The sequence below is a fragment of the Bradyrhizobium sp. CER78 genome (assembly GCF_029846235.1).
In the GTDB taxonomy this organism is placed as follows: domain Bacteria; phylum Pseudomonadota; class Alphaproteobacteria; order Rhizobiales; family Xanthobacteraceae; genus Bradyrhizobium.
The window spans coordinates 45,001-160,343 of the sequence record NZ_JARVWP010000014.1; the positions used below are offsets into that span (position 1 = coordinate 45,001).

87 protein-coding genes, 1 tRNA gene and 1 pseudogene (1 of these 89 running past the window's edge) are annotated in these 115,343 nt (G+C 64.3%); 50 read left to right on the top strand and 39 right to left on the bottom strand.

The annotated features are described in order from the left end of the window. Positions 1–345: 345 nt before the first annotated feature. A complete protein-coding gene (locus QDT69_RS26545; RefSeq protein WP_279709439.1) occupies positions 346–1,431 on the top strand; it encodes an NAD-dependent epimerase/dehydratase family protein in 1,086 nt (361 codons plus the stop codon). Between the two features lie 237 nt (positions 1,432–1,668). On the opposite strand, the gene QDT69_RS26550 is transcribed toward QDT69_RS26545, so the two are convergent. From QDT69_RS26550 to QDT69_RS26570, 5 genes are all read right to left on the bottom strand, one after another. Continuing rightward, a complete protein-coding gene (locus QDT69_RS26550; RefSeq protein WP_279709441.1) occupies positions 1,669–2,976 on the bottom strand; it encodes a Gfo/Idh/MocA family oxidoreductase in 1,308 nt (435 codons plus the stop codon). Between the two features lie 110 nt (positions 2,977–3,086). Next, complete coding sequence (locus QDT69_RS26555) at positions 3,087–3,887, bottom strand: phytanoyl-CoA dioxygenase family protein (RefSeq protein ID WP_074128172.1); 801 nt, start codon at positions 3,885–3,887, stop codon at positions 3,087–3,089. A gap of 134 nt (positions 3,888–4,021) precedes the next feature. Beyond that, on the bottom strand, positions 4,022–4,696 hold the full coding sequence (locus tag QDT69_RS26560) for a GntR family transcriptional regulator (protein ID WP_279709443.1): 675 nt from the start codon (positions 4,694–4,696) through the stop codon (positions 4,022–4,024). A 359-nt stretch (positions 4,697–5,055) separates the two neighbouring features. Continuing rightward, positions 5,056–6,306 (bottom strand): M20/M25/M40 family metallo-hydrolase, encoded by a 1,251-nt coding sequence (locus QDT69_RS26565; RefSeq protein ID WP_279709444.1) that lies wholly within the window; start codon positions 6,304–6,306, stop codon positions 5,056–5,058. A 64-nt stretch (positions 6,307–6,370) separates the two neighbouring features. Next, positions 6,371–7,237 carry a sigma-70 family RNA polymerase sigma factor gene (locus tag QDT69_RS26570; RefSeq protein WP_279709445.1) on the bottom strand — a complete coding sequence of 289 codons (867 nt, stop codon included), beginning with the start codon at positions 7,235–7,237 and terminating at the stop codon, positions 6,371–6,373. Between the two features lie 110 nt (positions 7,238–7,347). Here QDT69_RS26570 and QDT69_RS26575 point away from each other — a divergent pair, with 110 nt between their 5' ends. After that, positions 7,348–7,803, top strand: coding sequence for a carboxymuconolactone decarboxylase family protein (locus QDT69_RS26575; RefSeq protein WP_279709534.1), 456 nt, complete (start codon positions 7,348–7,350; stop codon positions 7,801–7,803). A 62-nt stretch (positions 7,804–7,865) separates the two neighbouring features. Here the strand turns inward: QDT69_RS26575 and QDT69_RS26580 are convergent, their stop codons facing one another. After that, a complete protein-coding gene (locus tag QDT69_RS26580; RefSeq protein WP_279709446.1) occupies positions 7,866–8,675 on the bottom strand; it encodes an alpha/beta hydrolase in 810 nt (269 codons plus the stop codon). Between the two features lie 158 nt (positions 8,676–8,833). On the opposite strand from QDT69_RS26580, the gene QDT69_RS26585 reads away from it, so the two are divergent. Continuing rightward, the gene (locus tag QDT69_RS26585; protein WP_279709447.1) at positions 8,834–9,376 is read left to right on the top strand and encodes a methylated-DNA--[protein]-cysteine S-methyltransferase; all 543 of its coding nucleotides are present in this window, start codon (positions 8,834–8,836) and stop codon (positions 9,374–9,376) included. A 224-nt stretch (positions 9,377–9,600) separates the two neighbouring features. Here QDT69_RS26585 and QDT69_RS26590 read toward each other — a convergent pair whose 3' ends face one another. From QDT69_RS26590 to QDT69_RS26610, 5 genes are all read right to left on the bottom strand, one after another. Next, positions 9,601–10,470: an MBL fold metallo-hydrolase gene (locus QDT69_RS26590; protein ID WP_279709448.1), complete on the bottom strand. Its 870-nt coding sequence runs from the start codon at positions 10,468–10,470 to the stop codon at positions 9,601–9,603. 20 nt (positions 10,471–10,490) lie between these two features. After that, positions 10,491–11,684, bottom strand: a complete 1,194-nt coding sequence (locus tag QDT69_RS26595) for a serine hydrolase (protein WP_279709449.1) — start codon at positions 11,682–11,684, stop codon at positions 10,491–10,493. Positions 11,685–11,709: 25 nt separating this feature from the next. Further along, positions 11,710–12,324: a glutathione S-transferase family protein gene (locus QDT69_RS26600; RefSeq protein WP_279709450.1), complete on the bottom strand. Its 615-nt coding sequence runs from the start codon at positions 12,322–12,324 to the stop codon at positions 11,710–11,712. A gap of 147 nt (positions 12,325–12,471) precedes the next feature. Next, entirely contained in the window at positions 12,472–13,314 is an 843-nt protein-coding gene (locus QDT69_RS26605; RefSeq protein ID WP_279709451.1) for a fumarylacetoacetate hydrolase family protein, read from the bottom strand. Positions 13,315–13,469: 155 nt separating this feature from the next. After that, the gene (locus tag QDT69_RS26610; RefSeq protein ID WP_279709452.1) at positions 13,470–14,105 is read right to left on the bottom strand and encodes a TetR/AcrR family transcriptional regulator; all 636 of its coding nucleotides are present in this window, start codon (positions 14,103–14,105) and stop codon (positions 13,470–13,472) included. Between the two features lie 172 nt (positions 14,106–14,277). Between QDT69_RS26610 and QDT69_RS26615 the strand changes: the two genes are divergently transcribed. Further along, positions 14,278–14,649 (top strand): hypothetical protein, encoded by a 372-nt coding sequence (locus QDT69_RS26615; RefSeq protein WP_279709453.1) that lies wholly within the window; start codon positions 14,278–14,280, stop codon positions 14,647–14,649. Position 14,650: 1 nt separating this feature from the next. Here QDT69_RS26615 and QDT69_RS26620 read toward each other — a convergent pair whose 3' ends face one another. After that, the gene (locus tag QDT69_RS26620) at positions 14,651–15,499 is read right to left on the bottom strand and encodes an MBL fold metallo-hydrolase (protein WP_279709454.1); all 849 of its coding nucleotides are present in this window, start codon (positions 15,497–15,499) and stop codon (positions 14,651–14,653) included. Between the two features lie 121 nt (positions 15,500–15,620). Between QDT69_RS26620 and QDT69_RS26625 the strand changes: the two genes are divergently transcribed. Beyond that, the gene (locus QDT69_RS26625) at positions 15,621–16,034 is read left to right on the top strand and encodes a DUF3775 domain-containing protein (protein WP_279709455.1); all 414 of its coding nucleotides are present in this window, start codon (positions 15,621–15,623) and stop codon (positions 16,032–16,034) included. A gap of 188 nt (positions 16,035–16,222) precedes the next feature. On the opposite strand, the gene QDT69_RS26630 is transcribed toward QDT69_RS26625, so the two are convergent. The 5 genes from QDT69_RS26630 to QDT69_RS26650 all read right to left on the bottom strand — a co-directional run bounded on the left by QDT69_RS26630 (position 16,223) and on the right by QDT69_RS26650 (position 22,121). After that, positions 16,223–17,212, bottom strand: a complete 990-nt coding sequence (locus QDT69_RS26630) for an NADPH:quinone reductase (RefSeq protein ID WP_279709456.1) — start codon at positions 17,210–17,212, stop codon at positions 16,223–16,225. Next, a complete protein-coding gene (locus QDT69_RS26635; protein WP_050422723.1) occupies positions 17,209–17,991 on the bottom strand; it encodes an SDR family oxidoreductase in 783 nt (260 codons plus the stop codon). The genes QDT69_RS26630 and QDT69_RS26635 overlap by 4 nt, the downstream gene beginning before the upstream one ends. A 151-nt stretch (positions 17,992–18,142) precedes the next feature. Beyond that, positions 18,143–18,658, bottom strand: a complete 516-nt coding sequence (locus tag QDT69_RS26640; RefSeq protein ID WP_279709457.1) for a CvpA family protein — start codon at positions 18,656–18,658, stop codon at positions 18,143–18,145. Positions 18,659–18,956: 298 nt separating this feature from the next. After that, entirely contained in the window at positions 18,957–20,564 is a 1,608-nt protein-coding gene (locus tag QDT69_RS26645; protein WP_279709458.1) for a choline dehydrogenase, read from the bottom strand. Between the two features lie 123 nt (positions 20,565–20,687). Next, the gene (locus tag QDT69_RS26650; RefSeq protein WP_279709459.1) at positions 20,688–22,121 is read right to left on the bottom strand and encodes an aldehyde dehydrogenase family protein; all 1,434 of its coding nucleotides are present in this window, start codon (positions 22,119–22,121) and stop codon (positions 20,688–20,690) included. Positions 22,122–22,437: 316 nt separating this feature from the next. Between QDT69_RS26650 and QDT69_RS26655 the strand changes: the two genes are divergently transcribed. Continuing rightward, positions 22,438–22,514: transfer RNA gene (locus QDT69_RS26655), tRNA-Met, on the top strand. A 70-nt stretch (positions 22,515–22,584) separates the two neighbouring features. On the opposite strand, the gene QDT69_RS26660 is transcribed toward QDT69_RS26655, so the two are convergent. After that, positions 22,585–23,478 (bottom strand): complex I NDUFA9 subunit family protein, encoded by an 894-nt coding sequence (locus tag QDT69_RS26660; protein WP_279709460.1) that lies wholly within the window; start codon positions 23,476–23,478, stop codon positions 22,585–22,587. Positions 23,479–23,635: 157 nt separating this feature from the next. Next, the gene (locus QDT69_RS26665) at positions 23,636–24,532 is read right to left on the bottom strand and encodes a DUF2189 domain-containing protein (protein ID WP_279709461.1); all 897 of its coding nucleotides are present in this window, start codon (positions 24,530–24,532) and stop codon (positions 23,636–23,638) included. A gap of 535 nt (positions 24,533–25,067) precedes the next feature. On the opposite strand from QDT69_RS26665, the gene QDT69_RS26670 reads away from it, so the two are divergent. The 6 genes from QDT69_RS26670 (at position 25,068) to QDT69_RS26695 (ending at position 29,825) form a co-directional block, all read left to right on the top strand. Continuing rightward, the gene (locus QDT69_RS26670; RefSeq protein ID WP_279709462.1) at positions 25,068–25,901 is read left to right on the top strand and encodes a cytochrome c oxidase subunit II; all 834 of its coding nucleotides are present in this window, start codon (positions 25,068–25,070) and stop codon (positions 25,899–25,901) included. A 74-nt stretch (positions 25,902–25,975) separates the two neighbouring features. Next, on the top strand, positions 25,976–27,751 hold the full coding sequence (gene ctaD / locus QDT69_RS26675) for a cytochrome c oxidase subunit I (protein ID WP_279709463.1): 1,776 nt from the start codon (positions 25,976–25,978) through the stop codon (positions 27,749–27,751). Further along, the gene (locus tag QDT69_RS26680; protein WP_279709464.1) at positions 27,748–28,452 is read left to right on the top strand and encodes a cytochrome c oxidase subunit 3; all 705 of its coding nucleotides are present in this window, start codon (positions 27,748–27,750) and stop codon (positions 28,450–28,452) included. Before ctaD ends, QDT69_RS26680 begins: the two co-directional genes overlap by 4 nt. 16 nt (positions 28,453–28,468) lie before the next feature. Next, positions 28,469–29,191, top strand: a complete 723-nt coding sequence (locus QDT69_RS26685) for a heme-copper oxidase subunit III family protein (protein WP_279709465.1) — start codon at positions 28,469–28,471, stop codon at positions 29,189–29,191. Between the two features lie 8 nt (positions 29,192–29,199). Next, a complete protein-coding gene (locus QDT69_RS26690; protein ID WP_279709466.1) occupies positions 29,200–29,607 on the top strand; it encodes a cytochrome C oxidase subunit IV family protein in 408 nt (135 codons plus the stop codon). A gap of 23 nt (positions 29,608–29,630) precedes the next feature. Beyond that, complete coding sequence (locus QDT69_RS26695) at positions 29,631–29,825, top strand: hypothetical protein (protein WP_279709467.1); 195 nt, start codon at positions 29,631–29,633, stop codon at positions 29,823–29,825. 407 nt (positions 29,826–30,232) lie between these two features. On the opposite strand, the gene QDT69_RS26700 is transcribed toward QDT69_RS26695, so the two are convergent. After that, a complete protein-coding gene (locus QDT69_RS26700; protein ID WP_279709468.1) occupies positions 30,233–33,502 on the bottom strand; it encodes an autotransporter outer membrane beta-barrel domain-containing protein in 3,270 nt (1,089 codons plus the stop codon). A 275-nt stretch (positions 33,503–33,777) separates the two neighbouring features. On the opposite strand from QDT69_RS26700, the gene QDT69_RS26705 reads away from it, so the two are divergent. After that, entirely contained in the window at positions 33,778–34,608 is an 831-nt protein-coding gene (locus QDT69_RS26705) for a sulfotransferase (protein WP_279709469.1), read from the top strand. 551 nt (positions 34,609–35,159) lie between these two features. Here QDT69_RS26705 and QDT69_RS26710 read toward each other — a convergent pair. Beyond that, entirely contained in the window at positions 35,160–38,156 is a 2,997-nt protein-coding gene (locus tag QDT69_RS26710) for a hypothetical protein (protein ID WP_279709470.1), read from the bottom strand. Between the two features lie 585 nt (positions 38,157–38,741). Here QDT69_RS26710 and QDT69_RS26715 point away from each other — a divergent pair. Together QDT69_RS26715 and QDT69_RS26720 are read left to right on the top strand one after the other, a co-directional pair. Further along, entirely contained in the window at positions 38,742–40,883 is a 2,142-nt protein-coding gene (locus QDT69_RS26715; protein WP_279709471.1) for a type I secretion system permease/ATPase, read from the top strand. Next, positions 40,867–42,279: an HlyD family type I secretion periplasmic adaptor subunit gene (locus tag QDT69_RS26720; RefSeq protein ID WP_279709472.1), complete on the top strand. Its 1,413-nt coding sequence runs from the start codon at positions 40,867–40,869 to the stop codon at positions 42,277–42,279. The genes QDT69_RS26715 and QDT69_RS26720 overlap by 17 nt, the downstream gene beginning before the upstream one ends. A 22-nt stretch (positions 42,280–42,301) precedes the next feature. Here QDT69_RS26720 and QDT69_RS26725 read toward each other — a convergent pair whose 3' ends face one another. Next, on the bottom strand, positions 42,302–43,105 hold the full coding sequence (locus tag QDT69_RS26725; RefSeq protein WP_279709473.1) for an FkbM family methyltransferase: 804 nt from the start codon (positions 43,103–43,105) through the stop codon (positions 42,302–42,304). 69 nt (positions 43,106–43,174) lie between these two features. On the opposite strand from QDT69_RS26725, the gene QDT69_RS26730 reads away from it, so the two are divergent. After that, complete coding sequence (locus QDT69_RS26730; RefSeq protein ID WP_279709474.1) at positions 43,175–44,581, top strand: autotransporter strand-loop-strand O-heptosyltransferase; 1,407 nt, start codon at positions 43,175–43,177, stop codon at positions 44,579–44,581. An 85-nt stretch (positions 44,582–44,666) separates the two neighbouring features. After that, positions 44,667–58,076: a hypothetical protein gene (locus QDT69_RS26735; RefSeq protein WP_279709475.1), complete on the top strand. Its 13,410-nt coding sequence runs from the start codon at positions 44,667–44,669 to the stop codon at positions 58,074–58,076. A 142-nt stretch (positions 58,077–58,218) separates the two neighbouring features. Here the strand turns inward: QDT69_RS26735 and QDT69_RS26740 are convergent, their stop codons facing one another. From QDT69_RS26740 to QDT69_RS26765, 6 genes are all read right to left on the bottom strand, one after another. Continuing rightward, a complete protein-coding gene (locus QDT69_RS26740) occupies positions 58,219–59,730 on the bottom strand; it encodes an ATP-binding protein (protein WP_279709476.1) in 1,512 nt (503 codons plus the stop codon). 165 nt (positions 59,731–59,895) lie between these two features. Further along, the gene (locus QDT69_RS26745; protein ID WP_279709477.1) at positions 59,896–60,606 is read right to left on the bottom strand and encodes an alanyl-tRNA editing protein; all 711 of its coding nucleotides are present in this window, start codon (positions 60,604–60,606) and stop codon (positions 59,896–59,898) included. Positions 60,607–60,772: 166 nt separating this feature from the next. Further along, complete coding sequence (locus QDT69_RS26750) at positions 60,773–61,942, bottom strand: OpgC domain-containing protein (protein WP_279709478.1); 1,170 nt, start codon at positions 61,940–61,942, stop codon at positions 60,773–60,775. A gap of 223 nt (positions 61,943–62,165) precedes the next feature. Continuing rightward, complete coding sequence (locus tag QDT69_RS26755; RefSeq protein ID WP_279709479.1) at positions 62,166–62,780, bottom strand: TetR/AcrR family transcriptional regulator; 615 nt, start codon at positions 62,778–62,780, stop codon at positions 62,166–62,168. 89 nt (positions 62,781–62,869) lie between these two features. Further along, positions 62,870–63,181, bottom strand: a complete 312-nt coding sequence (locus QDT69_RS26760) for an acyl-CoA dehydrogenase family protein (RefSeq protein ID WP_279709480.1) — start codon at positions 63,179–63,181, stop codon at positions 62,870–62,872. Then, complete coding sequence (locus tag QDT69_RS26765; RefSeq protein WP_279709535.1) at positions 63,141–63,329, bottom strand: hypothetical protein; 189 nt, start codon at positions 63,327–63,329, stop codon at positions 63,141–63,143. Before QDT69_RS26765 ends, QDT69_RS26760 begins: the two co-directional genes overlap by 41 nt. A 319-nt stretch (positions 63,330–63,648) precedes the next feature. Here QDT69_RS26765 and QDT69_RS26770 point away from each other — a divergent pair, with 319 nt between their 5' ends. From QDT69_RS26770 to htpG, 6 genes and pseudogenes are all read left to right on the top strand, one after another. Further along, positions 63,649–64,710, top strand: a complete 1,062-nt coding sequence (locus tag QDT69_RS26770) for an asparaginase (RefSeq protein ID WP_279709481.1) — start codon at positions 63,649–63,651, stop codon at positions 64,708–64,710. Positions 64,711–64,919: 209 nt separating this feature from the next. After that, entirely contained in the window at positions 64,920–66,365 is a 1,446-nt protein-coding gene (gene xylB, locus QDT69_RS26775; RefSeq protein ID WP_279709482.1) for a xylulokinase, read from the top strand. A 184-nt stretch (positions 66,366–66,549) separates the two neighbouring features. Then, positions 66,550–66,684, top strand: a pseudogene (locus QDT69_RS26780) (ATP-binding cassette domain-containing protein); the annotation flags it as partial. 58 nt (positions 66,685–66,742) lie between these two features. Continuing rightward, the gene (locus QDT69_RS26785) at positions 66,743–66,859 is read left to right on the top strand and encodes an AraC family transcriptional regulator (protein ID WP_279709536.1); all 117 of its coding nucleotides are present in this window, start codon (positions 66,743–66,745) and stop codon (positions 66,857–66,859) included. A 60-nt stretch (positions 66,860–66,919) separates the two neighbouring features. After that, on the top strand, positions 66,920–67,726 hold the full coding sequence (locus QDT69_RS26790; protein ID WP_279709483.1) for an MBL fold metallo-hydrolase: 807 nt from the start codon (positions 66,920–66,922) through the stop codon (positions 67,724–67,726). 86 nt (positions 67,727–67,812) lie between these two features. After that, positions 67,813–69,675 (top strand): molecular chaperone HtpG, encoded by a 1,863-nt coding sequence (gene htpG, locus QDT69_RS26795; RefSeq protein ID WP_279709484.1) that lies wholly within the window; start codon positions 67,813–67,815, stop codon positions 69,673–69,675. A gap of 224 nt (positions 69,676–69,899) precedes the next feature. Here the strand turns inward: htpG and QDT69_RS26800 are convergent, their stop codons facing one another. After that, a complete protein-coding gene (locus tag QDT69_RS26800; RefSeq protein WP_279709485.1) occupies positions 69,900–70,565 on the bottom strand; it encodes a DUF2278 family protein in 666 nt (221 codons plus the stop codon). Positions 70,566–70,821: 256 nt separating this feature from the next. Between QDT69_RS26800 and zigA the strand changes: the two genes are divergently transcribed. The 3 genes from zigA to QDT69_RS26815 all read left to right on the top strand — a co-directional run bounded on the left by zigA (position 70,822) and on the right by QDT69_RS26815 (position 73,905). Further along, the gene (gene zigA, locus QDT69_RS26805; protein ID WP_279709486.1) at positions 70,822–72,027 is read left to right on the top strand and encodes a zinc metallochaperone GTPase ZigA; all 1,206 of its coding nucleotides are present in this window, start codon (positions 70,822–70,824) and stop codon (positions 72,025–72,027) included. Between the two features lie 294 nt (positions 72,028–72,321). Beyond that, entirely contained in the window at positions 72,322–73,470 is a 1,149-nt protein-coding gene (locus tag QDT69_RS26810; RefSeq protein ID WP_279709487.1) for a DUF3095 domain-containing protein, read from the top strand. Positions 73,471–73,560: 90 nt separating this feature from the next. Further along, positions 73,561–73,905, top strand: coding sequence for an endonuclease domain-containing protein (locus tag QDT69_RS26815; protein WP_279709537.1), 345 nt, complete (start codon positions 73,561–73,563; stop codon positions 73,903–73,905). 79 nt (positions 73,906–73,984) lie between these two features. Here QDT69_RS26815 and QDT69_RS26820 read toward each other — a convergent pair whose 3' ends face one another. The 3 genes from QDT69_RS26820 to QDT69_RS26830 form a co-directional block, all read right to left on the bottom strand. Next, positions 73,985–74,428, bottom strand: coding sequence for a DUF2147 domain-containing protein (locus tag QDT69_RS26820; protein ID WP_279709488.1), 444 nt, complete (start codon positions 74,426–74,428; stop codon positions 73,985–73,987). A 151-nt stretch (positions 74,429–74,579) separates the two neighbouring features. Continuing rightward, positions 74,580–75,965: an MATE family efflux transporter gene (locus QDT69_RS26825; RefSeq protein WP_279709489.1), complete on the bottom strand. Its 1,386-nt coding sequence runs from the start codon at positions 75,963–75,965 to the stop codon at positions 74,580–74,582. Between the two features lie 135 nt (positions 75,966–76,100). Then, the gene (locus QDT69_RS26830) at positions 76,101–76,631 is read right to left on the bottom strand and encodes a GNAT family N-acetyltransferase (protein WP_279709490.1); all 531 of its coding nucleotides are present in this window, start codon (positions 76,629–76,631) and stop codon (positions 76,101–76,103) included. A 163-nt stretch (positions 76,632–76,794) separates the two neighbouring features. On the opposite strand from QDT69_RS26830, the gene QDT69_RS26835 reads away from it, so the two are divergent. From QDT69_RS26835 to QDT69_RS26900, 14 genes are all read left to right on the top strand, one after another. Beyond that, positions 76,795–77,394 (top strand): superoxide dismutase, encoded by a 600-nt coding sequence (locus QDT69_RS26835; protein ID WP_074128460.1) that lies wholly within the window; start codon positions 76,795–76,797, stop codon positions 77,392–77,394. 223 nt (positions 77,395–77,617) lie between these two features. Next, complete coding sequence (gene crcB, locus QDT69_RS26840; RefSeq protein ID WP_279709491.1) at positions 77,618–78,004, top strand: fluoride efflux transporter CrcB; 387 nt, start codon at positions 77,618–77,620, stop codon at positions 78,002–78,004. A gap of 688 nt (positions 78,005–78,692) precedes the next feature. Next, positions 78,693–79,406: a protein TolQ gene (gene tolQ, locus QDT69_RS26845; RefSeq protein ID WP_016846954.1), complete on the top strand. Its 714-nt coding sequence runs from the start codon at positions 78,693–78,695 to the stop codon at positions 79,404–79,406. Positions 79,407–79,449: 43 nt separating this feature from the next. Next, a complete protein-coding gene (locus QDT69_RS26850; protein ID WP_279709492.1) occupies positions 79,450–79,917 on the top strand; it encodes a biopolymer transporter ExbD in 468 nt (155 codons plus the stop codon). 30 nt (positions 79,918–79,947) lie between these two features. Beyond that, the gene (locus tag QDT69_RS26855; RefSeq protein ID WP_279709493.1) at positions 79,948–80,880 is read left to right on the top strand and encodes a protein TolA; all 933 of its coding nucleotides are present in this window, start codon (positions 79,948–79,950) and stop codon (positions 80,878–80,880) included. Positions 80,881–80,951: 71 nt separating this feature from the next. Next, the gene (tolB, locus tag QDT69_RS26860) at positions 80,952–82,286 is read left to right on the top strand and encodes a Tol-Pal system beta propeller repeat protein TolB (protein ID WP_050422731.1); all 1,335 of its coding nucleotides are present in this window, start codon (positions 80,952–80,954) and stop codon (positions 82,284–82,286) included. 184 nt (positions 82,287–82,470) lie between these two features. Then, positions 82,471–84,795: an EAL domain-containing protein gene (locus QDT69_RS26865; protein WP_279709494.1), complete on the top strand. Its 2,325-nt coding sequence runs from the start codon at positions 82,471–82,473 to the stop codon at positions 84,793–84,795. A 172-nt stretch (positions 84,796–84,967) separates the two neighbouring features. Then, the gene (locus QDT69_RS26870; protein ID WP_279709495.1) at positions 84,968–85,702 is read left to right on the top strand and encodes a hypothetical protein; all 735 of its coding nucleotides are present in this window, start codon (positions 84,968–84,970) and stop codon (positions 85,700–85,702) included. 271 nt (positions 85,703–85,973) lie between these two features. Beyond that, complete coding sequence (gene pal, locus QDT69_RS26875; protein ID WP_021078622.1) at positions 85,974–86,456, top strand: peptidoglycan-associated lipoprotein Pal; 483 nt, start codon at positions 85,974–85,976, stop codon at positions 86,454–86,456. A gap of 246 nt (positions 86,457–86,702) precedes the next feature. Further along, positions 86,703–87,749, top strand: a complete 1,047-nt coding sequence (ybgF, locus tag QDT69_RS26880) for a tol-pal system protein YbgF (protein ID WP_279709496.1) — start codon at positions 86,703–86,705, stop codon at positions 87,747–87,749. Positions 87,750–87,800: 51 nt separating this feature from the next. After that, positions 87,801–88,835 (top strand): tRNA lysidine(34) synthetase TilS, encoded by a 1,035-nt coding sequence (gene tilS, locus QDT69_RS26885; RefSeq protein WP_279709497.1) that lies wholly within the window; start codon positions 87,801–87,803, stop codon positions 88,833–88,835. Between the two features lie 259 nt (positions 88,836–89,094). Continuing rightward, the gene (gene ftsH / locus QDT69_RS26890) at positions 89,095–91,017 is read left to right on the top strand and encodes an ATP-dependent zinc metalloprotease FtsH (RefSeq protein ID WP_074128467.1); all 1,923 of its coding nucleotides are present in this window, start codon (positions 89,095–89,097) and stop codon (positions 91,015–91,017) included. Between the two features lie 12 nt (positions 91,018–91,029). Then, positions 91,030–91,443: a DUF3052 domain-containing protein gene (locus QDT69_RS26895; RefSeq protein ID WP_279709498.1), complete on the top strand. Its 414-nt coding sequence runs from the start codon at positions 91,030–91,032 to the stop codon at positions 91,441–91,443. Between the two features lie 116 nt (positions 91,444–91,559). Next, positions 91,560–92,759 carry an ABC transporter substrate-binding protein gene (locus QDT69_RS26900; RefSeq protein ID WP_279709499.1) on the top strand — a complete coding sequence of 400 codons (1,200 nt, stop codon included), beginning with the start codon at positions 91,560–91,562 and terminating at the stop codon, positions 92,757–92,759. A gap of 185 nt (positions 92,760–92,944) precedes the next feature. Here QDT69_RS26900 and QDT69_RS26905 read toward each other — a convergent pair whose 3' ends face one another. Next, on the bottom strand, positions 92,945–94,444 hold the full coding sequence (locus tag QDT69_RS26905) for a hypothetical protein (protein WP_279709500.1): 1,500 nt from the start codon (positions 94,442–94,444) through the stop codon (positions 92,945–92,947). A gap of 441 nt (positions 94,445–94,885) precedes the next feature. Between QDT69_RS26905 and QDT69_RS26910 the strand changes: the two genes are divergently transcribed. Both QDT69_RS26910 and QDT69_RS26915 read left to right on the top strand, forming a co-directional pair. Further along, entirely contained in the window at positions 94,886–95,560 is a 675-nt protein-coding gene (locus QDT69_RS26910; protein ID WP_021078615.1) for a TetR/AcrR family transcriptional regulator, read from the top strand. Positions 95,561–95,735: 175 nt separating this feature from the next. Then, a complete protein-coding gene (locus QDT69_RS26915; protein WP_279709501.1) occupies positions 95,736–96,164 on the top strand; it encodes an OsmC family protein in 429 nt (142 codons plus the stop codon). Between the two features lie 34 nt (positions 96,165–96,198). Here QDT69_RS26915 and pyk read toward each other — a convergent pair whose 3' ends face one another. Both pyk and QDT69_RS26925 read right to left on the bottom strand, forming a co-directional pair. Beyond that, entirely contained in the window at positions 96,199–97,635 is a 1,437-nt protein-coding gene (gene pyk / locus QDT69_RS26920) for a pyruvate kinase (RefSeq protein WP_279709502.1), read from the bottom strand. Then, complete coding sequence (locus QDT69_RS26925) at positions 97,632–98,243, bottom strand: DUF1036 domain-containing protein (RefSeq protein ID WP_279709503.1); 612 nt, start codon at positions 98,241–98,243, stop codon at positions 97,632–97,634. Before QDT69_RS26925 ends, pyk begins: the two co-directional genes overlap by 4 nt. 198 nt (positions 98,244–98,441) lie before the next feature. Between QDT69_RS26925 and QDT69_RS26930 the strand changes: the two genes are divergently transcribed. The 5 genes from QDT69_RS26930 (at position 98,442) to QDT69_RS26950 (ending at position 105,152) form a co-directional block, all read left to right on the top strand. Next, entirely contained in the window at positions 98,442–98,744 is a 303-nt protein-coding gene (locus QDT69_RS26930; RefSeq protein ID WP_279709504.1) for a DUF1244 domain-containing protein, read from the top strand. A gap of 249 nt (positions 98,745–98,993) precedes the next feature. Further along, positions 98,994–99,266, top strand: a complete 273-nt coding sequence (locus QDT69_RS26935) for a DUF2312 domain-containing protein (RefSeq protein WP_050422683.1) — start codon at positions 98,994–98,996, stop codon at positions 99,264–99,266. A gap of 142 nt (positions 99,267–99,408) precedes the next feature. Continuing rightward, complete coding sequence (locus QDT69_RS26940; protein ID WP_279709505.1) at positions 99,409–101,172, top strand: adenylate/guanylate cyclase domain-containing protein; 1,764 nt, start codon at positions 99,409–99,411, stop codon at positions 101,170–101,172. 646 nt (positions 101,173–101,818) lie between these two features. Beyond that, the gene (locus QDT69_RS26945; RefSeq protein WP_279709506.1) at positions 101,819–104,581 is read left to right on the top strand and encodes an autotransporter domain-containing protein; all 2,763 of its coding nucleotides are present in this window, start codon (positions 101,819–101,821) and stop codon (positions 104,579–104,581) included. A 109-nt stretch (positions 104,582–104,690) separates the two neighbouring features. Further along, entirely contained in the window at positions 104,691–105,152 is a 462-nt protein-coding gene (locus tag QDT69_RS26950; protein ID WP_279709507.1) for an SgcJ/EcaC family oxidoreductase, read from the top strand. Positions 105,153–105,268: 116 nt separating this feature from the next. On the opposite strand, the gene QDT69_RS26955 is transcribed toward QDT69_RS26950, so the two are convergent. The 4 genes from QDT69_RS26955 to QDT69_RS26970 all read right to left on the bottom strand — a co-directional run bounded on the left by QDT69_RS26955 (position 105,269) and on the right by QDT69_RS26970 (position 112,454). Beyond that, on the bottom strand, positions 105,269–106,222 hold the full coding sequence (locus QDT69_RS26955; protein ID WP_279709508.1) for a LysR substrate-binding domain-containing protein: 954 nt from the start codon (positions 106,220–106,222) through the stop codon (positions 105,269–105,271). 261 nt (positions 106,223–106,483) lie between these two features. Then, on the bottom strand, positions 106,484–108,079 hold the full coding sequence (locus tag QDT69_RS26960) for a DUF882 domain-containing protein (protein ID WP_279709509.1): 1,596 nt from the start codon (positions 108,077–108,079) through the stop codon (positions 106,484–106,486). A gap of 265 nt (positions 108,080–108,344) precedes the next feature. After that, positions 108,345–110,654 (bottom strand): L,D-transpeptidase family protein, encoded by a 2,310-nt coding sequence (locus tag QDT69_RS26965; protein WP_279709510.1) that lies wholly within the window; start codon positions 110,652–110,654, stop codon positions 108,345–108,347. A gap of 309 nt (positions 110,655–110,963) precedes the next feature. Then, on the bottom strand, positions 110,964–112,454 hold the full coding sequence (locus QDT69_RS26970; RefSeq protein ID WP_279709511.1) for a sigma-54 dependent transcriptional regulator: 1,491 nt from the start codon (positions 112,452–112,454) through the stop codon (positions 110,964–110,966). A 142-nt stretch (positions 112,455–112,596) separates the two neighbouring features. Between QDT69_RS26970 and QDT69_RS26975 the strand changes: the two genes are divergently transcribed. The 3 genes from QDT69_RS26975 to QDT69_RS26985 form a co-directional block, all read left to right on the top strand. Further along, positions 112,597–114,531, top strand: a complete 1,935-nt coding sequence (locus QDT69_RS26975; RefSeq protein WP_279709512.1) for a M3 family oligoendopeptidase — start codon at positions 112,597–112,599, stop codon at positions 114,529–114,531. Between the two features lie 252 nt (positions 114,532–114,783). After that, positions 114,784–114,936, top strand: coding sequence for an aa3-type cytochrome c oxidase subunit IV (locus tag QDT69_RS26980; protein WP_021078552.1), 153 nt, complete (start codon positions 114,784–114,786; stop codon positions 114,934–114,936). Positions 114,937–115,079: 143 nt separating this feature from the next. After that, positions 115,080–115,343, top strand: partial view of a Re/Si-specific NAD(P)(+) transhydrogenase subunit alpha gene (locus QDT69_RS26985; RefSeq protein WP_279709513.1) — the 5' portion only. It continues 861 nt past the right edge of the window; only the first 264 of its 1,125 coding nucleotides appear in the window; its start codon is at positions 115,080–115,082; the stop codon falls past the right edge of the window.

Consider the following 115,343-nt stretch of genomic DNA (forward strand, 5'->3'; position numbering starts at 1 on the left):
CGAATCGAACCCGAATCAAAATGAGCCCCGGAGATATTCTCCGGGGTTTTTTATTTTCTCACAGAGCGCCCGGCATCAGGATGACCGAAATAGCGCGCACTGCTCTATCCCCGTCATTGCGAGCGAAGCGAAGCAATCCATCCCGGCCTCAAGCGGAGAAATGGATTGCTTCGTCGCTGCCGCTCCTCGCAATGACGGCGGTGCAAACCGGCGGAAATCAGACGCCTGGCTTCGTTGCAGTTGGGAAGGAAGATCTGCCGTTGGTCTCATCTGATACCCGCGCGATAGGCTGCGGGCGGCGCCGCGATCTGCTACGCAAGCAGCGAGTGACGGGAGTTCAAGGACATGGCCAACAAGAAAGTCGTGGTCGCCGGCGCGACCGGCCTCGTCGGCAACGCCGCCTTGCGACACTTCGGCGCATCCGATGATTGCGAGCGCATCGCGCTGTCGCGCCGCAAGCCGCGCGATCTCTACGGCGCGCAGCATGTGCGAATCGACCTGACCAATGCCGAGGATTGCCGTCGCGCCGCGGCCGAACTCGGCGGCGCAACCCATCTGATCTATGCCGCGCTCTATGAGGCGCCGAACCTGGTCGATGGCTGGCGCGATGTCGGGCAGATCGAAACCAACGACCGGATGCTGCGCAATTTGATGGGCGTGCTCGAACCGGTCGCGCCTGGCCTCAAGCATGTCGCGCTGCTGCAGGGCACCAAGGCCTATGGCGTGCATGTCCGGCCGCTCACCGTGCCAGCGCGCGAGGGCCGCTCGGAAATGTACGAGCAGCCGAACTTCTATTGGGCGCAGGAGAATTTCCTGCGTGAATTGCAGCGCGGCAAAAGCTGGCACTGGAGCATCCTGCGTCCGGTGCTGATCATCGGCGAAGCCATGGGCGGGGCAATGGATTTGATCCCGCCGCTCGGCGTCTATGCGGCAATGTTGCGCGAGCAGGGCAAGCCGCTCGATTATCCCGGCGGCGCGCCCCGCGTCGCGCAGGCCGTCGACGTCGATCTGCTGGCCCGCGCGATCGCCTGGTCCGGTGAGGCCGAGAGCGCGCGCAATGAAGCCTTCAACGTCACCAATGGCGACGTCTTCACCTGGGAGAATATCTGGCCGGCGGTCGCTGATGCGCTCGAGATGACGCCGGGCAAGCACGTGCCGTTGTCGCTGGCGCAGACCTGGCCGCAATGGAATGCGGCCTGGGACGAGCTGCGCAGGAAGCACGATCTGATCGCGCCGGGTCTGGAAGAGTTCGTCGGCCTGTCGTTCCAGTATGCCGATTACAGCATGCGCTATGGCCAGGCCGAGCCCGGTCCGCCCTCGATCGTGTCGACGGTGAAGATCAACCAGGCCGGCTTCACCGAGATGATGGATACGGAAGTGATGTTCCGGAAGTGGTTCAGGCTGGCGAAAGCGAGCCGGCTATTGCCGTGAGCCGATCGGGCGGGCTCTCGCAACTCTCTCGCCCCGCGCTTGCGGGGAGAGGGTTGGGGTGAGGGGCTTCCATCCGGCGAGCACTTCGCTGCTTGTTGAGCCGCGTGCCTTGCCCCTCACCCGGATCGCATCTGCGATGCGACATAGCCGAAGCTCAGCTTCGGCGTTCTTGAGAACGGCCGCCAAAGGCGGCCTTCGCCTCTCCCCGTCAAGAACGGGGAGAGGTGAAAGCCAGCGCTACCGCGAAAACGCCTGCTCCATCGCCTTGCGCGTCTTGATCGTGTCGTTCGCCTCATCGACCTCGACGTCGCTCCAGCGCACCGCGGCGCCATGGGCGACGCCGTTCTTCAGCTTGACCCGATGCGCGAGCCCGATCGGCAGTGCGCCGGCGGCGAGGCTGGCGGAGGCGGGCATCAGTTTGCCCCACACCGTGTAGCCGCCTTCGCCGTCGAGCATCTCGCCGGCGCGCAGATTGCGCTTCGCCACTGCCGCGACGTCGCCGCGGAAGCCGCGCGGCTGCCCGGTCGGCTCGTTGCGCAGCGCCGCCGACAGCACCGAAATATTCAGCTCGAGCCCGATCAGATGATAGGGCTTGTACATCGCCGCATAGCGCCCGGACGCATCGGTCTTGAGGCCGTACTGCCTGAAGCAATCGGCGGCGTAGTCGTTCGGCGCCTCCAGCACCACATAGACGCCCCAGCGCAGATCGCGAAACACCGGACGGCCGTCGCGCTCCAGCGACGACACCACTTCGACGATGCCGGATTTCTCCAGCACGCCGCCCGCCTCACGCGGTCGCATCACATGCGGCAAATCGTCGACGCCGCAGGGCGGAAACAGCAATCCCTCGGACGGCACGTCGAGCGTGCAGGCGTTGGCGATCGCGGCCATCTCGATCGCGGATTTGGTGCCGTCGAGGAAGGAGTTGAACATCTGCGGGTTCATGCCGGCGGATTGCGCCTCGCCCGCGGTGAGCCCGTAATGCTGCCACACGCCTTCCGGCGTCACGTCGTGATAGGCCGGCAGGTATTTCGTGCCCTTGCCGGCGGCGATGACGCGAAAGCCCGTGGCGCGCGCCCAATCGACCATTTCAGCTGTCAGCGCCGGCTGGTCGCCATAGGCGAGCGAATAGACTACGCCGGCCTTGCGCGCCTCTTCGGCGAGCAGCGGGCCGGCCAGCACGTCGGCCTCGACATTGACCATCACGACATGCTTGCCGGCGGCGATTGCCGCGCGGGCGTGGCGGATGCCGACCGCCGGATTGCCGGTCGCTTCCACCACGACATCGAACGCGCCGCCGGCGATCGCGCGCGCGCCGTCGTCGGTGAAGGTGGTCGCGCTGATCCGCGCGTCGTCCCACCCGACCGTGCGGCACGCCTCGCGGGCGCGATCGCGGTCGAGATCGACGATCACGGGCACCTCGAGCCCCGGCGTGTGCGGCACCTGCGACAGGAACATCGAGCCGAATTTTCCGGCGCCGATCAGCACGACGCGCACCGGCTTGCCGGCGGCGGTGCGGGTTTTGAGGAGGTGATGCAGGTTCATGATGCTTTCCAATGCAAAGAGTCATTCCGGGGCGACGCGTTAGCGTCGAACCCGGAATCTCGAGATTCCGGGTTCTCGCTTCGCGAGCCCCGGAATGACTGACTATGACTCTACTCCGCCGCTTGCCGCGGCGCACGGGCGAGGCGCAGCAGCGCGTCGTCGGCCACGGTCTGGATCGGCGTGAAGTCGCGGTGCGCGATGTAGTCGGGCCGCGTCGGGGTGCGGATGTAGTTCGAGACCGCATTCAGCGTCAAATAGACGATCTTGCGCGGGTAGGGCGTGATGTTGCCGCTCGATCCGTGCACCAGATTGCCGTGGAACATCAGCATGCCGCCGGGTTTGCCGGTCGGGGCGACGATGCCGCCCTGTTTCACCAGACGCGTCACCGTCTCCTCGTCCAGCGTCCACAGCGGGTAAGACGTGGTTTCGAGGTCGTGCGACGCCTTCAGGTCCCCCGCGGTCTGGCTCTGCGGCACCAGCATCAACGGGCCGTTGATCGGCATCACCTCGTCGAGGAAGATCGCGATGTTCATCGCGCGCGGCTCCGGCATGCCGTCGTCGCGCTTCCAGGTGCCGTAATCCTGGTGCCACTGCCAGACGTCGCCAGTGAAGGCCGCTTTCGCGTTGATCTTGAACTGGTGCATGTAGACCTTCTCGCCGAACAGCTGCTCGATGGGGTCGATCATGCGCGGATGCGCGCCGAGGATACCGAACGCCTCGTTGTAGAGATGCGCGGCGAATGCGGTGCGCGGCGCGCCGCTCTTCTCACGCCACACCTCGGGGCGGTTGGCGTCATAGATCGAGACGGCCTCACGTGCGAGGAAATCGACCTCTTCCTGGCTGAACAGCTCGGGCAGGAACAGCCAGCCTTCGCGATGGAAAAATTCGACCTGCTCTTGGGTCAGTTTCATGGTGCTTTCCTCCTGTTGTTTTTCATTGTCATTCCGGGACAAGCGAAGCGTGGATCCGGAATCTCGAGGTTCCCCGATGCGCAATTGCGCATCTGTGGTTCGCTGCTTCGCACCGCCCCGGAACGACGGCCTAACTACGCCGCCACGTCGATTGCCCTCAGCTTCTCTTCCGTCATCCGCCCCGCCGTCTGCGCATGCGCCAGCGCGGCAGCTTCGGCAGCATCCGCATTGCCGGAGAAAATATGCGCACCGATGGTCTCGTGTTCGATCCAGGCGCTGTCGCGGTAATCGAGTTCGGCGAGCACGGTCGCCATCGAGCGGCGCATATGCGGCCATTGCGGCGCGATCATTTCCTCGATCGCGGAATTGCCGGCGAGCCGGTAGATCGCGCTGTGGAAGTCGACGTCGAGCGCGATCAAGCGCGCCAGCGGTGCGTTGTCGTCGATCGCGCGTCCGGCTTCGAGCGCGCTTTCGAGCTGTGCGCGTGCCGCGGCATCCGCTTTCACGCGCGTCGCGGCAAGCCGCGCCGCCAGCGCGTCGATGGCGCCGCGCACTTCATAGAGCTCGCGGATGCGCTGCGGATCGAGCTGCGTCACCTCGAAGCCGCGCTTGCCGCTTTCCGCGACCAGGCCCTGGCGATGCAACAGATGCAGCGCGTGCGAGATCGGCTGGCGCGAGACGCCGAGCTTTTCCGCAAGTTCGTTCTGGGTGATGCGCTGGCCGGGCAGCAACGTGCGGTCGATGATCGCCTCGAGCAGCCGCCCGTAGACCTGGTCGATGAGGTTCGGAAGCGGATCCAACGGGATCATGCAGCCTGTCCAATTTGGAATACGGAATTCCGTGTTCGAAACAGGCTACTGCCGGTTGTGCGAGCGGTCAAGACTCCAATTCGCGGTGGAGCTAAGCAATTGATCGGTCGTCATTTTTCTGCGAGTTGAAGATGTCCGGCGTTCGCATCGGTTCCGGTGATCAGCCAGCATCAGTCGCTCGGCGAAGCATCAAGTAGCCGGTCGAGCGCCGGCCACCGGCTCCTTTGCATGGGGTTGTTTTCGATATTTTGGCAACGGGCCTCCCCGCAAGTGAAAGTGGGCGGAGAGGGGCCCCGGGTGCCGGCGCGAACGACTGGCGCTGCTGTGTCAACGCGATGCCGTTGTGCGCCTTCGCCCCGCTACTTCGCCTCGCCCAGCTCCATCAACATCCGCGTCATCAGATAGAGCCGCGGCACGATCGAGTTGGTGTCGATATATTCGTCGCGGGCGTGATAGCCCCAACCGGCGAGGCCGAAGCTTTCGACCACGGTCGCCTTGCCGCTGCGCGCGGCGTAGCCGGCGTCGGTGGCGCCGCCGGTCATTTCCGCGATATCCAGCGTGCGTCCGAGCTCGGCATAGATCGCCTGGCCCTGCTTGGCGAGCGCGCGGCCACGATCATTCGCGACGAAGGGTGGGCGGCCTGCGACGACCTTCACGCTCACTTCGGTGTCCGGGATCAGCCTGTCCTTCACCTTCTCGTCAAGCGCGGCCTGCAGCTTCTGCACGCCGTCTGGAATGGTGAGTCGGATGTCGGCGCCGGCAGAGGCATGATCGGGGATCTGGTTGCGCACGGTGCCGGCCTTCGCGGTGGTCCAGTTCAGCTGCGTGCCCGGAATCGATTTGGCGACGTCCTGGGTCTGCAGCAATTGATGCGCGAGCTCGATCAGCGCGTTGCGGCCGAGCTGCGGCGCGGCGCCGGCATGCGAGGCCTTGCCCTTCACGTCCAGCGTGCCGGTCGCGGTGCCGCTGGCGCCGAGCAGCAGGCTTTCATTCCTGGCGACCGGCGGCGCCGCGGTCGGCTCGCAGGACAGCACCACGTCGTGCTGGTCGGCGAGCTCGGCGATGATCTCGCCGGAGCCGATCGAGCCGACCTCTTCATCCGGATTGAACGACACGGTGAGCTTGGCGTAGTCGCGCCAGCCCGCATCGTTCAGGATCTTCAGGGAATGCAGGATGACGGCGATGCCGCCCTTGTCGTCGGCAATACCGGGTCCATAGATCCTGTTGCCGTCGACCTTGTAGGGCTGGCTGTCGAGGATGCCGTGCTCGTAGACCGTATCCATGTGCGCGATCAGCATCAGCTTCTTGCTGCCGGTGCCTTCGAAGGTGCCGATCACCATGTCGGCGCCGGCGCCCTTCGTGGTCTTGCGCCGCTCGGTCTTGGCGCCGAGCACCTTCAGCCGCGCTTCGGTGTAGTCGGCCATCTTCTTCAGGCCTTCGACATCGCTCGAGCCCGACTCGATCAGCACCATATCGTGCAGGCTCTCGATCACGGCAGGCTGGGCTTGCTCGGCCGCCGCACGCAGCTTTTCATCCGCGGCAGCAAAGGCGGGGGATGAGGCGAGCGCGAGCAAGCCGGCCGACGCGAGCAATTTGATCGATAATTTCATGATTGTCCTCCCCGCATAATTGCAGGGAGACACTAGCATCGCGACTTGATGGTCTCCAGCCGCGTCAATTGCGATCGAGCACCTCGACATCGAGTGCTTCGATCGCGGCCGGCTCGGCGGTCGCATCGATCGCCGCGATCCGCTCGCCTGAAATCGTGACCCGCAGCACGATCCGCAGCGCGCCGCCGAAGATGACGGCGACGCCGATCTCGCCATCGACCAGCGCCGGCCTCGCCGCCTGCGCGCGTCCCTTGAAGCTCTGCGCCACAGCCGTTGCGCCGCGGATGACCGGCAGCGAGCCGAGCCGCTGCGTCGCCTGATCGGCGCGCACCACGACGTCGGGCGCGAGCACTGCGAGCAGCCCTTCGAAATCGCCGTTGCGGGATGCGGCCAGAAAGGCCTCGACGATGCCGCGCTGCCGGCCGAGATCGGCATCCGGCGCGGGCGGCGCGCCCTGTACGCGGCGCCGCGCACGGCTGGCGAGCTGCCGTGCTGCGGCCGGCGTGCGTCCGACGATCGGCGCGATCTCCTCGAACGGCACCGCGAACATGTCGTGCAATACAAACGCCAACCGCTCGGCCGGCGCCAGCGTTTCCAGCACCACGAGCAGCGCCGCGCCGACGGAGTCAGCCATCTCGGTCTCGCGCTCCGACGGATTGTCAGCGATCGGCTCCGGCACGTGCGGACCGATCGGCTCCTCGCGGCGCGATTTGCGTGAGCGGAGCATGTCGAGGCAGATCCGCGCGATCACCGTGGTTAGCCATCCCCCGAGATTGTCGACCGCAGCGGCATCGGTGCGGCCGAGCCGCAGCCAGGCTTCCTGCACGGCATCGTCGACCTCGGCGGTCGAGCCCAGCATGCGGTAGGCCACCGCCCGCAAGCGCGGCCGGTTGGCCTCGAACTGTTCGGCCAGAAATTTTTTCTCGTCCATTGGTCACATTCCCTTGGTCCGCTCCGTCATGGCCATGACGAACGAAACCCGGACGATGTGACAGCAGATCGGCACGGCGGCGTCAAAAGGCAAATCAGGAGAGTGACATGATGAAAGCCCGCATGAACCACCCGGTGATGGTTGTTCCCGAGGCCATGAAGGCGCTGCAGGCGCTCAGCGAGAGCACCAAGCCGGCGCTGCCGGAAAAGCTGCTCGAACTGGTGCATCTGCGCGCCAGCCAGATCAACGGCTGCAGCGTCTGCGTCGACATGCACCCGAAGCTCGCCCGGCGCGCCGGCGAGACCGATGAGCGGCTGTTCGCGGTCGGTGCCTGGCGCGACACGCCGTATTTCACCGACGCCGAGCGCGCCGCGCTGGCGCTGACGGAAGCGGTGACCCGGCTCAGCGACCGCGAGGACCCGGTGACGGACGCGGTGTGGGACGAGGCTGCCAAGCATTTCGACGAGCAGCAGCTGGCGTCCCTGGTGCTCGGCATCGCGGCGATCAATGTCTGGAATCGGCTGAAGGTCGCCGTGCGGCAGCCGGTTGGTGCGTGGAAGGTGTGAGAGTATCTGTCGCCGAGCAGATGATGGTGCCCCCTCTCCCACAAGGGGAGAGGGTGCTCTGCCTATGCGGCAAGAAACTCCAGCACGATCTCGCTATAGCGCTGCGGAGCCTGCTCGAACATCGGATGCGTGGTGCCGGGGATCATCTCGGTGCGCGAACCCTTTACATTGGCGGCAAGGGCGTGCAGCACCTTCGGCAGCACGCCCTTGGTGTTGGCGCCGCCGATGAACAGCGTCGGCGTCTTGATCGCCTCGGCGTCCGCCTTCGAGAACGGCGGCCGCTGGTCGCGGGTCTGGCCGATCAGCGTAGTCGCATTGTCGCGGAGCAGCTGCTTGGAGGTCGCTGGAATCCGCTTCCAGGCGCCGGGGCCCTCGAGCGCGTCCATGAATATCTGCAGACCGCCGTCGATATCGCCCTTGGCGATTTCCGCGGCACATGCCGCGAAACGTGCTGCCAGCGGTGAGGGGCCGGGCTTGAAATCCGGATCAAGGCTTTCGTCGAGCTCACCGCCGGGCTCGGCCAGGATCAGCCTGCGCAGCAGGTCCGGCCGCCGCTGCGCGGCTCGGAAGCAGATGTGGCCGCCGCGGGAATGTCCCATCAGGTCGACCGGTTTGGTATCGAACGCCTCGATGAAGGCGATGACATCGTCGACATGCTGCGCGATCGAATAGGTGTCGCCAACGCCGTCCCAATGTGCCGGGAAGAAATGCCGCAGGCTGACCGCGATCACGCGATGGTGGCGCGTCAGCGGGCCGAGCACCGCCGACCAGATCCGGAAATCGCACAGCGAGCCATGCACGCAGACCAGCGGCGGGCCCTCTCCGATATCGAGATAGGGCATGTCGAAACCGTTGACGTGGAGGCTGTGCATTTTTGAGGGCTCGCGGAGGGCAGGGATGTTGTTGATTTAGCCGAAGTTCCCACGGAATTCGGGTGGATAGCAACATTCTCCAAGCCTAGATTTCAGATCAACAGCAGGCTCAAAGATATGAGCCGAATGAATATATGAAGGAACATCTGGAGCGAGCCATGACCGGCCAGCATTTTGCAATCTTCGAGACCATGATCGGCGCCTGCGGCGTCGTCTGGGGCGAGCACGGCGTCACCGGCGTGCAGCTGCCGATGGGCAATGAAGAGAAGACCCGCAAGCGGATTGCTCAGCGCAACGGCGACGTCACCGAGGCGGCTCCGCCGGCGGAGGTGCAGCACGCAATCGACGGCATGATCGAGCTGCTCGCCGGCAAGCCGAACGACCTCGCCGACATCGTGCTCGATCTCGACGGCGTGCCGGAGTTCAACCGCAGCGTCTACGACATCGCGCGCAAGATTCCGCCGGGCAAGACCATGACCTATGGCGACATCGCCAAGCAGCTCGGCGGCGTCGAACTGTCGCGCGACGTCGGCCAGGCCCTGGGCCGCAACCCGTGCCCGATCGTGGTGCCGTGCCACCGGGTGCTTGCGGCCGGCAACAAGCCGGGCGGCTTCTCGGCCAATGGCGGCGTCGTGACCAAGCTGAAGATGCTGCAGATCGAAGGCGCGGCGGTGAACCATACGCCGAGTTTATTCGATTGAGCGAGCCTGTTCGATTGAGAAGGTGCGCTCTTCATCCTCCCCTGGAGGGGGAGGATCGGTTCGCATGAAGTGCGAACCGAGGTGGGGTGAAGGTCTGTCGTATCGGGCAGTGCCCGAGTGGAGAGATCACCCCACCCCGCCTCACATCTCACTTCGTTCGCTGTGAGCCGACCCTCCCCCTCCAGGGGAGGGTGGCAGCGAGCTCGCCGCGAATTCAGCTCACCTCACGCCGTCTCGCACACAAACCCGTTCCCCTTCCGCCTGATCTTCCCCACCGACGGCGAAGGGAAGTGCGCGGGGCAGCACAGCGTCTCGGTGTCGCAATAGCGCTCGAGGAAGCCGCGCCGTGTCTTTGCGGCCTGCGCCGGGTCGACGTCGAACTTCGGCGACAGCTCCGGATAAAGCGTCTGGATCGGCGAGTGCATCAAATCGCCGGCGAACACCGCGTCGTCCTTGCCGCGGCCGAAGGTGAAGGCGACATGACCCGGGGTATGGCCGGGAGTCGGCAGGATGCGCATGTGATCGCCGATCGCAAAATCATTGCCGACGAGTTCGGCCCGCTTGGCTTCGACCACCGGCAGCACGCTGTCGACGAATGGCGGCACCTCCGCCTTCGCATTGGTCTCGGTCCAGTAGTCGAACTCGCTCTTGTCGAGCACGTAGCGCGCGTTCGGGAAGGTCGGCACCCAGCGCCCATTCTCCAGCCGCGTATTCCAGCCGACATGATCGACATGCAGATGCGTGCACATCACGTAGTCGATGTCGCCGACCGAAAAGCCGGCCGACGCAAGACCGCGCAGATAGCTGTCGTCGGTCTTCATGTTCCAGCTCGGCCGCCCCGGCCGCGGCTTGTGGTTGCCGATGCAGCTGTCGATCAGGATGGTGTGGTGCGGCGTCTTCACGATGTAGGACTGGAACGCCAGGATCAGCGTGTCGCTGTCGTCGAGCGCCCCGGCCGCTTTCATCCAGGCGCGGTTCTCCGCAAGCAGCTCCGGTGTCAGCCCGGGCAGCATGTCCTGCGCGGGCAGGAACTTGCCTTCCTCCTCCACGATACGATGAATGGTGAGATCGCCGGCGGCAAATTTCAGGCTCATGGGTGATTCCTTGGATAGGATCAGTGCGCGTCGCGCACGGCGGGAATGATGATGTTGGCGAGGATATCCATCGCCGCAAGGCCTTCCTTTGGTTGGCCGTACTGGGCTGCCGTCGTCATCATCACAAGATCGAGATCAGGGACAATGATGATGCGCTGTCCGCCCCAGCCGAAGGCGCCGACCCATCTCACTTCCTTGCCCTCGGACAGCGATCGGCCGACCCACCATTGATAGCCGTAGAACAACGTGCCGCCGAAATAGCCGACGGCCTGGAAGCGCGGTGCGATCGATTGCGCGATCCAGTCCGCCGAGACGATCTGCTGTCCGTTCCATTTCCCGCCATTGAGCAAGAGCTGGCCGATCTTCGCTGCATCGCGCGGACGAAGCCGGAGGCCGGCAGCGGCAGCGACCTTGCCGTTCTTCGGATAGGCCTTCCACTCGAGATCGGTGATGCCGAGCGGCTGGAACAGCGTTTCGCGCGCAAAGGCTTCAAGCGGTTTGCCGGAGACCTGCTCGATGACGTTACCGAGCAGGTCCGTGCCGCCGCCATTGTAATTCCATAACGTGTCGGGCGGCGCAGCGATCGGCTTGCCGAGGACGTAGCCGATCGGATCGGCATCGAAGGCCAGGTGCGGCTCGTCATTGTCGGGATGGGTCCAGGGTAGCGTCTCGTCCCATTTGATGCCTGACGACATCGTCAAGAGATGGCGCAGCTTGATCGCGTCCCATCCGGCCGACTTTACCGACCGGTGCTCGGGGAAGAATTTCACGACGGGCTCGTCGGCGCTCGCGATCAGCTTGCGGTCGATGGCGATGCCGACCAGCAGCGACGTGACGCTCTTCGATGCTGAGCGCATGTCGTGCCTGGTCGTCGCCGTGAATTCGATGCGGCCCTCCGGATAGCCCCACGGCTGGTCGATGCCGGAAAAATACTGTTCGAACACCAGTCTGCCGTGACGCGCAACGACGACAGAATGGATCTCGCTGCTGCGCAAGCCGAGCCGCGCGGCGATGCCGCAGAGCCTTGCGCCATCCATGCCGACGCTCTCAGGCGCGGCGGTCGTCCAGCCGTCGTCGAGCGCGGCAGGCGATCCGCAAGGATGATCCTGTTGTCCGGGTGTCATATCGTCGGCCCTCAGATTGGTGAATGAGGCCGTCAACGCGAGCGCGAGGCTCGCGCCGAGAATGAGCAAGCGGGGGAAGCGACGGCGCATCGTCATTTCCTCCCGCCTTGCCCTGCTACGCCGCTGGCGGCGCCGAGATCTTCACCGACGGCCGCTCCTGCATTCGCTGGTAGAAGGCGTCGAGTTTTGGATAGGCTTTGCGCCAGCCGCAATCGGCGAAGCGGAAGTCGGCATAGCCGAGCACACAGACGAGGCCGATCTGCGCGATGTCGAACGACGAGCCGTCCAGCACGTCGGGCCGGTTCTCGAACCGCGCCATGCCGGCCCAGGCCCTGTTCCAGTGATCGTCGTACCAGGCCTGCCACAGCGAGCCTTGCGGCCGCACCATATTCTCGTAGCGGCACAGCAGCATGGAATCGAGCATGCCGTTGAGCAGCGAGTGATCGGTCTTCAGCTTCCAGCGCCGCGGGCCGTAGCCCGGGATCAGCCGGCCGCCGCCGATCTCGTTGAGATATTCGACGATGACATAGGAATCCAGGATCACGTCGCCATGGTCGAGGATCAGCACCGGCAGCTTCTTCAGCGGCGTGATCTTGGAATATTCGTCGTTGGCCGTGCCCGGCGCGACGGTGGCCGGCACGAATTCGATCTTGTCGATCAGGCCGAGCTCGATCGCCGCGATGCGCACCTTGCGGGCGAATGGAGAGGCGGGAGAGAAGGTGAGTTTCATTGGAGGCTCCTCGGTAGAGCTATCGCATTGGAGCGTCATTGCGAGGAGCGAAGCGACGAAGCAATCCATTCATCCGCTTGGTTGGATAGATGGATTGCTTCGCTTCGCTCGCAATGACGTGGTCGCACCGGTGTTCGGCGCCGAACCTCAAGCCGCGACGATTTCCTGGCGCTGCTCGCCGAGGCCCTCGATGCCGAGCGTCACGACGTCGCCGACATTGAGGAAGGTCGGCGGCTTCATGCCAAGGCCGACGCCGGGCGGGGTGCCTGTGGTGATGATGTCGCCGGGCAGCAGCGTCATGAACTGCGAGACGTAGGAGATGCACTTCGCCATCGTGAAGATCATGGTCTTGGTCGAGCCGGTCTGGCGGCGCTGGCCGTTGACGTCGAGCCACATCGACAGGTTCTGCACGTCGGCGATTTCGTCCTTGGTGGCGAGCCACGGGCCGACCGGACCGAACGTGTCGTGCGACTTGCCCTTGGTCCACTGCCCGAGGCGCTCGGTCTGGAAGTTGCGCTCGGAGACGTCGTTGCAGACGCAATAGCCGGCGACGTAGTTGAGCGCGTCGGCTTCCGAGACGTACTTGGCGCGGGTGCCGATGATCGCGGCGATCTCGACTTCCCAGTCCAGCTTGGTCGAGCCGCGCGGCTTCTCGACCGCATCGTTCGGGCCGGACAGCGAGGTGTTCGCCTTCATGAAGATGATCGGTTCGGTCGGGATCGCCGCGCCGGTTTCCTTGGCGTGGTCGGAATAGTTCAGGCCGATCGCGACGAACTTCGAGATGCCGGTCACGGGCGCGCCGAAGCGCGGCTTGCCGGAGACGGCGGGCAGGGAGGCCGGATCGAGGGCAGAAAGCTTCTTCAGGGATTCCGGCGCGTAGGCGTCGCCGGTCAGGTCCTTCAGATGGGCCGAGAGGTCGCGGAGCTGGCCGGATTTATCGATCAGACCGGGCTTTTCCGCACCCTTTTCGCCATAACGAACAAGCTTCATTTGATCACTCCCTACGATGTCCTGAGGATTGTTACTGGTATACCTCGACACGCTTCATGGAACAGCGCGGGCGGAAATTCAACCGCTTCGCGGTCACGGCATTGCAGCCATCACCTACCGGCGTGGCCGTTTCGAGCTGTTCTTTCAAATAGCGGTCATGATCGCGGGCGCGGCACGGCCAGCATCCGCGTGAACATCTCTTCCAGCAGCCGGCACGGCGGCTCGGGATCCCGCGTGCCCGCGATGATGGCATCGTCGGCCACGGCATGCATTCCGTCGAACACGATCAGCGCCGCGCTGCGGGCGTCCGGGAACGTCCATACGCCGGCCTTCCGGCCATCCTCCAGCACGGCGACGATCTGGGCGATCACGTCGTCCTTTTCCTGCGATTGGCGCTGATGATGCGGGAAGTCGTGAAACACGACGTCATGCAGTTCGACATTGGCAAGATAGGTTCCAACGGCGCCGCGCAGCCAGGCCGACAGCCGTCCGGCGTGATCGTCCGCAGCGCGCTCATTGATCGCGGCCGCTACGCGGGACAGGAAGTCCTGCGTGAAGCACGCGCGCAGCGCGATTATCACGTCCACCTTGGTCGAAAAGTAATGGTAGAAGGTGCCCTTCGCGACGCCGGCGCGGGCGACGATCTCGTCGATCGTGGTGGTCTCGATGCCCTTTGCGACGAACAGGGCGGCAGCCGCCGACATCAGGTCGTCCACCCTGACCTCTGCGGGTTGAGTCCGCCGCCAGTGCCGCGATGTGTCGCGCTTGGCCGCCTGCCGCTTTCCGATCATGCCGTTAGCATCCATCCGTGGCTGATATCCGATTCTGAGATCGCATATTTAGAATGGCTTTGAAATGGCTTAGTTTTATTGACCGACCGTCGGTCGATACGTATCTGTGACCCTGCCGCCGCACCTGCCCGATGAGCGTGGCGAGGCGCCGTCCGTATCACGAGGAGTCTCCATGAAATTCTTTCGCGAGGCCGAGCCAGGCATCTTCATCGCCACCGGCCGCCTGCAGACCGAGCAGGACGGTTGCGATTGGACCGCGGAATACTCCGAACTGCTTGCCGCGGATCGTCCGTTCGCCGTGATCGTCAACGTCAACGATCAGCCGGAGGTCGCCGCCGGAAAGCCGATGGTGCTGTGGATGAAGGCGCGCAAGGCCGAGCTCGGCCGGCTGATCCGGGTCACCGTCTATATCGCCGATGACGACGCGGAGCGCGCCGAGCTCGAGCGCAGCCTTCCCGGACGGGCCAAGGCGTTGCCCTATCCGGCCGCGATCGCCGCCAGCGAGGCGGACGCGCTCTTTCTCGCGCGCGCCAGCTTGGTGTAGCTCAGTCCAGCGCGATGAACCTGAACGCGTCGCCGTCGCGCTTGATGTGCCCGGCATTGAAATGGCCGCCGATCACCAGCGTCGGTGTATCGGCAAAGCGCGAGAACAACTCGCGCCGCGTCACAGCCGATTGCTTCTGGTCGGAATCCGCGGTCGACGACCAGTCGAGGTGATACATCTGGCAGGGATGGTGCGCGACGTCGCCGGTCAGCAGCCCTTCCTCGCCGCCGGACTTGATGTGGATGCTCATATGGCCGGGGCTGTGTCCCGGCGTCGGGATCAGCGTGATCTCTTCGCTCAACCGGTGATCGCTCGGCACCAGCTCGGCCTTGCCGGCATCCGCGATCGGCTTCACGGAATCGGCGAATACGGCGGCGTGCGCTCCATCGTCGCTGTGGTCGCGCCAGTGCTCGTATTCGGTCCTGCCGAACACGTAACGCGCATTGGCGAAGGTCGGCACCCATTTGCCGCCGACGAGTTTCGTGTTCCAGCCGACATGGTCGACATGCAAATGCGTGCACAGCACGGTGTCGATGCTGTCAGGGGCAAATCCGGCCGCAGTCAGCTTCTCCAGGAACGGATCGCTGCGGTTGTTCCAGGTCGGCACGTTGCGGCCTTGCTTGTCGTTGCCGAGCCCGGTGTCGACAATGATGCGATGCTCCGGCGTCTCCACCAGCAGCGAATGGATCGACATTTTGAGCCGGCCGTCCTCATTGGCGAAATGCGGGATCAGCCACGGCAGGCTCAGGATCTCTTCCCGGCCGGCGAGCGGCAGGATGAAGCGCGTGCTGCCGACGGTCTCGAGTTCGACGACTTTTGTGATCCTGACCTTGCCTACGGTCCAATGCATGCGGCGTGCCCTCTGTTTTCTTGTTTCTCTCACCGGACCATGCGGGTTTCCGCGGGGCGGCGCAATGGATCAAGTCGGCGCCTCCCGCGTTACCGCCACGTTCGACTGAAGGAGTGCGCGAATGCCGGAACTCACAATCTCCCCTGAAAAGGTTGGCTTCTTGATCGAGAAGGCGCGGGAATTCGACGTCAAGGAGGGGATCGTCGATCCGGACTCCGGCTCGAACGGCGCCGACGACGATATGATCGACGTGCTGGAGGATGACGGCAGCGACCCGGTGGCGCGCGAGATATCAGGCTTCATCGACGCCCTGAGCGAGGATGAGCAGGTCGACCTCGTCGCCTTGATGCGGCTTGGGCGCGGCGACGGCACGATCGAGGAGTGGGCCGATCTCCGCCGCGAAGCCGCGCGCGGCCGCAACGGCCGCACCGCGAGCTATCTGCTGGGCGAGCCGATGCTCGGCGATTTCCTTGCCGAAGGGCTCGACGAGTTCGGCCTCGCGCCCGCCGACGAGCGCATCACGCCGATTCAGTAGGAGCAGAAGCCGCTTGCTCACTTTACCTCGCCCCGCTTGCGGGGAGAGGTCGGATCGCATCGACAGATGCGATCCGGGTGAGGGGGAGTCTCGGCGTACTCCGCTATCACCTTGTTCGCGGTGACGGCCCCTCACCCCAACCCTCTCCCCGTGAAGAACGGGGAGAGGGAGAAGGAAAACTTCGCGCACTATCGCGCGCAGTCGACGATCACGGTGCCGATCTTGTCGCCCTTCTCGACGGCGAGATGGGCGTCGGCGGTCTCGGCGAGCGCGAATTGCCCGGCGATGTTGTGCACGCGCGTGCCTGACTCCAGCCATTTGGTGATGTCGGCCTGCGCGGCGGCAAGCAGTGGCGGCGGCAGCGCGAACAGCACGAGCGAGCGCACCGTGATGCACTTCTCCATCAACTCGCGCACCGGCAGCGTGGGCGTGCGGTTGCCGTTGGTGGCGTACACCGCGATCGTCGAGTTCATCGCCATGAGCTTCAACGTGGTCGCAAGGTTGCCGCCGAAATCGACGTCGATCACGCGATCGACGCCGCGGTTTTCGGTGAAGGCCATCACCTTGGAGACGACGTCCTCGGTGAGGTAGTTGACGACCATGTCGGCGCCGCCAAGCCGCGCCTCGACGTCCTTGACCTGCGAGCTGACCGTCGCAATCACCCGCGCGCCGCCCCACTTTGCCAATTGCACGGCATAGTGGCCGACCGCGCCGGCGCCGCCGGTGACCAGCACTGTCTGGCCCGCGACCGGACCGTCGGCAAACAGCGCGCACCACGCCGTCATGCAGGGGATGCCGAGCGTGGCGCCAGCCGCGAACGACACGTCCTGCGGCAGCGGCGTCACCAGGTAATCGGCAAGCGTGATGTACTCGGCCGCGGTGCCGAAGGCGCGGCCGTTGCGCTGGCCGTTGAACAGCCAGACGCGGTCGCCGACGGCAAAGCGCGTGACGCCTTCACCGACCTGGTCGATGATCCCGGCGCCGTCGCTGTTCGGGATCACGCGTGGAAATTCCATCGCGCGATAGTTGCCGCTGCGGCGGCCGACATCGGCGGGATTGACGCCGGAGGCCTCAAGGCGAACGCGGACTTCGCCAGGGCCGGCGTCGGGCGTCGGCATCTCGCCGACGGTGAGCACTGTCGGCGCCGCGCCGGTCCGTTCGTACCAGACAGCCCTCATAACGTGCCCGGGAAGGCGCCGCCGTCGAGCAGGATGTTCTGCCCGGTGATGAAGCCGGCCTTGTCGCCGCACAGGAACGCGCAGGCATAGCCGAATTCGTCGGGACGGCCGAAGCGGCCGGCGGGGTTCAGCTTGGCGCGCTCGCTCAAGACCTGGTCGGCGGAGATGCCGCGCTTTTCAGCCTCGGGCTTTGCGGTGCCGCGCAGACGATCGGTGTCGAACGGGCCCGGCAGCAGGCCGTTGATGGTGACATTGTTGATTACGGTCTTGCGCGACAGGCCGGCGACGAAGCCGGTGAGGCCGGCGCGCGCGCCGTTGGAGAGGCCGAGAATCTCGATCGGTGCCTTCACCGCCGCCGAGGTGATGTTGACGATGCGACCGAACTTGCGCGCCATCATGCCGTCGACGGTCGCCTTGATCAACTCGATCGGCGTCAGCATGTTGGCGTCGATCGCCTTGATCCAGTCGTCGCGGGTCCAGTTGCGGAAATCGCCGGGCGGCGGGCCGCCGGCATTGTTGATCAGGATATCCGGCTCGGGGCAGGCCTTGAGCACGGCTTCGCGGCCTGCCGGGGTCGTAATGTCGCCGACGATCTCGGTGACGGTGATGGACGGATGCGCCTTGCGGATCTCGTCGGCGGTCTGCTTCAACGCCTCGGCGCCGCGCGCCGTCAACGTGACATGCACACCCTCATTGGCGAGCGCGATCGCGCAGGCGCGGCCCAGTCCCTTGCTCGATGCGCAGACGATGGCGCGGCGGCCTTTGATTCCAAGATCCACGTGTTCACTCCCTGTGATGTCGGGTCGGTTTGTAAAGGTTTGATGGCGGCATTCTAGCCAAGCTCGGCCGCGCCGATAAGGGACGTGCAATGCATAAGTGCATGCCGGGCAGGAGCGGGCGGGTCAACTCAATTGGCCACATCTCGATCGGCTATATGCGCTGCTCCCGCCGCAGCCGCTCGATCGCCATGGTGGCCTCGGGCGGCAACGAGCGGAATCCAGCCTGTCCGGCCGCGGAGAACAGCGGCCGCAATTGCGAACCGTTGAGGAATTGCGGCTGCCTGGCCAGCGGCACTAATTGATCGAACACCAGCACCAGCGTGGTCACGACGAGCCCGACCCTGACCGCGCCGAGCAGCGCGCCGCCGAGGCGGTCGCCGATCCCGATGTCCGAGCCGATGGTGTCGTCGAGCATCGTGCGTGCCATCTTTCCGAGGATGACGCCGATCACTAGGAACAGGCCGAACAGCAGCACCCCGTTGGGCGGAAACGGCGAGGATGGCAGCGTCGCGATGTGGGGCCCGATCATCGCCAGCACCGCGACCGCGAGCGGCATCGCAACGAGATAGGCCAGGATGGTGACCGCGCTGCGCAGCAGGCCGGTCGTGAAGCCGGTCACGACCGCGAACAACAAGCCGAGAGTCACGGCGGCATCGAAGAGGTTCATGGGTAAGGATTTCCTGCCCGATCTCCTACGGTCCCCAGGTTGATGAAACCGGCTTGCATCAAGGACAATTGTAGCGATCAACTATCCACTTCCGGCAACCTGTCGATATCCGGCCTATTCGATGCCGGTAAAGAAATCATCCTCGTCAGCGACGCTCGCCATACCACAGGCGTCATTCCGGGGCGCGCGTCAGCGCGAGCCCGGAATCTATTGGGCCGCAGGTTCCGTGGATGAATGGATTCCGGGCTCGCGACTTCGTCGCGCCCTCAGGTGCGCAATTGCGCACCGGGGAATGACGCTACCCCGCCCGCGCCTCCGCCCTGATCATGTCGGCGGCCTTCTCGCCGATCATGATGGTCGGCGCGTTGGTGTTGCCGCCGATCAAGGTCGGCATGATCGAGGCATCGACCACGCGCAGGCCTTCGAGCCCGTGCACGCGTAGCTTCGGATCGACCACCGCGAGCGGATCATTGCTGCCCATCTTGCAGGTGCCGACCGGGTGATAGACGGTGTCGGAGCGCGCCCGCAGGATCTTGCGGATATCGTCATCGGTGCGGACATCTGCGGTGAACATGTCCTTCTGCTGCAGCGCGCGCAGCGCTGGCGTGTCGAGCAGCCGCTTGGTCATCTTGAAGCCCGCGACCATGGTCTCGACGTCGCTGTCCTCGCCGAAGAAATTCGGATCGATCGCAGGCGCTGCCAGGGGATCTGCGCTGTTCAGCCACACGCAGCCGCGGCTTGCCGGGCGCAGCAGGCAGACATGGCAGGAGAAGCCGGTGCCCCAGCGCGGCTTGCGGCCGTGGTCTTCCACCATGGCCATGCAGAAATGCAGCTGGATATCGGGGACGTCGAGGTCAGGCCGCGTCTTCAGGAAGCCGCCGCATTCGGCGACGTTCGAGGTCATCGGGCCGCGCCGCTCGCGCCGATACTGCCCGATACCCTTGATGATCCGCCCGATGCCGCCCCACGACAGTCCCGAGAAATAAGGTGCGTCGGAGACGAAGCCGAACACGAAATCCGGATGATCCTGCAGGTTCTGTCCGACACCGGGCAGGTGATGCACGCTGGCGATACCGTGCTTGCCGAGCGCCGCGGCATCGCCGACGCCGGACAGCATCATCAATTGCGGCGACTGGAACGCACCGGCCGAGAGGATAACCTCGCGCTTTGCGCGCAGCACCTTCTTCTCCTTGCCCTGCATGTATTCGACGGCGACGGCACGCTTGCCCTCGAAGATGATGCGGGTCGCCTGCGCCTGCGTCTCGATGCGCAAATTGGGCCGGCGGCCCATGTGAGGATGGATATAGCCGCGCGCGGCGCTCCAGCGTTCTCCGTTCCTCTGGGTCACCTGGTAGATGCCGAGGCCTTCCTGCTCGGCGCCGTTGAAATCGTCGCGGATCCGGAACTGCGCCTCGCGCGCGCCCTGCAGGAACATCTCCTTGACAGGATTGTCGGACTGCAGGCCGGTGACGTTGAGCGGCCCGCCCTTGCCGTGATATTCGCCGTCGAGCTCGGTGTTATGCTCCGAGCGCTTGAAGTAGGGCAGGACGTCGGCGTAGCTCCAGCCCGGATTGCCGAGCGAAGCCCAGTGGTCGTAGTCGGCGCGATGACCGCGGATATAGACCATGGCGTTGATGGCCGAGGAGCCGCCGAGGCCCTTGCCGCGCGGCTGATAGCCGATGCGGCCGCTCAGGCCCTTCTGCGGCACGGTGTCGAACGCCCAGTTGTTGAGTTTGCTCGAGAGCATCAGAATGATGGCGCCGGGCGTGGTCACCACCCAATTGTCGTTCTTGCCGCCGGCATCGAGCACCGCCACCGAGGTCGCCGGATCCTCCGACAGCCGCCCCGCCACCGCGCAGCCGCCGGAGCCTGCGCCCACCACCACGAAATCGAATGTGTCAGTCATTTTGTTTCCCCCTCTTATTGTCATTCCGGGGCGATGCGCCAGCATCGAACCCGGAATCTCGAGGCTCCCCGATGCGCAATTGCGCATCTGTGGTTCGCTTCGCGCCCCGGAACGACAACCCGTCTACGACAACATCCGCATCAGCTTCTCCAGCCGCGCGACCTTCGCGCCGTAAGGCGGATAGAGATCGGCGAGCCGGTTGAAGCGCGAGCGGTAGAACACCGGCTTCAGCTTGGTCAGCGTCTTGAACCCCCATTCGCCGTGATAGGCGCCGCTGCCGGACGCGCCGACGCCGCCCATCGGCTGATAGGCCTGCGCGAAATGGAACAGGCAGTCATTGACGGTGACGCCGCCGGACACCGTGCGCGCCAGCACCGTGTCGCGGGCCGCATTGTCGGTGCCGAACCAGTACAGCGCCAGCGGGCGGTCGCGCTTGTTGATGAAGGCGATCGCCTCCGTTGCGTCGCGCGTGCCCACGACCGGCAGCAGCGGCCCGAAGATCTCCTCCTGCATCACGGTCATCTCGGGCGTCGCGTCGACGATGACGGTCGGCGGGAATTTGCGAGGCTCCTTCCACTCGGGATCGTTCGGCGCCGCCGGCTGCATGATGGTCGCGCCCTTCGCGGCGGCGTCGGCGACGAGGCTCTCGAGCCGCGCGTAGTGCCGGTCCGAGACGATCGAGGTGTAGTCGGGATTTTTGGGATCGGTGCCGAACATGTGCTGCATGTGGCCCTGCAGCCGCATCGCGAACGGCTGCACCGAGGCTTGCGGCAGCAGCACGTAATCGGGCGCGATGCAGGTCTGGCCGGCATTGAGCAGCTTGCCGTAGGCGATACGCTGCGCGGCCTCGTCGATGTCGGCGGAGCTGTCGACGATGACGGGCGATTTGCCGCCGAGTTCGAGCGTCACCGGCGTCAGATTGCGGCCGGCGGCCTCCGCGACCAGCCGGCCGATTCGGGTCGAGCCGGTGAAGATCAGATGATCGAACGGCAGCACGGCAAAGGCCTTCGCGATGTCGTCGTCGATATCGGTGACCGCGAGCTCGGCGGTGTCGAATTTCTTCGCGATCGCCTCCATCAGCAATTCGGAAAACCGCGGCACCAGCTCGCTCGGCTTGATAATGGCGCTGTTGCCGGCCGCGATCGCTGCGACCGCGGGCGCCAGCGTCAGCTGCAGCGGATAGTTCCACGGCGCGATGATGCCGACCACGCCGAGCGGCTGCGGGATCAGCCGGTTTCTGGCCGGCGCGAACTGCACCGTGGTCGGGATCCTCTCGGGCGCCATCCAGCCCTTGAGGTGCTTGGCGGCATGCTTGATCTCGCTGAGCACCAGCATGGTCTCGGCGATCGCGGTCTCGACGGTGGAGCGGTGGCCGAAATCGGCCGAGATCGCCGCCTCGAATCGCGCCTCGTTCTCGGTCAGCGCGGCGCGCAGGCGGCGCAGCCGGTCCAGCCGCGCCTGCAAGGTCGGCGCCGGCTCGCTGCGCGACAGCTCGAATTGGCGGTGAAAGACCTCCTCAAGCGCGTACAGCCCCGGGCTCTTCAATGGCCGGTCCATTGGCGTTTCCCCTCGGATGACGTTTCCTTGACGGATTTTGTTGGCGCCAAGCTCCGCTTTTACGTGCGGTCTGGCAAGGCCCGGTTCCCGGCGGTAAATTTGTCAGGAAAACCGGTGATTTGGACGTCACAAAATCCTCAAAAACCCGCATCCGGGGCTTTCCAAACCGACCTCACGTTGATACATACGCCCCGCACCCGACGGCTTCGGCCCGGGTCGCCTTCTCAGGAAGCTCTCCGGACGGATCGCTCGGCGCCGTTACAAGCGTTGGCCGACAGGTTCGGGCACCCTTTCTGCAAGGCATGCAACGGTTTAACGCGGGGTGGAGCAGCCCGGTAGCTCGTCAGGCTCATAACCTGAAGGTCATAGGTTCAAATCCTATCCCCGCAACCAAATTGATACGAAGCCCCGGCAATCTTGATTGGTTGCCGGGGTTTTTTGCTGCCCGGTCGACCAGGCGGCATCACCGCGGACTCGACAACATTCTCCGGAGGATTTCCTCGATCGAATGTGGCGCAATGCCAAGCTCGGCGAATCCTGCCATCCGCGGCGATGACACGGTGTCGATCTGCATAAGCTCCACCTGACTGCGCGTAAGCGGGAGGCCAGGAAGGATTTCGGAGGCCCATGCCAGCGCGTCCCAAACGGCAAAAGGGACTGGGATCAGGAGAGGCGCGAGGCCCGCCTGATGCGCGATCGCTCTCAGCAATTGCTCGTAAGAGTAGACGGTTGGGCCACCGAGCTCAAAAACCGCTGGCTGGCGCGCCGCTCGCTCCATGATCCGGGCAACCGCTTCCGCAACGTCTTCCACATAGACCGGTTGCAATCTGGTCCGCCCGCGGCCGAACATCGGATAGATTGGAAGCTGACGAAGTAGCTTGAGGATGGTGCTGAGAAACGCGTCGTCCGGTCCGAATATCACAGCCGGACGGACGAGACACGCACCGGCGAATTCCGCACGGACCGCCTGCTCGCCTTCGCCGCGCATTCGGATATAGCTGGATGGCGAGGAGGCATCGGCACCGATCCCCGACACCTGAACAAGCCGTTCGACTCCCGCCCGGTGGGCCTGGGCTGCCAACCGCCGAGCCGACTCGACGTGAACGGAGTAGAAAGTCTCCGGTCCGCGCTCGCGATAGAGGCTGACCGCATTGACGACTCCGTAGATGCCGACCAGCGCTTTCGCGACGGATCGCTCGTCGTGAATGTCGGCCTCGACGGATTGAAGTCGTGGATTCTCCGGGTCAGGTCGGCCCGGCTCTCCGTCCGGATGCCGTGACGCGATCCGGACGGCAAATTCGTGATCGAGCAGATGGCGGACGATCCGGCTGCCGAGAAAGCCGGTTCCACCGAACACGGTGATGCTGCGACCGTTCGTGGCTGCTCCTTTAAAGCGCGATGAGATTTGGTTGAATCATCATCGCGCTTTAGCATGTTGTTTGAGCATGATCTCCGCGCAAACGCGAAGCGTTTGTCGCGAGGGAAAACCGCTTCGCACTTTTCCGGATCATGCTTTAGCGCTCGCGGCTCCATGGGAAGAGAGAGGCCGGGAAATCTGCCGCGTAGCGGTGACCGATCGGCGGGCGAGGCTCTTCCTGCGGAGGATTCCGGTCGGGCTCAACCACCTTCCGGTAAAGATGCCAGCTGGCATGACCGAGCACCGGCAGAACGACGCAGAGACCGATGAAGAACGGCAGTGAGCCCACTGCCAGCAAGACCGCAACGACCAGTCCCCACACGGCCATCTCAACTGGATTCGTCTTCACCGCGCGTATCGAGGTGCGGATGGCATCGATCGCTGTCGCGTGCTGGTCCAGCATCAGTGGGAACGAGACAACGCTGATGCACAGGGCTAACACCGCGAACAGGAAACCGACGCCGCATCCGACGATGATGAGGGTCCACCCCTCGGACGTCGTCAGCACACGCTCCGCGAAATCGGGAATGCTCGCGGCCGGCGCATAGCCGAAGGTTGCGGTGTAGATCGCGTCCGCGGCGGCGATCCAGACTCCGAACAGAACGAACAGGAGGACGCCAAGTTCGAGCATCGCACCGAACGACGGCGCGCGCAGCACCTGCATTGCATCCCAGGCGCCTGGCTCCTCTCCGCGCTCGCGGCGGCGACTCAGTTCGTAGAGGCCGAGTGCGGCGAAGGGACCGATCAGGGTAAAGCCGGCCGCGAGCGGAAACAGCAGCGGCAGTACCGAGTAGCCAATGACAAGTCTGAACAGGAACAGTCCGAGGACGGGATACATCACGCACAGGACGATGGCGTGGGTCGGAATGGCCTTGAAGTCTTCCCAGCCCAGGCGCAGCGCGTTGCCCAAGTCGGAAAGGTTGATCTTGCGAACGACATAGACGGTGGAGACACCGAACAATTGCAGTTTGGGCCTTGCGAAGACGGTGGTCATGACTCCGGTCTCCTTGCTCGTGGCCGCAGGTGAACGGAGCGCTTCAAAACACACGCATCCGCCTCATGCGCGAAAATCGCGACTGAGTCCGGCAAATCAGGTTCAACGAGAAGGAGCTTGCCGGACGACATTCGCCGCAGCCGGTGGAGTCAGGTTAGTCCGATGCACGGGAGAAGCAAGGGTACGATGCGGTCCGCGAAATCGTGCCTTCGCATCGGTCGATTTTTGCGACGCACCATCGCCTGGTCGTGCCGAAAGGCGTTCGCCGACGTGCAGACGCGTTCGTCCCAGCACGCCGGACAAGGGGGGCAATCTACTCCTCTATTGACGCCGGGCCCGACGGGGACCATCTTAAATGGATGAACGCCCCCAGCTCCGATGCGATTGCGGTCGTGACGCTGAATCTTTGTCATGTCCGACCGGCAAAATGGGCGAGGCAAGAGGCGCGGTGATGGTGAAAGTAACACCATCCCTCTGACGTGAGCTCCGCCCTTTCGTTCGTCTCCGTAGCCTTCAATGGCTGGGAGGATGAAGGATGGCTGTAGCGCTCATACTGCTTCTGGTTGCGATCGCTTCGGTGCTGTTCCACATCTACAGCCCGTGGTGGTGGACGCCAATTGCCTCGAACTGGCGTTATATCGACGACACGATCAACCTGACGTTCTGGATCACCGGGGCGGTGTTCTGCGCGGTCATCGCGTTCATGGCCTACTGCGTCTTCCGCTTCCATCATAAGGAGGGACGGCAGGCTGCCTATAATCCCGAAAACAAGAAGCTCGAATGGTGGCTCAGCATCGGCACCGCAATCGGCGTCGTCGCCATGCTGGCGCCGGGCCTCGTCGTCTGGCACCAGTTCGTCACCGTTCCTGCCGATGCGACCGACGTCGAGGTCGTCGGACAGCAATGGATGTGGAGCTACCGGCTGCCGGGCAAGGACGGCCGGCTCGGCACGTCGGATGCGCGCCTCATCAGCTCCGAGAATCCTCTGGGCTTGAATCCCAACGATCCAAACGGACAGGACGACGTCGTCGTTCAAAACGACGATCTGCATCTGCTGGTCGGCAAACCGGTGAAGGTGCTGCTGCGCTCGATCGACGTGCTGCATGATTTCTACGTTCCCGAGTTCCGGGCGAAGATGGACATGATACCGGGCTCGGTGACGTATTACTGGCTCACACCCACCCGCACAGGAACGTTCGATGTTCTCTGCGCTGAACTCTGCGGAGCGGCGCACGCGCAAATGCGCAGCAGGGTCATCGTCGAGGAAGAGAAGGAATATCACGCGTGGCTGGAGAAGCAGCGGACGTTCGCCGCGTTGTCGGGCCAGCGAGACGTCGCGAAGGCGGCGTACAAGACAGGAAGCGAATGAACAGGCTGACGAGGATGTGCCGGAGATTTTGAAGCGAACTCGTCGCCGAACGGAAGACCAAGGAGGGAATTCCGATGGTCGATATCCCGCTTGATCAGGTCGCAGGCATCCCGCCCGCCGAAGTCGGCGAGGTGGAACTTTATCATCCGAGGAGCTGGTGGACGAGGTACGTGTTTTCGCAGGACGCCAAGGTGATTGCCGTCCAGTACTCGATCACTGCGATGTCGATCGGAATGGTGGCGCTGGTGCTGTCGTGGATGATGCGCCTGCAACTGGGATTCCCGGGAACATTCTCCTTCATCGATGCCAACCAGTATCTCCAGTTCATCACCATGCACGGCATGATCATGGTGATCTACCTGCTCACGGCATTGTTCCTTGGCGGCTTCGGCAACTATCTCATCCCGCTGATGGTCGGCGCCCGGGACATGGTCTTCCCCTATGTGAACATGCTGAGCTACTGGGTCTATCTGCTCGCCGTGCTGGTGCTGGCCGCAACATTCTTCGTGCCTGGCGGGCCGACCGGCGCCGGCTGGACGCTCTATCCGCCCCAGGCGATCCTCTCCGGCACCCCCGGGCAGGACTGGGGCATCGTTTTCATGCTGGCTTCGCTGATCCTGTTCATCATCGGCTTCACGATGGGCGGGCTCAATTACGTGGTGACGGTGCTGCAGGCCCGCACGCGCGGCATGACGTTGATGCGCATGCCATTGACGGTGTGGGGCATCTTCACGGCCACGGTGATGGCACTGTTGGCCTTCCCGGCGCTGTTCGTCGCCTCGGTGATGCTGCTCCTGGACCGCCTGCTGGGAACCAGCTTCTTCATGCCGACGCTGGTCGAGATGGGGCAGCTGTCGAAATATGGCGGCGGCAGTCCGATCCTGTTCCAGCATCTGTTCTGGTTCTTCGGCCACCCCGAAGTCTACATCGTCGCCTTGCCGGCCTTCGGCATCATCTCCGATCTGATTAGCACCCACGCGCGAAAGAACATCTTCGGCTACCGCATGATGGTCTGGGCCATCGTCGCGATCGGCGCTCTCAGCTTCGTGGTGTGGGCGCACCACATGTATGTCAGCGGCATGCACCCCTATTTCGGGTTCTTCTTCGCCACCACGACACTCATCATCGCCATTCCGACCGCCATCAAGGTCTACAACTGGGTGCTGACCCTGTGGCGCGGCGACATTCATCTCACGGTGCCGATGCTGTTCGCTCTCGGGTTCATCGTCACCTTTGTCAATGGCGGCCTGACCGGGCTGTTTCTCGGCAACGTGGTCGTCGACGTTCCGTTGTCCGACACGATGTTCGTTGTCGCCCACTTCCACATGGTCATGGGCATCGCGCCGATCATGGCCGTGTTCGGCGGGATCTATCACTGGTATCCGAAAGTAACCGGACGGATGCTCAATGATGTGCTTGGCAAGTTCCACTTCTGGGTGACGTTCATCGGGGCTTATGCGGTCTTCTTCCCCATGCACTATCTCGGCCTGCTCGGGATGCCCCGCCGCTATCACGACATTGGCGAGACGTCGTTCGTCCCGGCATCCGCTCATGACCTCAATGCGTTCATGAGCGTGGCGGCCCTGATTGTCGGCTTCGCCCAGCTCGTCTTCCTGTTCAATCTCGTCTGGAGCTTGTTCAAGGGAAAGCAGGCCGGCGGCAATCCATGGGGCGCCACCTCGCTGGAATGGCAGACGCCGGAGACCCCGCCGGGGCATGGCAACTGGGGCAAGGAACTGCCCATCGTCTATCGCTGGGCCTACGATTACAGCGTTCCCGGTGCCGCCAGGGATTTCGTGCCGCAAAATGAGCCACCGTCCGGAGTGGTGGCGCAGGGAGCACATCCGTGAGTGCCATCATCCTGTTCATGGCGACCATTGCGGCCATCGCGGGATGGTGGCTCTCGCAGCAGCGGCTCGCGGCCAAACCCTGGCTCGAGGAAGGGGTGGCCGTCGATTTTCGCGGCGAGAGGGGTTCGTCCGTGCCGCCGGCGAAAATCGGGCTGGGCGTGTTTCTCGCGGTTGTCGGTTCGCTGTTCGCGCTCCTGATCAGCGCCTACTCGATGCGCAACACCATGGTGGACTGGCGCGAGCTGCCGTTGCCGAAGCTGTTGTGGATCAATACCGGCGTCCTGATCATCAGCAGCGCGGCGCTGCAATGGTCGCTGCTGGCCGCGCGCCGCAGCGACGATGAGGACATGCTCGTCGGCTTGTTGGTGGGTGGAGCATCCGCCGTGACGTTCCTGGCCGGACAGCTGGTGGTATGGCAGCAGCTGAACGTCGCCGGCTATGTCGTGGCGTCCAATCCGGCCAATTCCTTCTTCTACCTGATCACCGCGCTGCACGGGCTACATCTGATCGGCGGCCTGGTGGCGCTCGGCAGGACGAGCGCCAAGGTGTGGCGCGGCGCGCCGATGGTGCAGGTGCGCCTGAGCGTCGAGCTCTGCGCCATCTATTGGCATTTCCTTTTACTGGTGTGGCTGGTTTTGCTCGGCTTGCTGACCGGCTGGACCGAAAATTTCGTGAACATCTGTCGCCAGTTGCTCACTTAAGCGAGGGCAAGGACCGATGGCAGAGACGACACTGATGCAGCCGAAGGCCGCGCCCGGGACGATCCCCGGATTGCGAGGCATCGCCGCCGACTGGGCCTCGGACCAGCGCGCATTCAAGAACGTGTCCTGGGGGAAGGCCATGATGTGGATCTTCCTCCTGAGCGACACCTTCATCTTTAGCTGCTTCCTGTTGTCGTACATGACGGCGCGCATGTCGACGACCGTGCCGTGGCCCAATCCGAGCGAAGTCTTCGCGCTCAACATCGGGAGCAAGCATATCCCGCTCATCCTGATTGCTATCATGACCTTCGTTCTGATCAGCAGCAGCGGAACGATGGCGATGGCCGTCAATTTCGGCTACCGCCGCGACCGCGTCCGAACAGCGGCCCTGATGCTGGCCACCGCGGCATTCGGCGCGACCTTCGTCGGAATGCAGGCCTTCGAATGGACCAAGCTGATCATGGAGGGCGTGCGGCCCTGGGGTAACCCCTGGGGTGCGCCGCAGTTTGGCGCATGCTTTTTCATGATCACCGGTTTCCACGGCACCCACGTGACGATCGGCGTGATCTTCCTGATCGCGATTGCGCGCAAGGTCTTGCGAGGGGATTTCGATCGCGAACGACGCGGCTTCTTCACAAGCCGGAAGGGATATTACGAGATCGTCGAGATCACCGGCCTGTACTGGCACTTCGTTGATCTGGTGTGGGTGTTCATCTTCGCTTTCTTCTATCTCTGGTGAGGTGGCGCATGACAAACGCAGCGGTACATGTGGAAGGGCAGGCAGCACAGCATGCGCTACACGCTTATGCGCACGAGGCCGTCGCATCGGGGGCGACGCACGCGGCAGGCCAGCAGCATCCGATCAAGCTTTACCTCGTGGTCTGGGGATGGTTGTTCGTGCTCAGCACCTGCTCCTATCTTGTCGACTACTTTGGCATCCATGGCCATCTCAGATGGTCGCTGATCCTGCTGTTCATGGTGTTGAAGGCCGGCTTGATCGTCGCCGTCTTCATGCATATGGCCTGGGAGCGGCTGGCCCTGGCCTACGCGATCCTGCTTCCGCCGGTGCTGGTGCTGGTATTCGTGGCGATCATGGTGTTCGAATCCGGCTACACCCATCTGCTCCGGGTCGTCTTCTTCGCTCCGGTGGCGTAGTGGCGTAGGCATGGAGGTTTTGAATGCAGTTTACCGTCGGCTTCAAACTGAACGGAAAGACAGACCACGTTGTCCAGGACGGACAAGACGCGCTCGCCGCCGCGCTGAAGGTAAAGGCAGAGCTTCCGGAAGTCGTCATCATGTACGTGCGCCCACAAAACCGGCGTGGTGACACCCGTCATCCTACGCATGCGCTCGCCGACGATGCTGGCCGATGAGAGGCCGGTGGATCCGGGATAGCCGCATAAGGATCGGCGAAATGAATGTTGAGCCGGAGTCGCCGTCGCGCCGGTGGCGGATCAGTCCAAGGGCCGAGCTTGGTTCGCTGGCGCCTGATCCTGCTAGATCTGAACTGCCGATGCCGTCCGCGAGCGGGTAATTTTGCCTGTTTCGGCGAATCTGCGCTTGGGCTGGTTTGGTTCGAGCTGTTCGCGTGTCATCTGACGACCGATCAGGTGAGCAAGTGCCCTTGAGGCCTGATCTGCGCGGATGGAAATGACAGGAGCGTCAGCAATCCGAATCTTTTGGTTCCCGTTTCCCATGAGTCAAAGAAAATCCTGAAGGCCGCCGGCTGTTTCTTGCTCTTTGCGAAGGCCAGGAATCGGAGCCTGAACTCGCCGTTCCCTTAAAAGTCGAAGCGAAGGCCGCCAGTGAAGGTCCAGCCGCGCACGCCGCCGTTGCTAATGTTCTGCCGGTAAGCGACGTCGCCAAAGACGGCGAGCCCGTTCGCCGGCGCGGTGCCGGTCAGCCCGCCGCCGACCTGGATCGCCGTGCCGTACGAGCCGGTGCCGAACCCGGCGCCGCCGAGCGTAATCACCGAGCCATCGCCAAAGCCTTGCAGCAAATTGGCTTTGAGATAGGGCGAAAACAGCGTCCCCTCCGGAGTTCGAAAGCGCTGGATCAGCCGGCCACCGATCCGCGCGACGCCTTGGTCAAGGCTGCCCATATTGACGCTCAGCCCACTGACATCGGTGCGTGGCGAGAAGTTGAGGCGCTGCCAGGTGAGCTGCGCCTCCGGCTCGACGATGAGATCCTTCCAGCCGATCGGCATCGGATAGCCGCTTTCGACCGACAGGCCGACCAACGTGCCGTTGAGGCCAGTGGTCTGCCCGTTGGTCGTCGCCTGGCCGTTGAAGAGACCGCCGGTGGCGATGCCATCGACATAAAGCCCGCTGCGCGCCTGCCAGGTGGCGATGCCCGACAGCTTCTCGGTTGTGAATGTGCCGCTGCTCGTGCCGTCGATCGCGCTCGGCGTGAAAAAGCTCCGGCCGAACGTGCCGGCAAGCCCCACGCGCAACTGCCCGCGCTGGTCGTTGATCACGATGCCGCTGCCGCCGAACTGGATCGCTTCGTCGCTCGCTTTGAAGTTGTACCCGAAATCGGAAAAGCTGCGGTTAGAGGTGTAGTTGTAGGGCCCGCCATAGGTGCGAACAAACGCCTCGAATTGCTGTGGCTTGCCCACGGCCTGCGTGTCGCGAATCTCCCCGAGCCGGCGGTGCAAGTCGTTGATGTCTTCCAGCCCGGCCTCGAACAGCGCGGTCGGCGCGCTGATATAGGCCGGCACTTGCGGCACGACTTCCGGCCGTGAGTTGGGGGGCTGGACCGGCGGAGTGACAGGTCCCGATGGCGTCACAAATACATTCTGCAGCCGGTAGTCCCAATTGGCGCCTGGCGCACCGATCAGAGTCTGGCTCGGGTCGGCGGAGCCGTTTGGCGAGCCGGGGCCGTAGCCATAGAGATTGTAAACGTAGGGGCCGCTGCTGACGGTGCCGCCGGCCAGGGCGAAGGTGCCGGTCGAGGACGCGCCGGCGACCTGGATGACCGAAATGCCGGTGATCGCGGTCGGGAAGTTGACGGCAGTAAACGCGCCGGCCCCGATTGGCGTGATGCGCACCGCGGTCGCGCCGGCGGCGCTGCCACCGACCAGCAGCCGGTCGGTCGATTGGTTCGACAGCGGCCCGCCGGCGTTGAGCAAGGTCTTGAGCGCCAGTGTGCTGTCGCCAGTGCCGACAAAATTGCCGCCGATCTTGAGCGTGTTGCCCGGCGCCGCGCCGGCCAGCGTCACCAGGCCGGAATTGGTTAGGTTGCCGCCGACGTTGAAGGTCGTATTCGGCCCGCTCGCCAGTGCTGGCAGCGCGTTGCCGACCGCAAACGTGCCGTTGTTGGTGACCGAGCCGGCAATGCTGCCGAACCCGCCGAGCGTCGCGCCGCTCGCAACGGTCACGAGGCCGCCCCCTGACAGCGCTGCCGTTGGGGTGCTCGCGTCACCGATCACAAGTGTGCCGGCGCTGATCATCGTCGCGCCGGCGTAGGTGTTGTTTGCCGTCAATGTCAGCGTGCCGCTGTTGGTCTTGGTCAATCCGCCCTGGCCGCTGATCACGCCGCCGATGGTGTAGTTGTTGGTACCGCTCACATCGATCGTATTGGCAAAGCCGGCGATATTATTGAGCACGATCTTGCGGGTGCTGCTGGTGGTCGCCGTCACCGCCAACGTGCCGCTGCCGGGCAGGCCCGTGTCTGCATCGGTGCCGCCGAAGGTGAGGGCTCCGTTCGTACTCCCCAGAGCGGCATCGCTGCTGATCTGCAGCGTGCCGCCGGTGATCGTCCACGGCGTAACCACGCCCGTCGCGCCCGCCAATTGCCAGGTGCTGGCGCCCGACTTCTGGAATAAATCAAAATTCTGATACTTCGCGCCGATCTGCGACACGTCGAAGATCGTCGCCGTGGCTATGCCATTGCCCGAGAGATTCGTGGAGCTCCCCCCGAGGATCAGCGTGTTGGTGGTGCCGGTCACGCCCGAAGCATTGCCGACATTGCCGTTGATCACCCAGCCGGATTGCAACTCCAGGCTGTTGGTACCTCTGGTGAAGAGAATCGCATTGGATCGCACCGTGCCGGTATTGCCATCAAAACCGCCGGCAATCGTGCCGGAATTGACGATGGTCAGATTGCCGCCGCGAATGCCGACGCCGCCAACGCCGCCATCTGTCACGCCGCCCAGTGATGGTGCCCCGCCATTGCCGCCCTGGAGGAGGCCCGTATTGACGATCGTCGTTGCGGGCCCGGTGATGCCGCCGCCAACACCGCCTGCACCGCCGCCCGCGCCTACACCGCCGCCGCCGCCAATACCAATGGCATCGCCACCATTACCCGCGGTGCCATTGCCGACGCCAGTGATACCGGCCCCACCAACACCACCGTAGATTTTGCCGTTATTGGTGATGCTGGCAGTTCCCGTCATGTTACCTCCGGCGCCGCCGACGCCGCCACCGCCATATCCGCCCGCGCCACCGCCGCCGCCGACGCCCGCGCCGCCGCCACCTCCGCCGCCTCCTCCTCCCACGACGTAAGTGCCGCTACCGCCACCGCCGCCGCCGCCGATTCCCGCGCCGCCACCACCGCCACCGCCGCCGCCGTAAAGGGTATTCCCCTGGCCGCCTTTGCCACCACTGATGATTGAGCCGGCTGGATTGGTGAAGGTGACAGGCTGGCTGACATTGCCACCCGGGCTTCCCGTTGACTGAAATGCGGTGCTGTTGCCGCCGCCGCCACCGATGAAACCAGAGCCGCCGCCACCACCTCCGCCGCCGCCGAAAGTGCCGCCGGCAGGCAGACCGCCGGTATCATCAGCGCCAGCGCCGCCACCGGGGGACGTGCCGCCCGTACCACCAACACCCATATTGGTGCCCGCTGTGCCGCCAGCGGCCATTGCGACAGATCCAACTATTGCATCTGTCAGGGTCACGAGAGCGAGCGCCGTGGTGCCGAGCAACAGCGCGCGGCGCAGGCCGCGGGTTTTAGCCGTCATGCGCGGCGTGAGGCTGACCTCAACAAGCGTCGGGCTGACGTGAGGCTGCCGGTTAACGCGCCGGCGACGGGGCATCACTCGCGTCATCGGCAAGGCCTCGCGGGAATCAGTTTGAACCCGCGAATCAGAACGAATCGAAGTCTCATGGCATCGGTCTCAGCCTCAACGGAGCTACTCCGTGAAGCCTCGCAAGCTTACATTGGTGAACGCGCTCTGCAAGTGAAAGATTACAACAATACAATCTGTTCGCGAAGTCAGATTGCCTGCGAATCTTCCAAGCGGAATCAAAATCACCGACAGGATTGAATTCAAAATTTACACGTGGCTATCTGAAGCGCGTCCGTCATCGAGAGGAGGAGGCGTTGGCTCAAAAACCCCTGCAGCGCCGTTTTCACTTCATATCTGGCCTTCCACGGTCCGGCTCGACATTGCTGTCAGCCATTTTGAGCCAGAACCCGCAGTTTCATGCCAGCATGAGCGGCCCGCTGGCAGGCATGTTTGATGCCATGTTGAGCGACTTGAGCGATCGCAACGAATATTCCGTGTTTATCAGCAATGACCAACGTCGCCGGATTCTAAGAGGACTGTTTGACGGCTATTACGGCCCGGAATTCAATGCCGATGTGATTTTTGACACCAACCGTCTCTGGTGCGTCAGGCTGGAACTGCTCAGGCAGTTATTCCCCCGCAGCAAGATCATCGCCTGCGTGCGGCACGTATCATGGGTTATCGACAGTATCGAGCGATTGGTTCGTCGGAATATCTTTCAGCCTTCAGGAATCTTTAACTACAAGCCCGAGGGCACAGTCTATTCGCGCGCCGAGGGGCTGGCTAAAGGAGACGGCATGGTCGGCTTTGCGCATAATGCGGTGAAGCAGGCGTTTTACAGCCAGGATCCGTCCAACCTGATGCTTCTGCGCTTTGAAACGCTGACAAGCGAACCGGAGCGCGCCATCGCTGCTGTGTACGCTTTCATCGGCGAGCCGGCGTACAACCATGATTTCAAAAATGTTCAATACGAGGCGGATGAGTTCGACCGGCGCATCGGTACGCCCGGGCTGCACACCGTGCGCCCGCAAGTTGAGCCGATCGCACGTGCCAGTGTACTGCCGCCGGATTTGTTCCGCCGATATGAACATGAGGCCTTCTGGCTCGACCCCGCCTTGAACCTGCACAACGTGGAGGTGGTGTAGCGCGTGACTGCCTCTAGCTGAAGCCCCTGGAAAAGGACAAACGCTGGGGGTCCTCGAAAATGGAGCACAGTTCCGGACTATCCAGCCTCTTCGTCCACATCAGTTTGCTCGACCGGAAAGTAGTCGAAGAATCTCGGTGATCGCAGCCCCGCGAATCTGGCATCCACCGAAACGCGGCTCAAGGGCTCATCTGCACAAAGCGGTACTTCCCTGGGAACAGAGACATACTCCTGGCCGCAGGGATACATATGGTTCATGTGGCTCATGGCTAGTGCACGTGGCTCATGGTCGCAAATGGCAGCGAGAATACCCGCTCACGAGGGGGCAGATAGTGGCACGGGAGTGCAGCTATCGTTACGGGCAAAGCTCGATGCAATTAATTAATATGAGAACGATTCAATCAGGCGGAGCTGCAGGGGTGCGGCCCGCCGGGTCATGACTCAAAAGCGAGTTGCACAGCGCTCGTCACCGCCGCGACAAGCTTCGCGTCTCGAGGCGTCGGTGCCCGGGGGACGGACGGATCACCGCCACCCGCCAAACCCGTCCGCTCGCTAGACGATGAAATGAAATTCCTGCCAGGTGCTCCACATCATGCCGTCGCTGGCGCGGACCCAGAGGTCGTCAGTCACGGTGCCGCCCTGGAAGGTGGTGCCGGCAAGCTGAGCGGGGCTGACGTTGATTGCGGTATTGGCGGGTTGCGCGTTGCCGCCGATGCTCCAGTGGCCGCTGCCGGCCGACGATGTCGAATCCCAGAATTGATATTGGGCGATGCTGTCCCCGTCGGGATCGGAGACCGAAAACAGGTTAGTTGCGGCCACGCTCTGGTTGGCGGTGGCGTGGAAGTCGGCTGCGGTGACAACCGGAGCATGGTCAATCGGTGCGTTGACGTGAAACTCTTTCCAGCTTCCCCACGTGAAACCGTCATTGGCTCGCACCCACAGGTCATCCGAGCCGGAGCCCGACTGGAACGAGGTGCTGGTCAGTTGAGCGGGGGACACATCGATCGCGATGTTGGCAGCCTGCGCCACGCCGCCGACCACCCAGTGACCGCTGGCGGGATCGCTCGTTGAATCCCACAGCTGATAGGCGGTGATCGTGTCTCCGTCGGCATCGCTGACGGCGAACAGGTTTGACGCGGCGATGTCCTGACCATGTGTAGCGGTCACGTCCGACGCGCTGACCACCGGACCTTGGTCGATCGGCGCGTTGACGTGGAATTCCTTCCAGTTGCTCCAGATCATGCCATCGAAGGCTCGCACCCAGAGATCGTCGGAGCCTGAACCGCTCTGGAATGACGTATTGGCGAGCTGTGCCGCACTCACATCAATGGCCTGGCCCGCCGGCTGTACGGCTCCGGCCACGACAAAATGCCCGCTGGCGGGATCGGTCGTCGAGTCCCAGAACTGATAGTTGGTGATCGTATCGTGGTCGGGATCGCTGGCCGTGAACAGGTTTGACGCGGCGATGTCCTGACCATGCGTGGCGGTCATGTCCGACGCGCTGACCACCGGAGCATGGTCGACCGGCGCGTTCACGTGGAATTCTTTCCAGGCTCCCCATGTGATGCCGTCATTGGCTCGCGCCCACAGGTCAGCCGAACCGGAGCCCGACTGGAACGAGGTGCTCGCCAGCTGAGCGGGTGAAACATCGATCGCGATGTTGGCCGCCTGCGCCACGCCGCCGACCACCCAATGACCGCTGGCGGGATCGCTCGTTGAATCCCAAACCTGATAGGCGGTGATCGTGTCGTTGTCGGCGTCGGTCGCGCTGAAGAGGTTGGATGCGGCGATATCCTGGCCGTGGGTCGCGGAAAAGTCGGTCGCGCTGACCACCGGCGCATGATTCGGACCTGGCGTGACCGTGAACGGGACCCACGCGCCCCACAGCGTTCCATCGTAGGCCCTTGCCCAAAGCTGGTCCGGAGCCGAGCCGAACTGGTAGCTGGTCTGGGCAAGCTGCGCCGCAGTGATGTCGATTTCCGCATTGGTGGCCTGAACGGCACCGTTCACCATCCATGCGCCGTTGCCGTTGCTGTCCCAGAGTGCGTACTGGGTGATCGGATCACTGTCCGGGTCGGAGGCGCTGAACAGGCCCGAAGCCGCGATCGAGGTTTGCGCGTGTGCCGCCGTGAAGCTGGCAGCCGAAACAACGGGAGGATGATCAACGCCGGGCGTCGCCGTGAACGGGACCCATGCTCCCCAGAGATATCCATCATAGGCGCGGACCCAGAGCGTGTCGGGGGCCGAACCGAACACATAGCTGACTTGCGAGAGGTTGGCGGCCGGGACGTCAATCTCGGCGTTGGTGGGTTGCGCGACACCGCCGATCGCCCAATGGCCGTTGCCCTGCGTGTCCCAGAATGCGTATTGAGTGATCGCGTCGCCGTCCGCATCGCTGGCCGTGAACAGGGCCGATGCAGCCGCCGAGAGCTCAGTATGCGCAGCGGTCACGTTTGCTGCGGTGACCACGGGTGCGTGATCGGACGGCGAGACCACGAAGGATTTCCAGTCGCTCCACAAATAGCCGTCGAAGGCTCTCACCCACAATGTGTCCGAGCCGGGTCCGGCCTGGTAACTCGTCTGAGCCAGCTGCGACGCGTTGATGTCGATCTCGGTCTTGGTGCCCTGGGCTACGCCTCCCACCGTCCAGTAACCGTGGCCGTTGCTGTCCCAGAAGGAATATTCGGTGATGGAATCGCCGGTGGCCATGTTCACCGAGAACAGCGACGAGGCCGCGAAAATCTGATTTCGGCCCGCGGCCTGATCGCTGGCCGTGACGACCGGCGTTGTCCGGATGCTGTATCCGAGATCCTTCAGAACTCCGATGTCCAGGTTGGAGATCGCGTACTGGTAATCGGGGTAGAAGACGATCCCGTTCATCAAGTCCAGTGTGAGCGGGTCCTTGACGGTCGACGGGGTGGCGTAGAGGTCGGATTGCTGGTTCCCGAAATGATAGTAGTTCTGGGTGGTGCTGTTTGTGGTCAGGGGCACCGGGCCGCCATAGGCGGCCTCGGCATTCGCGCCGACAAAGTATGCGCCCATGGCGGTCTTTTGAATCAGGTTGTCGAATGTCGATTCGTAGGCGCCGGCCAGCTGGCCGCTCTGGTTGTACCAGCCCGTCATGCCGAAGCCGTGCATCAGCTCATGCAGAAACACGTCGATCGGATTGATCACGTTTCCCGGCACCTGACTGGCGTAGGTCAGGCCATAATCCATGTCGATGTACTGGAAGTAGCCGGGATCGACGTTGATGGTGATGTCGCTTGTCGTGCCGGCGACATGCTGCCCGGTGGTCAACTCGTACTGGCTTGACGGCTCGTACACCGCGAGCCCGCCATTTGATCCGACATAGTAGCTCGACGTCGGCCCGCCGTCGGCACGGCCGACGCTGGTGGGCAGGATGTTGAGTTGCACCACCAGGGTGCCAATGCCCAGGACATAGCGCTGCCAGACATTGAGGGCCTGCTCGACATCGTAAACAAGAGAGGCGTCGGCAGACGCGCCGGCATTCGATGAATCATTCAATGTTACGGAATAATTCCAAGGCATCTTGGTCGGGCTTTCAATCTATGGTAGCGTACCAATAATAAGCATTATTCATGCTGACCAGTCACGGGCTAGTCAACCGAGGCCAAGGGGCCGGCCCCGGACAAGGCGGTGCGTGAGACTGTTCATTGATGTTCAGCGCCTCCGGTGGGATTGGCTTGGGGCATGGGATGGAGCCCGGCGCCGGTCTCGCATGCTGCAAGATCAGAATGGCATTTATGTGCCGTGAGGCCGATGCGATCGCCCTTGTGACCTCGCTGGCAGCCACGCCAAGCCCACACCAAGCACGCCGCGGTCCGTAAGACTACGGAGCGTGGTTCGGCTGCGAGCGGTTCCCGACTTAGGACTCCGGAATCGACATGATGTTGCTCGTGAATTCGGCTCGTTCGCTTACAAGGCCAATTGCATCCCGCCGAAGAAGCATAGTACTCTGGGAGTCATATTCATCTGCTGCTCTATCGGTTGGTTGCGAATAGCGGGTTTGCGCTGACGAGGCCGAAGGAGCAGGGACGGGGGGCGCGCTCACGACAGTGTCGGTTCGCGTTCGACGGCAGTCATTTTCAGCTACTGAGCAGATTAAATCGCGAGATGATTGAAACGCGGAGCGGTACGGCAGCAGATAGCGGGATAGTTGCGCTCGCGATGCTGCTGCGTTTTCACGGCATCCCGGCCGATGTCGACCAGATTCGTCATCAGTTCGGCCATGGACCCTTCGGAACGCCGGAGATGTTGCGCTACGCGCGCTCGACCGGCGTCAAGGCCCGGGAGGTGACGACCAACTGGTTAAGGCTCGAGAAGGCCCCGCTCCCTGCCATCGCGCTGTTGCGTGATGGTGGCCATTTGATCCTCGCCAAGGTGGGCGCCGACAAGATTCTCGTTCAATCGCCGCTGTCGGAGCGCCCGGAGCTGATCACGCGCGCCGATCTGGAAGCGGTGTGGTCAGGCCGGATGATTCTGGTCAGCCGCCGGGCGGGACTGGTCAGTCTTGCACGCCGCTTCGACCTGTCATGGTTTCTAGGGGCGATCCACAAGTATCGCTACCATTTCGTGGAGGTGTTGATCGCCTCCTTTTTCCTGCAGCTGTTCGCGCTGGTGTCGCCGCTGTTCTTTCAGGTGGTGATCGACAAGGTCCTGGTCAATCATACACTCAGCACGCTCGATGTGCTCGTCGTGGGATTGATCGGCATCGCGGTGTTCGAGACGGCGCTTGCGATATTGCGGACCTATCTGTTCTCCCATGTGACGAACAGGATCGATGTCGAGCTGGGAGCCCGCTTGTTTCGGCATCTCATCGGGCTGCCCATTGCCTACTTCCAGGCTCGCCGGGTCGGCGACTCGGTTGCGCGGGTCCGCGAGCTCGAGAACATCCGCAACTTCCTGACCGGCTCGGCCCTGACCGTCGTGATCGACCTGTTCTTCACCGTCGTTTTCATCGCGGTGATGTTCGTCTATTCGCCGATCCTGACCTGGATCGTGCTCGGATCCTTCCCGCTCTATGTCGGCATCTCGGCCGGCGCGACGCCGATGTTCCGCCAGCGGCTCGACACCAAATTCGAGCGCGGGGCCGAGAACCAGGCGTTTCTCGTCGAGAGCGTGACCGGGGTCGAGACCATCAAGGCGATGGCGCTCGAACCGCAGATGCAGCGCCGCTGGGAGGAGCAGCTTGCCGAATACGTTGCGGCCAGCTTCCGCGTGCTCAGCCTCGCCAATGTTGCGAGCCAATCGGTCCAGTTCGTCAGCAAGCTCGTCACCGCGGTGATCCTTTACGCCGGCGCCAAGCTGGTGATCGACGGCAGCCTCACGGTCGGCGAGCTGATCGCCTTCAACATGTTCTCGTCACGCGTCAGCGCGCCGGTCTTGAGGCTGGCCCAGCTCTGGCAGGACTTCCATCAGGCGAGGCTCTCGGTCGCGCGGCTCGGCGACATCCTGAATACGCCGGCGGAACAGACCTTCAACCCCGGCCGCGCCGTGCCGCCGCCCATCAAGGGGCAGGTCACGCTTGAACACGTGTCCTTCCGATACCGGGTCGATGGACCCGAAGTGCTGCACGAGATCAACATCAACATTCCGGCCGGTCAGGTCGTCGGCATCGTCGGCCCGTCGGGGTCGGGCAAGAGCACCTTCACGAAGCTGGTTCAGCGCCTTTACGTCCCGGAGAAGGGCAGGGTCCTTGTCGACGGCGTCGACCTTGCGATGGTCGATCCGGCGTGGCTGCGCCGCCAGGTCGGCGTCGTGCTGCAGGAAAATGTGCTGTTCAACCGCAGCGTACGGGAAAACATCGCGCTCGCCGATCCGGCCGCTCCGATGCAGCAGGTGATCGCCGCGGCGCAGCTTGCGGGCGCCCATGAATTCATTCTCGAGCTGCCGGAAGGCTACGATACCGTCGTGGGCGAGCGCGGCTCCAGTCTGTCGGGAGGCCAGCGCCAGCGCATCGCGATCGCGCGGGCCCTGATCACCGATCCGCGTATCCTGATCTTCGATGAAGCGACCAGTTCGCTGGACTACGAAAGCGAAAGGGTCATTCAGGACAATATGAGCCGGATCGTGAAGGGACGAACGGTCTTTGTCATTGCGCATCGGCTATCCGCCGTCCGGCGTACCGATCGAATCATCACCATCGACCGCGGCCGGCTGGTTGAGCAGGGGTCCCACGAGGAGCTGCTGAGCACGGGCGGAAGATACGCGTCGCTCTACCGGTTGCAGGCGGGGATCCATGAAGTCGGCTCGTGAAGCGCTTGCGACCGGGCGCAAAACGCGGGACGAGCTGGCCTTCCTGCCGGCCGCCCTCGAAATCGTCGAGACGCCGCCATCTCCGACCGCCAGGCTGACGGCCGTCTTGCTTGCCGCCCTGTTCTGTTGCGCGGTGGCATGGGCCGGCCTCGGCAAGATCGATATCGTCGCCTCTGCCCCCGGAAAGATCGTGCCGGGCGACCGCGTGAAGCTGGTCCAGCCGCTCGAGATCGGGGTGGTGCGGGCCATCCACGTCCGCGACGGCCAGACCGTCAAGGCCGGCGAGATTCTGATCGAGCTGGATCCGACCAGCAATCAGGCGGAGCTTCTGCACCTGAAAAACGATCTGCTTGCATCATTGCTGGACATTGCCCGCACGCGCTCTGCGCTCGACGGCAACACCAGCGGGCTCGATGGTGCGCCGGAGGACACGCCGCCTGCCTTGGTCCAGATGCATCTGGAGTATCTGCGCAGTCAGGATTCCGAGCAGCGCGCCAAATTGTCAGAGCTGGATCGGCAGCGGGTGCAGAAGGTGGCGGAGACCAAGACGATCGACGCCAGCATCGCCAAGATCGAAGCCTTGCTGCCGGTGCTGCAGGAGCGCGTCAACGTTCGCAAGTACCTGGCGGACCGGGAGTACGGTTCAAAGCTGCAATATCTGCAGGAGCTTCAGGAGCTCGTGGGGATGCAGCAGGACATCCTGGTGCAGCGGAGCAAGCTCCAGGAGGGCAACGCAGCCGTGGCCGCACTCGACGAGACGCGCGCCAAGCTTGTCTCGGAATACCGGCATCGCTTGTACGACGATCTGGCCAAGGCGACGCAGAAGGCCGGCAGTCTCAAGGACGAGGTGTCCAAGGCCGAGCACAAGACCAATCTTCAAAAGCTTGCGGCCCCGATCGACGGCGTGGTGCAGCAATTGGCCGTGCACACGGTCGGCGGTGTCGTCACGCCCGCCCAGACGCTGGCGGTGGTCGTGCCCAGCGACAGCCTGATCGAAATCGAAGCGATGGTTTCCAATCGCGACATCGGCTTCGTGCATCCGGGGCAGGACGCCGAAATCAAGGTCGATACCTTCAACTTCACCCGTTACGGCCTGCTGCACGGCAAGATCGTCAGCGTCTCGCCCGACTCGGTCTCCCGCGACAGACCGCGGGATTCCGCTCGCGAGCCCAACGGCGCAGCACTGGAGGAGAGCAGCGAGCCGAAGGGTCAGGGGCCGGTGTATATCGCGCACGTCTCGATCGACCGGACCAAGATGGTCGTCGACGACAAGGAGATCAGTCTTTCGCCGGGAATGACCGTCACCGTCGAGATCAGGACGGGCGCCCGCAGCATCATGAGCTATTTGCTGTCGCCGATCGTGCGCTACCGGCAGGATGCCCTCCGCGAGCGGTGACGAAGCCCGCCGGTTCGGGCCGTCATGATGTGGTCCGGGATTCCACGTGGCTCAGGCTTGGATCGGATTCATGGATCGCAAGGCAGTTTTGCCCGGCGTCGTATGTCCGGTATCCATGATCGTTCAGCTTGCGAACCAGCGCGGCCTTGTCGGTCTTGATGAATTCCGCATGAATGATTGGGTGATGCTGCCGAATCGTGGCGCTGGCGCCCTCCAGCACCTTCAACTCCATCCCCTCGACGTCGATCTTGATCAGGTCGCAGCGGCCCAGATTCAGCGAGTCCAGCGTGACCATCGTCGTCTCAGTCCCGCTGGCCTCTGAATAATCGATCTTCTGGCCGATTTGCTCGGTGGCAGAGCGTTGCGTCACCTCGAGGCTGCCGAAACTGGCGGGCTCCTGATGACTGAGGGTCGGCACCCAGGTTTTCCCGGCTTCCGACGAAATGACCGCGTGCATCGCCCTAGCGTTGAAACAGTTGTTGATGGCGATGTTGCCGGCAAGCGCGTAGTAGACCCGTTCCTGCGCCTCGATGGCAACGACGGAACCCCAGCCGTCCATGTGCTTGGACCATTCGATGGTGTGAACGCCGATGTTCGCCCCGCAGTCGATCGCGACCACGCCATCGCCCCGGTAGGTTCTTCGCAGTGCAAGAAGCCCCTTCGTCAGCTCGATTTCAGTGGCGTCGAACGTGCCGTGCTCGAGGATCTGAATCCCGACTCCAAAAGTGTTGCCGCCCGCCGTGTGATAGTCCAGCCGGTTGACGATCAGCGGGCCATGCGTCGATGCTGCGATCACAAACGGGATCTTGCTGGGGTTGCGACTCATCGTTGTGTGTTTCTCTGTGTATGCCGTTCGGGAACGGCTGCGAGGGGTGCTCGCTAAGGTTTTCGTCCGTTGACGCGGTTGTCAATCTCGCTTATCTTCCGTGCACTTTTTAAGAGGTTGTTTTTATTTCAGGGCAGGGGATATTTCGTGAATGCCATTGCCGTTGTTGCGTCGGCGATCGGGCTGAAGCGTTCGATTGACGATGCCACCGATCAACCCAAGATAGTCGTTGATCGTTCGACCGATGCCACACCACCAGTCAAGTCGGAGGTCGTAGCGTCGAATGCCGACGCTCCGAAGCCCGCCTATCCTGCGGCCGCCGAACTGCCGACAGAGTTGGGTCCGAAGGGGCTGCGATTCGACTTCAACGACGGTGCGCGAGTTGTTTGTCCGCATGGCGAGCAACCCTGGAAGGTAAGGATTCGCGATCTCGACACCGGCAACGTGCTGTTCGAAACGGAATTCGCCGGCGGCTATGTCAACAGCAGCAAGCGCTATTACATCCGTTTCGGAATCGAGGTTTCCCAGCAGGGCGAAACCATCCTTGATCATGAATACTCGGCGAAAGATCGCGAGGTACTGATCCAGTTTCCGGTCGGGACGCTCGGCGATACGATGGGATGGTTTCCCTATGCCGTGAAGTTCAAGGACAAGCACGGCTGCAAGCTGAGCTGCGCCATGGCGACGCCGCTGATCGAGCTGTTCCGCGACGCGTATCCGGACATCGAGTTCATCACCCATGAAGAGGTGAAGCCGAACCGATATTACGCGACCTACAGAATTGGCCTGTTCTTCGACGACAAGGATTGCGTCTATCAGCCGACCGATTTCCGCCATGTCGGGCTACATCGGACCGCGGGCTATATTCTGGGTGTCGATCCGACCGAGCAGCCTCCGCGCATCGTCATCAAGGACGATCAGAGGCCGATTGCCGAACCTTATGTCTGCATCGCGGTTCAGAGCACCACGCAAAGCAAATATTGGAACAACCCGCATGGCTGGCGCGAGATCGTCAATTTCCTGAAGGCGGCCGGCTACCGGGTGGTCTGCATCGATCAGAAGGCCACTCACGGCACCCAGTTGATCTGGAACCACATTCCGAATGGTGCCGAAGATCAGACGGGCGATAAGCCGCTCGCCGAGCGATTTCGTTACCTGAAGCACGCGGACTTTTTCATCGGTCTGTCGAGCGGCCTGTCGTGGCTTGCGTGGGCCTCGGGGACGCCGGTCGTCATGATCAGCGGGTTCACCCATCCGACCAACGAGTTTGAAACGCCCTACCGCATCGTCAATTTTCACGCATGCAACAGTTGCTGGAACGATCCGCGGGTGCGTTTCGACCACAAGGATTTTCTGTGGTGCCCGCGGCATGCCAATTCGCCCCGGCAATTCGAATGCACGCGGCTGATTACGGCCGATCACGTCAAGCAGATTATTCAGCGCATACCGGGATTTCCGGTCGGCGCCAAGGTGTAGCGCGTAGACGACGTCGATGCCCGACTAGGCGGCATCGACGACCGAACCCGACAAATGAATTTTATTCTGGCCCAGGGGCAGAGCCATGCAGACGATTTCCGGCGGCGTGACCGTTACCGTATCTTCTGGCACCGAAACCGGCGATACCGTCCTGAATGGCGGCACGCTGATCGTCGATCCCGGCGCCAGCGCCGTTGGCACGCAATTGAGCGGCGGCTTCATATTCGACTCCGGCACCACGACCGGCACGACGGTCTACACTGGTGGCCAGGAGCAGGTGGACTCCGGCGGCGTTGCTTCCGGCACGACGATCTCCGCAGGCGGTGCCGAGACCGTCCTGAGCGGTGGTACGCTCGTCAGCGGCGTGGTCGACGCCGGCGGCTTCCTGGCGCTGGGATTTAACCCCGGCAACGGCTCGGCCAATCTCGCCGGCGGGACCGCAAGCGGCACGATCGTGTCGGGTGGCGGTGTCAGCATCCAGTCGGGGGGGCTGGCGGTCTCGACGACCGTCACCGGCGGCGCAGGCTCCTACGGCAACGTTGCGATTTCCGCGGGCGGCTCGGCGACGAGCACGACGGTCGGGATTTCCGGCGGCCTGAACATTTCGAGTGGCGGCAGCGCCACCGGCACGACCTTGTCCGGCGGCTACGAGGTGATCTCGAACGGTGGTGTCGACAGCGGCGCCATGATTCTGTCCGGCGGCAACCAGAATATCTTGAGCGGCGGTCTCAGCGTTTCGGCCACAGTTTCCGGCGCGAACAGTTCCGGGTTCTTTGCGGCCCAATTCGTGTCGAACGGCGGCATCGCGAGCGGCACGACAGTCGGCAGCAATGGCTTGCTGGACATCGCGGGCGGCGGCACGGTGATCGGCGAGACGGTGCTGAGCGGCGGTCGCGTCACGCTCGAAAGCGGCGCGTTGTTCACTGTTTCAGCGGGCCAGACGCTGCACGATGTCTTCGTCAAGTCGGGTGCTCTCGAAACCATCGCCTCCGGCGGTATCGAGACCGCGCTCGGTAGCAGCAGCAACAACGTCGACAACGGGCAAGTCAACGTGCTGTCGGGCGGAACGCTCGACCATATGGCCGTCAACAGCGGCGCCATCCTCGGCGTTGCCGGCACCGTCACGAGCAATCTCTTCGTCGCCAGTGGTGGCGTGGTCAACGTCTTGTCGGGCGGCCTCATCACCGGAAGCGGCGGCGGCAGCGGCGGCCTTTTCACCGGCGACAGCGGCACCATCAACGTGATGTCCGGCGGCCAGGCCGACCATGTCGTCGTCAAGTCGGGCGGAGTGCTGAACGTCTACGGCACGACGCTGAGCAATGTCGGCATCTCGGCCGGTGCGGTTGAGACCGTCTACTCGGGCGGCCTGATCAGCGGCACGTCCGGTTCCGGCACGGGTGTGTCGGCCGGCGCCACCTTGAACATCCTTGCCGGCGGCTCGGCCGCCTTCTTCGCCGTTTCGAGCGGCGGCACCGCGAATATCGCCGGCACCGTGCTCCGCAATCAGGCGGTCTATACCGGCGGCGTCGAGAATGTCTTTTCGGGTGGCGTCGTCACCGGCTCCAGCGGCAGCGGCACCAACATTGCCGGCGGCACCATCAACGTGGCGTCGGGCGGAACGCTCGATCATGCTGCGCTGGTCTCCGGTGGCGTACTCAACATCAATTCCGGAGCGACGGCACACAATCTGACGTTCTCCGGATTGGGCACGCTCAATGTGGCGGGCACCATCACGTCCAGCGCCACCGTCGTTTCGGGCGGCATCGAGAATGTGCTGTCAGGCGGCATCGACATCGGTACCACGGTGTCCAGCGGCGGCCAGCAGAACGTCTACGTCCATGGCACGACGTCGAACACGCAGATCCTGTCCGGCGGCGTCGTCACGATTTCCGGTGCAGGCACGGTTGACCTGAACGGAGGAGCGACCGAGTCGGGGTCCGTGATTTTTGCCGGCGCGGGCGGCAAGCTCGAAATCGACGGCACGGCGATGCCCGGCACCGTCATCTCCGGATTCGGCATCGGGGATACGATCAATCTCACCGGTGAGAGTGCCGCAAACATCACCGGCATCACCCTGAGTGCCGGCAATGTTCTGGCGGTCGCGACCAGCGACCATGGAACGCTCAACCTGCAGCTTTCGCCCGGCGACACGTTCAGCGGCACGTTCAGCAGCGCCACCGACGGCGCGGGGACGGACATCACCTTCATCGATAGCTCGGCCATCAAGGTCAGCGCCGGCCAGACCTCCAGCGGCCTCGTGATCAGTGCGGGGCAGACGCTCGACGTTCTCTCGGGCGGCGCGGCGATCGGCACCGTGCTGAGCGGCGGCACCGAGAACGTGTTCGGTACCGAGCAGGGCACGACCGTCAGCAGTGGCGGCCAGCTCAATATCGACATCGGCGGCGTCGCGCATGACTTGACCGTGTCGAGCGGCGGCACGCTCAACGTTGCGGGATCGATCACCAGCAACACGTTCCTGCTCTCCGGCGCCACCGAGAACGTCCTTGCCGGCGGCAACGCCAACGGCGTCACCGGTTCGGGCACCAGGGTTTCCGGCGGCACGCTCAACGTTCTGGTCGGCGCTACGCTCGGGCATTCCACGGTCTACGCCGGCGGCACGCTCAACGTGTCCTCGGGCGGTGCGGCGTCCTTCCTCGCGGTGTCTTCGGGCGGCACGATGAACGTCGCCGGAACGGTGACAAGCCAGGTTGCGGTCTATTCGAGCGGTCTCGTCGTGATCTCTTCGGGCGGCGTCGAGACGGGCGCACCCGGCAGCGGGACGGGTATCTCGGGCGGTACAGTCAGCGTGACCGCGGGCGGCCAGTTCTCCTTCTTTACGATCAACAGTGGCGGTCTCGTCGCGGTCGACAATGGCGCGACGATCCACGACCTCAGCGTCAGCAGCGGCGGCATCCTCAACCTCGCAGGTTCTCAGACCAGCAACGCGTCGATCTACTCTGGTGGCACGGAGAACGTATCTTCGGGCGGCAGCGTGCAGAGCTTCGCCGTGTCGGGAGGCGCGCTGAACGTACTTTCAGGCGGCAACGCCCAGTCCTTCACGCTGTCGGGAGGCTCGCTCAACGTTTCCTCCGGAGGCCAGTCCGAGTTCTTTACCTTGTCGTCCGGAGCCTCGGCCGCGATCGCAGCCGGCGCCACTGTTCACGATCTGGCTGTATCGAGCGGGGCGACGCTCAACCTTCTCGGCGCGGCTACGAGCAACGTGTTCGTTACGGGCGGCGGCGCGCTGAACGTCTCTGCCGGCGGCGCCATCAGCGGATCGATCAATCCGTCCGGTTTCTTCACGGTCAACGTCAACGGCACCGTGAATGCCTCCTCAGGCGCCGCTGTCGGCGATGTTACCGTCAATAGCGGTGGCAACCTGAACCTGCAGGCCGGCGCATCGGCGCATGACGTCAACGTGAACAACGGTGGCCGGCTCAATCTCGCGGGAAGCACGACCAGCAATATCAACGTCTTCTACAGCGGGCTGGAAACCGTTTCGTCCGGAGGCGTGGCGAGCGGCACCAATGTCAACGGCGGTGAGCTCGACGTTCTCTCCGGTGGTGTGGCAAACGCCACGACCGTCAATGGCGGTCTGCTGAAATTGTACTCAGGCGGGTCGCTCAGTGGCGTCTCGGTCAACAATTTCGGCGCCGTTGAACTCGTCAGCGGAGCGTCCGTTTCGCAGCTTACCAACACGACGTTCGGTGGCGGCACCAACCTCGAGGTGGGCCCTGGCGCTGTCGTGAGCGGCTATCCGGTGAGTACCGGCCTGATCCTCGACGTGCTGTCGGGCGGCCTGACCTCCGCCATCACCCTTACGGCCAATGGGATGGAGAGCGTGCTGTCGGGCGGCACGGCCTTGGGCACCGTTGTTGGCAATGCCGGCTTCATGCAGCTCGGCGTTCCGCCGTACCAGGGGCAGGGTGGTGCGGCCGGCGGAACGGCGAGCAACACGACGGTGTCGGGCGGTCAGCTCAGCGTGAACTCCGGTGGCCTCGCGGTGTCCACCACGATTGCCGGCGGCGGCGCGCAAGTTACCTCGGGCGGTGTAGCGTCCGCAACGACGATCTCCAACTTCGGCGGCATGACCGTGCTGAGCGGCGGCACGGCGGCCAACACGACGGTGCTGAGCGGCGGCTTCTTCCAGATCGGCCAGGGACCGTTCAACGGCATTCTCGGATCGGCCGGTGGCAGCGCGACGGGCACGATCTTGTCCGGCGGATTCGAGGCGATCTCCAGAGGTGGCGTCGATTCCGGCGCCACGATTCTGTCTGGCGGCAACCAGAATGTCTCGGCGGGCGGCCTCAGTATTGGAGCCAAGGTCTCCAGCGGCGGTTTCCTGACAGCCGCGAATCTCGGCGCGACGTCGAACACGCAAATATCGTCGGGCGGCGTGGTCACGATCTCGGCCGGTGGCATCGTCGATCTGAACGGCGGATCGACCGAAAGCGGGGCGGTGATCTTCTCCGGCGCCGGCGGCAAGCTCGAGATCGACGGGATATCGATGCCGACCACGGTCGTCAACGGCCTGGCGATCGGAGACACCATCGATCTGACCGGCGTCAGCATGTCGGAGATCACCAGTGTCGGCCTCGGCGCCGGCAACGTGCTGACGATCGCGACCAACGATCACGGCACGCTCAGCATTCAGCTCGATCCGGGCCAGAGCTTTGCCAACCAGTTTGGCAGCAGCGCGGACGGTAGCGGCACCGACATCTACCTTGTCAGCAACGGTGCCGGAAATATCACCGTGAGCAACGGCCAGACCAGCTCGGGTCTGGTGATCAGCAACGGTCAGACGCTGATGGTGCAGGCCGGCGGCACGGTGAACAACACCGTCATTCACGGCGGCCTCGAGAACGACAGCGGCACCGCGATCGGCACCATCGTTTCCGCTGGCTCCGAGGTGGTCTATTCCGGCGGCGTGACGTCGAGCGCGACCGTGGAGACAGGCGGCGGCATACATATTTCCGGCGGCAGTGCCGTCAGCGTAACCGTCGCCGCCGCCGGCTACATGGAAATGGACGGCGGAAGTGCAACCGGCACCACGATTCTGTCCGGCGGCTATGAAGCCGTGAAGAGCGGCGGCGTCGAATCCGGCGCCGTGATCCTGGCCGGCAACGAGTCCGTTTCAGCGGGCGGCGTCAGCATTTCCGCGCAGATCGCGGGATCCAACAACAGCAGCTACGGCGTATTGACGGTTTCCTCCGGCGGAGCGGCTTCGCAAACCCAGGTTGGCAGCTTCGGCGGCCTCACCGTGCTCGGCGGCGGCACGGCGACGGGCACTGTCGTGTCCAGCCAGGGATACCTCGACCTCGGTCTGACGCCCTTTGGCAGCAATGCCGGCTCGGCCGGCGGCAGCGCCACGGGAACGATTCTGTCCGGCGGCTACGAGTCCATCATAAGCGGCGGCGTGGACACCGGCGCCCGGATTCTGGCCGGCGCCAACCAGAACGTCCTTGCCGGAGGTGAAAGCATCTCAGCGACTGTGTCCGGCATGAACGCTCCCGGACTGTTGGCGATATTGACGGTTTCGGGCGGCGTTGCCCTCGATCCGACGATCGGAAGCGGCGGGCAATTGGCGATTTTCGCCGGTGGTACCGTTTCGGGCGAAAACATTCTCAGCGGCGGGGCCATCTTCGTCGGCAGCGGCGGCACCTACACCGTGTCCTCCAGCGCCCTTCCGGGGCACGACATATCTGTTTCAAGCGGCGGTTCGCTGATCGTGGACGGCACGACGCTCAGCCATGTCTTCATCGGTTCCGGCGGGACCGAGACCGTTTCCTCAGGCGGTTATGCAACAGGCAACGCCAGCAATTTCACCGGCGATACCGGCACGATCAATATTCTGTCCGGTGGCAAGGCCGACCATATCCTGGTCAGCAGCGGCGGTGTCCTGAACGTCATGTCGGGCGCGCTGATCAGCGGCGGCACGGGTAACGGGACAGGTGTGTCCGCCGGCGGCGTGGTGAATATCTCGGCCGGTGGCTCGGCCTCAAATATCGGCGTGTCGAGCGGAGCGATCGTCAACATTGCCGGCACGATGCTCCACAATATGGGTGTCTATGGCGGCGGTACCGCGAACGTCTTGTCCGGCGGCGTCGTCACCGGCATCCCCGGCAGCGGTACGGGCATTTCAGGCGGCACGGTCAACGTCAGTTCGGGTGCCGAGTTCGACCATGCCGCGCTGCTTTCCGGTGGCGTGCTCAACATTTCTGCCGGGGCTTCGGCACACAATCTGACTTTCTCCGGATCCGGTACGATCAATGTGGCCGGCACGATCACATCCAACGTCACGGTTGTATCTGGCGGCATTGAGAATGTGCTCTCGGGCGGTATCGACATCGGTACGACCGTCTCCAGCGGCGGCACCGAGATCGTATTGTCCCACGGCACCACGTCGAACACGCAAATCATGGCTGGTGGCGTGCTCACGATTTCCGGCGGCACGGCCGATCTCGGCGGCGGCGCCGCGGAGGCCGGATCGGTGGTGTTTGTCGGCCCCAACGGCAAGCTTGAGATCGATGGCACGGCGATGCCGACCACGGTCATCTCCGGGCTCGCAGTCGCGGATACGATCAACCTGACCGGCGTGAGCATGTCGGAGATCACGAGCGTCGGTCTCGGCGCCGGCAATGTCCTGGATATCGTGACCAACGACCACGGCACCTTGGCGATCCAGCTCGATCCAAGCCAGACCTTCAGCACGCAATTCGGCAGCGCCGCTGACGGCGCCGGCACCGATATCTACCTGGTCGCCAGCAGTGGCGGGACCAGTGGCAACATCGTTGTCAGCAATGGCCAGGTCAGCGCCGGTCTGGTGATCAGCGGTGGCCAGACCTTGACCGTGCAGTCGGGCGGCACCGCTCTGAACACAGTGCTTCAAGGCGGCATCGAGCTCGACAGCGGAGTGACGGTCGGCACGGTCGTGTCGAGTGGTGGTCAGTTGCAGGTCTCGTCCGGCGGCCATGCGACCAGCACGACGGTGTCGAATGGCGGTACAGCGACAGTGCTTTCGGGCGGCCTGGCCGACAATTTGTTTGTTTCCAGTGGCGGTACGCTCAACGTCCTTGGCACCGTCCAAAGCCAGACGAGGGTGTTCGCTGGCGGCACCGAAAACATCTCGTCGGGTGGCCTGATCTCCGGCGCGACGGGCTCCGGGACCGGCGTTTCCGCAGGCGGCGTGCTGAACGTTCTCGCTGGTGGTTCGGCCGCCCATGTCGGCGTGTCGAGCGGCGGCACGTTCAACGTTTTCGGCAACGTGCTGAGCAACACCGCCATCTACGGCGGCGGCGTCGAAAACGTCCTGTCGGGCGGGTCGATCTCCGGAGCGAGCGGATCCGGTACCGGCGTTTCGGGCGGCACGCTGAACCTGTCGGCTGGCGGCTCAGCGTCCTATGTCGGCGTATCGAGCGGCGGTGTCTTCAACGTCGCCGGTACGGTGCTCAGCTCTGTCGCCGTGTACAGCGGCGGCGTCGAGAACGTGTTGTCGGGCGGCGTGGTCCAGGGTGTGTCCGGAGGCTTTGGCACCGCGATCTCCGGTGGTACGGTCAACGTGCAGTCGGGCGCTACGGCGACTGCAATGTTCGTCTATGCCAGCGGTGCTCTGAACGACAGCGGCATCGTGACCAACCAGTTCGTGCTTAGCGGCGGGGTGGAAACCGTTTCGTCCGGTGGTGTCGCGTCGCAAGTGGCGGTTTCGGCCGGCGGTCTGCTCGACATTCTCGCCGGGGGCTCGGCGACTGGTATCGGCGATGCCGGGAGGGTCGTCGTCGAAGCCGGCGGCACCGCCGACCACATCATCGTTTCGTCCGGCGGCGTGCTCAGCGTCGGCGGCACCATCACCAGCAATACCGGCGTGTTGGCCGGCGGCATCGAGACTGTGCTGTCCGGCGGGCTCATCTCTGGTGCGGCCGGATCCGGAACGGGAATTTCGGGCGGCACGATCAACCTGCAGGCCGGCGGATCGGCCTTCTACGTCGGCGTTTCGAGCGGCGGCACGTTCAACGTATCCGGCTATGTGGGTGCCGGGGCGGTGTACAGTGGAGGCGTGGAGACCGTTTATTCGGGTGGACTGATCTCGGGTGGCGCTGGAATCGGAACGGGGGTCTCGGGCGGCGGCATACTGACGGTACTCGCGGGCGGCTCGGCCGCATGGGTGGGCGTTTCGAGTGGCGGCGTTTTCAACGTGTCCGGCACCTTCCTCAACAATGGGGGCGTCTATGCCGGCGGCGTGGAGAATGTTTTCTCGGGTGGCGTTGTCACCGGCGTGACAAGCTCGGGGACGGGCATATCCGGCGGCACGGTCAACGTATTTGGCGGCGGTGCGCTGGATCACGCGACGGTTTCCAGCGGTGGCTTTCTCAACATCTCCGCTGGCGGCACGGCACATCACCTTACGGTGTCGAGCGGCGGCACCATGAACGTTGCAGGCACGACCACCAGCAACGTGGTGGTTACGGACAGCGGTGTCGAGACCGTGCTGTCCGGTGGACTGATCTCCGGAACCTCCGGCTCGGGGACCGTCATTTCCTCCGGCGGCATCGTGAACCTTCAGGCCGGTGGCGCAGCGGCTTATCTGACCGTTTCGAGCGGCGGCACGTTCAATGTGTCGGGTACCGTGCTCAGCAACGTGACCGTTTCTGCCGGCGGCGTTGAAAATATCTTCTCGGGTGGCGTTGTCGGCGGCGCGTCGGGCTCCGGGACGTCCATATCCGGTGGCACCTTGAACGTACTTGCGGGCGGTTCACTCGCGCAAGTGACGGCCTGGAGCGGCGGCACGCTGAACGTCTCCGCTGGTGGTGCCGCGCACAACATCACGGTGTCGAGTGGCGGCACCATGAATGTTGCCGGCACGATCACCAGCAACACGCTGGTCACGGACACCGGTGTGGAGAACGTGCTGTCCGGCGGACTGATCTCCGGGGTCACGAGCTCCGGGACCGGAGTTTTGGCTGGAGGCATCCTGAACGTTCTGGCCGGTGGTTCGGCTGTTCACGTCGGTGTGTCGAGCGGCGGCACCTTCAATGTTGCAGGCCAGGTGCTCAGCAACACGGCCGTCTACAGCGGCGGCATCGAGAACGTGTTGTCCGGTGGATCGATCTCCGGCGCGAGCGGATCCGGTACGGGCATTTCGGGCGGTACGCTCAACGTACTGGCAGGCGGTTCGGCCAGCTATGTCGGCGTGTCGAGCGGCGGCACGTTCAACGTGTCGGGCACCGTGTTCCGAAACGTGGGCGTCTATGCCGGCGGTATCGAGAATGTTTTCTCGGGTGGCGTCGTCACCGGCGCGCCAGGCTCCGGGACGGCCATATCGGGTGGTACGGTCAACGTATTTTCGGGCGGCGCGCTGGATCACTCGACGGTTTCGAGCGGCGGCGTGTTGAACATTTCTGCGGGCGCAACGGCGAACAGCATCGCGGTGTCGAGCGGTGGCATGTTCAACGTTGCCGGCGCGGTGACGAGCAACGTCGCGGTATTTGCTGGAGGTACTGAGGTTGTATCTTCCGGCGGCTCCACGGGGCCTGTCACGATCTCCGGCGGTTCGGTCGAACTGCAGGCCGGCAGCGTCGCGAGCGGCGGCATCACCTTCAGCGGCTCCGGCGGGCAGCTCAAGATCGACGGGACGTCTTTGTCCGGAACGACCATCAGCGGGCTGGTTCTGGGCGACAGCATCGATCTTGCTGGCCTCAATTTCGTATCGGGCGGCTCGGCGACCTTGCTTCCGAGCAATGTCCTGCACGTCACGGAGGGGGCCTCCTCCTTCGATCTGCAGCTTGATGCGACACCTGGCGTGCGGTTCGGCGTGAGCGCGGATTCCGGCACCGGCACTCTGGTCGCGACCCGTGCAGATAACCCGCCGGTCACGACGGCGGCCAACGTGACGGCAGTCCTCGGTGAGACCTCTGTACTGGCCTCCGCGCTCTTCAACTTTACGGACGCCGATGGCGATGCCATCACTCAATTTGCGTTCTGGGACACGCAAGGCAACGGACACTGGACTATCAACGGCGTCACCCAGGCCACCAACCAGGAGATCGATGTTTCCGCGGCGAACCTGTCGCAGGTGAGCTACGTGTTCGGTCCAAGCGGTTCGACCGATACGCTTTTCGTACGCGCCAATGACGGCACGCTTTGGGGCAGCTGGACTCAATTCACGGCAAAGGCGTTTGTCGATACTCCGCCGACCGTGATCGCCAACAACAGCAACGTCACTGCGGCGCACGGCCAAACGTCGGTTGCGGCATCGACCCTGTTCACGGTGTCCGATCCGGATGTTGGGCAATCGATGACCCAGTTCGCGTTCTGGGACACCGGCGGCAACGGCCACTGGGTGGTGAATGGCATTACCCAGCTGGCCAACACCGAGATCGATGTGTCGGCGGCGAACCTGTCGCAGGTGAGCTATGTCTTCGGGCCGACAGGGTCGATGCCCGATACGCTTTACATAAGAGCGAACGACGGAATGCTGTGGGGCGCCTGGACGGCGTTCACCGCAACACCGGGGCCCGACCAGGCGCCGGTTGTGACGGCGCAGAACGTGACAGCAACCCATGGAGAGGCATCGGCGCTTGCCACGACCCTGTTCTCGGTGACGGACGGCGACCACGACACCCTCACCCAGTTCGCGTTCTGGGACACCGGCGGCAACGGCCACTGGGTGGTGAATGGTGTCAACCAGCAGGCCAACACCGAGATCGACGTCTCGGCGGCGAACTTGTCGCAGGTGAGCTACGTGTTCGGACCAACGGGGTCGGCACCCGATACGCTGTATGTCAGGGCCAATGACGGCTTCCTGTGGGGCGCCTGGACGCCGTTCACCGCAACACCGGGGCCCGACCAGGCTCCGGTTGTGACGGCGCAGAACGTGACAGCAACCCATGGAGAGGCATCGGCGCTCGCAACGACCCTGTTCTCGGTGACCGACGGCGATCACGACACCCTCACCCAGTTCGCGTTCTGGGACACCGGCGGCAACGGCCATTGGACGGTGAATGGTGTCACCCAGCAGGCCAACACCGAGATCGACGTGTCGGCGGCGAACCTGTCGCAGGTGAGCTATGTGTTCGGGCCGACAGGGTCGGCACCCGATACGCTGTATGTCAGGGCCAACGACGGCTACGTGTGGGGCGGCTGGACGGCGTTCACGGCAACACCGGGGCCTGACCGCGCGCCGATCGTGACGGCGCCGAACGTGACAGTCGTCGCTGGAGAGACGTCAGCGCCCGCCACGACCCTGTTCTCGGCCACGGACCCCGATGGCGACGCGATCACCCAGTACGCGTTCTGGGACACCGGCGGCAGCGGTCACTGGGTGGTGAACGGTGTTGCGCAGGCGGCCAATACCGAGATCGATGTATCGGCGGCGAACCTGTCGCAGGTGAGCTACGTGTTCGGGCCGCCCGGCTCAGCGCCCGATACGCTGTATATCAGGGCCAACGACGGCTATCTGTGGGGCACTTGGACGGCGTTCACGGCCCCGCCGGGAGCCGACCAAGCGCCGGTTGTGACGGCGCAGAACGTGACAGCAACCCATGGAGAGATATCGGCGCTCGCATCGAGCCTGTTCTCGGCCACGGATGCCGACGGCAACGCGATCACCCAGTATGCGTTCTGGGACACCGGTGGAAGCGGCCACTGGGTGGTGAATGGTGTCGCGCAGCAGGCCAACACCGAGATCGATGTGTCGGCGGCGAACCTGTCGCAGGTGAGCTACGTGTTCGGCCCCGGCGGTTCGCCGGCGGATACGCTCTATGTGCGAGCCAATGACGGCATGTTGTGGGGCGCCTGGACGGCGTTCACGGCAACACCGGGGCCTGACCACGCGCCGGTTGTGATCGCGCCGAACGTGACAGTAACCCCGGGAGAGACGACAACACTCGCCTCGAGCCTGTTCACGACCTCGGACGCCGACAACGATATCATGACCCAGTATGCGTTCTGGGACACCGGCGGCAACGGTCACTGGGTGGTGAATGGTGTCGCGCAGGCGGCCAACACCGAGATCGACGTGTCGGCGGCGAACCTGTCGCAGGTGAGCTACGTGTTCGGGCCGAGCGGGGCGCCGTCCGATACGCTGTACATCAGGGCCAACGATGGCTTCATGTGGGGTGCCTGGACGGCGTTCACGGCCCCGTCGGGGTCCGATCATCCGCCGGTCGTGACCGCGCAGAACGTGGCAGCAATCCACGGAGAGACGTCAGCGCTCGCCTCGAGCCTGTTCTCGGCCACGGATACCGACCACAACACCATCACCCAGTATGCGTTCTGGGACACCGGCGGCAATGGCCACTGGGTCGTGAACGGTGTCGCGCAGGCAGCCAACACCGAGATCGATGTGTCGGCGGCGAACCTGTCGCAGGTCAGCTACGTGTTCGGGCCGACCGGCACCCCGCCCGACACATTATACGTCAGGGCCAACGATGGCCTTTTGTGGGGCACCTGGACGGCGTTCACGGCAACGCCGGGGCCTGACCACGCTCCGGTCGTGACGGCGGCGAGCGCGACCGGGATTCACGACCATTCGGTCGCGGCCTCGAGCCTGTTCACGGCGGTGGACGCCGACAACGACGCGATCACCCAGTATGCGTTCTGGGACACCGGCGGCAACGGTCACTGGGTGGTGAATGGTGTCGCGCAGGCGGCCAACACGGAGATCGACGTCTCGGCGGCGAACCTGTCGCAGGTGAGCTACGTGTTCGGCCCCGGCGGTTCGCCGGCGGATCTGCTCTACGTGCGAGCCAATGACGGCATGTTGTGGGGCAGCTGGACGGCGTTCTCGGCGACCGCAACCAACCAGACGCCGACGGTGTCGGCCTCGAACGTGGTGACGGTCTCCGGGCAGACCTTTGCCGCATCGAGCCTGTTCAGCGCGACCGACGCGGATGGCGATACCATAACGAAATATGCGTTGTGGGATTCCAACACGAACGGGGCCTGGATCGTCAACAACGCAACGGTGAAGGCAAATACCGAGATCGACGTCACCGCGGCACAGCTTGCTACGGCGATCTATCAGGCCGGCTCGGGCACCGATCAACTCTGGATCCGGGCCAATGACGGCATCGCGTGGGGGGCCTGGCAGCCCTTCAACGTGACGGGCGAAAGCTCAACCAGCGCCACCATCGCAGCGGGCGCCACGCTGGAATTGCCGGGGGCTTCGAACGCCGCCGTGGCGTTCCAGGGCTCTACGGGAACGCTGAAGCTCGACAATTCCGCGAGCTTCAACGGCACCGTCGCCGGGATGACAGGTTCGGACGCGATCGATTTCGCGAACATCAGTTTCGCGAACGTTCACACGCCGACCTTCAGCGGAACCAGCACGCGCGGAACGCTCACGGTGACGGACGGCACTGTCACGGCGAGCATTGCGTTGCTGGGCAACTACATGGCCTCGACATTCACGACATCGAGCGATGGCCATGGCGGTACCCTGGTTGTCGATCCGCCGGCGACGCAGGTCAGCCAGCTGGCGCAGCCGCAACACGCGTGAGGGCGCGAAGGATAGGCATGCGGAGCCGCCGCTAGGAGTAGCGGCTCCGCCTGTCGGCAGAGACGAAAAGGCCCGCCTCTCGGCGGGCCTTTTCCGTTTCATGCCGTGCTTCCGGAGTCCGCTCCGTGCGCCCGCGGTTCGATCACGACGGCGAGCCGGCCGCCTCCGTCGCCACGTCGTCGGCATTCGGGTCGGCCGCTGCCGTCGCCCAGGCGAGCTCGACGAGGGTCACGATGCGCCGGCCGGCGCCGTCGAGCTGGCAGACGATCAGGCCCTGCTCCTCGATATAGGTCAGGAGATGCCGCGCGCGGCGCAGCGAGTGCGTGCCGTAGGCGCGGGCGATCGCGGCATCGCTCGGGCAGGGCCAGCCTTCCTTCGCGGCGCGGGCGATCATCATGAAGACGCCCTGCATGTCCTCGGGCAGGATCGCGGCGCGCAGCTGCACATCCTGCCAGGCGTCGTCTTCCGCGATCTCGGTGCCGAGCCCAGCGCGGGCGCGCGTCAACATGCGGCGGAAGTCGGTCAGCTCCGGCACCACGGCGCCGAGCCCTTCGATCCGGCAGCGCACCACGAACTCCTGATAGAGCACGCCGATGGCGCGGAAGCCGGCATCCGGCTCGGCGAGAATGGCCCGCAGGATCCGATCCAGCCGCTCACGCCGCTCGGCCAGTTGCTCGGCGCTCGGCGGCGGTTCCGCAGTCTCGGGATCGATCTCAGGCGCCGCCGGCTTGGCGGCCATCAGCTGGCTGAGCAGGTCGGGTGCCGGCGCCCGGCGCGGCGGCCTGGCCGTTGTTTCGGGCGGCGGGGCTGCGAGGATGATGGCGCGTGCGTCTTCGAGTGCAGCTTCCGGCAGCGGCATCAGCCGCGGCGCCGCGTTGCGCGGCTGCGTATCGGTTGGACCGATGCGCAGGCCGAGCGGCCGGCGCGAAAGCGCCGGGCCCAGCGCCATGAATTGACCGCGTTCGAGGTCGCGGAAGGCCTCCGCCTGTCGTCGCTCCATGCCGAGCAGGTCGGCGGCGCGCGCCATGTCGATATCGAGGAAGGTGCGGCCCATCAGGAAATTCGACGCCTCGGCGGCGACGTTCTTGGCGAGCTTCGCCAGCCGCTGGGTCGCGATGATCCCGGCCAGTCCGCGCTTGCGGCCACGGCACATCAAATTGGTCATCGCGCCGAGCGACAACTTGCGCGCCTCGTCGGACACTTCGCCTGCGACCGCCGGCGCGAACAGTTGCGCCTCGTCCACCACCACCAGCATCGGATACCAGTGATCACGGGGGACCTCGAACATTCCGCCGAGGAAGGCGGCGGCGCGCCGCATCTGGTTCTCGGCGTCGAGCCCTTCGAGATTGACCACGGTGGAGACGCGATGAATGCGCACGCGTTCGCCTGCGACCTGCAGACTGCGCTCGGTATGGTCCTCGGCGTCGATGACGAGGTGGCCGAACCGCTCGGCCAGCGTGACGAAGTCGCCCTCGGGGTCGATGATGGTCTGCTGCACCCACGGCGCGCTCTGTTCCAGCAGCCGGCGCAGCAGATGGGATTTGCCGGAACCCGAATTGCCCTGCACCAAGAGGCGCGTCGCCAACAGCTCCTCGAGGTCGATGGCCGCCGGGGCGCCGGCCGTCGTCTGTCCCATCTCGATCGCTACGGTCATGTCCCCGACTCAAATCGTCCTTGCGGAGACGCGGCTTAACAAGCCGATCGCGCCCCGTCGAGCGAACCGCACAACATCATCCCCAGGCACAGACGGGACGTCGATGGCGTAAGGATTGATCGGCACAGTGCGCCGTGATTTCTGTGGTCGGCCTGCCGGAGCCGGTCAGACCGCGACCTTGATTCTGCGGTTCTGGCGGCCCTTGTTGTCGATCTTGACGATACGTGCGGGGCGGGACTGCCCGGTCGAGGCCAGATGGGTGCCGCCGCAGGCCTGCCGGTCGAGACCGAGGATCTCGACGATTCGAACGAGCCCGTCCTCGCCGACCGGCGGGGCGACGGCCTTGCTGCGAAACAATCCGGGGATGGCTTGCGCCTCGCTATGCGCCATGAAGGCGGCGCTCACGGCAAGGTCCTGCCGGATGATGTCGTTCAGCGGCGCCTCGAGCGCCCGCAGCGCTTCGTTGTCGGCGCCGGGCAGATCAAAATCGACGCGGAAGCTGCCGTCGTCATTGAGTTGCGCCCCGGTCAGAAGCGCGCCGCCGAACCGCGTGTAGACCAGCGCGTTGATGACGTGGGCGAGCGTGTGCAACTCGCACATCAATGCGCGAAACGCCGGCTCGACTTCGAGCATGACCTTGCCGGAGATCACGCTGTCGTCCGGCACCGTGTGCCAGAGGCCGCGGTCGTCGCGTGCGAGCCCGGTCACCGGCAGCTCGCCGCCGGACCATCGCAGAATTCCGCGGTCGGCGAGCTGTCCGCCGCCGCCGGGAAAGAACGGCGAGCGTTCGACCAGGATGGCGCCGGGCCGCGCGTCGAGCACGTCGGCTTCGAGTTGCAGGATGTCGGGATGGTCGTGGGTGAAGGCAGGGGACATGCCGTCACTCTAGAGCGTTTTCGAGCGAAGTGGATACCGGTTCGCGTGAAGAAAACGCGTCAAAACAAAAATCTAGAGCCCCGTTCCGATTCAATCGGAACGGAATAGGCTCGAGCGCATGCGCAGCGCCGCTGACCACCCGCGTCGCCCTCGACACGCCCGCCGGCTATTCCGCCGGCTTCGCGGCCATTGGCACCTGTGCTGCCGCGGTTTTGGGCGGCGCCTTGTCGACCTTCTTCGACCAGGAGCGGTAATAGGCGAGCACGGTCATCAGCACGATGCCGACAACGCTCACCACGATCTGCATCCAGAGGCTGCCGGAGACCTCGACCAGCACGACATGCGCGACCACGGCAAGGAAGACGCCCGAGGCGAACACCTCGAGCGACTGCTGGCCGCATTTGATGATCGGCTCGAAGATCGGCCACTCGTAGCCCGGCCATTCGCGCGGCAGGAAGCGCGTCACGAAGAAGGCGAGCACCACAAAGTGCAGCACGCGATACGGTGCGAGGTTGGTCTTGTCGTTCGGATTGAACGCATCAAAGAGCCATGCCGGCATCGCCTGGCCCAATTCCGGGAAGCGGCCCGCCAGGGTCATGACCAGCGCGAACAACAGATAGGCGCCGCCGAGCCACAGGAAGGCGCGCGAGCGGATGAAGGTGATCGATTCGCTGGCGCCGCCGAGCGCGAACCAGCCGCCGAACACGAACAGGAACTGCCAGCAGAACGGGTTGAAGTACCATGAGCCGGACGGATAGGCCGGCAGGTTCCAGCCGAAATGGCGCGCGGCGAGATAGAGCAGGAATGAGGCTGCCAGCGTCAGATTGAGCTTCCGCAGCATCGCCCACAGCACCACCGGATACACCAGCATCAACGTGATGTAGAGCGGCAGCACGTCCATGTTGACCGGCTTGAACGCCAGGATCAGGCCCTGATAGAGCGTCTCGGCCGGGTTCTGCATGAAGCCCGCGACGTTGAATTCGTTCTCCAGATTGGGATCGCGGTAGCGCTGCGCGAGATAGCCGATCTCGGCGATGTAGATCACGAACAGCAGGACGTGCGCGACATAGATCTGCCAGGCCCGCTTGATCAGGCGGGTAGCGCCGATCACGGTGCCGCGCTCGAGCATCATGCGCGCATAGACAAAGGACGCCGTGTAGCCGGAGATGAACACGAACAGATCGGCCGCGTCGCTGAAGCCGAAATTCTTCTGCGTGATCCAATTCACCGCGTTGTTCGGGATGTGATCGAGATAGATCGCCCAGTTGGCGAAGCCGCGCAGCAGATCGAGCCGATAGTCGCGGCCACGCGGCGGCAGAACAGCCTTGACGTCCATCGGTTCGCTCCCATCCCCAGTGCCCGCGCGTCCGGCCGCGGGTTGCCCACCGCCGATACTAGAACATGATTTCGACGGCTGTGTATTGGTTTTCCGGTAGGGAATGCCTCGACAGAAGGCCGACGCGATGTATTTGGATCAAGTCGTTCCGGCCGCCGAAGTTAAGACGTAGATGCCCCGGGGGCGCAGGGCGGGCGTTACAAGCCGGATGGGTGGAGCGCAGCTAATGCTGCACGAACCCGTTGTGCAGCGTCGTGAACAGTGTCCTGCCCTTCTTCACCAGATCGTATTTGCGGCCGTAGAGCAGCCAGACCGCGGTGAGGTGGCACATCCCGCCCATCATCAGCGACATCGCGGTGTAGGGATCGAGATTGCGGCGATAGGTGCCGGCGCGGATCGCCTGCTTGATCAGCTGCACGTAGCGTAGCGCGTATTTGTCGACCGCCTTCTTGACCCGCGGTTCGGCGGCCAGCACGCTCGGCCATATCTCCAGGAAGAACACGCGGCCCCAGCTCGGATTGTCCTTGATGTACTGGAAGTTGGTCAGGAAGATGATGCGAAGCTGCTCGACCGGGTCGCCGCCCTTCGCCAGCAGCGGCTCGGTTTTCTGATACAGCGCTTCGAAATTGCCCGCGGGCACGTCGAGCACCAGCGCGCGCTTGTCCTCGAAATAGTCGTAGATGCTGGAGAGCGGTATTTTCGCCACCGCAGCGACGTCGGTGAGCGAGGTGCCGTCGATGCCCCGCTGGCCGAACAGCTTGGTCGCTGCCGAGAGGATCTGCTCGCGCCGGTCGCGGCTGCGTTGTTGCTTGAGCTTGAGCGTCGTCCCCGAAGCCACGGTCGTCTCCTCGCATCCCGCAAAAACAGTAAGGCAGCGGGATCGGAACACAAGCGCTATTGCGACGGGATACAGCCTAAGATTGCCGGTCAGATCGGCGTGTTCCGCCGTTCATGGCTGCGGAATGCGTTGCCGGCGATGATCTGTCGCATGATCTCCGATGTGCCATCGAGAATGCGGACCACCCAGGTTTCCCGCCAGATGCGCTCGATCGGCAGATCCCTGGAATAACCGGCACCACCGAACAGCTGCATGGTCATGTCGGCCACGCGCTGCACCATGTCGGCGCCGGTATATTTGGAGAGCGCGGCCGCCGCGGTGCGCGCGGCGGCGTCGCCCTGATCGTAGCGCCAGGCCGCCTCATAGGCGACCAGGCGCGCAGCATGCAGCGCGCTCGCCATGTCGGCGATCTGCCATTCGATGGTCGCGCAGCCTGCGTCCGAACGTCTCGCGCACCGAGACGTGATCAAGCTCGTAGTCCAAAAGCTGGCTCGCCGCACCGACGCAGTAGGCGCCCCAATGCGTGCGTCCGGCATCCCGGCACCGCATCGCGATCGCGAATCCGTCGCCTTCCTGGCCGAGCAGGTTTTCACGCGAAACGCGGCAGGGCGCACCAGAATTCGAAGAATATTCGAAAAATCTGCGCCGCCATTCCGGCGATGTCAAGAATTTGGGCACGCGCCGAAAGACAAGGCTGCGGGTCGGATGACGCGACGCACGCGTGGTCGGCCGGGAGACCTTGCCGGCGGCGTTTCCGCCGCAAGTTTGTCCATTTCTTGCGCGACAAAACCACCAGTTGTGACTAGATGGTTTATCACCGGGGGAAGAAATGACGCTGCATCCGCTCCGATCGACCCGTTCAGCATGTATGATCCTCGGGCTCGCCGCAGCCCTTATGATCGGGCTTGCCTCGCCGGTATCAGCACAACAGGCGTCCGGCACTACGCTGGCCCGGGTGCTGGTGCTCGGCACCGGCGGCACGATCGCAGGGCAAGCCAATGCACGCGCCGGCAATGCCTATGATTCGGGCAAGGTCCGCGCGGCGAATCTGATCGCGGCTATTCCGGGCATCGACAAGCTCGCCGAGATCTCGGCCGAGCAGATTTCCTCGATCGGCTCGCAGGACATGAACGACAAGGTCTGGTTCGACCTCGTCAAGCGCATCCGCGCGGCCATCGACAACAAGGAGGTCGACGGCGTCGTTATCACCCACGGCACCGATACGATGGAGGAGACCGCGTTCTTCCTGCAAAACGTGCTGGACACCGACATGCCGATCGTGCTGGTCGGATCGATGCGGCCGTCGACCGCGATCGGCGCCGACGGGCCGGCCAATCTCTACGATGCGATGCGGGTCGCCTCGGCGCCGGAATCCCGCGGCCGCGGCGTGCTGGTCGTGCTCAACGACACTATCCATGGCGCGCGCTGGGTGCAGAAGACCAATACCACGAGCGTCCAGACGTTCCGTTCGCCCGATGCCGGTCCGGTCGGCTATGTCGACGCCGGCTCGCTGCGCTTCCTGCAGCCGGCCGTCACGATCAAGACGGCGAAACTGAAGCTGCCGGACACGCCGCCACTGCCGCGGGTCGACATCATCTATTCGCACGCCAACATGGATGCCGCCGAAGTCGAAGATGCGGTCAAGCGTGGCGCCAAGGGCATCGTGCTGGCCGGCGTCGGCGACGGCAACTCATCGAAGGGCGCCATCGATGCGCTGGCGGCGGCGGCGAAGCAGGGGGTCGCGGTGGTGCGCTCGACCCGGGTCGGCTCGGGCTATGTCAACCGCAACGTCGAGGTCGAGGACGACAAGCTCGGCTTTGCGGTCTCGCTCGACCTCAATCCGCAGAAGGCGCGCGTCCTGCTTGAACTCCTGATTGCCAACGGCATCACTGACCCCAGCGCGGTGCAGCAGGCGTTCGCGCAGCCGTAATCGGCGATGTGAAGTGAGCACATTTGTCGGGCTCCCTCTCCCGCTTGCGGGGGAGGGTTGGGGTGGGGGCTCTCTCCGCGAGTCACAACGTGGAGAGAGCCCCCACCCGGATTGCATCGCAGATGCAATCCGACCTCCCCGCGCAAGCGGGAGAGGTGCAGCGAGTTTGCTGCGAGATCCGGCCTCATATCGCATAGACACGAGGCACCATGTATCTCGGGATCGATCTCGGCACCTCGGCGGTCAAGACCGTTCTCGTCGACGACGCCCAGCGCGTGGTGGCGAGCCGCAGCCGGTCGTTGACCGTGGCCTCGCCGCTACCACGCCACAGCGAGCAGGACCCGGCGCAGTGGATCGAGGCCACCTTCGCGACGCTGGACGCGCTGAAGGCGGATCATCCGGCCGAACTGGCTGCTGTCGAGGGCATCGGCCTGTCCGGCCAGATGCACGGCGCGACGCTGCTCGATGCCGATTGGAAGCCGTTGCGGCCTTGCATTCTCTGGAACGACGGGCGCTCGGCTGCGGAATGCGGCGAGCTCGAGCAGCGCTGGCCGGCATTGCGGGCGATGACGGGCAACAAGGCGATGCCGGGTTTCACGGCGCCCAAGCTATTGTGGGTCGCCAAGCACGAACCTGAGATTTTCGCGGCCACCAGACTGGTGTTGCTGCCGAAGCCCTATCTGCGCCTGGTGCTGACCGGCGAAGCGATCGAGGACATCTCGGACGCCTCGGGAACGTTGTGGCTTGATGCGGCGCGACGGGACTGGTCCGACGCCGCGCTCGACGCGACCGGCCTGTCGCGCCGCCAGATGCCGCGGCTCGTCGAGGGCTGCGCGCCTGCGGTGCTGCTATCGAGCGCACTCGCGCAGCGTTGGGGCATGCGCAAGCGGCCGATGATCGCAGGCGGCGCCGGCGACAATCCGGCGGGCGCGGTCGGCATCGGCGCGATCGGGAGCGACGCTGCCTTCGTCTCGCTCGGAACTTCCGGCGCGTTGCTGGTGCCGACCCGTGCGATCGCTGCCAACCCGGCGCGCGCCGTGCACACCTTCTGTCATGCCATTCCCGGCATGTGGATCCAGGCCGGCGCGATCCTCTCGGCGGCGTCTTGCCTCGCCTGGATCGCGCGGCTGCTGCGGACTCCTGAGGCCGAATTGCTGGCGCCGCTCGGCGAACGTCCGAAGGCGCCGTCGCCTGTCAGCTTTCTGCCCTATCTGTCCGGCGAGCGGACGCCGCACGACGATCCCGATGTGCGCGGCATGCTGGATGGCCTGGGCCACGGCACCGATCGCGACGCGATCGTGCAGGCCGTGCTCGAAGGCGTCGCGTTCGCGCTGGCGGATTGCCGCGACGTGCTAGCCGATAGCGGAATGGCGATCACCGCGGTGGATGCGATCGGCGGCGGCTCGCGTTCGCGGTTTTGGCTTTCGGTGCTGGCCAACGTGCTCGATATCCCGGTGCACCGCTTTGCCGATGGCGAAACCGGGGCCGCGTTCGGCGCAGCGCGGCTCGGGCGCCTTGCGGTCAGTGGCGAGCCGGTTGAGGCTGTCTGCACGGCGCCGCAGCGCGTCGAGACGTTCGAACCTGACCGCGCGCTCGCGGCAGCCTATGCCGAGCGGCTGCCGAAATGGCGCAGCCTGTACCGGCCACGGCACTGACGAGAGTCAGCGTGTCCGCAAACCGCGGAGAGTTCCGCAACACCAGTCTGGTTCCCGACTAGTGATCGTTCGAAGGTATTGCTCTACGATACAACCTTTTGTTTAATGCTGACCGCTCGCGCGAGAAACCAAAACAAGACGCGGGTGCGACGCAATGCTGTCGCGCGTGCCGTGGGGAGGTAAGATGATCGACCCGATCCTCGAGATGCGCCGGGTCTCCAAGTCCTTCTTCAGCATCAAGGCGTTGCGCGGCGTCGACCTCACGGTCTATGCCGGCGAAATCCACGCGCTGATGGGCGAGAACGGCGCCGGCAAGACGTCGCGTCCCACCATCAGGCGGACGATGGTGTCGGCGCGCCGGCCGCAAGGTCAGCGATATCGCCTACGCGGTCGGCTTCAACGACCTGTCCTATTTCCACCGCTCGTTCCGCAGAAAGTTCGGCGTGGCTCCGGCTCCGGCGGAGATGCAGATGGAACTGGGACGCCGGCATTGAACGGCTCCCGCTGCTGACGTAGATCAGGAGCCTAACCTCATCCCAACGCGTGTGCTCTCGATGCCTCTCTGGTCCTGCGAACAATGCGGCGCGCAATTTCCCGAAACCGCCGCGGCACCACCGCGCTGCCCGATCTGTGAGGACGAGCGGCAATATGTGAACTGGAACGGGCAGGCGTGGCTGACCCGCGAGCAGCTCGCAGAGCGGCACAAGCTGGTCTGGCGCGACGATCTCGGCCTCGTCGGGCTGGCGCTCGAGCCGTCGTTCGCGATCGGGCAGCGCGCGCTGCTGGTGCCGGATCGCGGCGGCTGCGTGATGTGGGACTGCGTGCCGCTGGCGACCGCCGAGGCGATCGCGCATGTCAAATCGCTCGGCGGGCTGACGGCGATCGCGATCTCGCATCCGCATTATTACGGCGCGGTCGCCGACTGGAGCGCGGCGTTCGACGACGCACCGGTCTATCTGCACGGGGACGACGCGCAATGGGTGACGCGACCCTATCGGTCGATCGTGCCGTGGCAGGGCGACAGCCATCGCATCTCCGACGACATCCTGCTGGTGCGCGGCGGCGGACATTTCGCCGGCGCTACCATGCTGCATTGGGGCAAGGGTGCCGACGGGCGCGGGGCGCTGTTGACCGGTGACATCGCGATGGTCGCGATGGACCGCTGCTCGGTCAGCTTCATGTACTCCTATCCGAACTACATCCCGCTCAATGAATCAGCGGTCCGCCGCGTCGCGCGCGCGGTCGCGCCGCTGGCGTATGATCGGATCTACGGGGCTTGGTGGGGCAAGAACATCGCCTCCGACGCCAGGGCGGCGTTCGACCGTTCGGTCGAGCGCTATATCGCGGCGATCTCGGACTGACGGTTCCTTCCGCGCGTCTTGCCAGCCGGCGCGATCGCGCTATATCAGGGCTTTCCCGCCACTTCAGGTTTGTCCGAGTTTTCCGCATGACCACAACTGCCGCCGCCGAATCCCAGCCGTTCCAGGCCGAGGTTGCCGAATTGCTGCACCTGATGGTGCATTCGGTCTATTCCGAGACCGATATTTTCCTGCGCGAATTGATCTCGAACGCGTCGGACGCCTGCGACAAGCTTCGCTACGAGGCGATCGCCAATCCCGGCCTGATCACCGACGGCGCGCCGCCGGAGATCCGGATCGTGCCGAACAAGGCGGCCGACACGCTGTCGGTGATCGATACCGGCATCGGCATGGAGCGGCAGGAGCTGATCGACAATCTCGGCACCATCGCGCGCTCCGGCACCAAGTCGTTCCTGTCGAAGCTGACCGAAGCCAAGGACGGCGCCAATCTGATCGGCCAGTTCGGCGTCGGCTTCTACGCCGCCTTCATGGTCGCCGACAAAATCATCGTCACGAGCCGCCGCGCCGGCTCGGACGAGGTGTGGGTGTGGACGTCGGAGGGCGGCAGCGGTTTCGAGATCGCACCGGCGAGCGAGGAGGCAGCGCAGCGCGTCGCGCGCGGCACCGAGATCGTGCTGCATCTGAAAAAGGACGCCGCCAAATATCTCGAGGCTTACGAGATCGAGCGCATCGTCCGCGAATATTCCGACAACATCCAGTTTCCAATCCTGCTGGTGCCGGAGGAGGGCGAGCCGCGCCAGATCAACTCGGCGAGCGCGCTGTGGCAGCGTTCCAAATCCGAGCTGAAGCCGGAAGACTATGCGCAGGCCTACAAGCAGATTGCGGGTGCGTTCGACGAGCCGGCGATGACGCTGCATTACCGCGCCGAGGGCCGGCAGTCCTACGCCGTGCTGCTGTTCGCGCCGTCGCAGAAGCCGTTCGACCTGTTCCAGGTCGAGCGCAAGGGCAAGGTCAAGCTCTATGTCCGCCGCGTCTTCATCGCCGACGATGCCGAGCTGTTGCCTGCCTACCTGCGCTTCATCCGCGGCGTGATCGACAGCGAGGATCTGCCGCTCAACATCTCGCGCGAGATGCTGCAGAACAATCCGCAGCTCGCGCAGATCCGCAAAGCGGTCACCAGCCGCGTCGTGGGCGAGCTCGAGACGCTCGGCGAGAAGGAGCCGGAGACCTTCGCGAAGATCTGGGATGCGTTCGGCCCTGTGATCAAAGAAGGCCTGTGGGAGGACTTCGAGCGCCGCGAGAAGCTGCTGGCGCTGGCGCGCTTCACCACGACGTCGGGCGAGAACCGTTCGCTGAAGCAGGTCGTCGACGACTTCAAGCCGAACCAGACCGAGATCTATTACCTGGTCGGCGACAGCGTCGAGCGGCTGAAGTCGAACCCGAAGCTGGAATCGGCGCGCGCCCGCGGCATCGAGGTGCTGCTGCTCACCGATCCGGTCGATGCGTTCTGGACCTCGGCGCCGCTCGATTTCGGCGGCAAGCCGCTGAAGTCGCTGAGCCAGGGCGATGTCGATTTCGGCCTGATCCCGCTGGCCGACGACAAGGACGACAAGAAGGACGAGCCCGCGGCCGACGCGGCGACCACGATCGCGATGATCAAGGATGCGCTCGGTGAGCGTGTCTCGGACGTCCGCGCCTCGCAGCGGCTGACCTCGAGCGCGTCGTGTCTCGTCGCCGGCGGAGATGCGCGCGATCGTGCGCTGGAGCGGCTGCTCGCGCAGCAGAACCGCGGCGAGATCACGAAACCGATCCTGGAGATCAATCTGCGCCATCCGTTGGTCGCAGCGCTCGCGACCGACGGGGCGCAGGCCAAAGACCTCTCGCTGCTGCTGTTCGAGCAGGCGCAGATCCTCGACGGCGAGATGCCCGCCGACCCCGCCGCCTTCGCCAGCCGCATGAACCAGCTCGTGCTGCGCGGCTTGGGGAAGTAAGCGAAGCTCGTAACCCCGTCATCCCCGCGCAAAGGCTTCGCCTTTGTCGCTGGAGGTGCGAGCGGAGCGAGCCTCGAAGGATGCACGGCCGCGCAGTCAGAGCGGGGCCGTCGTGCTTCGAGACGGCCGCTACGCGGCCTCCTCAGCATGACGGGACTTAAGAGCATTGCCGGTTGCCAGTAGATGCCCCGGATTTCGCTTCGCTCCATCCGGGCTACGTCTGCTCAGCCGATCGTGGTCGCGTCCGGCTGTGGATTGCCGAGATCGTCGGTCGGCACCAGCTGCTGGGTGAAGGCCGAGACATAGGCCGCCCATTCCGGCTCGCCGAGATCGACCATCACAGCGCCGTCCTGCCAGATGTCGTTGTGGTCGTTGGAATCATCGCCCGGGCGATGGATGAAGCCCTTGCTCGAGCCCTGGTTGAGATGGACGTCGTGCAGGCCGTCGCCCTGCGCGTAGAAGCGGCCGAAGATGTAGACATCGCGGCTCTCCTGAAGCGCGCGCGACAGCAGCCGCCTCAGCGTCGCCGCCGGCTCGGTGTCGTCGGAGTCGTCCATCACGTCGCTGTCGCGCCATTTTCCGGTATTGTCGAGCAGATTGCTACGCAGGAAATCCAGCGCCGGCAGTTTCTTCTGCCCGGTCAGATCCTGCGAGCCGCCGCTTGCGGCCGCAATCGTCTGGATGATCGGATGGCGGAAGTCGAACACCAGCTTGTATTTCAGCAAATCGTCCGCGTCATTGGTGCCGACATTGATGGCAACGTCCCACTGCTCGCCGTCGACGTCGAGATTGCAGTGCAGGTGATATTGCGTCTCGTGCCCGTGGTGCGACGGCTTCAGCTTGGGCTCGGAGGTCACCTTGGTCTTGACGAATCCGTAGGCGAGGGTCACGGCGCGATCCTTTCCGGTTCAGGCGGGTATTTTTCCAAAACTACAACCTGAGATGAGACGCGCGCGTGAAGCCGCCCACATGTGGCTGCTTTTTCGTGACGACGCCGGCGCGCGCGTGCCGGAAGCCGCCGTGTCGGCTGGAGGCAGCTCCCATCTTGACAAGGCGCTCGACAGTTGATGTTATGTTATAACATTACATGCATGCGAATGCCCATGTCCCGCCGCCGCCTATCCCTCCAACAACTGTTTGATCTCGATGCAGAAACTCCCCGTCACCATCTTGTCCGGCTTCCTCGGGGCTGGAAAGACCACTTTGTTGAACCACGTCCTGAACAACCGCCACGGCCTGAAGGTTGCGGTGATTGTGAACGACATGAGCGAGGTGAACATCGACGCCGACCTCGTTCGCGATGGCGGTGCGAACCTGTCCCGGACTGACGAAAAACTGGTCGAGATGAGCAATGGCTGCATCTGCTGCACCCTGCGCGACGATCTGCTCAAGGAGGTGCGCGCGCTCGCCGAGAGCGGACGGTTCGATTATCTGCTGATCGAATCGACCGGGATTTCCGAGCCGCTGCCGGTCGCCGCGACCTTCGAGTTTCGCGATGAAGATGGCGCGAGCCTGTCCGATGTCGCGCGGCTCGACACCATGGTCACCGTGGTCGACGCCGCCAATCTGTTGAAGGACTATGCCTCGACCGATTTCCTCAGCGCGCGCGGCGAGGCGCTCGACGGTGACAAGCGCACGCTGGTCGATCTCCTGGTCGAGCAGATCGAGTTCGCCGACGTCGTCGTGCTCAACAAGGTCGATGCGGCGACGCCGGCCGAGCGTGAAGCGGCTCGCACCATCGTGCGCGCGCTCAATCCCGAGGCCGACCTCGTCGAGGCGAATTTTGCACGGGTACCGTTCGACCGCGTGCTCGACACTGGCCGCTTCACCTATGAGCGGGCGCAGCAGCATCCGCTGTGGCACAAGGAGCTCTACGGTTTTGCCGAGCATGTGCCGGAAACCGAGGAATATGGCATCACGAGCTTCGTCTATCGCGCACGGCGCCCGTTCGATCCGGTGCGCTTTCACGGCTTCCTGCGCGAGAGCTGGCAGGGCGTGATCCGCGCCAAAGGCCATTTCTGGATCGCGACGCGTCCGGACTGGTGCGGCGAGATGAGCCAGGCCGGCGCGATCGTCCGCACCGAAGGCCTCGGTTCATGGTGGGCCGCGATCCCGCGCGAGCGCTGGCCGGATCATCCGGACTGGAAGCTGATGATGCAGCGGAGCTGGAACGATCTCTATGGCGATCGGCGCCAGGAATTGGTCTTCATCGGCTCCGGCATGAACGAGGACGACATTCGCCGCCGGCTCGATGCCTGCCTCGTTGCGGGCAAACCGGGCATGGACCCGAAGGCCTGGGCAGCGCTGCGCGATCCGTTTCCGCCCTGGCGAAGAGCAGGCGAGGCGGCGTGATGCGGTAGCGCGGTAGCCCGGATTGCGCTTCGCTCCATCCGGGCTACGAAGCCATCACCGTCATCCTGAGGTGCGAGCGAAGCGAGCCTCGAAGGATGAATCGGCCTCAGTCGTCCTCACGGGGGCGCCGTCCGTTCGTGGCGGCACTCGGGCCGTCGATCCTTCGAGACGCCGCTTCGCGGCTCCTCAGGATGACGGGACTTCGCTCCATCCGGGCTAGGGTCGAAAACCGGGTCGCAAACCGCCGCGTATCTGCTAGAGAATCTACAGAGGTGAAAACAACACGGCGTAGCGATGGCTGGCGGCAGCGAGATCTTCTACGGCGGCATTCCGGTGTTTCGCGGCTTCGCGCGCCTGATGGATCCGTCGCTGTATGCGCCGCTACCGGATGACTGGACGGTCGGCGTCGCCGACATCGTCGAGTCGACCAAGGCGATCGCGGCGCAGCGCTACAAGGCGGTCAACATGGCCGGCGCCGCGGTGGTCGCTTCCGTCACCAATGCGCTCGATGGCCGCGAATTCCCCTTCGTGTTCGGCGGCGACGGCGCGAGCTTCGCGGTCGCGCCCGCCGATCTCGAGAAGGCGCGCGAGGCGCTGGCTGCGACCGCGCGCTGGGTGCGCGACGATCTCGATCTGGTGCTGCGGGTGGCGCTGATGCCGATGTCGGCGATCCGCGCCGCGGGCGCCGATGTGCGTGTCGCGCGTTTCGGGCCGTCGGCCAATCTCTCCTATGCGATGTTCACCGGCGGCGGTCTTGCCTATGCCGACGCCGCGATGAAGCGCGGCGAGTTCGCGGTCGATCCGGCGCCCGTGGGCACGCAGCCGGATCTGTCCGGCCTGTCCTGCCGCTTCGAGGTGATGCCGTCAGCGCGTGGCGTCATCCTCTCGGTGCTGGTGCTGCCCGCGAAGGGCGCCGATCCCGCGTCCTTCCGCAAGGTGATCGAGGACATCGTCGTCCGCATCGAGAACAGCCCGGAGGCTGGACGGCCGGTGCCTGCAGACGGCCCGTCGCTGCGCTGGCCACCGCAGGGGATGGAGTACGAGGCGCGTGCACGACGCGGCGGCTCGCTCGCGCTGCGCCGTGCCACGGTGCTCGCGTTCACGCTGTGGACCTATACGCTGATGCGGTTCAATATCCCGGTCGGCAAATTCGTGCCGAAAAACTACCTGCGGCAGTTGGTCGAGAATTCCGACTTCCGCAAGTTCGACGACGGCCTGCGCATGATCCTGGATTGCACGCCGGAGCTTGCTACCGAGCTCGAGCAGCGCCTCGTCGCCGCAGCCGCGCAGGGCGTCGTGCGCTACGGCCTGCATGCGCAGGATGCCGCGATGATGACCTGCTTCACCCCGTCGGCGATGCGTGCCGACCACGTCCATTTCATCGACGGCGCCCGCGGCGGTTACGCCTCGGCCGCCACCGTGCTGAAGGCACGCGCGGTGTAGCGAGCGGTTGCTTTTCTAACCTCTCCCCGCTCTTCTGCGGGGAGAGGTCGGAACGCATCGCCAGATGCGTTCCGGGTGAGGGGCATGGCAATGCGCGGCCGCAAAGAGGTATCCATCCGACTCGCGAGACGACTGCGCGCCAATCAAACGGATGCGGAGATCGCGCTTTGGAAACACCTGCGCAATCGTCAGATCGACGGCCACAAGTTTGCGCGGCAGGTCCCGATCGGAAACTACATCTGCGATTTCGCCTGCCGCGAGAAGCGACTCGTCATCGAGGTCGATGGCGGTCAGCATGCGGGCTCGGCGGCAGATGCGATCCGTGACCGCTATCTGGCCGACGAGGGATATCGCGTGCTTCGCTTCTGGAACAACGAGGTTCTCGGGAATATCGAGGGGGTACTGACTACAATTGAGGCCGCGCTATGCGGATAGAGCCCCTCACCCCAACCCTCTCCCCGCAAGAGCGGGGCGAGGGAGCGCAGTCCCGCTGCGGTTATTACTCAGCTGGAAATCACCGCCCCACCCGCGTCCAGGTCTCGCCGCCGCATAGCGCGCCGACGCAGCCTTCGACGCGCAGCGTGCTCTCGCCGGTGACCGAGACGCTGCTGGCATAGGTGCCGCCGTCGTCGGCATTGTAGATCTGGCCCGACCACTTGCCCGCGGCGACCGGCTGCATGGCTGAGAACAGCGGCAGCCCGATGATCGGCCGCTTGGCCAGCGACGGATTGGGATTCTTGTTGTCGACCTGCGGCTTGCCGGTCATCGGATCGATCGGGTCGCGCAGGCTCACCACCACGCCACAGATGCCGCCGCTGCATTTGCTGATCTTGACGCGGGCATCGCCGGCCTGGGTCTGCCAGACGCCGAAAGGCTCAGGCGCGCTCTGTGCATGCGCGGCAGGCACAGCAAGTGCCGCCGCAATGATTGCGATCACAAATCCCAGTCTGCAGGCCATGGCTTGTTCCCCAAAAGGTCGGCCTGCATAACAAGTCGAAAGATTTCTGCAATGTCATATTCGCGCGATCAGGCGCGCGGTACCCGGAAAATTTTTGCTGCGTTCGTCCGGGATGGTCATGCCCAGGCAACGCGCAGCCGCGCCGCGGCAGTTATCCCCAGCGGGTCAGCCGGATCGAGACGATGGTGGCGAGGCCGAAGGCCACCATGGCCGCCCCGACCAGCGCAAACAGTGTCCACGCCGGCGCGCTCACGGTCGCAAGCCACCAGCCGCCGATGCCGACCAGCAGCAGGCGGATGGTCCCGGCCAGCACCGGCCCGCCGACCTTGGCGGCGCCCTGCGACGAAAAATAGAGGCAGACGCCGACGCCGAAGAAGCCGAATCCCGGGCCGGCCAGTGCGAAATAGGATGAAGCCGCGGCCGTCACGCCGGGATCGCCGGTGAACAGCGCGATCCACAGCGTCGGCTTGACTGCGACCGCAAGTCCGACCAGTCCGACGACGAGGCCTGCGACCGTGCCGGCGGTCCACGCCACCTTGCGCGCCCGCGCGACAAGTCCGGCGCCGATCGCCATGCCGACCATCGGCACCGAGGCGACGCCGACCGCGAAGGCGATCGGGATCAGCAGGAATTCCAGCCGCGAGCCCATGCCGTATCCGGCCAGCGTCTCGGTGCCGAAGCCGGCGAGGATTTTTGTGAAGATCAGGATGGTCAGCACGCTCTGCAGCGGCGACAGGCAGGAGATCGCGCCGACCTTGAGGATGTCGAGAAACATCGCGCGCTGGAAGCTGAAGGCGGCGAAGTCGAGCTTCAGCCGGCTGCGGCCGGAGGCGAGATACCAGGCGAGGAAGATTGCACCACAGATGAAGGCCGTGAGCTGACCCGCGGCGACGCCGCGCATGCCAAGACTTGTCACGCCGAACAGCCCGAGCCCCAGCACGCCGCCGACCGCGATCTGGATCATCGAAACCGTGATCAGCGTCATCGAAGGAATCCGCATGTCGCCGGTGCCGCGCACCACGGAAGCGAGCGTGTTGACCAGCCAGATCGAGATCGCGCCGGAGAACAGCACCTGCGAGTAATGCAAGGACTGTTCGAGCACGCCGCCGTGGCCGCCGAGCAGCTCATAGAAGTTGCTGCCGAAGCCCAGCATCATCACGGTGAAGAACAGGCCCAGGCCGACCCCGATGATCGCCGCATGCAGCGCCAGATCCGCGGCGCGGTCGCGGTCGCCGGCGCCGAGCGCGCGGCTGATCGCCGAGGAGACGCCGCCGCCCATCGCACCGGCCGACATCATCTGGTTCAGCATCGCGAACGGAAACACCAGCGCGATGCCTGCCAGCGGCTCGGTGCCGAGCCGGCCGATGTAGGAGGTCTCGGCGACCGCGACCAGTGTCGAGCCGAACATCGCGATGGTGTTGGGGACCGCGAGACGCAGCAGCGTCGGCAGGATCGGTGCCGTCAACAAATGATCGACCGCTACCGCAGGCGTGGCCGCGGCGGGGCTGATGTCGTCGATCGAGGTGTCGATGGTCATGCGTCACGGCTCACTTCGCAAGCGGGAGAGGGCGCACTGCAATTCGACGCCAGTGAACCAGGCTCGCAATCAATAAATGATGGTCAACATGTTACGGGTTCGAGCTGGTCATCGCCACCCGCGCCCGCGCAGGGGTCACCACGGCAGTCCGCATAGGTCGATCTTGCCCTGGCGTGGCGCGCGGACGATGTCGTTGACGAACGGCGCCATCGCCTCGAAGCGGATCGGCCCCGAGGGCTGTTCGCAATGAACTTCGCCGGTGAAGGGGTGCCAGCCGCGCGCCTGATAGAACGCGAAATTGTGCGGCTCGCAGAATAAGATTGCAAATTTCACCGCATCGTTGGCACGAATGGTGTGCACGGCGGCGTCGAGCGCGAGCGACGCATAGCCGCGCCCCCGGCAGTCCTCGCGGGTCGACACCCCGCCGATGCCGGCGACATGCACCTTGTGGCCATTCCAGGTGATTGTCCGGAAATAGATACCGACATGGCAGGCCAGCCCGCTGTCATCGGGCGCATCGAGCAGCACGCGCAAATCCGCGTGAGCCCATTTGATATCGGCCCACGGTTTGTTCTGCATGACCTCCGGGCTCCAGACTGTCCGCAGCAGCGGCTCGGCGCGCGGCCATGACGCATCTCCGTTGAGAATGTCGATTTCGATGCTCATCGTCTGGGTCCTTGGTCTTCGCCTTGGTCTTGGCTTTGGTCTGGCTTTCGGCTGTGCCGATCTGTCATAGCCGATCAGAAAATGCGGTGTTTCTCCGCCGTGGAACCTTCTATAAGGGGGACCCGTTAAGTGTAGTCTCCCACCCTCTGTTGGACATTACCCCATGACCTTCACGCTACCCGATCTGCCCTACGCCCACGACGCCCTTGCGCCCTATATGTCCAAGGAAACGCTGGAGTTTCACCACGACAAGCATCACCAGGCCTACGTCACCAACGGCAACAACGCGATCAAGGGGACCGAATTCGAAGGCAAGTCCCTCGAGGAGATCGTGAAGGGTTCGTTCGGCAAGAACGCGGCTGTCTTCAACAATGCCGGTCAGCACTACAACCACATCCACTTCTGGAAGTGGATGAAGCCGAACGGCGGCGGCAGCAAGCTGCCCGGACGGCTCGAGAAGAAGATCAACGAAGACCTCGGTGGCTTCGAGAAGTTCAAGACCGACTTCGCCGCCGCCGGCGCCGGCCAGTTCGGCTCAGGCTGGGCCTGGCTGCAGGTCAAGGGCGGCAAGCTCGAGGTCGCCAAGACCCCGAACGGTGAGAACCCGCTGGTCCACGGCGCGGTGCCGATCCTCGGCGTCGACGTCTGGGAGCACTCCTACTACATCGACTACCGCAACCGCCGTCCGGACTATCTGAAGGCGTTCGTCGAGAATCTCGTCAACTGGGATTATGTCGACGAGCTGTTCGGCAAGGCCGGCTAGGCGTTCTTTCACGAACGGCCCTTCACCCTCCCCTGGAGGGGGAGGGTCGACGCGAATGAAATGAGCGGCAGGGTGGGGTGACGGTCTATCCGCGCGCGATACTGTCCGTGCCGAGAGATCACCCCACCCCGTTTCGCTTCATGCGAACCGACCCTCCCCCTCCAGGGGAGGGTGAGCTTTGAGCAGGGCTGCTCAAGCTTCTTCACACACCAGCGGGGCATTGGTGGGTAACGCGGCAAGCTATCTTCTGGTGTTCTTCGGCGGCGGTCTTGGCGCAATGCTGCGGCACCTGATCAACGTCACCTGCGCGCGCTGCATCGGCACCGCATTTCCCTGGGGCACTTTCATCATCAACATCACAGGCTCGACCGTGATGGGCCTGATCGCCGGCTATCTCGCCTTCAAGGGCGAGGCCTCGCAGCCCTGGCGGCTGTTCCTGATGACCGGCATCCTCGGCGGCTACACCACCTTCTCCGCGTTCTCGCTCGACGCCGCGCTGCTCTATGAGCGCGGCGAACTCGGGCTTGCGGCGCTGTATGTCGCGGGCTCGGCGGCGTTGTCGATCATGGGGCTGTTCGCCGGGCTTGCGATCGTGCGGCACTTGACCTGAGCGGACGTCATTCGGGGCTCTCGTCCTAGGCGAGCCCCGGAATGACGCGAGGAGAATGCGGAGCGACATCCCCCATCAAGGCTGTCATCGCACGGCTCGACCGGGCGATCCAGTACGCCGCGGCCTTTCGGCTCAAGCATAACGGCCTCTGGAATACTGGATCACCCGCCTTCGCATGCGCGGGTGATGACACCCGTGTTCGGCGTCTTGAATCGTGAACCATCCTCATCGTCGTCCCTGCGAAAGCAGGGACCCAAAACCACGAATGGTAATCGGTGAGCGATGTTGGAACGACGAGTCCCTTCGAGAACGACCGCCGCGGAGTATGGGTCCCTGCTTTCGCAGGGACGACGGCTGTGGATGCGGCGGTCGTCACGCCTCACGAGGGGATCCGTTCATCCCGGGAACCCGCCAACTGGCTCCGCCGGCGGCATTTCCCGCCTGCAAATTTCCCTTTGGTAACCTCGCCTTAACCATGATTAGCGTTTGGTTAGGGTCGGAATGATGCGTGAAAAGCCCTCGTTTTGACATGTTGGCAGGGGAAGCAGGGCTCGGCTTTGGACGGGCCCCCCCATGCGACAGATGTAAGAGGCTCTCGCGCAGTTTTGCCGCGCCGGGCGCGGCCGTGGAAGGGGTGCCGATTGGCGGCCCGCCGAATTGGGACACTTGCGTTGAGAGGATATTGCCGATGAATCCCGCCGATGTGGCTCAGTCTACACTGCCACTGGCATCGAGCGATGTATCGCTGATCGCATTGTTTTGGCAGGCTCATTGGGTCGTCAAATGTGTGATGCTGGGACTTCTGTCCTGCTCGGTGTGGGTCTGGGCGATCGCAATCGACAAGATCCTGCTGTACGCCCGGACCAAGCGGGCAATGGACAAGTTTGAGCAGGCGTTCTGGTCCGGCCAGTCTATCGAGGAACTCTACCGGGCGCTCTCGGCCAAGCCGACCCAGTCGATGGCGGCCTGTTTCGTGGCCGCAATGCGGGAGTGGAAGCGCTCCTTCGAGAGCCAGTCGCGGTCATTTGCCGGCCTGCAGGCCAGAATCGAGAAGGTCATGAACGTCTCGATCGCCCGCGAGGTGGAGCGGCTGGAACGGCGCCTCCTGGTGCTCGCCACCGTGGGCTCGGCCGGCCCGTTTGTCGGCCTGTTCGGCACCGTCTGGGGCATTATGTCGAGCTTCCAGTCGATCGCGGCCTCGAAAAACACCTCTTTGGCGGTGGTGGCGCCCGGTATCGCGGAAGCGCTGTTTGCGACCGCAATCGGCCTGATTGCCGCAATTCCGGCGACTATTTTCTACAATAAGTTCACCTCGGAGGTGAACCGGCAGGCCGCGCGCCTGGAGGGGTTCGCCGACGAGTTCTCGGCCATTCTGTCGCGTCAGATCGACGAGCGGGGTTGAGGCTGATGATGGTCACGATGGTCACTCTTGCGAGCGCACGATCATGGCGATGAGCATGGCAGGGTCCGGCGGTGGCAGACGTCGCCGCGGCGGGCGCAAGCCGGTCATGGCCGAGATCAACGTCACGCCGATGGTCGACGTGATGCTGGTGCTGCTGATCATCTTCATGGTGGCGGCGCCGTTGATGACGTCGAACATCGACATCGACCTGCCGGTCGCGAGCGGCGGCAAGTCGATCTCGTCGAACCAGCCGCCGCTGACACTGTCGGTCAAGCGCACCGGCGGCGGGTGCAATTCGAATGTCGAGCTCTATCTCGGCGACGCACCGGTCACGGCCGCCGATTTTCCGGCCAAGATCAAGGCGATCGGAGACGCCCGGTCGGAAGCCGAAAAAGTGGTCTATCTGCGTGGCGACAAGGACGTCTGTTACACGGATATGATGAAACTGCTCGGAGAAGTCCGGGCCGCGGGATTCAAGGCGAATATCGTCATCATCCCGGAAGGCGGATAACCACCATGCCAAGGCACGGGGAAGCCTGATTTGAAGGTCAAGGTCGACAAGACTCTGGCGGCATCGATTGTCCTGCACGTCCTCGTGATCGGGTGGGGCCTCGTGTCGTTTTCGACCCGGGCGTATGTCATGCCCGAAGAGGAATCCGTTGCCGTCGACGTGATCTCCTCCGACCAGCTTTCGCACGTGATGTCTGGCCAGAAGGACGGCAAGAAGGAAAATCCCAAGCCGCTGGTCGAGAAGGTCGCCGAGGCCAAGCCGATGGACGACGCTGTTGGCAAGATCGACGACAAGAAGCCACCGGTCGTGACCGATATGGCGCCGGCGCCGACGCCGAAGGTCGAGAAGCCGGAAGACAAGAAGCCGGATCCGCCGAAGAAGGTCGAGAACAAGCCGAAGGAAGAGCCGAAGCCGGTCGAGAAGAAGCCCGATCCGGTGAAGCCCGACCCGATCGCGGAAGCGATCAAGAAGGAAGAGAAGAAGCCGCCGCCGAAACCTGTCGCACAGGCCGCCAAGCCGCCGCCGGAGCAGAAGCCGAAGGATCGCGTGTTCGACCAGAGCAAGATCGCAGCGCTGCTCGACAAGCGCGATCCGACGCGCGCTTCGGCGACAGGCGATACGCTCAACGCCAACGCCTCGCTCGGTACCGCGAAGGGTAAGGCTGCCGACAACTCCGCGACCTGGGGCGCGATGTTCAAGCAGCAGGTCGAGCGCTGCTGGAAGAAGCCCTATGGCGGCATCGAGGCACAGCAGACCGAGGCCGTTTTCGAGATCAAGCTGAACCGTGAGGGCAAGCTCGAAGCGCCGCCGGTGCCGGAAGGCACGCCGGGAACGCCCTATTTGCGCGTCTATCAGGAGAGCGCGCTGCGGGCGATCATCGAATGCCAGCCGTATAAGCTGCCGGCCGCCTTCTTCGATGAATGGAAGTATTTCGCGCCGGTGTTCACGGAACGGAAGACCTGAGGACAATCGCGTCGCCTGGCCAACGGCAAGCAAAGTTACCGACAATGACCAACACGAATGATTTGCGGACCATGAAATTTCGCCTCGACCGTCGACAGATGATCTCCGGAATTGCGGCCCTCGGCGCGCTTGCCGGAACCCGGAGCGCTTTCGGGCAGGCTGGCCCGAAACGAATTCCGATTCCGGAAGGCGAGTTCGCGCCGGTGCCGATCGCGATCCCGAATTTTGCTGCCGGCACGCCCGGCGACGCCGAGGTCGGCGTCGGCGTCACGCAGGTGATCACCAACAATCTGAAGCGCAGCGGTTTGTTCGCGCCGATCGATCAGGCCGCCTATCTCGAGAAGCAGATCAACATCGACGCGGCGCCGAACTTCAACAACTGGAAGAGCATCAACGCGCAGGCGCTGGTGACCGGCCGGATGACGCGCCAGGGCAGCGGCCGCGTGAAGGCGGAATTCCGGCTCTGGGACGTCAACACGGGCCAACAGCTCGCCGGCCAGCAGTACGACACCTCGGCGGAATACTGGCGTCGCATCGCGCACATCATCTCCGACCAGATCTACGAGCGCATGACCGGCGAGAAGGGTTATTTCGATACCCGCGTCGTGTTCGTCGACGAGAGCGGCTCGGCGGATCGCCGCGTCAAGCGGCTCGCGCTGATGGACCAGGACGGCGCCAATGTGCGCTATCTGACCCGCGGCTCGGATCTCGTGCTGACGCCGCGTTTCTCGCCGTCGACCCAGGAAATCACCTACATGGAATTCGGGCAGGGCGACCCGCGCGTCTATCTGCTCAACATCGAGACCGGCCAGCGCGAGATCGTCGGCAATTTCCCGGGCATGTCGTTCTCGCCGCGCTTCTCGCCCGACGGCCAGCGCGTCATCATGAGCCTGCAGCAGGGCGGCAACTCCAACCTGTTCGTGATGGACCTGCGCTCGAAGTCGATGACGCGGCTGACCGACACGCCGGCGATCGACACCTCGCCATCCTACGCGCCGGACGGCACGCGGCTCTGCTTCGAGTCCGATCGCGGCGGCAAGCCGCAGATCTATGTGATGCCGGCAACCGGCGGCGCCGCGCAGCGTATCTCGTTCGGCGACGGCACCTATTCGACGCCGGTGTGGTCGCCGCGCGGCGATTACATCGCCTTCACCAAGCAGGGCGGCGGGCAGTTCGCGATCGGCATCATGAAGCCGGACGGCTCGGGCGAGCGGATCCTGACCTCGGGCTTCCACAATGAGGGTCCGACCTTTGCGCCGAACGGGCGCGTCGTGATGTTCTTCCGCGATCCCGGCGGCAACAGCGGACCGTCGCTGTTCACCATCGACGTGTCCGGGCGCAACGAGCTGCGGGTCCCGACCCCGGGTTTTGCCTCCGATCCCGCCTGGTCGCCGCTGTTGTCGTGAGCGCGTGCATAGCTGCTCCGGGGAACCCCGGGGCGGGTCGCCGCTTCTCATCTAGCGCACTGATTTTCATGACGAATTCCGGTCGTCGAGGGGCCGCGGCAAGGACTCGCTAACGATATTCCCTCAGAAAGACTTCACCTGCGATCAGTAAGAGTGCGAGCTGAAAAGGACGCGCGCTCTCACAATGCAGTTTGCAAGTCAGACGGGAGAACCGGACCAGTCGATGTCGCCGACGATCTCCGCGGCGCTGGTCGATTCCCTGTTCATGAACCCCGCGCCCATGATCTTCGGCGCTTTCGGCCCCGCGATCGCGGGCGCCGTGATTGCGTTCGTCACCGGCAATCTGTTGTCCTGGCTGTGCGTGCCGCTGTTCATCGTGGTCGGCCTGGCGCGCGCGTGGCAGATGTACCGCTACCAGCAGCGCAATTCCCGGCTCACCGTCGAAGAATCCGTGACGTGGGAGAAGCGCTACCGGATCGGCAGCCTCGCCTACGGCATTGCGCTCGGCCTGTGGGGCGCTGCCGTCCTGGTCACCACCAACGATGCCGCAGCCCACATGCTCTGCGTGACCACGGTGGTCGCCTATACCTCGGCGGGGGTCGGGCGGACCTTCGGCCGGCCCCAGATCTTCCATCTGCATCTATTGATGTCGATCGGTCCCTTGATCGCCGCGCTGATGTATGTCGGCGGTCCCTATCACATCGCGCTTGCGTTGCTCAGCTTGGTATTCTTCAGCGCCATCCGCCACCTCACCACGAGCCTGCAGCGCATCTACGTCAATGCCTGGATCGCCAAGGAGCGCGAGGCGGCGCTGGCGGGCCAGTTCGATACCGCGCTGAACAACATGCCGCACGGGCTGTGCATGTTCTCTGCCGACGGCCGCCTTGCGGTGATGAACCACCGCTTCATCGAGATGATGGAGCTGTCCGACGATTTCGTGCAGCGCGGCGCCAGTGCGACCGACATCTGCAATGCGTGCGTGCTGTCTGGCGCGATCTCGGCCGCGGCCGCGCAGCAGATCCTCTACGAGATCGAGAGTTCGCAGCGCGGCGACATGGTCACCAGCGACCCCGATCCGGCGCAGAACCGTTCGCTGGACTGGACGTTCCAGCCGATGGCCGGCGGCGGCACGGTGGTGCTGGTCGAGGACATCACCGAACGCAAGGACGCCGAGGCCAGGATCAGCCACCTCGCACGCTACGACGAGCTGACCGCGCTGCCCAACCGCGTCAATTTTCGCGACGAGATCGGCCGGCTGCTCGCCATGCAGCACGGCGACCACCGCTCCGCGTTGCTGTTCGTCGATCTCGACCAGTTCAAGCAGGTCAACGATACGCTCGGCCATCCCTGCGGCGACCAGCTGCTCTGCGCGGTCGCCGAGCGGCTGCGCGAGATGTTGCGTCCGGAAGATTTCGTGGCGCGGTTCGGCGGCGACGAGTTCGTCGTGTTCCAGCAGAACATCCACTCGCATGAGGACGCTGCCGCGCTGGCGCGGCGCATCGTCGACCGCCTCAGCGAGCGCTACAAGATCGACAACCATCTGGTCGAGATCGGCGCCAGCGTCGGCATTGCGATGACCGCGCCGGGTGTCGGCGCCGACACGCTGCTGAAGAACGCCGACATGGCGCTGTACCGCGCCAAGGCAGACGGCCGCGGCACCTTCTGCTTCTTCCGCGATGAGATGGCCCAGACCGTCGAGGCCCGCCGCATCCTCGAGCTCGATCTGCGCAAGGCCCTCGCCAACGAGGAATTCGAGCTGTTCTATCAGCCGCTGATCAACCTGAAGTCCGGCAAGGTCTCGACCTGCGAGGCGCTGCTGCGCTGGAACCATCCGGCGCGCGGCACGGTCTCGCCGGTCGACATCATTCCGGTCGCCGAGGACATGGGCCTGATCGTCGATCTCGGCCGTTGGATCCTGCGCAAGGCCTGCATGGAATGCATGAAGTGGCCGGAGGCGGTCAGCGTCGCGGTCAATTTCTCGCCGCAGCAGTTCCATCAGCGCGACGTGTTGAGCGAGGTCCGCTACGCGCTTGAGGTCTCCGGCCTGCCGGCGCACCGGCTCGAGATCGAGATCACCGAATCCTCGCTGCTGCACAACACCGAGCTGACCCACGACGTGCTGTCGCAATTGCGTTCACTCGGCGTTCGGATCTCGCTGGATGATTTCGGCACCGGCTACTCGTCGCTCAGCTATTTGCACAATTTCCCGCTGCAGAAGGTCAAGATCGACCGTTCCTTCCTCGAAGGCATCGACAGCGACCGGCCGCTGACCTTGCTGCGCGGCGTGGCGCGGCTGTCTGCGGACCTCGGCATGTCGGTCGTGGTCGAGGGCATCGAGACCAATGAGCAGCTCGAACTGATCAGCGCCGATGGCGCGGTGACCGAAGCTCAGGGATATCTGTTCAGCCGGCCGGTTCCCTCCGTCCGCATCCGCCAGCTGCTGAATGCCTCGCATGGCCGGCGGCCCGACGAGCAGCTGCACGTGGTTCCCTCGCGCTCGATCGCGTGAGCCGTCCGAATATCTTCAATCGATAGTTGTGGCGGCCGTCAGATGGACGACCTGACGTGCACCCTTGCGGTCAAGGTTAACTGTATTGCCTCGATTGCTTTGACGAAAATTAAGAAGCTGTTAATCTTTTGGACGCGCGTTCAAGTTGTTGAGTTGTTTCAGGGAGTACCACATGAGGTCCGCGGCCGAAGCCATCAAGCCCGCGACAGGAAGGCTTGCGGACCCGCTGGATCAAGTCGACTACCGTCTCGCTGAGACCCCGGAACAGAAGGACGAGATTTACCGCCTGCGCTACCGCGCCTATCTGCGCGAAGGCGCGATCCGGCCCTCGGCGGACGAACGCGTCGTCGATGCGTTCGATGATGCGCCCAATGCCTGGGTGTTCGGCGTCTACCTGCAGGGCGAGCTCTGCAGCTCGATCCGCATCACCGTGGCGACGCCGGAGTGGCGCTCCTCGCCGACGCTCGATGTGTTCGGCGACGTGCTGCTGCCGAAACTCGATGAGGGTCTGGTCTTCATCGATTCGACGCGCTTCGTCGCGGATCCGGAAAGGGCGCGGAACAATCCGGAACTGCCCTATGTCACGGTGCGCCTCGGCTCGACCGCGGGCGTGCATTTCAATGCTGATTACGGGCTCGCGCCGGTCCGGCCCGAGCACATGGCATTCTACCGGCGCGTGTTCCTGCACGAGACCTGGTCGGAGCCGCGGCTCTATCCCGGGCTGGTGAAGCCGGTCGGCCTGATGGCGTCGCATCTGCCGACGGTGCGGGAACGCGTGCTGGCCCGCTATCCGTTCCTCCGCTCGAGTGCCTTCGAGCGTCGGATGCTGTTCGATCGGGAAGGCCAATTGCAGCCCGACGGTATGGTCCGGCCGTTCGAGCGTGCGTCGATCGTGCCGAATCCCTGAGAAAACCGGCATTCGCATCGATCTGAAGACGGCCGGCTGTTGCGCGCGGGCCAAATTGTCCTGCAAAAGCGGCCGGTTCCCGCGAACCTTGCCTTCCCTTCACCATCGCGCCACATTTGCCACCCATTAACCATCGGGGGCGCTTTCCGGCATTGTCTGGCATTTGATGGGGTCCAGCAAGGTCTCGTCAAGGTTGACGGAACGTTCGCTTAACCATCGCCCTGTAGACCGATTGGGTAGTACGAAGAGCGTGAGCGTGGAGGCTCCGGGAATGAAATATCTCCAGGGTATGAAGCTGGTTGCGGTTCTGGCGGTGGCGCTGTCGATGGGCGCCTGCGCCAACAAGAACCCGTTGGACGCCAATGGCGCGATTGGGGGCGCCGCGACCCCGGGTAGCCAGCAGGACTTCGTGGTCAATGTCGGCGACCGCGTGTTCTTTGAAAGCGATCAGACCGATCTCAGCCCGCAGGCGACTGCGACCCTCGACAAGCAGGCGCAGTGGCTGCAGACCTACAACCGCTATTCCTTCACCATCGAAGGTCATGCGGACGAGCGCGGCACGCGCGAATACAACATCGCGCTTGGTGCCCGCCGCGCCCAGTCGGTTCGCGCCTACCTTGCCTCGCGCGGCATCGATCCGAGCCGCATGCGCACCATCTCCTACGGCAAGGAGCGCCCGGTCGCGGTCTGCAACGACATCTCCTGCTGGTCGCAGAACCGTCGCGCCGTCACCGTGCTGAACGCCAGCTCCTGACGCGATCCTGAATACGTTTCCAAGCCGGCGCCTTCGGGCGCCGGTTTTGTTTTGGCCGCACGGCGGCCCGGCCGCTTTCATCAAGATGAACGAAGCTGCGCGCAATTGGCCGCTTGCTTGTTCCAGCGCCCGTACTAAACCGGTATCCGCGGCGTTGTCCCGGATTTGAAGTGCCAGTCACAATTCCGGCGTACTCCGTCCCTCAATGTCGCTCGCTTTTCACGTCGATCTCGTCGTCAGGGCAAAATGTCATCCAGGCTTCATTTTCTTTCCTCCGCCGCGGCGATCGCGGCGCTGTTCGCCGTTTCCGCACCAGTGTTTGCCCAGTCCGACGATTCCGATGCCGAGATGCGGATCGAGCGGCTTGAAAACCAGCTGCGGCAGCTGACCGGTCAGAACGAGGAACTGCAGTACCGCAACCGTCAGCTCGAAGAGCGGCTGCGCCAGCTCGGCGGCCAGCCGCCCGGCGCGCCTGCACAGGCTCCGGCCGGCCAGCCCAATGTCGCGGCGGTGCCCCCGGCGCAGCAGCCGCAGGCTTACCCGCAAGCCCAGCCGGGCTACGCCCAGCCGCAACAGGGATACGGCCAGCCACAGCAGGGATACGGCCGGCAGCCGCAGGGCGGCTATGACCAGCAGCAGATCGCAACGCCTGCGCCGATCGTGCAGGAGCCGGCAGCCGCGGCAGCCCCCGGCCGCCGGGGCCGCGGCGATGCCTTCGATCCGAGCCAGAACCCGAATGCTCCCGGCGCTCCGCGCGCGCTCGGCGGCGGCCAGATGCCGATGCAGAGCGAGGCGGCGGTCGGCGCGCCCGGCGGCCGCGGGGCGGGCGAGCCGCTCAATCTCGGCAACAGCAGCCCACAGCGCGGTGCCCCCGGCGCAAGCGCGGCTCTGACCACATTGCCGCCGTCGGCCACGTCGAAGGACGAGTTCGACCTCGGCATCGGCTACATGCAGCGTAAGGACTATGCGCTCGCCGAAGAGACCATGAAGAACTTCGCGACGAAGTATCCAACCGATCCCTTGGTGGCGGATTCGCAATATTGGCTCGGCGAAAGCTATTTCCAGCGCCAGCAATATCGCGACGCCGCGGAAACCTTCCTCGGCGTGACCACCAAGTTCGACAAATCCGCGAAGGCGCCCGACGCGCTGCTGCGGCTCGGCCAGTCGCTGGCGGCGCTGAAGGAGAAGGAAGCCGCCTGCGCCGCATTCGGCGAGATCACGCGGAAGTACCCGCGCGCATCCGGCGGGGTCAAAGCTGCGGTTGACCGCGAGCAGAAGCGCGTGAAGTGCTAAACCGGCAAGGGGAGGCCGCTTCCGGCCTTTCCACGACCTGCTGGTTCTGCGATGCCCGACGACCAATCCGCCATCCCGGCAAGGGACGCCAAGCGCCTGTTCGCAGGCCTGGCGCGCGCGCCGGCGATCGTGCTTGCGGTGTCCGGTGGTCCGGATTCAGTCGCACTGATGTGGCTGGCCGCGCGCTGGCGCCGCGCGCTCGCGCAAGGGCCGCGGCTGGTGGCGGTCACCGTCGATCACGGCCTGCGTCCTGAAGCGGCTCGCGAGGCGCGCGATGTCAAGCGGCTGGCGCGAAGCCTCGACCTGCCACATCACACGTTGCGCTGGAATGGATCCAAGCCCAGGACCGGCGTGCCGGCCGCCGCGCGCGAGGCGCGCTATCGTCTGCTCGCGCAAGCCGCGCGCAAGCACGGCGCCACGCACATCCTGACCGCGCACACCCGTGACGACCAGGCCGAGACGCTGCTGATGCGGATGCTGCGCGGCAGCGGCGTCGCGGGCCTTTCGGCGATGGCGCGCGAGACCGAGCGCGACGGCGTTCTGCTGATGCGGCCGCTGCTCGATATCTCCAAGGCGCAGCTGATCGCAACGTTGCAGAAGGCGCGCATCGGCTTTGCCGACGATCCGACCAACCGCGACCTGTCCTTCACGCGGCCGCGGCTGCGCGCGCTGATGCCGTTATTGGCCGAGGAGGGCGGCGACGCGCGGAATCTGGCGCGGCTTGCCACGCGGATCGCGCGGGCCAATGCCGCGCTGGAGCTGCTGGTCGATGGCGCCGAGCGCTATCTTGCGTTGAAAAGCGAGGATAACCTCGGCGCTGGCTTCGACGCAGCGCTGTTCGCGGTGATGCCGGACGAGATCCGCCTCCGTTTGCTCAAGCGCGCCATCGACCGCAGCGGACATGAGGGGCCGGCCGAACTCGGCAAGGTCGAAACCCTGCTCGCCGCGGTCGATCAGGCGCTGGATGGGCCCATCGGACAACGCGAATCCAAGCTGAAACAGACGCTTGCCGGAGCGGTTATCAGCGTCGCCTCGGGGCGCATCAGGATCAGCCCGGCACCGCCCCGCCGGGCACGTTCCCGCTGAGCCGGGTTCGATTGTTTCAATCGCTGTCATAATCCGGCAAGGTGGCTTAACCACCCCGGAAAAACACCGGATTCTGCGTCATTTTTTGACCGGGAATCGCGCTAGGATGCGGTAAATAGTCGTGCGTGGTTCCCTTGGCATCGACCCCAGCGGCACCTAGATTGTAGGGCATCGACGGGATGGATTCCCTGGGGATTCCCACAGAGCCTGCCCAAGGATAGAGAGAGGCCGCGATCCGCGCGACCACCGAAGGAAGACCATGAACGCCAATCTGCGGAATTTCGCCCTCTGGGTCATCATTGTCCTGCTGCTGCTGGCGTTGTTCACGCTTTTCCAGAATCCCGGCCAGCGCTCGTCGTCCTCGGACATCTCGTTCTCGCAGCTTCTCACTGAAGTCGATCAGGGCCATGTCCGCGATGTCGTGATTCAGGGGCCCGAGATTCACGGCACCTTCAACAACGGCACCAGCTTCCAGACCTACGCGCCGAGCGATCCGACGCTCGTGAAGCGGCTGTATGACGCCAAGGTGCAGATCACCGCGAAGGCGCCCGGCGACAACGTGCCGTGGTTCGTCTCGCTGCTCGTCTCCTGGTTGCCGTTCATCGCGCTGATCGGCGTCTGGATCTTCCTGTCGCGGCAGATGCAGGGCGGCGCCGGCAAGGCGATGGGTTTCGGCAAGTCGCGCGCCAAGATGCTGACCGAGGCGCATGGCCGCGTCACCTTCGAGGACGTTGCGGGTGTCGACGAGGCCAAGCAGGACCTGCAGGAGATCGTCGAATTCCTTCGCGACCCCGGCAAATTCCAGCGGCTCGGCGGACGGATTCCGCGCGGCGTGCTGCTGGTCGGCCCTCCCGGCACCGGCAAGACGCTGATCGCGCGCGCGGTCGCCGGCGAAGCCAACGTGCCGTTCTTCACGATCTCCGGTTCTGACTTCGTCGAAATGTTCGTCGGCGTCGGCGCGAGCCGTGTCCGCGACATGTTCGAGCAGGCCAAGAAGAACGCGCCGTGCATCATCTTCATCGACGAAATCGACGCGGTCGGCCGTCATCGCGGCGCCGGCCTCGGCGGCGGCAATGACGAGCGCGAGCAGACGCTGAACCAGTTGCTGGTCGAGATGGACGGCTTCGAGGCCAATGAGGGCGTCATCCTGATCGCGGCGACCAACCGTCCCGACGTGCTCGATCCCGCGCTGCTGCGTCCGGGCCGCTTCGACCGTCAGGTCGTGGTGCCCAATCCGGACGTCGTCGGCCGCGAGCAGATCCTCAAGGTTCACGTCCGCAAGGTGCCGCTGGCGCCGGATATCAACCTCAAGACCATCGCGCGCGGCACCCCGGGCTTCTCCGGCGCCGACCTGATGAACCTCGTCAACGAGGCTGCGCTGACCGCCGCCCGCCGCAACAAGCGGATGGTGACGCAGGCCGAGTTCGAAGAGGCCAAGGACAAGGTGATGATGGGCGCCGAGCGCAAGTCGCTCGTCATGACCGAGGAAGAGAAGTTGCTGACGGCCTATCACGAGGGCGGTCACGCCATCGTCGGCCTCAACGTCGTCGCGACCGATCCGATCCACAAGGCGACCATCATTCCGCGCGGCCGTGCGCTGGGCATGGTGATGCAGCTGCCGGAGCGCGACAAGCTCTCGATGTCGCTGGAGCAGATGACGTCGCGCCTCGCCATCATGATGGGTGGCCGCGTCGCCGAAGAGCTGATCTTCGGCCGCGAGAAGGTGACCTCGGGCGCCGCCTCCGACATCGAGCAGGCGACCCGCCTTGCCCGCATGATGGTGACGCGCTGGGGCCTCTCGGAAGAGCTCGGCACCGTCTCCTATGGCGAGAACCAGGACGAGGTGTTCCTCGGCATGTCGGTCTCGCGCACCCAGAATGCGTCCGAGGCGACGGTCCAGAAGATCGACTCCGAGATCAAGCGTCTGGTCGAGGAAGGCTACAAGGAAGCGACCCGCATCCTGACCGAGAAGCACGGCGACCTCGAAGCCCTGGCCAAGGGCCTGCTCGAGTTCGAGACGCTGACCGGCGACGAGATCATCGACCTGCTGAAGGGCAAGAAGCCCAACCGCGAGTCGGTGCTGGAGCCGTCGACGCCGCGTGCCTCGGCGGTGCCGCCGGCCGGCAAGTCGCGCCCGCGTCCCGATCCGGACACCGGCCTGGAGCCGCAGCCGCAGGCGTAAGCTTCGCTTGCCATGGCCGGCGCTTCCGGCAAATCAGTTATCCAAAAGCTCGGCCTCAAGCCGGGCTTTTGTATTTTTGTCGACGGGCTGTCCGTTCCCTATGACGATATCGTCGGCGAGCTACCGGCCGAGCTGCGGATCGCGAGGACCGCGCGGGCGCCGCTCGATGCCGTGCATCTGTTCGCTACCACAGCCAAGGGGCTCTCAGCCAAGCTGCAACGTTACCGGGAGGCGATCGCGCCTGACGGCATGATCTGGGTCTCGTGGCCGAAGAAGAGCTCAGGCGTTGCGACCGACCTCGACGACAGGGCTGTGCGCGAGGCGGGGCTCGCGGCCGGTTTGGTCGACATCAAGGTCTGCGCCGTCGATGCGATATGGTCGGGACTGAAATTCGTGATCCCCGTCAAGGAGCGCGGCAAGCGCTGAGACTGCCCGATTATCCTTGGCCTCCGCCGGCGCGCCGTGGCATCCTCGCGACAAGCCGTCAAACGGCACGGCCACGTCGCCTGACGACGCGGCAAGAAAAAAGGGAGGGGAGGCCGATGCGCAAGGCATTCGGCGCGCTTGGCGCCATTTCAATCCTGCTGCTGCCCGCCGCCTCATTTGCCGCCGAAATGCGCGGCGTCACGCCAACCGAGATCAGGATCGGTCAGACCATGCCCTATAGCGGGCCGGTGTCGGCGTTCGGCGCGCTGGGCAAGGGCGAGGCCGGCTATTTCAGGATGCTGAACGAGCGCGGCGGCATCAACGGCCGCAAGATCAACTTCATCTCGCTGGACGATTCCTATGCGCCGCCGAAGACGGTGGAGCAGACGCGCCGCCTCGTCGAGAGCGACGAGGTCGCGCTGATCTTCTCCTCGATCGGCACTGCGCACAACACGGCGATCGCGAAGTACCTGCAGGGCAAGAACATCCCGCAGCTGTTCCTGGCCTCCGGCGCCTCGAAATTCGGCGACATCGCGCAATTCCCGCAGGCGACGATGGGCGTGCAGGCGCCGTTCCGCTATGAGGCGCGGCTTTACGCGCGCTATGCACTGGCGAAGAATCCGAATGCGCGGTTTGCGGTGATCTCGCAGAACGACGATTACGGCCGCGACTATCTCGCCGGCCTCAAGGACGTGCTCGGCGAGAAGTACGATTCCTTCGTCACCGTTGCGACCTACGAGATATCGGACCCGACCATCGACTCGCAGATCGTCAAGCTGAAGGCCACCAATGCCGACGTCTTCGTGATCGCGGCGACGCCGAAATTCGCGGCGCAGTCGATCCGCAAGGCCTTCGAGATCGGTTGGCGGCCGATGACGTTCCTGTCCAACACCGCGGTGTGGATTTCGACCGTGATGCAGCCGGCTGGTGTCGAGGCCGGCACTGGCATCATCTCCACGGCCTATGTGAAGGATCCGGACGATCCGGCCTGGAAGGACGATCCAGGCATGAAGGGCTGGCGCGACTTCATGACCAAGTACGTTCCGGAAGGCGATCAGCACGACACCAATTACGTGAATGCCTACAACAGCGCGATGGCGCTGGAGGCGGTGCTGAAGGCCTGCGGCGACGATCTCTCGACCGAGAACATCCTGCGGCAGGCGTTCGCGATCAAGGATCTGGAATTGCCGATGCTGCTGCCGGGCATCAGGGTCAACACGTCACCGGCCGATCACGTGCCGGTCGACCAGATGCAGCTGATGCGCTTCAACGGCAAGAGCTGGGATCGCTTCGGCGAGTTGCAGACAGGGAATTGAGAGGGCCGCCGGTCGTCTCTCGCTTGATCACGGGGCCGCACACTATCCCCGTCATCCTGAGGAGCGCGAAGCGCGTCTCGAAGGATCGACGGCCCGGCTGGTGGCCGATTCATCCTTCGAGGCTCGCTCCGCTCGCGCCTCAGGATGACGGGGCAGGTTAGGTTCGTTCTGGGTGAAAGTGGAAGCTAGTTCGAGCTCGCAGCCGCCGGCACCGCGGCGGCCTTGTCGTCCGATCTTACATGGATGACGGCGACGTCGTCCTTGTAGAGCCGCTTCCAGCCCTTCAGGTGGTCCAGTGCGTTTCCGGCGGGAGAGTCCGAGCTCAGCAGTGTGGCGTCGATGCGGTATTTGTCGAGCAGGTCGAGCAGCTGGCCGGCGTCGCGGGCGTCGAGTGCGGCGTAATAGTCGAGCACGAATTGCTCGCCATACAGCTCGGCGCGGCCGTCGATGAACACCTTGATGTCGCGGCTCACCAGATAGCCGCCGAACGGCGCGGTATTGAACACGCGCTGCGCCTTGTGTTGCTGGAGGACGTCGACCGCGGCGGCGGGCCAGAACACCGGCAGGAATTTGAACTGGTGCTGCGCGACGAACGTCGTCGTCGTCACCCACGCGCCGATCACCATCGCGACAGCAGCCGGGATCGTGACGACGGGGAGCGAGCGGCGTACCTCGAAGCGGGCGGCGGTGACGGCCGCCATCCCCCATTGTTCTGATATCGGCTTGGCGAGCACCAGCGGCGCGATGAACGCGAACACCTCGATGTTGCGGATATGGCTCAGCGCCATCCAGACCAGCCCGAGCAGCAGCAGGATCCGCGGCACCGACAGCGTCAGCCCGCGATAGCAGATCAGGCCGATCAGGCCGAGCAGCGTGGCTTCGAAGAAGCTGGGCTTGCTGAAATCCGCCGGCATCCACTCGCCGATCAGCGTCAGCAGCTTGCCGAGGCTGAGGATCTTGGTCGCACCGAGCAGGCTATTCCAGCCGTAGGGCGTCACGCAGCTCGCGGCCAGCGCCGCGATGCCGAATAGTCCCCATCGCACGATGAGCTCGCGGCGGCGGCTGGGCTCTGCGCTCCACACCGCCTCCAGTCCGATCGGCCCGATCAGCGCGAGGCCGAGCACGAAGCCGCCATGCAGATTGGCCCATAGCGCCATCAGCGGCAGCAGCCACCATGACGGATAAGTGCGACGATCCGCCGCCGCCATCAGGCCGCCGATGAACGCCAGCAACACCGGCAGCGCCAGCACATGCGGCCGCGCGAAGAAGTGGATCGTCGACAACAGCAGCGCCAGCGCGGCGATCAAGATCGCACGCGCCGGATCGAAATACGGGTTCAAGAGATGCAGGAAGATCCCGACCGTCGCGCCGATCGCGATCGACGTCAGGATCACCGGCCCGGCCCAATCGCCGCCATAGACGAGGGCGTACGCCACCTGCGACAGCCACGAGCTCGAAATCCATGGCTCGCCGAAACGGGTGAAGGAGAACACGTCCGATGTCGGCATCGCGCCGTGTTCGAGGATCCACTGTCCGACCTTGATCTGCCATTCCGTGTCGGAATCGCGCAGCAGGATTTCACCGGCGGAGAGATAGAACAGATAGGCGCCCACGGCCGCGCACAGCGGCACCAGTCCTCGCACAGAGCTGCGGCTGCTCACGCTGCTGGTGATGGAGAGTGACATGCGCTTTCTTGGTTCGGCCGGGGACATCCAGGGACAACGCCACACGTGACGTCGGGCGCACTCGACCATGGTCTCAGATAAATTCGGGTAAATGCGGCTGCGATGTCGTGTCTCTGCGCGAGACCAGATGCCTCGATTTCGAGCGACGATCTTAGCTCGCGGTTTACCATCGAAGGCCAGATCCGAACGTGAGTGCCGAGGCGACTGCCGATCTGTCGCGGAATCCGGGCCGTGAGGGCACCTGCGGGCCGGAGCGGCCGCCGGCTCAATCGGAGGTGGCATGCGGCCGTCGCAAAATCCTTGCAATTCCAGCTTGTCATCTCCTCTGAATAGTTGTTCACTTCTTCACGCGATTGCGGGATCAATCGCACAAAACATTGAAGACGCGTGTGTTCTGCCGGTGGGCGCCGGCCAGGGCATACGGTGGGGGGACGGAACGCCATGGTCTACCGGCGAACACATCAAGTCGTGAAACGGCTGGCTGCCCGGCGCAGCGCTATCCTGTCGGCTGCGCGGGATGCTGCGGCTGCGGGCGGCATGGCGGCGGTCCAAATCGCACCCGTCGCGGTGCGGGCCAATGTCGCGGCAGGCACCGTCTACCGCTACTTCCCGTCCAAGGCCGAGCTGATCTCGGAATTGATCACCGAAGTCTCGCGCGACGAGCTGTCCGCGATCCGGCGCGCCGCCGATGCCGCGCCCGGACCGTCCTCGGCGCTGGCCGCCGCGGTGACGACGATCGCGGTCCACGTGCTGTCGCAGCGCAAGCTGGCCTGGGGCATCCTGGCCGAGCCGGTCGATGTCGACGTCACCGCATCGCGCCTCGCCAGCCGCCGCGATATATCCGGCGAGCTCGCCATGCGCATCGATGCCGCCGTGCGTGCCGGGCATCTGCCGGCGCAGGATACGGCATTGGCCGCCACCGCTTTGCTCGGCGCCCTGCACGAGGCGCTGGTCGGCCCGCTGGCACCAAGCAATCTCGACGATCCGATCAAGCTGCGCGATGCGGTGCAGACCGTGACGCTGCTTGCGCTGCGCGCGGTCGGCGTGATGGATGCGCGCGCCCGCGGTCTCGTGGTGCAGGCGACGACCCCGGCGAAGGCGCTGGTCGGCGCCTAGAGCTTCGGTTCTGATCGAACCGAAGCTCTCAGTTTTATTTTGACGCGTTTTCTTCACGCGAACCGGCGTCCACTTCGCTTGAAAACGCTTTGACGCCAAGCGCGCGGCGAACACTTCCGTCGCATTGGCGTTGTAGCTTTGCGGGCTGGGATCAACCAACCTCAGGGAGCAACGCATGACGACGACCCATGGTTCGGCCAAATGGCAGGGCGGCATCAAGGACGGCAAGGGCGCGATCTCGACCAAGAGCGGCGCGCTCGCCGATTACCCCTATGGCTTCGCCAGCCGCTTTGAAGGCAAGCCCGGTTCGAACCCTGAAGAGCTGATCGGCGCGGCGCATGCCGCCTGCTTCACGATGGCATTGTCGCTGATCCTCGGCGAGGCCAAGCTCACCGCCGAGCATATGGAGACCAAGGCCGACGTGACGCTGGAGAAGGTTGCCGACGGTTTTGCCATCACCGCCGTGCACCTGACGCTGTCGGCGAAGATCCCGGGCGCCGATCATGCGGCGTTTCAGGAATTGGCGGGCAAGGCCAAGGCCGGATGCCCGATCTCGAAGCTGCTCAACACCAAGATCACGCTGGACGCGTCGCTGCAGGGCTGAACGCCGCGCACCATTCAGCACGGCACAGTGATCGTTAGAGCTGCGCGTCGCCCTTCGGTCCGACCGAGGCGATGCGCAGCATGTTGGTGGTGCCGGGCGCGCGCAGCGGCACGCCGGCGACGATGATGACGCGCTGGCCGGCCTTGGCAAAACCGTCGCGGAAGGCAATCGAGCCGGCGCGGTCGACCATGTCGTCGAGATCGTGGGCATCCTCGGCGACCACGCAATGCACGCCCCACACCACCGACAGCTTGCGGCCGGTGGCGAGATTCGGCGTGATCGCGACCACCGGCACCTTGGGCCGCTCGCGTGCCACGCGGATGCCGGTCGAGCCCGATGACGTCCAGCAGATGATCGCCGACAGGTCCAGCGTCTCGGCGATCTGCCGCGCGGCATCGGCAATGGCGTCGCCTACCGTCGCTTCGGGATCGACGCGCTGCGCATTGATCACGCTGCGATAGGTCGGATCGCGCTCCACTTCCTCGCCGATGCGGTTCATGGTCGAGACCGACTCGACCGGGAATTTGCCGGCGGCGGATTCCGCCGACAGCATGATGGCGTCGGCGCCCTCATAGACCGCGGTGGCGACGTCGGAGACTTCGGCGCGGGTCGGCACCGGCGCCTGGATCATCGACTCCAGCATCTGGGTCGCGACCACCACCGGCCTGCCGGCGCGGCGCGCCATCCGGATCATCTGCTTCTGCAGGCTCGGCACCCGCTCCAGCGGCAGCTCGACGCCCAGATCGCCGCGCGCCACCATCAGTGCGTCCGCCGCATCGATGATATCGGCGAGGCGGTCGATCGCCTGCGGCTTCTCGATCTTGGCCATCACGGCGGCGCGGCCGCGGATCATCTTCTTGGCCTCGATCACGTCCTCGGCACGCTGCACAAAGGACAGCGCCACCCAGTCGATGCCTTCCGGCAGTGCGGCTTCCAGGTCGGCGCGATCCTTCGGCGTCATCGCCGAGACGGGCAGATCGGTGTCGGGCAGGCTGACGCCCTTGCGGTCCGACATCTTGCCGCCGATCACGACGCGCGTGACCGCGCGCTCGGGCGAGGTTTCCTCGGCGATCAGCCGCACCTTGCCGTCGTCGAGCAGCAGCGCATGGCCGGGGCGGAGCGCGGCGAGGATCTCCGGATGCGGAAGCTGGACGCGGCTGTTGTCGCCCGGGGTCTTGTCGGAATCCAGGATGAAGCTCTGGCCGTTCTTGAGCTGGGTCGATCCTTCTGCGAACGAGCCAACCCGCAGCTTCGGGCCTTGCAGGTCGACCAGGATGCCGATCGGCCGGCCGTAGCTCGATTCGACATTGCGGATGGTCTTGACCAGCTCCCGCATCTTGTCATGCGGGGTATGGCTCATGTTGATGCGGAAGACGTCGGCGCCCGCCTCGAACAGCTTGCGGATCATCGCGCTGTCTGAGGAGGCCGGGCCGAGCGTTGCGAGGATCTTGATTCGACGCAGTCGTCTCATTGTTTGTTTCCGGGCGGCGTTGCGGCTGGCGGCAGACCCGGCGCGCCCGGCGGCGTTGCGCCCGGCGGCGGGTTTGGCAGCCCCGGCATCGCCCCGGGGCTTCCCGGGGCTACGCCGCCCGGCATTCCCGGTACCTTCTGCGGCTGTTGTTCGTTGGCTTCGGTCAGCTGGACGGTCCATGCACGCTGCTCGCCGGTGTCGACCTCGAAGAAGCCGGTGCGGTCAAAGCCCCGCGCCAGGCAATTCTCGGTGCCCTTGATGGTGAATTCCTTGTCGCGCGAGCACATGAAGGCCTGGCCGGACCATTCGCCGCCGCGATCGTAGTCGAGAGCGTAGATGTAGTAATAGCGCGCCACAAGATTGCCGCGGAGCAAGGTCTCGCAGGTCCGCGACGACACATTCCACCAGCCTTCGGTGGTCCAGCCTTCGGCGTCCTTGTAGCCGAGCGCGATGCCGACGCGGCTCGAGGTGTTGTTGCAGAGCCGGAAATCGGCGGCTGCCGGGCTCGTCCACAGGCAGGCCGCGACGACCGCCAGCACCGACAGGAGGCCGGCCAGGAGGCGGATGGTGCGGGGAGGAGCTGAGGCGGGAGAATCTGTTGGGCTCATGCGGCGAAGCTATATCAAACCATTGACGATTTCGCGTGCCCGGCAGGCACTCTCAACGGGCGGCCGCCCGTTTCCCGCGCTGGTGGACCGTGGCAAGTGTGGCCGGACAAGCCCTTATTGCGCGTCGATATGGCAAAATCTGTGACAATTCCCACCTGATATCAATTATGGTGAGCACCTCACACCGGGATCACGATCATGAGCATTGACGACAAAACCAGAACGGAACTTGAGGCCGCGGTGTTTCGGCGCCTTGTCAGCCATCTCCGTACCCGGACCGATGTGCAGAACATCGACCTGATGAACCTTGCCGGCTTCTGCCGCAACTGCCTGTCCAACTGGATGAAGGAAGAGGCCGACGCCAAGGGCCTAGCGGTGAGCAAGGACGAGAGCCGCGAAGCGGTCTACGGCATGCCCTATGAGGAGTGGAAGGCGAAGTACCAGGGCAGCGCCACGCCGGAGCAGTTCGCGGCGATGAAGAAGGCCCAAAGCGGGCATTAGCTAACCCAACAATGTCATTCCGGGGCGTCCGAAGGACGAACCCGGAATCTCGAGATTCCGGGTTCGATGCTGCCGCATCGCCCAGGAATGACGTTTACGTGTGGAACACCAGCATCTCCTGTGGGCGCGCTGTGGATGAGCGCGATGTTTCCTTGACGGAACGTGCTCCAAAATCGAGGGTCGCCCGCAACAAGCGGTGCGCGTGGCGCGTATTCGCGCGACATTTCATTGCCATTTCAGGAGTACGCGATGGCCACCACGTCTGCCGCCGTTCAGGACGAGCCCGCAACGCGATTTGCCAAGGACCAGCTTAGGTCCATCATCGAGCGCATCGAGCGGCTGGAAGAAGAAAAGAAGACGATCTCGGACGACATCCGCGACGTCTATGCCGAGGCCAAGGGCAACGGCTTCGACGTCAAGGCGCTGCGCACCATCGTGCGCCTGCGCAAGCAGGATGCCAATGAGCGCCAGGAGCAGGAGACTATCCTGGAGACCTATATGCAGGCGCTCGGCATGCTGTGAGGCGGCCGGCGGGGCCGGCCCGACGCCATCAGGCCGCCCGCCGAGGGTACTCCCGATGGCTCCCGCGGAGCCTCGGTCTAGGCTTGGGTGACATCCCGGGATTTGCTAGACTGGCGATGAGGTAACCGGGCAGATCGTTCAGATGGACGTGCCAGGACCAGAGCGCCGGCTCGCTGCGGTCCTCGCCGCCGACATGGTCGGCTTTAGCCGCCTGATGGAGGCTGACGAGACGGGCACCCTTGCGCGCCTCAAGACTCATCGAATCGAGCTGATCGATCCGGCCATCGCCAAGAATCGCGGCCGCATCATCAAGACCACCGGCGACGGCATGCTGGTCGAGTTTCACAGCGTCGTCGATGCGGTGCTGTGCGCGGCCGAGGTCCAGAGCCGGATGGCCAAGCGCAACACCGACGTCGCGCCGGCGCGGTGGATGCAGTTTCGCATCGGCATCAATCTCGGCGATGTGATCGTCGATGGCGCCGACATCTTCGGCGATGGCGTCAATGTCGCGTCCCGCCTGGAGACGCTGGCCGAGCCCGGCGGCATCTGCATTTCCGGCGCGGTCCGCGACCAGGTCGGCGATCGTCTGGAAGATCTGAGCTTCGAGGATCTCGGCGACCAGACCGTCAAGAACATCGCGCGCCCGATCCGGGTTTTCCGTGTCCATTTCGAATCGGGCGCCAAATCCGCGACCGGGCAGCCGAGTGTGGCGGCCGCCCCCGTCGTCGCCAAGAAACCCTCGATCGCCGTGCTGCCGCTCGCCAACATGAGCGGCGATCCCGAGCAGGAATTCTTCGCCGACGGGCTCACCGAGGACATCATCACCGAGCTGTCGCGCTTCCACGATTTGCTGGTGATCTCGCGCAACTCGACCTTCGTGTACAAGGGCAAGGCCGTGAAGGTGCAGGACGTCGCGAAGGAGTTCGCGGTCGACTATGTGCTGGAGGGCAGCGTGCGGAAGGCGGGCGGCCGGATCCGCGTCACGGTGCAGCTGATCGACGCCGAGGCCGACCGGCACGTCTGGGCCGAACGCTACGACCGCGAGCTCGCCGACATCTTCGCCATCCAGGACGAGATGACGCGCGCGATCGTGGCAATCTTGCCGGGACGCGTCGAGGCCGCAGCTCACGACCGCGTCAAGCGCAAGCCGACCGACAACATGGCGGCCTATGAGTGCGTGCTGGCCGCAAGGGTGCTGCATCATCGCTCGGCACGAGACGACAACATGGAAGCGCAGCGCTTGCTGGAGCGGGCCATCGTGCTCGATCCCAATTACGCCCATGCGCACGCCTGGCGGGCCTGCGTGCTCGGCCAGACCTGGGTCTACAACTGGTGCGACGACCGCGACGCGACCCTTGCGCAGGTGGCCGCCGAGCTCGAGATCGCGCTCAAGCTCGACGACAATGACAGCGACGTGCACCGGATCCTCGCCGCGCTGAACCTCAACCGCGACGACCACGACAAGGCGGCCTTCCACCAGGAGCGCGCGCTCGCGCTCAACCCGAACTACGACCTCGTCGTCGTGCAGCAGGGCGAGCTCCTGACCTGGCTCGGACGGCCGGAGGAAGGCATCGACTGGATCAAGCGGGCGATGCGCCTCAATCCATTCCATCCGGAGCGCTTCTGGAGTCACCTCGGCCGGGCCTGCTATTGCGCCGAGAAATACGCCGATGCGGCCGAGGCGTTCTCGCGCATCACGCGGCCCGACCACACCCATCACGCCTTCCTCGCCGCAACCCTGGCGCAGATGGGCAACGCGGTGGCGGCCACAGCTCATGCGGCCGAGGTGCTGAAGCGCGAACCGGCCTTCTCGGTGTCAGCCCATCTGGCAACCCAGCACTACAAGCACGCGCCCGACCGGGCGCGCTACGAGGCCGGCCTGCTCAAGGCGGGACTGCCGGCCTGACCCTCGGATCGCGCGGCGCGATCATCTGCATTTGCCGATAACTGCGATCTTCGAGGTGGGGAGCAATCGCCACCGGTCGCGATCGAACGCCGATGGCGACGTCGTTTCGGCGCCGCGAAGGCAGCTCCACGCGTTTCCCGCTGCGCCGAACCGGTGAGCGAGCTTCATCATTGTTGAAGGCGTTTCGCTTGTTGCGCGCGGCGTCCGCGGGTTGAAGTCGCACCAGGTCAATTATGAGAAGCGCAACTGACCGGATCGGTGTCGACGCGGTCCGTCACTTGGCGCACTACGGTGTGAATTCGTCATGATGAAGCATTCGCGCATGTTTTTGTTGCCGTCTCGTCCCGCGGGCCTCGCGCGATTCCCTCGATACACATCATTCGCTGTGACAGCGCCGTTCGAGTCTGCGGTTCATGTTGAACAATGGCCGCGCAGGAAATGCCTCGTTGCGGCGAGGTGCGATGGAAACACCATTAACAATAAGGTTGGGCTTGCGCTACCAGTCATTTGGGTTGCCGCGCTGACCTCTGCGACATGGCTTTCGCTTGGCGCGGCGCACGCTGACGGCGTTTGCGACCTTCCGATATTTGTCGGTAGCGGCGCAATCCCGATAAAGAGCGGAGACACTGTAACGTGTGGTGGAACGGTGACGATAGCTACGCCGCCAGCCGTGGTCGCTACGTCAGAGGTCACCAACGTTGTCGTCAACTTTCTTGCTGCAGCCTCGATCGGTCCCAATCAGGCAGTTGGGATCGACGGCCGGGGAGGCACAGGTGACGGGTGGATCATTAACAATCATGCTTCGCTGGTAGGCGGCGATCCCTTCTCCATCATTCTGGGAGATGCGACCGTAAACAATTTCGCGTCGATGAATAGCGTGCAGCTCGGTACGAACGGCACGGTCGACAACTTCGGCAAACTCGGTGTTGGCCTTACCCAGGCGACAAATGGACCTCAGGCGGGCATCGAGATCGGTGGTGGCCGCGTAAGGAATGGGGAGGGGGCCACAGTCTCCGGTCCGGACGGTATCAAACTGCGCGCGGGCGGATCCATAACGGTTGACAATTGGGGGAGCATAATAGGGGGAAACATCGGCCTAAACCTGCTCGGTTCCAGTGTGATCCACAATTATGCAAACAGCGTGATCTCCGGCGGCCACGTCGGGATTTCCACAGGCGGGTCCACGATTACAAATGACGGCTGGATCAAAACAAACGTATCTGACGGAAATGACATTGCGATCACCACTGACGGACCGACAACGATCATCAACGGCAAGACTGGCAAAATAACGGGTACGTCTGCACTGCAGATTTCCGATGCTTTGACGCTCACAAACTACGGTCGCATTGAAGGATTTATCGTTACTAATTCGTCGCCTGCCGTCACTCTGGCCATTGCTCCGGGGTCTTCAATTACAGCACCCGGGTCCACGGCGACGTCGATAGTTAACGTGACTGGCGGAGCAGGAAGCGATGGGAAGCGCGAGCTTCAGTTGATTGGTGGCGGAACGAAAAGCCAAGACACCTATGACGGCTCATTCGTCGGGTTCAGAAGTCTTTCGCTCAGTGCAGATAGATCGACCGTGTGGACCCTCACTAATGATCAGAGCTATGACCGCGGCACGGTCGTCGGGGATGGCATGCTGTTGGTCAACGGCAATCTGACGTCGCAGGTCGCCGTCACCTCGGGCGTTCTCGGAGGCAGCGGTCATATCCTCGGCGACGTCACGGTCAATAGCGGCGGTACGCTTGCGCCGACGGGGCGGCTCACTGTCGGAAGCGCCACGCAAAACGCGAACGTTACGCTGAGCGCGAATGCGACCTTTAGGGTCAATGTCAGCGACCTGCAAAACGATCAGCTCTTGGTCAACGGCAAGGCTAACCTTACTGGCGCGAGCTTCATGGCGTTGATCGGCTCCGGCGGAATAACGATCGGGAAGTCTTATGTCGTTCTGACCGCCAGCGGCGGCTTGTCCGGTACTACGTTTGGATCTGCCGCGAACAATCAATCGGCCTTCCTCAGCACGGTGCTGACCTATGATACGAACAATGTGCGGATCAGCTTCGTCAACGCAGGGAGTGGAAGTGGTGGGGGCAATGGCGGAGGCGGCGGTACGGGCAACGGCGGTGGGGGTACTGGCGGAACTGGCACGGGTGGCAGCAACAGGGGAATGTTCGCGAGCGTCGCGCTGACACTTAACCAGCGCGCCGTCGGTCACGCGCTCGATGTCAGCAATGGCGGCAGCCAAGTCTTCACCGGTCCTATTCTGCTCGCGCTGTTGCCGCTGGGCGCCGACCAGGCGCGTAGCGCCTACGACTCGATCTCCGGCGAAGGTCTTGCCGGCGCGCAGAATGCCGCGTTCCGCGCCAGCTCGCTGTTCACCTCGTCGGTCAATGACCAGGCGAATGCGTGGCGCGCCGGCCGTGATGGCGGCGGCAATGCCATCGTGGTCGGAGGCAACGGTGCGCTCGGCTACGCGCCGGAGGGCGCCCATGCGAGCGCAGGGCCGTTCACCAAGGCACCCGCATCGGCGCGGCTCGACCGAACCTGGCGCGTCTGGGGATCGGCATTCGGCGGCGGCGGCACCTTGCAGGGTGACGCCGGCCTCGGCACCGCGATGCAGAAGGACAGCCTGTTCGGCGGCAATATCGGCCTCGACTATCAGGTGTGGCCGAACTGGCTGGTCGGTGTCGCCTTCGGCGGCAGCGAAGGCAATTTCACGGTCGACAGCCGCGCCACCAGCGGCAAGGTCGACGGCGTTCACGGCGGCTTCTACAGCATGCTGTCGCTAGGCCAGTTCTATCTGAGCAATACCACCACGGTGTCGTCGTTCAACAACAAGACCACGCGGTTCACCGGCAATTTCGGCGGACTACCGGGCGAAACCGAGCGCGGCGATTTCAGTTCATGGCAATTGCGTTCGCGCTTCGAGGTTGGGCACGACTTCGACGTTGTGGGTGCACGGTTGACGCCATTCGCAGCATTCGAAATCGCACAGCTCACCAGCGACGGCTTCAGGGAAAGCAGCCAGACGTCTGCTGGCGCGCCTGGCGTGCTCGGGCTTGCGATTGCGCGGCAGACCACCACGTCGGCGCCGCTGTTCCTGGGGCTGCGCGGGGAGCGTCGCATCGAGCTTGCCAACGGCATGGTGCTGACGCCGCAGGCGAGCCTGGCCTGGGTGCACGAGTTCACGCCGACGCGCAATCTCAACGGCTCGCTGGTGTCGCTGCCGGGCGCGAGCTTCATTGTCGACGGGGCTCGGCCGGCAAGCGATGCGGCCCAGGTCAGCGTCGGCGCGCAGTTCGACGTCACCCGCAACGCCGCGCTGTTCGCGAACTTCGAGGGCGAGTTCTCCAATGTGAGCCAGGCCTATGCCGGCAAGGGCGGCGTCAGGGTGGCTTGGTAATCACGCTCGTCGGAAGCGAGAACGATGACGAGAACGGTCACAGCCAGATGTCGGCCGCTCTCGTCCGCGACCTCATCGCGCGTCACTCCAACAACATGCGAGGCCTCAGTTGACTCCGCGGACATGGGAGAACGAGCATCGTTGCATTTCAGGTACGATCGACCGATTGGCCGCGGCGTGGAATGATGGTGATGAAGCCGGCTACGCGTCCCACTTCACGGATGACGCGGTCTATCTCGCGGCCAGCGGCGAGCGTTACAAGGGCAGGGCGCAGATCAGGACAGGGTATGGCTGGCTGTTTGCGACCACTCTGCGGGGAAGCCGCATATCGCTGGATGTCGAGAGCATACGGTCCTGGTCTCCCGCGATCGCGTTTGTCACGGTCCGGGTCAGGCTCGACTCACCCGACGAATCCGCTGATTGCCGGCATGCATTGATCCGCTCCTCCGTTGTGATGGTTCTCACCATGGGCGACTGGCGCGTGGCGGCGCTGCACGGCACGCGTGTCGCCGACGACAGCTGCGGCCCTCGACGGCCGCCCTCGATGTGGACGGGGCAGATCGGATCATGAATGGCGGCCAAGGCGGCCGACCTCGCGCAAACGTCCATTCCGACGGTGTGCAAGGTCGACGTGCGCACAAGGCAAGCGGTCCGGCAGGTGTTGAAATCTCGATCGCGCGGTCGCCTTCACCGCGTTGCAGATGATGGTGCGATCGCCTGTACCGCGTCGCGCAGCCAATGCGTGAGGGCCTTGATCTTGGGATCGGCGCCGGCCTCGATCTGATGCACCAGCCAGAAGCTCAGCTCGCTGCTCGCCGGCGGGTCGATCGCAGCGATCAGGGTCGTGCCGAATCCGGGATGGCTGCGTACCAGCGGATCCATGGTCAGCACCACGCCGACGCCGTGCTGGGCCGCCTCGAGCGCGATCGGAAGGCTGTCGAGCGTGACGTCGCGCCGGGTGTCGTGATCCTCGATCGAGAGGCCGTGGACCGCGAACCAGTCCGACCAGGCGCTTGGGAAGAAAGCGTTGTGAATGAGCGGGAGTCCCAAAAGATCGGCTGGAGCCGTGACCGGATGTGCTTCAAGAAACGATGGGCTCGCCGCCGGCAGGCCGCGCACGGTGAGCAATCGGGTTCTGGTCAAACCTGGCCATGGCCCCCGCCCGATGCGGATGCCGGCGTCGACCTGCTCGATGCTGAAGTCGACCATCCGTGCGGTGACCTCGAGGCGGAGATCGTAGCGCGGCCAGCGGCGGGCGAAATCGCGCAGATGCGGCACCAGCACGGTTTGTGAGAACAGCGCGGATGCGCTCAACCGAATCTGGCGCGTCTGCCCATCGGTTGCGAGGTCGTCGAGCCCGCGATTGATGGCGGCGAGACCACGGCGAACCTGGTGGGCGAAACGCTCTCCCGCCGGCGTGAGCCGTACCGAACGGCCGACCCGGCTGAACAGTCGCTCGCCGAGCTGCGCCTCCAGACTTCCGAGTTGATGGCTGATTGCCGACGCGGTGAAACCGAGCTCTTCGGCTGCGCGCCGGAAGCTCAGCAGGCGGGCGGCGGCTTCGAAGGCGAGCAGAGCGGAGGTCGGAGGAATGCGGGCGCGGGAGGCTGAGATCGGCGGCGGTGAATGATTGTCATGCATGATGAAGCTAATTCACGTGCAATTCGCTGGCGGGACGGCCGCTGTGGCGGCGACACTATCGCGCCAAGTCGGGATATGCTCGTTCCCCCGCGCGTTGATCCATCACGTTTTCGCGGGTCTTCCCGGTGATGCATCCGCCCAGGGGGCGCTCATCGCCGTAACCGGAGCATGGAGGTCACCAGGGCCGCAGCCTTCCGCGCACCGGACCTATCGGCGGTGCGGATCAGCGCGATGTCATCGTTGGCTGGCGTGCCGAAGCACTCAGCGCAGCGAGGCGGTGCGCAGCACGAAGGACTGGGTGGTCAGGGGGGCGGTCGCCGAGCCCGAGAAGTGGTCGCAGGTCATGCCCATCATCGGATCTTCCGAGAAGGTCATGGCGACGGCGGCCTGTGGCTTCACGAAATGAGCCCGCATCAGGCTCATGTCGGTGTCGCCAAGCACCGTGGTCAGCATGGCATTGCTCGCGCTCGGCGCCAGCATCACCACGCGCATCCAGACATCGTTGCCCTTGGCGGCCGAGATCCGCGCCGACGTCGTGATCACGCCCTGGCTGGGCGCGCCCTTTGCGACGACGGTGTTGATTTCGGTGCTGGGCGACGCCGCATTGCGCGTCGGGCGCACATTGCGCGGGATCGGCGCGGTCGCCGCGACGATGTTGGCGCGATCGACCGGTGACGATGCAGCGGGCGCATAGGCGAGCGCCTTGTTGAAGTTTTCGGTCGTGCTGGCCGTGGTCTGCGGATCGGCACCGCCGACCGCCTCACGCGCCTTCAGCGCGGCGATCTGCGCAGCCGATGCCTGCTTCGGCGCCGCCGACTCGTCGCCCCAGAAGCCGCGGGCATTGATGATGTCGGCGGGCGATTGCGGCTCGGTATTCTCCGCGGTCTGCACCACCTGCATCGCCGGCCTCGCCTTCGGCGTCGGAACCAGCTGCGCGTCGGCGGCGGCGAGCTGGATGGCGGCCGCGAATTGCGGCTTGGCGCGCGGCAGCGGAATCGGATCGGCGGATTTGGCGGGCGCTGCGGCCGCAACCACGGAGTTGGCGGCGGGCTTGTCGTTGACGCTGGCCGCGCCTTCGTCTTCATCGTCACCCGACTTGCCGGCCCCGAACAGCTTCGCGAACAGCGTCGGCTTGCTGATCACAGCGGCATCGTCGCCATTGCCGCGGCGCTCGATGTCGGCCTTGGCGAGCTCATAGCCCTTCAGCGGCGTGCCGTCGGTCGGGACATGGACAGTGCGGCCGTCGGGGAACACCTTGACCAGCTGCTCACGGGTCATTCGCGGCCAGTGGCGAATGCCGCCGGTGTCGAGATGCACGAACGGCGAGCCGGAGGTCGGATAGAAGCCGACGCCGCCGCGCTGCAGGCGCAGGCCGGCGTAGCGGATCTGCTCCAGCGGCACGCCCGGAATGAAGAAGTCCATCGCATGCCCCAGCATGTGCTGGCTGTGGCGCGCGACGCCCGAGGAGCGGCGGCGGAGCATGGCGTTGGTGGCGGGGGCGCGATAGGCGGAGATGATCTGGATCGGCTGCTTGCCGTCGACGTCGCGATAGACTTCCCAGAGGATGTCGAACAGATGGCGGTCCATCACCGTCTCATCCTGGGAGCGCCAGTCGCGCAGGAAGTGGTTGAGCTGCTTCAGCGCGGCTTCATCGTAGCGGCCATCGCGCTTGAAGGTGACGGTGAGGTCTTCGCCGGAATGGGTGTGGTGGAACGAGAGGGTGCGGGTCTGGTTCAGCGCAGTCGCGTCATGCACCGATCCCGCGCCGGCCAGCAGCAATAGCGCGGTCAGGCCGACTTGGTACCCGGCCTTAGGCAACGACAGCGGATTGCAGCGGCGTGCGAAGACAGCCAGCACTATGAGCCCACCCAGTCGACGAGCGTTCGGTCGGCACCTTTCGCAGACCCCCTGCGGAAGACGGTGAACGCTTTCTTAAAGCGGGAGGGTTAACCGAGGTTTACCGACCCGCCCCCAAGTTAGGCTTAACTAACTGGGCGAGTGTGGCAAAAAATAGCCCAGTCCCCCGGCTGGCACCGGGAATGGTTAACGTAAACGATCTCGCTTTTTGAGCGAGGTCGTTGATTTTGCTTCAAAATTTATCGCAATCGGGCCGCGAAGCAGATCAGCGGGTGATCACCCGGCGCTGCTGCTGGGCCTGACCGCGGCGGGCCGGCTGCGGCTCCGGCTGTCCGAACCCTCCGAACAGGCGCTCGAAGAAATTCGGTCCGGAGGAGCCAAAGCCGCTGTTGTCGCCGGCGACATTGACGCCCGGAGGCAGGCTGCTGCTCGGCGGCCGCGCATAGCTCGGCTGGGCGTGCGCCACCACCGTTTCGAGATCCTTGCCGCGGCTGTTCTTGAGCAGCGACAGCATGGTGGCGTCGCGGCCGTAGACGTCCCTGCGGATCTGCAGCTTGCCGGCATCGTCCACGAACGCGGTCTGGTAGGTGATGTTGACCGGGATCGGCGTCGGGAATTTCAGATCGACTTCGCTCGAGCCGTACATGCTGCGGATCCGCTCCGGCGTGTAGTGCTGGTTCGGCTCGGTGATGTTGAGCAGCACGGACGCGTATTGATCCGGGTTCTGCACGCGCATGCAGCCATGGCTGTAGGCGCGCTCGTCCTTGGCGAACAGGTACTTGTCCGGCGTGTCGTGCTGATAGACCAGGAACTTGTTCGGGAAGTTGAAGCGGATGCGGCCGAGCGCGTTGGCCTCACCGGGCGGCTGCGAGACGTGGATCGAGCCGTCGCGGTTGCGCTCGAGCTTCAGGCCCATGCGCTGCAACACGGTCGGATCCTGCTGCAGGGCCGGCAGGTACTCGTTGTAGATGATCGACGGCGGCACGTTCCATGTCGGGTTGACCGTGATGTACTTCATCGTCTCGGTCAGAAGCGGCGTGGCGTGCTGGCCGGGCTTGCCGGTCACGACGCGCGTGGTCCAGACCTGCGCGCCGTTCTGCATCACCTTCAGCGTGTAGTCCGGGATGTTGAGGATCACATAGGCGTTGCCGACACTGGCGGCGCCGAGCTGGCGCGGCAGCCAGCGCCAGCGCTCCATGTTGACAATCACGGTGTCGATCTGGCGGTCGCGCTTCGGATTGTTCAGCGCCTTCACCGTGCGCTCGTCGAGCACGCCCGTCGGCTTGAGGTCGACGCTGCTCTGGAATCTCTCCACCGCGCGCGCGACGGTCGCATCATACTTCGTGCTGTCGGCATTCTCGGTGACGCCGAGCTTGCCCCGCAGGTCCGGCACGCGCGGATCGTCCATCTCGACCGCGGCCTGCTTCTTGCGCGCCGGCAGATATTTCAGCGCCGGGCCGTCCGGGATCGTGATGACCGGGCCGTCACCCTGGCCGCGCAGCTCGGCGAGCTTCTTCTTCAGCTCCTTGTAGAGCTTCTGCGGCGGATTGTAGCTGTCGAGCGCGGCCGAGGCGTCCTTGGCGGAGGTCACATTCGTGAACACTTCCGCCGGATCAATCGGGTGCTCCGGATAGAGGATGTCTGCCGACACCTGCGACCAATGCATGCGGCCGCTCTGGGCCTGGCGCGCGTAGTCCAGCATGCTGGCCGCGAGCTTCAGCTCGGCGTCGGCCAGCGCATCGGGCGTCGTCGCTGCGGCGAAATCCGGCACCGGATAGTCTGACGCATCGAGGCCGTCGGCGGCCGCGTCCTTCAGGCGGGCGATGACACCCTTGCCGGCGTCGGTCAGCTTGCCGGCCTTGGTGAACACAGGCGCGTATTCGCGGGCCGAATAGAATTTCTCGGCGGCGGCGCGCTCGTTCTTGCGATCGAAGGTGCGCAGCGACTTGTTGGCGAGCAGGTCGCGCAGCTTGTCGGCGACCGGCTGATCCTCAGCGGCGACAGTGCTCGCGGCCTTCGCGGGCTCGGTCGCGGGGGCTGCAGCCGTCGCGGGAGCCGGAGCTGCGGCGGGCGCCGTTGCGGTGGCAGGGGCGGGTGCTGCCGCAGGCGGCGCGACCGCGGCATCGGTCTTCGGTGCATCGGTCTTCGGTGCATCGGTCTTCGGCGCGTCGCCGGGCTTCGTCGCCGGCGCGGTGGCGACATCGGCGGGCTTCGGCTCGACGGCCTTTGCAGTCGCGTTCGGCTCTGCCGGCTTTCCGTCAACGGGCTTTGCGTCAGTAGCCTTTGCGTCAGTGGGTTTGGCCTCAGTGGCCTGCACATCGGCGGGCTTCACGTTGGCCGGCTTGGCTGCGTCGGGCAGCGCGGCGGTCGTGTCGGGCTTGAAATCGCTCGCGGTGGGCGGCGGCACGTTGGCCGGTTCGGGGCGCGGGATCGCAGCGTCGATTGCAAGTTCCGAGGCGCTGGAGCGAGGCGTGTCCTGCGCGAAGGCCGAGCTCGCGGACACCGTGAGGAAGGTCGCCGCGACGGCCATCAATACGCGGTCAAATCCTCGACGGTTGTTCGAACAGTCACGCATTTTCACACCCCCTGGGTGGAACTGCCCCTTAAGAATCTGGAACAGTTCAAAATCGATATTCGGTTTCATAGCTTGCGCGAAAGCGCCGGCTTCTCGAACGACTCGTATGCCTGCACGCAACGAACGCAGACGATACATTTGCCCCTCTTATGCAGCCAGCGCCACGCGGGGCAACTCACGACAAACTGACCTCGAAGCAACTGATTTCGCTCAGGCTGTGCGTTTTTGCCACGCGGCACAGCCTTTGTCTGTCACCGCCACGACACGGTTCAAAAGGTTCCCAGGTAATGGCCTCGGCGGCCTCGGGGCTTAACCGGCGTCGCTTGCGCGGGTGTCGGCCGCGGCCTCGTCGAGCTTGCGGTAGAGGGTCGAGCGGCCGATCTTGAGACGCCGCGCGACTTCCGACATCTGTCCGCGATAATGCGAAATCGCAAATCGGATGATCTCGTTCTCGAGATCTTCTAGCGGGCGCACCTCGCCCGCGGCATTGAGCATCGAGAGGCCGCCGGCAGTCGGGAGGGCAGTCGATGCTGGTATTTCATTACCGGAAATCATGGCGGGCGCCGTGGACGGCGACACCACCAGCGGCTCGCCCTGCAGGGACTTTCCTTCCGGCACCGGGTGTGCCGAGCCTTGCGGGAAGTCGGCGAGCCCGAGCTGATCGCCCTCGCTCATGACCACGGCACGATACACCGTGTTCTCGAGCTGACGGATGTTGCCGGGCCAGTCGAGCTGCGCCAGATGCGCCATCGCATCGCCGCTGATGCCGGTGATGTTGCGGTTCTCCTCGGCGCAGAACCGCGCCAGGAAATGCCGCAACAGATGCGGGATGTCCTCGCGCCGCTGCCGCAGCGCCGGAATGGTCAGCGGCAGCACGTGCAGGCGATAGAACAGGTCCTCGCGGAACTGGCCGGCCTTCACGAGATCGAGCAGCTTGCGGTTGGTCGCCGAGATGATGCGGACATCGACCTTGACCGGCTTGCGGCCGCCGACCGCCTCGACGGTGCCTTCCTGCAGCGCGCGCAGCAGCTTCACCTGCGTCGCCAGCGGCAATTCGCCGACCTCGTCGAGGAACAGGGTGCCGCCATGGGCCTCCACGAACTTGCCTTGGTGACGCTCGGTGGCGCCGGTGAAGGCGCCCTTCTCATGGCCGAACAGGATCGATTCGACGAGATTGTCCGGGATCGCGCCGCAGTTCACCGCGACGAACGGCTTGGCCTTGCGCTCGCTGCTGCCGTGGATGGCGCGCGCGAACAGTTCCTTGCCGACACCGGATTCGCCCTCGATCAGCACCGGGATGGTCGAGGATGCGGCTTTCTGCGCCGTGCGCAGCACGCCGGCCATCGCCTCGCTGCGGGTGATGATGTCGGAGAAGGTCAGCCGGCCCTCGCGGCTGTGGCGGATGCGCTGCAATTCGCCCTTCAGCGCCGATGCGTTGAGGGCATTGCGCAGGGAGACCTGCAGCCGCTCGAAGCCGACCGGCTTGACCACGAAATCCTGGGCACCGGCGCGCATCGCCGACACCACATTGTCGATGCCGCCATGCGCCGTCTGCACGATGACCGGGACGTTCAAACCAGCTTCACGAATCTTTGCGAGGACTCCGAGACCGTCGAGGCCCGGCATCACAAGGTCGAGCACGACGGCATCGATCGCCTGCGTCTCGGATGCGGTCAGGGCCGCTATCGCGGCGTCGCCACTGTCCACGACGAGGGGCTCATAGCCGCACTTCTGCACCATGTTTTCAACCAAACGACGCTGTACTGCGTCGTCATCGGCGATCAAAATGGTGGCAGCCATGGTTTTCCCCGCACGCTACGATTATTTGTCTCGAATCGGGGCAATGTCGCCGATGCCGATTAACGCACTCTTAAACGTTGCCAGCCCGCCCTTATTCCGCCGCCGCCGACATCTTTCCGACTGAACTAAGGTTACGAACAAGATGACCTCGCGCTCCAAAACTGCGTCCAACAAGACTGCCGTCAGCAACAAGACTGCCGTCGGCAAGGCCGCCCTCCGCAAGGAGGCCGCATTGCGCAAAACCGGCGCCCAGCGCAAACCTGCCACGGGTGGACCGGCGGCAAAAACCGCAGCCGGCAAGACCGGCAAGCTTCCGGAATGGAATCTGGCAGATCTCTACTCCGGTATCGACGCGCCGGAAGTGGCGCGCGACCTGCAGAAAATGGATGCAGATTGCGTCGCGTTTGAGACCGACTACAAGGGCAAGCTTGCCGAAAATACCGCCAGGGAAGGCGGCGGAAAGTGGCTCGCCGAGGCGGTCCGCCGCTACGAGGCGATCGACGACCTGGCCGGCCGTCTCGGCTCCTATGCCGGCCTGGTCCATGCCGGCGACAGCGTCGACCCGGCGATCTCGAAATTCTACGGCGATGTCTCCGAGCGGCTGACGGCGGCGTCGGTGCATCTGCTGTTCTTCTCGCTCGAGCTCAATCGCGTTGACGATGACGTGATCGAGCGCGCGATGGCCGAACCGGCGCTCGGCCACTACCGGCCGTGGATCGAGGATCTGCGCAAGGACAAGCCGTACCAGCTCGAGGATCGCGTCGAGCAGCTCTTCCACGAAAAGGCACAGAGCGGCTACGCGGCCTGGAACCGGCTGTTCGACCAGACCATCTCCAGCCTGCGCTTCAAGGTCGCGGGCAAGGAACTCGCCATCGAGCCGACGCTGAACCTGTTGCAGGACAAGGCGGGCGACAAGCGCAAGGCGGCGGCGCAGGCGCTCGCCAGGACCTTCAAGGACAATGAACGCAGCTTCGCGCTGATCACCAACACGCTCGCCAAGGACAAGGAAATCTCCGACCGCTGGCGCGGCTTCCAGGATATCGCGGACTCCCGCCATCTCAGTAACCGCGTCGAGCGCGAGGTGGTCGATGCGCTGGTCGCCTCGGTGCGCGCGGCCTATCCGAAGCTGTCGCATCGCTATTACGCGCTGAAGGCCGGCTGGTTCAAAAAGAAGAAGCTGCCGCACTGGGATCGCAACGCGCCGCTGCCGTTCGCGACGACCGGCACGATCGCCTGGCCCGAGGCGCGCAACATGGTGCTGTCGGCCTATAACGGTTTCTCGCCGAGAATGGCCGAGATCGCCGAGCGCTTCTTCGATGATCGCTGGATCGATGCGCCGGTCCGTCCCGGCAAGGCGCCGGGCGCGTTCTCGCATCCGACCACGCCGTCGGCGCACCCTTACGTGCTGATGAATTACCAGGGCAAGCCGCGCGACGTGATGACGCTGGCGCATGAGCTCGGCCATGGCGTGCACCAGGTGCTGGCGGCGAAGAACGGCGCGCTGATGGCGCCGACGCCGTTGACGCTGGCGGAAACCGCGAGCGTGTTCGGCGAGATGCTGACCTTCAAGCGTCTGTTGTCGCAGACCAAGAACGCAAAGCAGCGCCAGGCGCTGCTCGCGGGCAAGGTCGAGGACATGATCAACACCGTGGTGCGGCAGATCGCGTTCTATTCATTCGAGCGCGCGGTTCACACCGAGCGCAAGAACGGCGAGCTCACCGCCGAGCGGATCGGCCAGCTCTGGCTCAGCGTGCAGGGCGAGAGCCTCGGGCCGGCGATCGAGATCAAGCCGGGCTACGAGACGTTCTGGATGTACATCCCGCATTTCATCCATTCGCCGTTCTACGTCTACGCCTATGCGTTCGGCGATTGCCTGGTGAACTCGCTCTATGCGGTCTACGAGCATGCGTCCGAGGGGTTCGCCGAGCGCTATCTCGACATGCTCGCCGCCGGCGGCACCAAGCATTACTCCGAACTGCTGCGGCCGTTCGGGCTCGACGCCAAGGACCCGAAATTCTGGGATGGCGGCCTGTCGGTGATTGCCGGCATGATCGACGAGCTGGAGGCGATGGGCTGAGGCCCGTCGACCTTCCGGCCGGCCGGGGTGAGAATCGTTCGGCGCTTTTTTTGCGCCTCACGGCATGACCATCCCATGACGCCTGCGCTTGGGAGATCAATCCTGCCCGAGCGGCGGCCGCTGGGCCGTCGCTCGAGGGGTGAATCGGGGACGATTTGCGCTCCAAATCACCCGATAGGGACCGCGCCGTTGCCCTGCCAATCCGTTTGCGGTAATGGCTCGCAGAACGCGAATTTCTGACTGGGGACAGCGATGGCAGACCATAGCGAAGTGGCCTATACGACCGCCGACGGCAACGATTACGTGGCGCATGAGCAGACCTATGAAGGGTTTCTCATGCTGGTCAAATGGGGCACGATCAGCGTCGCCATCCTCCTCGCTCTGATGGCCTATTTCCTGGTCTGATCCTTAAGTCGGCTAGCGGCGCCGCCGTCCCGCGGCGGTGCCGGAATTCCTGTTGAACCCGGCTGTAAAAACCGGGGTATCCAATCTGGCGAAAATAACGCTAGTTTGAAGACGCGTGCGCCGCTCGCGCCGCCGGAGGGCCCATGAAGATCGCCGTTGCCAAGGAAATCGATCCGTCCGAGCCGCGGGTTGCGGTTTCGCCGGACACCATCAAGAAGTTCAAGGCGCTCGGCGCCGAAGTCGCGGTCGAGCCTGGCGCGGGCATCAAGTCGGGCCTGCCTGATTCGGAGCTCACCGCGGCGGGCGCCACCGTCAGTGCCGATGCGCTCAAGGACGCCGACATCATCATCAAGGTGAAGCGGCCCGAGGCCTCCGAACTCTCCAAATACAAGCGCGGTGCGCTGGTC

Bases quoted from the DNA above. Each gene is read 5' to 3' on its own strand.
- QDT69_RS26735 (WP_279709475.1), top strand. From the start codon at position 44,667: ATGCAGACGATTTCCGGCGGCGTGACCGTTACCGTATCTTCTGGCACC.
- QDT69_RS26575 (WP_279709534.1), top strand. From the start codon at position 7,348: ATGAAAGCCCGCATGAACCACCCGGTGATGGTTGTTCCCGAGGCCATG.
- QDT69_RS26695 (WP_279709467.1), top strand. From the start codon at position 29,631: ATGCAGTTTACCGTCGGCTTCAAACTGAACGGAAAGACAGACCACGTT.
- QDT69_RS26820 (WP_279709488.1), bottom strand. From the start codon at position 74,428: ATGGCCTGCAGACTGGGATTTGTGATCGCAATCATTGCGGCGGCACTT.
- QDT69_RS26830 (WP_279709490.1), bottom strand. From the start codon at position 76,631: ATGAGCATCGAAATCGACATTCTCAACGGAGATGCGTCATGGCCGCGC.
- QDT69_RS26900 (WP_279709499.1), top strand. From the start codon at position 91,560: ATGCGCAAGGCATTCGGCGCGCTTGGCGCCATTTCAATCCTGCTGCTG.
- QDT69_RS26740 (WP_279709476.1), bottom strand. From the start codon at position 59,730: ATGACCGTAGCGATCGAGATGGGACAGACGACGGCCGGCGCCCCGGCG.
- QDT69_RS26690 (WP_279709466.1), top strand. From the start codon at position 29,200: ATGACAAACGCAGCGGTACATGTGGAAGGGCAGGCAGCACAGCATGCG.
- QDT69_RS26975 (WP_279709512.1), top strand. From the start codon at position 112,597: ATGACCTCGCGCTCCAAAACTGCGTCCAACAAGACTGCCGTCAGCAAC.
- QDT69_RS26980 (WP_021078552.1), top strand. From the start codon at position 114,784: ATGGCAGACCATAGCGAAGTGGCCTATACGACCGCCGACGGCAACGAT.
- QDT69_RS26630 (WP_279709456.1), bottom strand. From the start codon at position 17,212: ATGAGGGCTGTCTGGTACGAACGGACCGGCGCGGCGCCGACAGTGCTC.
- QDT69_RS26685 (WP_279709465.1), top strand. From the start codon at position 28,469: ATGGCAGAGACGACACTGATGCAGCCGAAGGCCGCGCCCGGGACGATC.
- QDT69_RS26915 (WP_279709501.1), top strand. From the start codon at position 95,736: ATGACGACGACCCATGGTTCGGCCAAATGGCAGGGCGGCATCAAGGAC.
- QDT69_RS26670 (WP_279709462.1), top strand. From the start codon at position 25,068: ATGGCTGTAGCGCTCATACTGCTTCTGGTTGCGATCGCTTCGGTGCTG.
- QDT69_RS26770 (WP_279709481.1), top strand. From the start codon at position 63,649: ATGATCCTCGGGCTCGCCGCAGCCCTTATGATCGGGCTTGCCTCGCCG.
- QDT69_RS26585 (WP_279709447.1), top strand. From the start codon at position 8,834: ATGACCGGCCAGCATTTTGCAATCTTCGAGACCATGATCGGCGCCTGC.
- QDT69_RS26580 (WP_279709446.1), bottom strand. From the start codon at position 8,675: ATGCACAGCCTCCACGTCAACGGTTTCGACATGCCCTATCTCGATATC.
- pal (WP_021078622.1), top strand. From the start codon at position 85,974: ATGAAATATCTCCAGGGTATGAAGCTGGTTGCGGTTCTGGCGGTGGCG.
- pyk (WP_279709502.1), bottom strand. From the start codon at position 97,635: ATGAGACGACTGCGTCGAATCAAGATCCTCGCAACGCTCGGCCCGGCC.
- QDT69_RS26650 (WP_279709459.1), bottom strand. From the start codon at position 22,121: ATGGACCGGCCATTGAAGAGCCCGGGGCTGTACGCGCTTGAGGAGGTC.
- QDT69_RS26725 (WP_279709473.1), bottom strand. From the start codon at position 43,105: ATGAGTCGCAACCCCAGCAAGATCCCGTTTGTGATCGCAGCATCGACG.
- QDT69_RS26615 (WP_279709453.1), top strand. From the start codon at position 14,278: ATGAAATTCTTTCGCGAGGCCGAGCCAGGCATCTTCATCGCCACCGGC.
- QDT69_RS26555 (WP_074128172.1), bottom strand. From the start codon at position 3,887: ATGAAACTGACCCAAGAGCAGGTCGAATTTTTCCATCGCGAAGGCTGG.
- QDT69_RS26570 (WP_279709445.1), bottom strand. From the start codon at position 7,237: ATGGACGAGAAAAAATTTCTGGCCGAACAGTTCGAGGCCAACCGGCCG.
- QDT69_RS26715 (WP_279709471.1), top strand. From the start codon at position 38,742: ATGATTGAAACGCGGAGCGGTACGGCAGCAGATAGCGGGATAGTTGCG.
- QDT69_RS26835 (WP_074128460.1), top strand. From the start codon at position 76,795: ATGACCTTCACGCTACCCGATCTGCCCTACGCCCACGACGCCCTTGCG.
- QDT69_RS26565 (WP_279709444.1), bottom strand. From the start codon at position 6,306: ATGAAATTATCGATCAAATTGCTCGCGTCGGCCGGCTTGCTCGCGCTC.
- QDT69_RS26895 (WP_279709498.1), top strand. From the start codon at position 91,030: ATGGCCGGCGCTTCCGGCAAATCAGTTATCCAAAAGCTCGGCCTCAAG.
- QDT69_RS26765 (WP_279709535.1), bottom strand. From the start codon at position 63,329: ATGCGGTGCCGGGATGCCGGACGCACGCATTGGGGCGCCTACTGCGTC.
- QDT69_RS26620 (WP_279709454.1), bottom strand. From the start codon at position 15,499: ATGCATTGGACCGTAGGCAAGGTCAGGATCACAAAAGTCGTCGAACTC.
- QDT69_RS26940 (WP_279709505.1), top strand. From the start codon at position 99,409: ATGGACGTGCCAGGACCAGAGCGCCGGCTCGCTGCGGTCCTCGCCGCC.
- QDT69_RS26645 (WP_279709458.1), bottom strand. From the start codon at position 20,564: ATGACTGACACATTCGATTTCGTGGTGGTGGGCGCAGGCTCCGGCGGC.
- QDT69_RS26745 (WP_279709477.1), bottom strand. From the start codon at position 60,606: ATGTCCCCTGCCTTCACCCACGACCATCCCGACATCCTGCAACTCGAA.
- QDT69_RS26625 (WP_279709455.1), top strand. From the start codon at position 15,621: ATGCCGGAACTCACAATCTCCCCTGAAAAGGTTGGCTTCTTGATCGAG.
- tolB (WP_050422731.1), top strand. From the start codon at position 80,952: ATGAAATTTCGCCTCGACCGTCGACAGATGATCTCCGGAATTGCGGCC.
- htpG (WP_279709484.1), top strand. From the start codon at position 67,813: ATGACCACAACTGCCGCCGCCGAATCCCAGCCGTTCCAGGCCGAGGTT.
- QDT69_RS26750 (WP_279709478.1), bottom strand. From the start codon at position 61,942: ATGGACGTCAAGGCTGTTCTGCCGCCGCGTGGCCGCGACTATCGGCTC.
- QDT69_RS26710 (WP_279709470.1), bottom strand. From the start codon at position 38,156: ATGCCTTGGAATTATTCCGTAACATTGAATGATTCATCGAATGCCGGC.
- QDT69_RS26790 (WP_279709483.1), top strand. From the start codon at position 66,920: ATGCCTCTCTGGTCCTGCGAACAATGCGGCGCGCAATTTCCCGAAACC.
- QDT69_RS26810 (WP_279709487.1), top strand. From the start codon at position 72,322: ATGGCTGGCGGCAGCGAGATCTTCTACGGCGGCATTCCGGTGTTTCGC.
- zigA (WP_279709486.1), top strand. From the start codon at position 70,822: ATGCAGAAACTCCCCGTCACCATCTTGTCCGGCTTCCTCGGGGCTGGA.
- ctaD (WP_279709463.1), top strand. From the start codon at position 25,976: ATGGTCGATATCCCGCTTGATCAGGTCGCAGGCATCCCGCCCGCCGAA.
- QDT69_RS26910 (WP_021078615.1), top strand. From the start codon at position 94,886: ATGGTCTACCGGCGAACACATCAAGTCGTGAAACGGCTGGCTGCCCGG.
- QDT69_RS26905 (WP_279709500.1), bottom strand. From the start codon at position 94,444: ATGTCACTCTCCATCACCAGCAGCGTGAGCAGCCGCAGCTCTGTGCGA.
- QDT69_RS26605 (WP_279709451.1), bottom strand. From the start codon at position 13,314: ATGAAGCTTGTTCGTTATGGCGAAAAGGGTGCGGAAAAGCCCGGTCTG.
- QDT69_RS26925 (WP_279709503.1), bottom strand. From the start codon at position 98,243: ATGAGCCCAACAGATTCTCCCGCCTCAGCTCCTCCCCGCACCATCCGC.
- QDT69_RS26850 (WP_279709492.1), top strand. From the start codon at position 79,450: ATGGCGATGAGCATGGCAGGGTCCGGCGGTGGCAGACGTCGCCGCGGC.
- QDT69_RS26965 (WP_279709510.1), bottom strand. From the start codon at position 110,654: ATGCGTGACTGTTCGAACAACCGTCGAGGATTTGACCGCGTATTGATG.
- QDT69_RS26970 (WP_279709511.1), bottom strand. From the start codon at position 112,454: ATGGCTGCCACCATTTTGATCGCCGATGACGACGCAGTACAGCGTCGT.
- tolQ (WP_016846954.1), top strand. From the start codon at position 78,693: ATGAATCCCGCCGATGTGGCTCAGTCTACACTGCCACTGGCATCGAGC.
- QDT69_RS26550 (WP_279709441.1), bottom strand. From the start codon at position 2,976: ATGAACCTGCATCACCTCCTCAAAACCCGCACCGCCGCCGGCAAGCCG.
- QDT69_RS26600 (WP_279709450.1), bottom strand. From the start codon at position 12,324: ATGAAACTCACCTTCTCTCCCGCCTCTCCATTCGCCCGCAAGGTGCGC.
- QDT69_RS26665 (WP_279709461.1), bottom strand. From the start codon at position 24,532: ATGACCACCGTCTTCGCAAGGCCCAAACTGCAATTGTTCGGTGTCTCC.
- QDT69_RS26640 (WP_279709457.1), bottom strand. From the start codon at position 18,658: ATGAACCTCTTCGATGCCGCCGTGACTCTCGGCTTGTTGTTCGCGGTC.
- QDT69_RS26595 (WP_279709449.1), bottom strand. From the start codon at position 11,684: ATGCGCCGTCGCTTCCCCCGCTTGCTCATTCTCGGCGCGAGCCTCGCG.
- QDT69_RS26930 (WP_279709504.1), top strand. From the start codon at position 98,442: ATGAGCATTGACGACAAAACCAGAACGGAACTTGAGGCCGCGGTGTTT.
- QDT69_RS26865 (WP_279709494.1), top strand. From the start codon at position 82,471: ATGCAGTTTGCAAGTCAGACGGGAGAACCGGACCAGTCGATGTCGCCG.
- tilS (WP_279709497.1), top strand. From the start codon at position 87,801: ATGCCCGACGACCAATCCGCCATCCCGGCAAGGGACGCCAAGCGCCTG.
- ybgF (WP_279709496.1), top strand. From the start codon at position 86,703: ATGTCATCCAGGCTTCATTTTCTTTCCTCCGCCGCGGCGATCGCGGCG.
- QDT69_RS26700 (WP_279709468.1), bottom strand. From the start codon at position 33,502: ATGACGCGAGTGATGCCCCGTCGCCGGCGCGTTAACCGGCAGCCTCAC.
- ftsH (WP_074128467.1), top strand. From the start codon at position 89,095: ATGAACGCCAATCTGCGGAATTTCGCCCTCTGGGTCATCATTGTCCTG.
- QDT69_RS26955 (WP_279709508.1), bottom strand. From the start codon at position 106,222: ATGCATGACAATCATTCACCGCCGCCGATCTCAGCCTCCCGCGCCCGC.
- QDT69_RS26935 (WP_050422683.1), top strand. From the start codon at position 98,994: ATGGCCACCACGTCTGCCGCCGTTCAGGACGAGCCCGCAACGCGATTT.
- QDT69_RS26610 (WP_279709452.1), bottom strand. From the start codon at position 14,105: ATGATCGGAAAGCGGCAGGCGGCCAAGCGCGACACATCGCGGCACTGG.
- QDT69_RS26760 (WP_279709480.1), bottom strand. From the start codon at position 63,181: ATGGCGAGCGCGCTGCATGCTGCGCGCCTGGTCGCCTATGAGGCGGCC.
- xylB (WP_279709482.1), top strand. From the start codon at position 64,920: ATGTATCTCGGGATCGATCTCGGCACCTCGGCGGTCAAGACCGTTCTC.
- QDT69_RS26870 (WP_279709495.1), top strand. From the start codon at position 84,968: ATGAGGTCCGCGGCCGAAGCCATCAAGCCCGCGACAGGAAGGCTTGCG.
- QDT69_RS26590 (WP_279709448.1), bottom strand. From the start codon at position 10,470: ATGAGCCTGAAATTTGCCGCCGGCGATCTCACCATTCATCGTATCGTG.
- QDT69_RS26825 (WP_279709489.1), bottom strand. From the start codon at position 75,965: ATGACCATCGACACCTCGATCGACGACATCAGCCCCGCCGCGGCCACG.
- QDT69_RS26815 (WP_279709537.1), top strand. From the start codon at position 73,561: ATGCGCGGCCGCAAAGAGGTATCCATCCGACTCGCGAGACGACTGCGC.
- QDT69_RS26545 (WP_279709439.1), top strand. From the start codon at position 346: ATGGCCAACAAGAAAGTCGTGGTCGCCGGCGCGACCGGCCTCGTCGGC.
- QDT69_RS26560 (WP_279709443.1), bottom strand. From the start codon at position 4,696: ATGATCCCGTTGGATCCGCTTCCGAACCTCATCGACCAGGTCTACGGG.
- QDT69_RS26720 (WP_279709472.1), top strand. From the start codon at position 40,867: ATGAAGTCGGCTCGTGAAGCGCTTGCGACCGGGCGCAAAACGCGGGAC.